The sequence below is a fragment of the Cohnella silvisoli genome, from assembly GCF_021190915.1.
GTDB classification, from domain to species: domain Bacteria; phylum Bacillota; class Bacilli; order Paenibacillales; family Paenibacillaceae; genus Cohnella; species Cohnella silvisoli.
On the sequence record NZ_JAIOAP010000006.1, the window covers coordinates 1 to 115343 of the forward strand.

General features: G+C 49.6%; 103 protein-coding genes, 3 tRNA genes, 1 pseudogene and 1 other annotated feature (1 of these 108 running past the window's edge). Of the genes and pseudogenes, 25 read left to right on the top strand and 82 right to left on the bottom strand.

Translation table 11 applies throughout. The features are described from left to right. Positions 1 to 370 (top strand): annotated as a pseudogene (locus K7P76_RS12795) (hypothetical protein); the annotation flags it as partial. Between the two features lie 510 nt (positions 371 to 880). Here the strand turns inward: K7P76_RS12795 and pheA are convergent. The 4 genes from pheA to K7P76_RS12815 are packed head-to-tail and all read right to left on the bottom strand — an operon-like array spanning position 881 to position 4577. Further along, a complete protein-coding gene (pheA, locus tag K7P76_RS12800; protein ID WP_232185695.1) occupies positions 881 to 1759 on the bottom strand; it encodes a prephenate dehydratase in 879 nt (292 codons plus the stop codon). Further along, positions 1756 to 2760: a homoserine kinase gene (thrB, locus tag K7P76_RS12805; RefSeq protein ID WP_232185696.1), complete on the bottom strand. Its 1005-nt coding sequence runs from the start codon at positions 2758 to 2760 to the stop codon at positions 1756 to 1758. The genes pheA and thrB overlap by 4 nt, the downstream gene beginning before the upstream one ends. A gap of 45 nt (positions 2761 to 2805) precedes the next feature. Further along, positions 2806 to 4092 carry a homoserine dehydrogenase gene (locus K7P76_RS12810; protein WP_232185697.1) on the bottom strand — a complete coding sequence of 429 codons (1287 nt, stop codon included), beginning with the start codon at positions 4090 to 4092 and terminating at the stop codon, positions 2806 to 2808. Between the two features lie 47 nt (positions 4093 to 4139). Continuing rightward, positions 4140 to 4577 (bottom strand): ACT domain-containing protein, encoded by a 438-nt coding sequence (locus K7P76_RS12815; protein ID WP_232185698.1) that lies wholly within the window; start codon positions 4575 to 4577, stop codon positions 4140 to 4142. Positions 4578 to 4824: 247 nt separating this feature from the next. On the opposite strand from K7P76_RS12815, the gene K7P76_RS12820 reads away from it, so the two are divergent. Beyond that, positions 4825 to 5757 carry an HD-GYP domain-containing protein gene (locus K7P76_RS12820; RefSeq protein WP_232185699.1) on the top strand — a complete coding sequence of 311 codons (933 nt, stop codon included), beginning with the start codon at positions 4825 to 4827 and terminating at the stop codon, positions 5755 to 5757. An 892-nt stretch (positions 5758 to 6649) separates the two neighbouring features. Here the strand turns inward: K7P76_RS12820 and K7P76_RS12825 are convergent. The 31 genes from K7P76_RS12825 to hemL form a co-directional block, all read right to left on the bottom strand. Next, positions 6650 to 7018, bottom strand: coding sequence for a Gfo/Idh/MocA family oxidoreductase (locus tag K7P76_RS12825; RefSeq protein WP_232185700.1), 369 nt, complete (start codon positions 7016 to 7018; stop codon positions 6650 to 6652). Between the two features lie 288 nt (positions 7019 to 7306). Then, positions 7307 to 9976 (bottom strand): glycosylhydrolase-like jelly roll fold domain-containing protein, encoded by a 2670-nt coding sequence (locus tag K7P76_RS12830; RefSeq protein WP_232185701.1) that lies wholly within the window; start codon positions 9974 to 9976, stop codon positions 7307 to 7309. Between the two features lie 36 nt (positions 9977 to 10012). Beyond that, positions 10013 to 11362, bottom strand: a complete 1350-nt coding sequence (locus tag K7P76_RS12835; RefSeq protein WP_232185702.1) for a putative phage tail protein — start codon at positions 11360 to 11362, stop codon at positions 10013 to 10015. An 89-nt stretch (positions 11363 to 11451) separates the two neighbouring features. Further along, positions 11452 to 12336, bottom strand: a complete 885-nt coding sequence (locus tag K7P76_RS12840) for a carbohydrate ABC transporter permease (RefSeq protein WP_232185703.1) — start codon at positions 12334 to 12336, stop codon at positions 11452 to 11454. A 17-nt stretch (positions 12337 to 12353) separates the two neighbouring features. Then, on the bottom strand, positions 12354 to 13253 hold the full coding sequence (locus K7P76_RS12845) for an ABC transporter permease (RefSeq protein ID WP_232185704.1): 900 nt from the start codon (positions 13251 to 13253) through the stop codon (positions 12354 to 12356). Positions 13254 to 13264: 11 nt separating this feature from the next. After that, positions 13265 to 14980, bottom strand: a complete 1716-nt coding sequence (locus K7P76_RS12850) for an extracellular solute-binding protein (RefSeq protein WP_232185705.1) — start codon at positions 14978 to 14980, stop codon at positions 13265 to 13267. Positions 14981 to 15146: 166 nt separating this feature from the next. Continuing rightward, positions 15147 to 16826 (bottom strand): response regulator, encoded by a 1680-nt coding sequence (locus tag K7P76_RS12855; RefSeq protein ID WP_309244761.1) that lies wholly within the window; start codon positions 16824 to 16826, stop codon positions 15147 to 15149. Then, a complete protein-coding gene (locus K7P76_RS12860) occupies positions 16790 to 18553 on the bottom strand; it encodes a sensor histidine kinase (RefSeq protein WP_232185707.1) in 1764 nt (587 codons plus the stop codon). Before K7P76_RS12860 ends, K7P76_RS12855 begins: the two co-directional genes overlap by 37 nt. Positions 18554 to 18818: 265 nt before the next feature. Further along, positions 18819 to 20156, bottom strand: coding sequence for a GTPase ObgE (obgE, locus tag K7P76_RS12865; protein WP_232185708.1), 1338 nt, complete (start codon positions 20154 to 20156; stop codon positions 18819 to 18821). 15 nt (positions 20157 to 20171) lie between these two features. Further along, a complete protein-coding gene (locus tag K7P76_RS12870) occupies positions 20172 to 20930 on the bottom strand; it encodes a Spo0B domain-containing protein (RefSeq protein WP_232185709.1) in 759 nt (252 codons plus the stop codon). 157 nt (positions 20931 to 21087) lie between these two features. Continuing rightward, positions 21088 to 21399 carry a 50S ribosomal protein L27 gene (gene rpmA / locus K7P76_RS12875; RefSeq protein WP_232185710.1) on the bottom strand — a complete coding sequence of 104 codons (312 nt, stop codon included), beginning with the start codon at positions 21397 to 21399 and terminating at the stop codon, positions 21088 to 21090. A 4-nt stretch (positions 21400 to 21403) separates the two neighbouring features. Further along, on the bottom strand, positions 21404 to 21748 hold the full coding sequence (locus tag K7P76_RS12880) for a ribosomal-processing cysteine protease Prp (protein WP_232185711.1): 345 nt from the start codon (positions 21746 to 21748) through the stop codon (positions 21404 to 21406). A 12-nt stretch (positions 21749 to 21760) separates the two neighbouring features. Next, on the bottom strand, positions 21761 to 22072 hold the full coding sequence (gene rplU / locus K7P76_RS12885; protein WP_232185712.1) for a 50S ribosomal protein L21: 312 nt from the start codon (positions 22070 to 22072) through the stop codon (positions 21761 to 21763). Positions 22073 to 22251: 179 nt separating this feature from the next. Then, positions 22252 to 23487, bottom strand: a complete 1236-nt coding sequence (locus tag K7P76_RS12890) for an Rne/Rng family ribonuclease (protein ID WP_232185713.1) — start codon at positions 23485 to 23487, stop codon at positions 22252 to 22254. 33 nt (positions 23488 to 23520) lie between these two features. Then, positions 23521 to 24396, bottom strand: a complete 876-nt coding sequence (locus K7P76_RS12895) for a M50 family metallopeptidase (RefSeq protein WP_232185714.1) — start codon at positions 24394 to 24396, stop codon at positions 23521 to 23523. Then, entirely contained in the window at positions 24389 to 25411 is a 1023-nt protein-coding gene (locus tag K7P76_RS12900; RefSeq protein WP_232185715.1) for a M23 family metallopeptidase, read from the bottom strand. The genes K7P76_RS12895 and K7P76_RS12900 overlap by 8 nt, the downstream gene beginning before the upstream one ends. A 519-nt stretch (positions 25412 to 25930) precedes the next feature. Beyond that, on the bottom strand, positions 25931 to 27082 hold the full coding sequence (locus K7P76_RS12905) for an FtsW/RodA/SpoVE family cell cycle protein (protein WP_232185716.1): 1152 nt from the start codon (positions 27080 to 27082) through the stop codon (positions 25931 to 25933). Positions 27083 to 27089: 7 nt separating this feature from the next. Then, a complete protein-coding gene (minD, locus tag K7P76_RS12910) occupies positions 27090 to 27884 on the bottom strand; it encodes a septum site-determining protein MinD (RefSeq protein WP_232185717.1) in 795 nt (264 codons plus the stop codon). Positions 27885 to 27888: 4 nt separating this feature from the next. Continuing rightward, positions 27889 to 28551, bottom strand: a complete 663-nt coding sequence (locus K7P76_RS12915) for a septum site-determining protein MinC (RefSeq protein WP_232185718.1) — start codon at positions 28549 to 28551, stop codon at positions 27889 to 27891. A gap of 76 nt (positions 28552 to 28627) precedes the next feature. Beyond that, a complete protein-coding gene (gene mreD / locus K7P76_RS12920) occupies positions 28628 to 29152 on the bottom strand; it encodes a rod shape-determining protein MreD (protein WP_232185961.1) in 525 nt (174 codons plus the stop codon). Positions 29153 to 29154: 2 nt separating this feature from the next. Continuing rightward, positions 29155 to 30003 (bottom strand): rod shape-determining protein MreC, encoded by an 849-nt coding sequence (mreC, locus tag K7P76_RS12925; RefSeq protein WP_232185719.1) that lies wholly within the window; start codon positions 30001 to 30003, stop codon positions 29155 to 29157. Positions 30004 to 30060: 57 nt separating this feature from the next. Then, positions 30061 to 31092 carry a rod shape-determining protein gene (locus K7P76_RS12930; protein WP_232185720.1) on the bottom strand — a complete coding sequence of 344 codons (1032 nt, stop codon included), beginning with the start codon at positions 31090 to 31092 and terminating at the stop codon, positions 30061 to 30063. Between the two features lie 84 nt (positions 31093 to 31176). Next, positions 31177 to 31866 carry a RadC family protein gene (radC, locus tag K7P76_RS12935; protein WP_255678504.1) on the bottom strand — a complete coding sequence of 230 codons (690 nt, stop codon included), beginning with the start codon at positions 31864 to 31866 and terminating at the stop codon, positions 31177 to 31179. A 52-nt stretch (positions 31867 to 31918) separates the two neighbouring features. Continuing rightward, entirely contained in the window at positions 31919 to 32530 is a 612-nt protein-coding gene (locus K7P76_RS12940; RefSeq protein WP_232185721.1) for a Maf family protein, read from the bottom strand. Between the two features lie 21 nt (positions 32531 to 32551). Continuing rightward, the gene (locus K7P76_RS12945; RefSeq protein ID WP_232185722.1) at positions 32552 to 32794 is read right to left on the bottom strand and encodes a DUF4321 domain-containing protein; all 243 of its coding nucleotides are present in this window, start codon (positions 32792 to 32794) and stop codon (positions 32552 to 32554) included. Between the two features lie 142 nt (positions 32795 to 32936). Then, positions 32937 to 34244 (bottom strand): SPOR domain-containing protein, encoded by a 1308-nt coding sequence (locus K7P76_RS12950; RefSeq protein WP_232185723.1) that lies wholly within the window; start codon positions 34242 to 34244, stop codon positions 32937 to 32939. Between the two features lie 158 nt (positions 34245 to 34402). Further along, a complete protein-coding gene (murC, locus tag K7P76_RS12955) occupies positions 34403 to 35785 on the bottom strand; it encodes a UDP-N-acetylmuramate--L-alanine ligase (RefSeq protein WP_232185963.1) in 1383 nt (460 codons plus the stop codon). A 7-nt stretch (positions 35786 to 35792) separates the two neighbouring features. Continuing rightward, the gene (locus K7P76_RS12960; protein ID WP_232185724.1) at positions 35793 to 37181 is read right to left on the bottom strand and encodes a bifunctional folylpolyglutamate synthase/dihydrofolate synthase; all 1389 of its coding nucleotides are present in this window, start codon (positions 37179 to 37181) and stop codon (positions 35793 to 35795) included. An 18-nt stretch (positions 37182 to 37199) separates the two neighbouring features. Further along, the gene (locus K7P76_RS12965; protein ID WP_232185725.1) at positions 37200 to 39866 is read right to left on the bottom strand and encodes a valine--tRNA ligase; all 2667 of its coding nucleotides are present in this window, start codon (positions 39864 to 39866) and stop codon (positions 37200 to 37202) included. Between the two features lie 81 nt (positions 39867 to 39947). Then, positions 39948 to 40207, bottom strand: a binding site (T-box leader). A 133-nt stretch (positions 40208 to 40340) separates the two neighbouring features. Then, positions 40341 to 41561, bottom strand: a complete 1221-nt coding sequence (locus tag K7P76_RS12970) for a LysM peptidoglycan-binding domain-containing protein (protein WP_232185726.1) — start codon at positions 41559 to 41561, stop codon at positions 40341 to 40343. Positions 41562 to 42380: 819 nt separating this feature from the next. Beyond that, complete coding sequence (gene hemL / locus K7P76_RS12975) at positions 42381 to 43682, bottom strand: glutamate-1-semialdehyde 2,1-aminomutase (protein ID WP_232185727.1); 1302 nt, start codon at positions 43680 to 43682, stop codon at positions 42381 to 42383. A 101-nt stretch (positions 43683 to 43783) separates the two neighbouring features. Between hemL and K7P76_RS12980 the strand changes: the two genes are divergently transcribed. Further along, positions 43784 to 44446: a Crp/Fnr family transcriptional regulator gene (locus tag K7P76_RS12980; protein WP_232185728.1), complete on the top strand. Its 663-nt coding sequence runs from the start codon at positions 43784 to 43786 to the stop codon at positions 44444 to 44446. 1 nt (position 44447) lies between these two features. On the opposite strand, the gene hemB is transcribed toward K7P76_RS12980, so the two are convergent. From hemB to K7P76_RS13065, 17 genes are all read right to left on the bottom strand, one after another. Beyond that, complete coding sequence (hemB, locus tag K7P76_RS12985; protein WP_232185729.1) at positions 44448 to 45437, bottom strand: porphobilinogen synthase; 990 nt, start codon at positions 45435 to 45437, stop codon at positions 44448 to 44450. Positions 45438 to 45442: 5 nt separating this feature from the next. After that, positions 45443 to 46993, bottom strand: a complete 1551-nt coding sequence (gene cobA, locus K7P76_RS12990) for a uroporphyrinogen-III C-methyltransferase (protein WP_232185730.1) — start codon at positions 46991 to 46993, stop codon at positions 45443 to 45445. A gap of 4 nt (positions 46994 to 46997) precedes the next feature. Continuing rightward, entirely contained in the window at positions 46998 to 47936 is a 939-nt protein-coding gene (hemC, locus tag K7P76_RS12995) for a hydroxymethylbilane synthase (protein ID WP_232185731.1), read from the bottom strand. A 3-nt stretch (positions 47937 to 47939) separates the two neighbouring features. Next, on the bottom strand, positions 47940 to 48596 hold the full coding sequence (locus K7P76_RS13000) for a precorrin-2 dehydrogenase/sirohydrochlorin ferrochelatase family protein (RefSeq protein WP_232185732.1): 657 nt from the start codon (positions 48594 to 48596) through the stop codon (positions 47940 to 47942). A gap of 15 nt (positions 48597 to 48611) precedes the next feature. Next, positions 48612 to 49433 (bottom strand): cytochrome c biogenesis protein CcsA, encoded by an 822-nt coding sequence (gene ccsA, locus K7P76_RS13005; RefSeq protein ID WP_232185733.1) that lies wholly within the window; start codon positions 49431 to 49433, stop codon positions 48612 to 48614. Between the two features lie 28 nt (positions 49434 to 49461). Continuing rightward, positions 49462 to 50871, bottom strand: a complete 1410-nt coding sequence (gene hemA / locus K7P76_RS13010) for a glutamyl-tRNA reductase (RefSeq protein WP_232185734.1) — start codon at positions 50869 to 50871, stop codon at positions 49462 to 49464. A gap of 224 nt (positions 50872 to 51095) precedes the next feature. Continuing rightward, positions 51096 to 51497 (bottom strand): adenosylmethionine decarboxylase, encoded by a 402-nt coding sequence (gene speD, locus K7P76_RS13015; RefSeq protein WP_232185735.1) that lies wholly within the window; start codon positions 51495 to 51497, stop codon positions 51096 to 51098. A 331-nt stretch (positions 51498 to 51828) separates the two neighbouring features. Then, complete coding sequence (locus tag K7P76_RS13020; RefSeq protein WP_232185736.1) at positions 51829 to 52419, bottom strand: non-ribosomal peptide synthetase module; 591 nt, start codon at positions 52417 to 52419, stop codon at positions 51829 to 51831. A 152-nt stretch (positions 52420 to 52571) separates the two neighbouring features. After that, a complete protein-coding gene (gene yihA / locus K7P76_RS13025) occupies positions 52572 to 53216 on the bottom strand; it encodes a ribosome biogenesis GTP-binding protein YihA/YsxC (RefSeq protein WP_232185737.1) in 645 nt (214 codons plus the stop codon). A gap of 18 nt (positions 53217 to 53234) precedes the next feature. Beyond that, complete coding sequence (lon, locus tag K7P76_RS13030; RefSeq protein ID WP_232185738.1) at positions 53235 to 55685, bottom strand: endopeptidase La; 2451 nt, start codon at positions 55683 to 55685, stop codon at positions 53235 to 53237. 122 nt (positions 55686 to 55807) lie between these two features. Continuing rightward, positions 55808 to 57571 (bottom strand): ATP-dependent protease LonB, encoded by a 1764-nt coding sequence (lonB, locus tag K7P76_RS13035; protein WP_232185739.1) that lies wholly within the window; start codon positions 57569 to 57571, stop codon positions 55808 to 55810. 139 nt (positions 57572 to 57710) lie between these two features. Further along, positions 57711 to 61001 (bottom strand): DEAD/DEAH box helicase, encoded by a 3291-nt coding sequence (locus K7P76_RS13040; RefSeq protein WP_232185740.1) that lies wholly within the window; start codon positions 60999 to 61001, stop codon positions 57711 to 57713. Positions 61002 to 61026: 25 nt separating this feature from the next. Continuing rightward, the gene (ispG, locus tag K7P76_RS13045) at positions 61027 to 62127 is read right to left on the bottom strand and encodes a flavodoxin-dependent (E)-4-hydroxy-3-methylbut-2-enyl-diphosphate synthase (protein ID WP_232185741.1); all 1101 of its coding nucleotides are present in this window, start codon (positions 62125 to 62127) and stop codon (positions 61027 to 61029) included. Between the two features lie 123 nt (positions 62128 to 62250). After that, positions 62251 to 63507 carry an ATP-dependent protease ATP-binding subunit ClpX gene (gene clpX, locus K7P76_RS13050; protein WP_232185742.1) on the bottom strand — a complete coding sequence of 419 codons (1257 nt, stop codon included), beginning with the start codon at positions 63505 to 63507 and terminating at the stop codon, positions 62251 to 62253. Positions 63508 to 63558: 51 nt separating this feature from the next. Beyond that, positions 63559 to 64161, bottom strand: coding sequence for an ATP-dependent Clp endopeptidase proteolytic subunit ClpP (gene clpP, locus K7P76_RS13055; RefSeq protein ID WP_232185743.1), 603 nt, complete (start codon positions 64159 to 64161; stop codon positions 63559 to 63561). 216 nt (positions 64162 to 64377) lie between these two features. Beyond that, entirely contained in the window at positions 64378 to 65664 is a 1287-nt protein-coding gene (gene tig / locus K7P76_RS13060; protein ID WP_232185744.1) for a trigger factor, read from the bottom strand. Between the two features lie 105 nt (positions 65665 to 65769). Further along, positions 65770 to 66696: a hypothetical protein gene (locus K7P76_RS13065; protein WP_232185745.1), complete on the bottom strand. Its 927-nt coding sequence runs from the start codon at positions 66694 to 66696 to the stop codon at positions 65770 to 65772. A 207-nt stretch (positions 66697 to 66903) separates the two neighbouring features. Between K7P76_RS13065 and K7P76_RS13070 the strand changes: the two genes are divergently transcribed. From K7P76_RS13070 to K7P76_RS13105, 8 genes are all read left to right on the top strand, one after another. After that, positions 66904 to 66977: transfer RNA gene (locus K7P76_RS13070), tRNA-Gly, on the top strand. A 211-nt stretch (positions 66978 to 67188) separates the two neighbouring features. Continuing rightward, entirely contained in the window at positions 67189 to 68187 is a 999-nt protein-coding gene (locus K7P76_RS13075; RefSeq protein WP_232185746.1) for an HD-GYP domain-containing protein, read from the top strand. A gap of 22 nt (positions 68188 to 68209) precedes the next feature. Next, complete coding sequence (locus K7P76_RS13080; RefSeq protein ID WP_232185747.1) at positions 68210 to 68905, top strand: Crp/Fnr family transcriptional regulator; 696 nt, start codon at positions 68210 to 68212, stop codon at positions 68903 to 68905. Between the two features lie 43 nt (positions 68906 to 68948). Next, positions 68949 to 69025: transfer RNA gene (locus tag K7P76_RS13085), tRNA-Arg, on the top strand. A gap of 463 nt (positions 69026 to 69488) precedes the next feature. Next, the gene (locus tag K7P76_RS13090; RefSeq protein WP_232185748.1) at positions 69489 to 69629 is read left to right on the top strand and encodes a hypothetical protein; all 141 of its coding nucleotides are present in this window, start codon (positions 69489 to 69491) and stop codon (positions 69627 to 69629) included. A 113-nt stretch (positions 69630 to 69742) separates the two neighbouring features. Beyond that, positions 69743 to 69817, top strand: a tRNA-Lys gene (locus tag K7P76_RS13095). A gap of 162 nt (positions 69818 to 69979) precedes the next feature. Further along, entirely contained in the window at positions 69980 to 70870 is an 891-nt protein-coding gene (locus K7P76_RS13100) for a YihY/virulence factor BrkB family protein (protein ID WP_232185749.1), read from the top strand. Between the two features lie 38 nt (positions 70871 to 70908). Then, a complete protein-coding gene (locus tag K7P76_RS13105) occupies positions 70909 to 71337 on the top strand; it encodes an EamA family transporter (protein ID WP_232185750.1) in 429 nt (142 codons plus the stop codon). Positions 71338 to 71376: 39 nt separating this feature from the next. On the opposite strand, the gene phnW is transcribed toward K7P76_RS13105, so the two are convergent. From phnW to K7P76_RS13120, 4 genes are all read right to left on the bottom strand, one after another. Further along, the gene (gene phnW / locus K7P76_RS13110; protein ID WP_373692388.1) at positions 71377 to 72489 is read right to left on the bottom strand and encodes a 2-aminoethylphosphonate--pyruvate transaminase; all 1113 of its coding nucleotides are present in this window, start codon (positions 72487 to 72489) and stop codon (positions 71377 to 71379) included. A 214-nt stretch (positions 72490 to 72703) separates the two neighbouring features. Next, complete coding sequence (locus K7P76_RS33125; RefSeq protein WP_255678505.1) at positions 72704 to 72835, bottom strand: hypothetical protein; 132 nt, start codon at positions 72833 to 72835, stop codon at positions 72704 to 72706. 44 nt (positions 72836 to 72879) lie between these two features. Next, positions 72880 to 73218, bottom strand: a complete 339-nt coding sequence (locus K7P76_RS13115; protein WP_232185752.1) for a hypothetical protein — start codon at positions 73216 to 73218, stop codon at positions 72880 to 72882. Positions 73219 to 73245: 27 nt separating this feature from the next. After that, positions 73246 to 73572 (bottom strand): hypothetical protein, encoded by a 327-nt coding sequence (locus K7P76_RS13120; RefSeq protein ID WP_232185753.1) that lies wholly within the window; start codon positions 73570 to 73572, stop codon positions 73246 to 73248. A gap of 135 nt (positions 73573 to 73707) precedes the next feature. On the opposite strand from K7P76_RS13120, the gene asnB reads away from it, so the two are divergent. Continuing rightward, positions 73708 to 75564, top strand: a complete 1857-nt coding sequence (asnB, locus tag K7P76_RS13125; RefSeq protein WP_232185754.1) for an asparagine synthase (glutamine-hydrolyzing) — start codon at positions 73708 to 73710, stop codon at positions 75562 to 75564. A 48-nt stretch (positions 75565 to 75612) separates the two neighbouring features. Here asnB and K7P76_RS13130 read toward each other — a convergent pair whose 3' ends face one another. Both K7P76_RS13130 and rph read right to left on the bottom strand, forming a co-directional pair. Continuing rightward, complete coding sequence (locus K7P76_RS13130; RefSeq protein ID WP_232185755.1) at positions 75613 to 76254, bottom strand: XTP/dITP diphosphatase; 642 nt, start codon at positions 76252 to 76254, stop codon at positions 75613 to 75615. After that, positions 76251 to 77000 (bottom strand): ribonuclease PH, encoded by a 750-nt coding sequence (gene rph / locus K7P76_RS13135; protein ID WP_232185756.1) that lies wholly within the window; start codon positions 76998 to 77000, stop codon positions 76251 to 76253. Before rph ends, K7P76_RS13130 begins: the two co-directional genes overlap by 4 nt. 164 nt (positions 77001 to 77164) lie before the next feature. Between rph and K7P76_RS13140 the strand changes: the two genes are divergently transcribed. Genes K7P76_RS13140 through K7P76_RS13150 form a run of 3 tightly spaced genes read left to right on the top strand, consistent with a single transcriptional unit; the run spans position 77165 to position 80755 of the window. Further along, complete coding sequence (locus K7P76_RS13140) at positions 77165 to 78490, top strand: spore germination protein (RefSeq protein ID WP_232185757.1); 1326 nt, start codon at positions 77165 to 77167, stop codon at positions 78488 to 78490. A gap of 3 nt (positions 78491 to 78493) precedes the next feature. Then, the gene (locus K7P76_RS13145) at positions 78494 to 79639 is read left to right on the top strand and encodes a hypothetical protein (RefSeq protein ID WP_232185758.1); all 1146 of its coding nucleotides are present in this window, start codon (positions 78494 to 78496) and stop codon (positions 79637 to 79639) included. An 18-nt stretch (positions 79640 to 79657) separates the two neighbouring features. Next, on the top strand, positions 79658 to 80755 hold the full coding sequence (locus K7P76_RS13150) for a Ger(x)C family spore germination protein (RefSeq protein WP_232185759.1): 1098 nt from the start codon (positions 79658 to 79660) through the stop codon (positions 80753 to 80755). 4 nt (positions 80756 to 80759) lie between these two features. On the opposite strand, the gene K7P76_RS13155 is transcribed toward K7P76_RS13150, so the two are convergent. Continuing rightward, entirely contained in the window at positions 80760 to 81833 is a 1074-nt protein-coding gene (locus K7P76_RS13155; protein ID WP_232185760.1) for a GerMN domain-containing protein, read from the bottom strand. 156 nt (positions 81834 to 81989) lie between these two features. On the opposite strand from K7P76_RS13155, the gene K7P76_RS13160 reads away from it, so the two are divergent. Next, positions 81990 to 82538: a phosphatidylglycerophosphatase A family protein gene (locus K7P76_RS13160; RefSeq protein WP_232185761.1), complete on the top strand. Its 549-nt coding sequence runs from the start codon at positions 81990 to 81992 to the stop codon at positions 82536 to 82538. 913 nt (positions 82539 to 83451) lie between these two features. On the opposite strand, the gene K7P76_RS13165 is transcribed toward K7P76_RS13160, so the two are convergent. Further along, positions 83452 to 84468: an MBL fold metallo-hydrolase gene (locus K7P76_RS13165; protein WP_232185762.1), complete on the bottom strand. Its 1017-nt coding sequence runs from the start codon at positions 84466 to 84468 to the stop codon at positions 83452 to 83454. Then, complete coding sequence (locus K7P76_RS13170) at positions 84465 to 85226, bottom strand: class I SAM-dependent methyltransferase (RefSeq protein WP_232185763.1); 762 nt, start codon at positions 85224 to 85226, stop codon at positions 84465 to 84467. The genes K7P76_RS13165 and K7P76_RS13170 overlap by 4 nt, the downstream gene beginning before the upstream one ends. 358 nt (positions 85227 to 85584) lie before the next feature. On the opposite strand from K7P76_RS13170, the gene K7P76_RS13175 reads away from it, so the two are divergent. The 5 genes from K7P76_RS13175 (at position 85585) to K7P76_RS13195 (ending at position 91908) form a co-directional block, all read left to right on the top strand. Next, positions 85585 to 86952 carry a YheC/YheD family endospore coat-associated protein gene (locus K7P76_RS13175; protein WP_232185764.1) on the top strand — a complete coding sequence of 456 codons (1368 nt, stop codon included), beginning with the start codon at positions 85585 to 85587 and terminating at the stop codon, positions 86950 to 86952. Then, positions 86927 to 88099 (top strand): YheC/YheD family endospore coat-associated protein, encoded by a 1173-nt coding sequence (locus K7P76_RS13180; RefSeq protein WP_232185765.1) that lies wholly within the window; start codon positions 86927 to 86929, stop codon positions 88097 to 88099. Before K7P76_RS13175 ends, K7P76_RS13180 begins: the two co-directional genes overlap by 26 nt. Then, positions 88080 to 89477, top strand: a complete 1398-nt coding sequence (locus tag K7P76_RS13185) for a YheC/YheD family protein (RefSeq protein ID WP_232185766.1) — start codon at positions 88080 to 88082, stop codon at positions 89475 to 89477. The genes K7P76_RS13180 and K7P76_RS13185 overlap by 20 nt, the downstream gene beginning before the upstream one ends. Further along, positions 89467 to 90627 carry a YheC/YheD family endospore coat-associated protein gene (locus tag K7P76_RS13190; protein ID WP_232185767.1) on the top strand — a complete coding sequence of 387 codons (1161 nt, stop codon included), beginning with the start codon at positions 89467 to 89469 and terminating at the stop codon, positions 90625 to 90627. Before K7P76_RS13185 ends, K7P76_RS13190 begins: the two co-directional genes overlap by 11 nt. Positions 90628 to 90702: 75 nt before the next feature. Next, entirely contained in the window at positions 90703 to 91908 is a 1206-nt protein-coding gene (locus tag K7P76_RS13195; RefSeq protein ID WP_232185768.1) for a YheC/YheD family endospore coat-associated protein, read from the top strand. Between the two features lie 215 nt (positions 91909 to 92123). Here the strand turns inward: K7P76_RS13195 and K7P76_RS13200 are convergent, their stop codons facing one another. From K7P76_RS13200 to K7P76_RS13225, 6 genes are all read right to left on the bottom strand, one after another. Then, positions 92124 to 92813 carry an HAD family hydrolase gene (locus tag K7P76_RS13200; protein ID WP_232185769.1) on the bottom strand — a complete coding sequence of 230 codons (690 nt, stop codon included), beginning with the start codon at positions 92811 to 92813 and terminating at the stop codon, positions 92124 to 92126. 270 nt (positions 92814 to 93083) lie between these two features. Further along, on the bottom strand, positions 93084 to 93776 hold the full coding sequence (locus tag K7P76_RS13205) for a copper homeostasis protein CutC (RefSeq protein WP_232185770.1): 693 nt from the start codon (positions 93774 to 93776) through the stop codon (positions 93084 to 93086). Positions 93777 to 93780: 4 nt separating this feature from the next. After that, positions 93781 to 95244 carry a M17 family metallopeptidase gene (locus tag K7P76_RS13210; RefSeq protein ID WP_232185771.1) on the bottom strand — a complete coding sequence of 488 codons (1464 nt, stop codon included), beginning with the start codon at positions 95242 to 95244 and terminating at the stop codon, positions 93781 to 93783. 72 nt (positions 95245 to 95316) lie between these two features. Further along, a complete protein-coding gene (locus K7P76_RS13215; RefSeq protein ID WP_232185772.1) occupies positions 95317 to 96321 on the bottom strand; it encodes an asparaginase in 1005 nt (334 codons plus the stop codon). 28 nt (positions 96322 to 96349) lie between these two features. Then, the gene (locus K7P76_RS13220; protein WP_232185773.1) at positions 96350 to 97507 is read right to left on the bottom strand and encodes an ROK family transcriptional regulator; all 1158 of its coding nucleotides are present in this window, start codon (positions 97505 to 97507) and stop codon (positions 96350 to 96352) included. Between the two features lie 268 nt (positions 97508 to 97775). Further along, entirely contained in the window at positions 97776 to 98399 is a 624-nt protein-coding gene (locus tag K7P76_RS13225) for a hypothetical protein (RefSeq protein WP_232185774.1), read from the bottom strand. 169 nt (positions 98400 to 98568) lie between these two features. Here K7P76_RS13225 and K7P76_RS13230 point away from each other — a divergent pair, with 169 nt between their 5' ends. After that, on the top strand, positions 98569 to 99666 hold the full coding sequence (locus K7P76_RS13230) for a glycosyltransferase family 4 protein (protein ID WP_232185775.1): 1098 nt from the start codon (positions 98569 to 98571) through the stop codon (positions 99664 to 99666). A gap of 109 nt (positions 99667 to 99775) precedes the next feature. Here the strand turns inward: K7P76_RS13230 and K7P76_RS13235 are convergent, their stop codons facing one another. The 8 genes from K7P76_RS13235 to K7P76_RS13270 form a co-directional block, all read right to left on the bottom strand. Beyond that, positions 99776 to 100012: a hypothetical protein gene (locus tag K7P76_RS13235; RefSeq protein WP_232185776.1), complete on the bottom strand. Its 237-nt coding sequence runs from the start codon at positions 100010 to 100012 to the stop codon at positions 99776 to 99778. Between the two features lie 146 nt (positions 100013 to 100158). Next, positions 100159 to 100899 (bottom strand): YheC/YheD family protein, encoded by a 741-nt coding sequence (locus K7P76_RS13240; RefSeq protein ID WP_232185777.1) that lies wholly within the window; start codon positions 100897 to 100899, stop codon positions 100159 to 100161. A gap of 85 nt (positions 100900 to 100984) precedes the next feature. After that, positions 100985 to 102334 carry a sensor histidine kinase gene (locus tag K7P76_RS13245; RefSeq protein ID WP_232185778.1) on the bottom strand — a complete coding sequence of 450 codons (1350 nt, stop codon included), beginning with the start codon at positions 102332 to 102334 and terminating at the stop codon, positions 100985 to 100987. Beyond that, positions 102331 to 103029 carry a response regulator transcription factor gene (locus K7P76_RS13250; RefSeq protein ID WP_232185779.1) on the bottom strand — a complete coding sequence of 233 codons (699 nt, stop codon included), beginning with the start codon at positions 103027 to 103029 and terminating at the stop codon, positions 102331 to 102333. Before K7P76_RS13250 ends, K7P76_RS13245 begins: the two co-directional genes overlap by 4 nt. Before the next feature lie 106 nt (positions 103030 to 103135). Then, entirely contained in the window at positions 103136 to 103654 is a 519-nt protein-coding gene (locus tag K7P76_RS13255) for a PepSY domain-containing protein (RefSeq protein WP_232185780.1), read from the bottom strand. Between the two features lie 74 nt (positions 103655 to 103728). Further along, complete coding sequence (locus K7P76_RS13260) at positions 103729 to 105141, bottom strand: sensor histidine kinase (protein ID WP_232185781.1); 1413 nt, start codon at positions 105139 to 105141, stop codon at positions 103729 to 103731. Then, positions 105138 to 105812, bottom strand: coding sequence for a response regulator transcription factor (locus K7P76_RS13265; protein WP_232185782.1), 675 nt, complete (start codon positions 105810 to 105812; stop codon positions 105138 to 105140). Before K7P76_RS13265 ends, K7P76_RS13260 begins: the two co-directional genes overlap by 4 nt. 104 nt (positions 105813 to 105916) lie before the next feature. Next, complete coding sequence (locus K7P76_RS13270; protein WP_232185783.1) at positions 105917 to 106675, bottom strand: COG4705 family protein; 759 nt, start codon at positions 106673 to 106675, stop codon at positions 105917 to 105919. A gap of 202 nt (positions 106676 to 106877) precedes the next feature. Between K7P76_RS13270 and K7P76_RS13275 the strand changes: the two genes are divergently transcribed. The 3 genes from K7P76_RS13275 (at position 106878) to K7P76_RS13285 (ending at position 109872) form a co-directional block, all read left to right on the top strand. Next, positions 106878 to 107792: an alkaline phosphatase family protein gene (locus tag K7P76_RS13275; RefSeq protein WP_232185784.1), complete on the top strand. Its 915-nt coding sequence runs from the start codon at positions 106878 to 106880 to the stop codon at positions 107790 to 107792. A 66-nt stretch (positions 107793 to 107858) separates the two neighbouring features. Beyond that, positions 107859 to 108434 carry an undecaprenyl-diphosphatase gene (locus K7P76_RS13280; protein ID WP_232185785.1) on the top strand — a complete coding sequence of 192 codons (576 nt, stop codon included), beginning with the start codon at positions 107859 to 107861 and terminating at the stop codon, positions 108432 to 108434. Beyond that, on the top strand, positions 108424 to 109872 hold the full coding sequence (locus tag K7P76_RS13285) for a hypothetical protein (RefSeq protein ID WP_232185786.1): 1449 nt from the start codon (positions 108424 to 108426) through the stop codon (positions 109870 to 109872). Before K7P76_RS13280 ends, K7P76_RS13285 begins: the two co-directional genes overlap by 11 nt. Here the strand turns inward: K7P76_RS13285 and K7P76_RS13290 are convergent. From K7P76_RS13290 to K7P76_RS13320, 7 genes are all read right to left on the bottom strand, one after another. Further along, a complete protein-coding gene (locus tag K7P76_RS13290) occupies positions 109869 to 111464 on the bottom strand; it encodes a sensor domain-containing diguanylate cyclase (protein ID WP_232185787.1) in 1596 nt (531 codons plus the stop codon). The genes K7P76_RS13285 and K7P76_RS13290 overlap by 4 nt on opposite strands. A gap of 159 nt (positions 111465 to 111623) precedes the next feature. Beyond that, positions 111624 to 113066 carry a flotillin family protein gene (locus K7P76_RS13295; protein WP_232185788.1) on the bottom strand — a complete coding sequence of 481 codons (1443 nt, stop codon included), beginning with the start codon at positions 113064 to 113066 and terminating at the stop codon, positions 111624 to 111626. 24 nt (positions 113067 to 113090) lie between these two features. Then, positions 113091 to 113597: an NfeD family membrane protein gene (locus tag K7P76_RS13300; RefSeq protein WP_232185789.1), complete on the bottom strand. Its 507-nt coding sequence runs from the start codon at positions 113595 to 113597 to the stop codon at positions 113091 to 113093. Between the two features lie 142 nt (positions 113598 to 113739). Beyond that, positions 113740 to 114309 carry a manganese catalase family protein gene (locus K7P76_RS13305; protein ID WP_232185790.1) on the bottom strand — a complete coding sequence of 190 codons (570 nt, stop codon included), beginning with the start codon at positions 114307 to 114309 and terminating at the stop codon, positions 113740 to 113742. Positions 114310 to 114324: 15 nt separating this feature from the next. After that, positions 114325 to 114567: a spore coat protein CotJB gene (locus tag K7P76_RS13310; protein ID WP_232185964.1), complete on the bottom strand. Its 243-nt coding sequence runs from the start codon at positions 114565 to 114567 to the stop codon at positions 114325 to 114327. A gap of 67 nt (positions 114568 to 114634) precedes the next feature. Next, a complete protein-coding gene (locus K7P76_RS13315) occupies positions 114635 to 114868 on the bottom strand; it encodes a spore coat associated protein CotJA (RefSeq protein ID WP_232185791.1) in 234 nt (77 codons plus the stop codon). Positions 114869 to 115080: 212 nt separating this feature from the next. After that, positions 115081 to 115343 carry the 3' portion of a Fur family transcriptional regulator gene (locus K7P76_RS13320; protein WP_232185965.1) on the bottom strand. 145 nt of this gene lie beyond the right edge of the window, so the window shows 263 of its 408 coding nt (coding positions 146-408); the start codon falls outside the window, past its right edge; it ends in the stop codon at positions 115081 to 115083.

Genomic DNA, 115343 nt, shown 5'->3' on the forward strand with positions numbered 1-115343 from the left:
TGAAAAACCTGGCGTCCAAGCGTTCGTAGACAATCATATAGATGGACAGGCTGTGACCGTTTTGGGGCGCGGCAAACTTCACCCCGCTTTGAACCCCATCAAGTGGAAGGTGACCGCGTGGCTGAACAATACGTTTAATGGCATCGGGGCCAAACATTTGCAGGCTTATTTAGACGAGTTTTGTTTCCGGTTGAACTTAAAGCTCCGCCATACCCCGGTCTTCAGCCAACTGCTCCATTGGTGCGCCGTAACACCAACCTTGACTTACAAAGAACTGACCCGCAGCAAACCGGTTCTCACCGTTCCTTGGGTGGTCTGGGGAAGCAAGGCGAAGTGGAAAGGAAAATGTCTCACCCTATGGAATGCTTGATGCTCGGGATACCTGCTTTTTAAGTTGCCGATAACCCGTTCCGTTCCAATCCATTCCAATTCACGAAACGGCAAACTTATGAATGATACCCGGGAATCCGTTGATTGCAACTCCCCACTCAAGTCATGGCATTCAAATATCCGCTGGTTGGCAAATCCCACTCAAGTCATGACATTCGAAAATCCGTTGATTGCAACTCACTTCTGTCATGGCACTCGAATATCCGCTGATTTGCAACTTACTTCTGAGGCGAGGGGATAATGGTACGTTTTCTCCGAAATGGAACGGAAATTAGGTGTCGGTTTTTCCCTACATTTCCCAGATGAGTAGATGTCTATAAACTTTCTGATCGCACAAGTGAAAAGGCCGTCATTGGGACGGCGGTATACGTTTGTATCGAGCTATCAGATGAGTATAAGGATCCCAAAACTTATACTTACTGATAGTTTAAAAATCCGATAGCCTTATGGCATGTCGGATTCATTTGGCAACGATCTTTCGGGTCAAACGTCATTTCCCTTCGAAAGGCAGGCTGGGGTAAGATCCCAGTATGCGAACCTGACATCCGATCGCTTCAATCTCAGCAATGGCGGCAGGCAAGAGTACGGTATCCAACGATAATTCAATATCGATGTAGAAATAGTAGTTGCCCAGCTTTTTCTTGGTAGGCCGCGATTCAATCTTTGATAAGTTGATGCGACGCCAAGCGAACGCGGACAATACTTGATGGAGCGCCCCCGGATAATCTTCCGGAAGCGTGATCAGAATGCTTGTCTTCCGCAGAGGGGCATCCTCGTTCTCGTACGGCGTCTTTCCGACCAACAAAAACCGGGTAAAATTGTTGTCATGGTCGGTAACTCCCGCCTCCAAAATATCAAGCTCCAGATCCGACGCCGCTAAGCGGGTACCTAAAGCCGCCCATCCTTTGCCGGGATTGTTCTTGACCATCCGAACGCCTTCAGCCGTGCTGCTAAGAGTTTCCAGTTCCGCATGGGGAAGCTTGGAACGGATGAACTGCAAACATTGCGCCATTGCCACGGGGTGACTCATGACTTTCGTAATTTTGCTCGGATCCCACTGCCCATTATCGTCCGATAATTCGCTTGCCGATCCGATCAGATTCTGGACAGAAGGGAAAACCCACTCTGCGCGAATAGGCAAGTCCACTTCATGGACGAGCCAGTCGATATGTAAATTCACAGAGCCGTCTATTGTATTCTCTATCGGGATAACTCCCCAATCCGTTTCGCCTTTGGCAGTCAGTTGGAAGACGTCCGCAATCATTTTGCAATACACAAACTCGACGTCCTCGTTCCGGAATAAATAACGTACCGCTTCGTCCGATACGGTTCCTTGGGGCAATAGAGCTACGGATTTACGAACGCTCATGCGCCCACCTCCACTTTCACATTCCTTAATAATCTATGCGGGTCTTTATCGTAATCAGGATGATTCTCGTCCATGAATAATACTTGCGGCCCATGTAAGCAAGGGTCCAGCCATTGGGTCTTAACCGTTATGCCTTCGCCGGCCATGACTTCCTGAATGAACGCAACCAATTGCCCATTACGGGAGTGTTCAGACCGGGCAAGGAACAGCAAAGTCGGCCCTGCACCGGAAAGCACCGCCCCCAGCGCTCCGTGATCGGTCGCCTCGCGAAGAATCCTATCCATGCCCGGAATAAGCGCCGCGCGATAAGGCTGATGCAATCGGTCTCTCATCGCATGGCTTAATAAGTCCAATCGGCCAGAAGCCAGCGCAGCGGTAAGCAAAGAGCTGTGCGTCACGTTAAACACGGCGTCGCTTAACGTAATTTGCTCCGGCAGCACATTGCGTGCCTTCTTCGTCGACAGTTCGAATTCCGGAATCGCCACCAGCACATCCATCCCGGATGGCGGTTCGATGCGGACATACTCCGCCCTTGTCCCGTCCCAAGCTGCCGCGATAATGCCCCCGAATAAGGATGCGCCAACATTATCGGGATGTTTCTCAAGCGCCGTCGCCATCTGGAATAGTTCGTCATCCGTCAGAACGTTGCCGATAAGTGAATTTGCAGCAACAAGCGCTCCAACAATAGCCGAGGCGCTGCTGCCAAGCCCTCTGGTTAGGGGAATATCACTGCGAATGCCAATATCCAATTCGGGAAGCTCGATTCCCGCTTTATCAAATACGCTTTGGGCCACCACATAGACCAAATTCGTCTTGTCTTGCGATACGCCCTCCAGATTATCGCCCACGAGCGTAATTCGGGTCGTCTCCGAAGGTTCCATGCTGATCCAAGCGAATAGAGACAAAGCCATCCCGAGCGAATCGAAGCCCGGACCTAGATTAGCGGTACTGGCAGGCACTTTAACGATAATTCGTCCGGAAATAGGTTTAGCATTGCGCATATCAAAGCTCCTTTAATGCCGTAGTCACAATTGAAGAGCGAAAGATCAGCCTTCTACGCGATAGACGCTTTTGATCTTTCGAACCGCGGATAAGCTTTCAAAAGCTTTCAGCACTTTATTCATTGCCGCCTTGCTGGCACCGTGCGTGATAATGATGATCTCCGTGCTCGATATATTCGGCATAGAAGGCTGCATAACGGACTCGATGCTGACATCGAAATCGGAAAATACTTGAGCGATTTGCGCCAAAACGCCTGCGCGATCTTCCACATGCAGCAGCAGGAAAAATTTCGAGGCAATCTGTTCGTCCGTTTTCAGCTTTACGACATTGTATGAGAGCTGTGCCTGCCGTCCGTTTACGCCGAGCTTCATGTTTTTGACTACCGCTACCAAGTCCGCGACGACCGATGTCGCCGTTGGCATCTCGCCAGCCCCCGGACCATAGAACATCGTTTCCCCAACCGCCTCGCCATGCACGTAAACGGCATTAAACACACCGTTAACGGAAGCAATCGGATGGCTTTTCTTGATCATGGTCGGCTGCACGCTCACGCTGATGAAATCATCCTGGCGTTCGGCGATTCCAAGCAGCTTCACTACATAGCCAAGCTGTTTGGCATATTGGATGTCTTCTTGAGTCACGTTGCTTATGCCTTTGGTCGTTACATGGTCCAAAGAAACGTTAGCCCGGAATCCGAGCGTCGACAAAATCGTCATTTTGCGCGCCGCATCAAGTCCTTCTACGTCGGAAGTCGGATCGGATTCCGCATAACCGAGCTCTTGAGCCTCTTTCAGAACATCGCCGTATGCAGCGCCTTCTTGGCTCATTTTCGTCAAAATATAATTGGTCGTCCCATTAACGATACCCATGATTTTCGTAATACGGTCGGATGAGAACCCTTCAATCAACGTGCGAATGATCGGTATACCGCCGGCCACGCTTGCCTCGTATAATACGTCGCAGCCCTTCTCGCGCGCCTTCTCCAATATTTCCGGGCCGTGCAGCGCCATTAAATCTTTATTGGCTGTTACGATATGTTTGCCCCGCTCCAGCGCTTCCAGTATATATTCCTTCGTCTGGGCGATTCCGCCCATGACTTCAACGATGACGTCAATATCAGGGTTGCGCACGATTTCCCAGGGATCTTCCGTAAGCTTGGAAGCCTCAACCGCAATGTTGCGCCCCTTCGTACGATCCTTGACTAGTATCTGAGAAATCGAGATGGGGGAGCCCACCTGGTTTAACAAATCCTCTTGATGGCCTTCCACGATTCTGACCACACCCGTGCCAACCGTACCTAATCCAAGCAACCCTACTTTTACTGGCTTCATCTCTTGTTCCTCCGCTTCCAACAGTCACCCTGCAATTTTAAATTTAATTAACTTCGCCCAACCACGGTCGCCCTTTTGACACCATCTAATGAACGAAGCTTCTCCAGAAGCTCCGGCAAAGCCCCGTTAATGCGCGAAGTATCCAAGGAAACAACGACGTTGGCCATCCCTTGAAGCGGAATGGACTGCGATATCGTGAGCACGTTTCCCTCGCCTGCCGCCAGCATTCCCAGAACCTTCGACAGCACGCCTGAACGATGTTCCAAGTCCATCGACAAGGTGGCAATCGTTTCGCGGGAAGCTTGCTCAAGCGAATACACGCCGTCTTTGTATTTGTAATACGCGCTGCGGCTTAATCCGACCCGTTCCGCGGCTTCATTGATCGTTGCCGCCTCACCCCGTCGCAGCAGCTCTTTGGCTTGCTCCGTCTTGAGTATGCCTTCCGGCAGCAAGTCCTCGCGGACGACGTAATACCGTTCCGCCATAATGCGTCCTCCCAGGAAAGACGAATGTTTGTGTATAGTGGACATTATATCGAAACGAAAGACAGGCGGCAATAGGCATGCTTCGCTTTTTAAGAAATTTGTCAGAAATGGTTGATACAATGAATCGGATGCGATTAAGATCGGAGGATTCATTATCGAACCTCAACGGGATACGTCTAGATCGGAATGGGCTGGCCTTCTATTAAGTCGAGACATATTCAATTCCAAAGGAGTGTTGGTGCTTCCGATGTCTCATAAATTAACAAAAGAAGACCTAAATAAGCTTACAGTTCATGGCATACAATTGGATGAGCATGATGTGGTACCCCTGACCAGCGAAAAAAAAGCGTTGCAGGCGCTTGAAGAATCCGTTACGACAGTACAGCATATTTTCCAGGAAATCCGCCAGACCGGACAAATTCCTATCCTCGACATCCGCAATGAAGTGATGCCCGCCATCGTTCAATCGACTGAACAAGCGCAGGTGTTTCCATTGCTTATTTCCATGCAAGCCAAAGATGATTATACTTACCGCCATAATATCGCCGTCGGAGCTATCTCTTCCATGCTCGGACGTTGGGTCGGATTACCGGAAAATGAATTAGCCATTCTCACGATCGGCGCCATCTTGCATGACGTGGGCAAGATGCGCGTACCTGAAACGATTCTTAATAAGACAGATAAACTAACCGACGAAGAATTCGAAATCATGAAAAAACATACCCTCTTCGGTTATGACATGATTAAAAACTGTATCGGCCTTTCTCAGCGTTCCGCCCTCATCGCCTTGCAGCATCACGAACGGGAAGACGGTTCGGGTTATCCGCTGCGCTTGCGAGGCGAACAAATTGATTATTTAAGTAAAATCGTCGCTATCTCCGATGTATTCCATGCCTTGACGAGCAATCGGGTTTATCGAAACGCCACTCCTTTCTACGAAATCCTTAGGCAAATGTATATCGGTTCCCTTGGCAACTTCGATTCACAGATTCTGCAAACCTTTACCAGACGCATAATGAATGCGCTTGTGGGCAGCATGGTTGAATTAACGGACGGCAGAACTGGAAAAGTGGTGCTTATCAATCCGACCGATCCTACACGTCCGTTAATTCAATCGAATGAAATCTTTATTGATCTCAGCAAGGAAAATCAAATCCACATGGAACAGATCATTGGATAATATTTATCGCGATCGAGCAGCAGGGGGCGGCTAGCCCCCATATTCCGTAATTTGAAATATCTATCCGACAGGCTCTTTAAGCCATTGGATTTCCAGTGTTGGTTATCCAATGCGCGTTGTAGAATCGGACTACCTGCAATTCGCCAATACCCTTTATGAGTATGTCCCCATTCAAAGGCTTTGTCCTTAGGCACACCTAGGGATATAAGCCTTTTTATTTTGGTTTTAGGTTACCAGAGATGAATTATGCCCTTCCGATGTCCCCCGTGGATTCACCACTTCAACACCCCACGTACTATGGCTTCTGCTGACTTCTGTACGCTCAGGCTGCTTTTACAATAGGATTTACGGAGTTATTCCGCATTCCGTACAGATCTCCCCAGGTAGGAACGTTATCTTTCCCTCCATCTATTCGCCTCATCTACTCTCGTCCGCCTTGGCAGTATGGACTTCGGCTTGTGTGGCAGCCTCATCCAACGGTCGTTAGCCTTATATGAGGTTTGTGTTCCTCGAACCGGAGGTTTGCCGCCGACTTCCTTCAGATTCGACCTCACGGTCGGCCCCCCTTGTCTTAAGCTAGTGGCTACTACTGCCTTCGCCATTCGGGATTTTCACCCTATAGATAACGCCTATGCTGGGCGACACCACAAGAGAGCTATGGAGTTCACTCCATAGCTCTCTCATGCTACCTATTCACCGGAATCTAACTGTCATTGTTCGCGAGAGCCTGGCGTCCCGCTTCAATAAGAGCCATAATTTCCAGTGTCTCTTCCTTGGGAACCGGTGGAATACCCGACTCGTAAAAATTCAGCGTCGCATCGATCATTCGCACAAAAAAATCTGAGAACTCTCCTATAAACAAGCCTTCCCCGCTGCAAAGCTGCAAATTGGCCTAGAATGGCGCATGATCCATCTGGAGCATGGAAGCCTGACGGCCATCTGCATATTCAGTAACAAGCAGCCTGCCTTGATTCGAAGACAGGCTCTTGATTCTCCGCGCTCCCACACCCATCATTGAAACGATCATCTCAAATAGATGCACCGCATAATTGTCGTAATAACAGGGGCCTGCCGTGGCCATAAACTCAATAGAATCTCTGCTCACCCTGCTGTCCGGATAATCCGCAAGTTCTTTGGAAAAGCGCAGTGCCGAGCTTGAGAACAACTGCGTGCCGTGTTTTTCAGCCAACTCGAACATCCTGATTCCCGATTGCAAGTCTGGCGAGAACGTCTTGTCGATATAGATGGGCTTGCCCGACATGAGTGGAATGCGCGCCAGGACTTGATTGGCATCACATCAGCTTGCGGTATCCAGTCCCCTGGCAAATCCGCCTCCGCCCAAGCAAACGCTAACTCGCAATCCCTTGCCTTATCCCTAATATTTTTCCTGACGATTTACGACGCCGATATTAAGAATTCTGTTATTGCGGTCGGCAGTGGCCTTCATCTCGATGACCTGCTCCATATTCTGGATTCAATTTTGTTAACAGTACGGAAGATGAACCCCATTCGCTTGCCCATATCCGGAACAGCATACCATATTTCCCGCTTAATTTGCGTCGCTTGCCGCATAAAGAAGCCGAACCGGTCCAATCAAGCCGCTCGGCTCTAACTGAGAAAAGCGAGAAAACGGATCAGGTTGCTCCCTTACAAGCGTGTTGGTCACCTCGATCGCAATTGTATTCACGCCATTAAGAACAAGATCTCCAATGTAAAGCCGGTAAGGCGGACAAATCCTGGTACCGACAACCGATCCGTTTAACCATACTTGAGCCGTTTCATAAACTTCTCCAAGGTCCAGATAGATCGATATTCCGGCTTGCTTCCATTCGAATGCCGTTTCATATCTTAAAGTACCGGAAAAAGAAGGGAGCAGTTCAGGACGGCTCAGATCGGTTAATTCATTCAGCTGCCTCCATGGCTTGAACGTTGGATAAAGCTCCGAGTCGGCGGTTGCAATGATCCACGGTCCGGAAATCGGCATAACCTGATCCGGTTGCTTGGCAATGACCGGCATCCGGTTTTCTGGCGGAATGTGTGATACCCCTTCTCCTGTCAACACAATGACCGACTCGTAGGGGTAAAGCTGCAACGGGATGACTTTGCCTGCCTGAACCGCTTCATCGTCAATTGGTCCAAGTCGATTGGAAAATGCGTCGTACCGAAAAATATCGCCTTCTGCAGGAATCCGAACGTTAACCTCCAATTGCTCATAAGGATGCTCATTGAAGAACATATACACATCCAAATCGGTATGTTCGTAATGGTAGTAGCGCAAATAGGGCGTTTGCCCCTCCGGCTCGATTTCATGGATGCCCATTGCTTTTAGCTGCTTCGTCAGCTCGCTCAATGAGACGGAGCGGACGCTGTCATGTGCGGCCAGTCGCGCGATTAAATCTGTCGCATCGTCACCGTCGCTAGAACGGACCGGCAGCCCGCCGACAAACAGCAGCGGCAAGCCTTGCGCCGAGAATTCGTTCAAAGAGGCCAACAGCTTGCCCGGCAGCGCCTCGCTGTACGGCAATATTAAGCACTTGAACTGTTCCTCGTGTAAATGCAGCTTACCATCCCTGACGAACGCCGTATCTGCGAGCACGTCCGACGGAACGACATCGCAATCGATTTGCCCGCGCAGCAGCTCTTTGACCGGTTTATGGAAGAGCATGCAATCCCCCGACCATTCGGCTTCTGCATGATAAAGCACCGCCGCAGGCGCAACATGACGTCCTCCGTTAAGCAAATGGCAAACCCGATTTGTGTATTGATTCAGTTCGCTATAGTAGCGATACTGCGGGTTTTTCCCTCTCGCATACAGATGAGGCGGACAATCCGGATCCGGGTATTCCTTCAAAGAAAACGAATGGGGAATATAATAGTTCACTCCCCGGACAAGCATGTGGTCCGTCAGCCATTTCATCAGCTTAAGCCCTTCGGACCAACCGTACGCACCGAACACTTCCGCGAGCGTGCGGCCTTTTTTCTTGGGATCGAGATGACCGAGCGAAGAACCTAGCTTGGCCAACCCGTAATGGAAAAATTCGCTGTCGGTCTCGCCCCCGATCCAGGTAAGCGGTGTCTCATCGAAGCCCGGAACGATTTGCCGAAGAACGACATCGATTCCTGACATATCCTGCCCCCACAACGCTCGAAAAAAATGTCCCGGACCGGGACCAAGTCTTGCGTGCGCATTATTGTCTTCGATGATATGACCTATATATTGGACGCCATGGCTGCGGCACCAGTCTCCGATCTGATCGGTGAAATGTTTCGCATACAGCTTGGTCACTTCGTTCATATAAGCATAACGAACGTTCCAAGTTTCCGCGCCACCCTCGTGCCAAAACAATGGCAGGCAAGAAACGAACGAGGAGCCGAATTGTTCCTGAAGTATCGCCTGCAGCTCCGCGCTCCACGGCAGAACCATGTTTTTCTTCCCTATTCGCGAACCGATTCTCGCTTCGAGCGAAGCCTCTTTGTCGTTATTGAAACCCGGCTCATCCGAGAAAAAGCCCGCAAACGTATGCCCGAAGTCGTTTTCGTAGCGCTCGTAAAAGGGTTCGTACACCGTATCGATCAGCACGCGAACCGATTCGGGAACGATCGGATTCAAATAATCCTTTTCGTGCTCGCTGCCGCCTGTCGATGTTTCGGTGAAAAAAAATATTCGCCAAAAGCCTGCGGGAATATCCCAATATAACATGTCACCGCTGACTAATCGGCTTAAATCGATTTCGCTGCCTTCGATCAAATCGCCGGATCCGGGGCGCCGCTCGACTGCCGCTACCCCGATGTGACGATTCCCGCGTTCATCGGCAGTTTGCCAACCGGTGATGGGCGCCTTTATCGAGATGGAGGCATGCTTCATCGGACCGACAACGTCGATATGATGCTCTTTAATAAAGAGCCGGCGAAGCTCTCTGGAAGCATGCTTCAGTTTACCTGCTGCGTGCCCGGTAGGAAAGTGATCGTCGTCGAACACCCAGATTTTCATGCCGCGTTTTCTTGCTTCATCCATAATAATATCCATATCGCGCCACCATGACGTGCCTATAAAATCCGGATGAGGGCGGGACTCGACGCATAACGCTCGGATGCCCGCCTCATCGATGCGCGCCATTTCTTCGCGGATGACCACTTCTTCTTCTCCATGCAGCCAAAATAGCGGGATGATATAGTTGTCTTCGTTCCCCATAATGACGTCGCTTAACCGTTTATTCATAATAAATACTCCCAACCAATCGAGTCTGCGTTGTTATTATGCCTTCAATCTCTTCACTCTCGCGAATTTGAAAACGTTCGCGGTGTTATTCACAACGCTGCCGCCGGCTGCAATGCCGCCGACACGGTTAAACATCCCCGTCGATATATTAACGAGAAGAATATCATATTCCCATTCCCCGCCTGCCGGAAGCGTGACGGATTCAGCCAGCCCTTTGTTGATCCATTGAACGTTGCCGATTTCATTCGCCGTCATTGTCGACAACGGCTGCAGAGCCATGTTAAAGTTTCGCCCATCGTCCGTAAACCCTATCAATTTAGGATGGGTCGGTATTACCTCGTTATCGTAAGTTCCGTTTCCGTAAAAGTAATTTTTCCTGATTTTGTGTGTCGCATCTTCATAGACCACGGTGTTATAGATCGAACAATCATAGAATGCCATACCAGAAGGGAAATCGTTATTAGCCTGCGCATCGAATATGATCCCGTTGCTGGAAGAGTCGTAACAAGCGAAGTGGCATCGGTAAAATGAATTGGAGTCGACGAATTTAAACCAGGCGCACACGGAATTTTGAGAGTTTACCGTATCGAATCTGCAATTACGCCATGAGGTGATCCAAGTGTCGTTCTGAACGGCATAGTTTCCGTCCATGTACAGACAAATGGAGTTGTTATGGGTAGAGGCGACGTTTACGTTATCGAACTCGTTGAAAATATTATAGTTGCCTACAGGCGCATTGCCACCTATGATGAATAAACCGACTTCCGTATAATGCAATATTTTGACGTTGCGCATCTGCGTTCCGCTAACCGCAGTAAGCTTAATGCCTACGGTCGCATTCAATATGCATCTGATATGAATGTTTTCGATATGCACATCGGAAATACGGCCCCGGACGTCAATCGCTGCCGGCATCGTTGCGTTGCACATCAATACGGTCGGCCTCATATTGGGGTCGTCTACGCCGAATGCGCCGCCTTCCCCGATGAGCTTCACGCCGTTTTTAGTCGAGAAATTCGTTCCGCCATCCCCATTCCCCACGGTAATCGTAGAGGTTATGGAATAAACTCCGCCGGGGAAGTAAACAGTCCCTCCTCTTGCGGGCAAGCTGTTTATCGCCGATTGAATCGCCGCCGTGTCGTCGTTCGTTCCATCCCCTTTCGCTCCGAACCATTTCACATTGTAATCTTTATCGGTCAGCGTTCTTCTCCATCTTCCCGAACCTGGATTTGAAGCAGGGATGATAACCGTGCCATTATTATCCGCTTCCGTCGCGCCGCTGTCCCAATAAAAGAGTCCACCGCCGCCGTCGTTGACCGCATAATATCCCGCAAGCGAAACAACGATATTTTGCGTCGGAACGCCGAAAGCTTTCAAGCCCGCCATAGAAGTCGCATAATAGAGTAGACTGGGGTTTATTTGATTTTCCTCCCAATAGGAGCATTCTATCGATGCTCATGATTAATCGTGCAATCTTATCCCTTAACGCTGCCCATAACGAGACCTTTAATAAAATAGCGTTGAAAAAACGGATACACGAGCAAAATCGGCAGCGTAGCAAGAAATATTTGAGCGGCCCTTGACGTTTGTTCATTTACCAAGCTGAGCAGATTGATGTTGCTGCTGGCGATGATCTGATAATCCGGTTTAATAATGACCGTCTGCAAATAGCTTTGCAGCGGGTAGTTCATCGGATTGTTCATGAAGATGATTCCGTCGAACCATGAGTTCCAGTGGCCTACGATCGCAAATAAAGTAATCGTTGCGAGAGCCGGTTTGGACAAAGGAGCATAAATTTTGAGCAAATTCGTCCAATGACCGGCTCCGTCTACAAGAGCGGCTTCATCGATTTCTTTGGGCAAGCTTCTGAAAAAATTCATTAGCAGAATAATGCTGAAAACTTGAACCGCTCCAGGCAATATCAACGCGAAAATACTGTTTAACAACCCCACCTCCTTCACAGTCAGATAGCCCGGTATTAAGCCGCCGTTAAACAGCATCGTAAGGACAAAATACCAGGCATAGACGTTGCGCCATTTGAATCTTTCCTCGCTTCGCGAGAGCACGTAAGACGTTGGAAGCGCCAATAGCAAATTAATGAATGTGCCGATCGCAACCACTTTGGCAGATACGACAAACGAACGAAGAAACTCCGGTTTGTCTGCAACGAACTGGTAAGCCTTTAACGTAAAGCCTTTGGGCCAGAGCTTGACAGCATTGCTGGCTGCAAACTCGCTGCTGCTGAAAGAAATGGCTAACAGATTAACGATAGGAAGCATACAAGCCAAGGCGATCGCAGAAAGTAAAATAGCATTAAATATGACGAACAGCTTCCTGCCTGGCGTGCTATATTCTTTCATCTTCAATCACCCGACAATCAAAATATTCTGTAATTCGCAAATTTACCGGCTAGCTTATAAGAAATTACGATTAATACGAACGACACAACGGACTTGAAAAATCCGATCGCCGCAGCAGGCCCATACTGCCGGTCAACAAGCCCCATTCGATACACCATGGTGTCGATGATGTCTCCCGTACGGTAAACAATCGGACTGTAAAGATTAAAGATCTGGTCAAAGCCTGCATTCAATATTCCGCCCAAGCTCAAGGTGGCCATTAATATAACGGTGGGAAGAATACCTGGAAGCGTAATATAAAGAGCTTGTTTCCAGCGGCTCGCGCCATCGATGATGCTCGCTTCATACTGCGATTGATCGATATTCGTCAGCGCGGCCAAATATACGATGGTGCCGAAGCCGAAGCTTTTCCAAGTATCCGTCGCAACGAGAACGTAAGGGAACACGGATGCGTCGCCAAGAAAAAATACCGGTTTGAATCCAAGCCCCGCCATTATATCGTTCACGATGCCGGTGGACGGCGACAAGATGTCGATCAGAATCCCCCCCAGCAAAACCCAAGAAAGGAAATACGGAAAATAGACGATCGTTTGCACTGTTTTTTTGAACAAGACGCTTCTCACTTCATTCAATAGGAGTGCGAACGCAACCGGAACGATCAAACCCGCGGCAATTTTCATAATGGCGATATAAAACGTATTCCATAACACCTGGTAAATATCAGGCAAGCTGAGCACGAACCTGAAATTACCAAAGCCAATCCATGCCGAATCGAAAATCCCTTTGAATATGTTGTATTTCTGAAAGGCGATCGTCAGCCCGAATAAGGGAACGTAACTGAAGACAAACAACAAGACGACCGCCGGGAAAATCATCACGTGCAATGCACCGTTTCGATTTTGAAAAAAATCGCCCATCTTAAATCTCCTCAGTTCCTTTGCGATAATTCGTTGACTTCATTCGTCATCTCGTCTCCGCCAAGCTTGTGCCATTGATTAACAAAATCATCGAACTCATTAAGCGATCCGCCCATAATGATTTTCGTAAACACTTCCGATTCAAGTTTGGCCAACGTCGCCTGTTTATCTACCATGGTCGGGGTCGGAGAACCATAAAATTCATTTACCTTAATCTGGTTGTTCTTGCTATATCCTTCGATAAGCGCCATTGCGGATTGATCGCCGGAACCGAATACATTGTAGTGAACCCAGTTCGCCGGATCTTTGTGCTCGAGCCAGCGCATGGCGCTTTCGAACGTACTCTTTTCTTCTCCGCGCAAGCCCGCGCCGTCCTTTTTGGCAACGGCTTCGGACACCTTATGCATAATGTCGATATTTTTCGAAGTCGGAGCCATTGTCATGAACGCCAAGTCGAACAATTGCTTGCCGTCTTCGCTCATCATAAATTTACTGAATTCCGTTTCGGCTGATTTGCCGTATCCTTTTTCCAAAGTGAAATTCGCCAGTTTAATCAACGCTTCGGGATTGGAAAATTTGTTGTTGGCTACGATAAACCCGGAAATCCCGACGGTTGCGGCACCTACCGCGGGGTTGCCGTCAACCGAAACGATTGTGTATGGCATCCATTCCGCTTTGGGATCGGCTTTTTTGCTATCGCCAAGCGGCCAGCCCGGATTCCAGAACGCTCCGTATTCCATGCCGATTTTGCCCGCTGTCGTCATTTCGGCAAGCTTGCCGCCATCTTTGACCCCAAACTCCGGATCGATCAGCCCTTGCTTATACATATTTTGCAGCTTTTCCAATACGGTTTTCATTTCCGGCTGCACATTTCCATATACGATTTTACCCGAACCGTCTTTAATCCAAATGTTAGGATAAGCATGATAACCATAAGCAAAGCCGGCCAAATCGGCAAAGCCGCCCCCAAACAATTGATTCGTAAGCGCCAGTCCGAACGTATCGTTCTTGCCGTTCCGATCCGGATCTTTGGTCGTGAAAGCATCGGCAATTTGCAGGACGTCGTCCATCGTCTTAGGTGCCGACAGCCCTACGTTATCCAGCCAATCCTTCCTGATCCAGATCACGTTAACTTGCTCCCCCAGATTGCCGGGCTGTCCGATTGCCATCAGCTTCCCGTTATAATGAAGCGCCTCGAACGATTTGAGATCGCTTTCAAGAACGCTTCTTAACAGCGGTGAAGCATATTGGTTGTACGCTTCCGTCAAGTCGGCAATCATTCCGTTCTCCGCGAGATTGTTAAAGTCTTTGGAATTGACGCTGAACAAATCCGGAAGATCGTTGGATGCGATATCCAGCCCGATCTTTTGTTCATACTGCGTGTTATCGACGTACCACTTGTATTTCAGTTTGATACCGAGCTCTTGCTCATAAGCTTGCGTCCAAACGTTATTGTCATAAGATTCCCCTTCATTAAACTTGTAATTGCCGTTAATTCCTCTTACCGCGGTGATCTCGACCGGCGGATCATACTTGCTGTCCGCATCCGCATTAGAAGGTGCTGATGCTTGAGCGGTTCCTTCCGCATTTGAAGCTTTGCTCTCGGATGAAATTGCAGAATCGCTTTCTTTTGCCGAATTGTCGCCCGAGCTGCAAGCGGCGACAGTAATAATCAAACATAAACATAGCGAAGCAAATAATAGTTTTTGACCCCCGGACTTCCTCATATCCGACCCCTCCAAGTAGTTTGTTTCTTACACTTCCGATTATAAGGTCGTTCGTTTTTACTTGTAATATGCGATCCGTTTACAACTGTTATCTATCCTTTACCTCTTTTAAATGACCGTACCCTAGCAGATAAAAAAAGCCCCCTTCGTGGAGACTTTCCCGTAACTAATTTTTACTTTTATTTTTACTTTTATCACGATATTCTTGCGGACTGATCGCCATAAGCTTTTTAAAAAATCGCGTGAAATACGGCGCTGTAGAAAAACCGACCATAGCGGCGATCTCATGGATTTTATATTGATGGTCCCCCAGCAGTTCTTTTGCCTTGTCTAAACGCCTGTTATTGATATAACTAAACAAGTTCTCGCCGGTAATCTGTTTGAAAAGCCTTGATAAATAGGAAGGATTTAAATATACGATTTCCGAAAGCTTCGACAAAGATATTTCTTCTCCCAGATGATTCATAATATATTTTTGAACTTTATGGATCACTGTCTTTGCCCTGTCTTCTTCCTCATCGTTCTGAGCTTCAAAAACAAGTTTTGCCAATGCCACAAGGTAGTCGGCCGCATCCGTCCATGTGCCGTGCCCATCTGCCCGAGTCAGTTTTTTCAGGTCGATATGGAGCTCCAACTCATTCGCCAGATCCCGTCTGTTAATATAAGAGGAGAGCACTAGAGAGACGGAATAATAGACTTCGAAAGCGGGTCGAAAATCTTTCGTCTTCTGATCCCGCAAATACAACAGAAAGGGATGAACACTCGTCTGAAACGCTTCTTCTTGACCGGATTCCAAATCATTTTCCAATTGCCGCTGCTTTCTAAATAGCTCCTGCACGATAGAGATATCGTTATTTGTGTCAGAAATGATTTCTTTGCTGGTCAACAGCTTCATTTCAATACCCTTATCCGTACAATAGCGGAGGGCTTCACTGATGGATTGAAATTTCGCCGGAATGGAAGGCCAATCGGAATATTTATGATCAATAACAAAAGAAAGAGAAACGCCGAGCGATTCATAACATACCTCTTGAACCGATTCTAAATTCCCTCTGATTGAATTCAATATTGTTTCAGTTTCAACTGTCTCTTGATCTGACCCTTTATAGGGCTGCGCAAGCCAAATTATTTTTAACTTTTCATATTCAATATAATAACTTTGTACGATTCGTTTTAAATATTTTTCAAATACCATATGGATGGATTGGACCCATTTAACCCTGTTCAATAACGAAATATCCTTGCTCGGATGGTTGACTTTGCATGAAATCATAATGACCGGGGATTGCGGGTCCAGGGGGATACCCAATTGTTCAAAGTGTTCGTCAATTTGATCGAACTTGATCGGGTTCCCCGATAATAACTCCATGAAATATTCTTTTTGTATAATGGGGAGCGCCGTGTTAAGCTGTTTGTTCGCATTAGAAATCAGATCGTCAATTTTTCGGTTTTCGATGATTTTTATAATAGCGTTCCTCACAGCATTCACGATTTCCTCATGGCCTTCCATTTTCAGCAAATAGCTGACACTCGTATTTTTAATTGCTGCATAGACATAGTCAAATTCGTTATAGCCCGTAAGAAAAATGATTTGACACTCCGGCCAATGCGCCCGAATGACTTCCATCAGTTGTAAACCCGACAATCCCGGCATGCGAATGTCCGTTAACACGATATCGATTTTTGTTTTTCTCATCCATTCGACCGCTTCGCCTCCTGAAAAGGCCTTGTATACATCCAAATCGAATGAATCGAAACTGCGAAATAATTCAAATAGCCCCTCAACAATATCCTGTTCATCGTCTACAATCAGTAATCGGTACAAATCGGTCCCTCCGCTATGCAAAGTTTGATCTCGACGAATAACCCTCCCATTTTTCCGCGGGAAACAACAAGTCCGCTTTCATCCCCATACTTTAGCTGCAGACGCCTGTGAACGTTAACCATTCCCGTTAATTCGCTTTCCCCGTCATGTATTTGCAACTTATTTTTCAATTGACTTAACCCTTCTTCTGTCAACTCTTCACCGTTATCTTCGACGGATACAACAATAAATCGGCTATCCGACATAAAATCGATGCGGACCATCCCGTCCTCCGTTTTGTTCGAAAGGCCGTGTTCGAATGCATTTTCAATGATCGGCTGCAAGATGAGCCTGGGAACGATCCTATCCCCATATTCCTTTGGCAGCGAATGAAACGCTAGCTTGATTCGTTTACGATATCGTCTCGCTTGTATTTCCGCATAGTTTCGCGCATGATTCACTTCATTTGCAAGGGACACTTCATCAAAAGTGTTGCGTGTAACATATTGCAAATAAGCCCCTAATTGTCTCGTAAATATTTTTGCATTCTCGTTATCTTCATTTTCAACCATATTGTATAAAATAAAAAAACTGTTATACAAAAAATGAGGATTAATTTGAGATTGCAGCAGCTTCAACTCTGAACGCTGATTAAGGATTTTCTGCAAATAAACCTGCTCCATCATATGCTTCAGTCGGCTGACCATGAAATTAAACCGCATGTATAAAAAATTGAATTCGTCTTTGTAATCATGCTCAATCTTCATATCCAGATCCCCTTCTTCCACTCTTCTGAACGATCGAATCAGTTTATTCAGCGGTCTTTTGATCAATCTGTAAGTCATGTATGAATAGATTATGATTAATAAAAAAGCGCAAAACGTAAAAAACCAGAACCAAATTTTATATCGTTCAACTGTTTCGAAGATCACTTTCTCCGGTATGTATTTAAACAAAGAGAAACCCAATTTTTCAGAGTGGGTACCGATTACAATGTATTTATTTCCGTCAGTATGATTCACAACAAAATCGTAATCGTCCAACAATCGACCGGATCGACCGGACTCGGACTCATGCCCTTTAATCAGTTGCGCCATTCCCGTTCCGGCAGCCGTGTTTAGATACATGCTGCCGCTATCATCGGTCATAAACAAACCGCTATCCACTCTGTCGACAAAACTTTTTAACTGATTTTCCAATTTCTCCGCCGATAGTTTGACGACGGTTACGAAAGTCGGACTTCCCGTCTTGTTTACTTTTTTGGTGAAAAGATTGATCTCATGCGGGTGAACAATAAGCTTTGCACTGGAGCTGCCTAAATCGCTATTCAAACCATTTAATTGCGGGGAAATCAGTTCGTTCACACCATATGAGAACACCGATTTATGGATGGATGGAATATACACGCCAGTCTCTTCAATCGAACTATTGCTGTCCCTAATGCTGATTAATTTTTTCTGAATTCGCCGCAAAGATTTAACCTTCTCCACATCATCCATCGATTCCGGCAGCGCAGCGATTTGGTTCAAATCATCGTCGAACATGAAATCAAACTGAAGGTTTCGAATTCGATCAATATCTTTTTCCATGTTTCCTAAATAATAATTTACTTGCAATTTTGCCGAATTCGACAATTCCGATTTCACCGTATCGACAGCCCACGTGTAGATGCTGACGGCGAGAACATATAGCGGAAAAGTCACTAATAAAAATGTAATGATCAATCTTGTGAAAATCGAGCTTCTAAAATAGGAACCGAATTTCTGCATTTATTCACCCCGGCTATCACCAATGATGAAAGCGCATTCATTTTCACTGATAATATTATTATAGATGCAGCTATCGTTGCATGCTACATCCATATTTTTTACTTCCGTATCTTCTATTTACATGTTTAATTGCGATGTCGATAACGGCAATCAACAAAGAGACGACTTCGTTGATTAACACAGCCGCCAACCAGGCACAATGGAAAAAAACTATTTCCAATTTTGCCCAGTTGACGGCTGTAGAAAATTCTGATCTCTTATAAGCTTATTCTTCCTCGTACAAGTAATTATCCGAGCCGCCTTCGAAGAACTCAAACTCGAACTTCCCAATCCGAATAATGCTGCCGTCTTTAGCTCCGCGCTTGCGCAATTCCGCATCGATCCCGACCCCGCGTAAAATCCGACCGAACCTTACGACAGCGTCATAAGAATTAAATTGCGTACGTCTCATCAGTCTCTCGATGGATTCGCTTTGAATAACGAAAGTCTCATTTTCCCTCGTAATCGTGAAGTCCGTATCCTTCGTCGATTCGAAGCGATATACGATGCCTTCTTCCGCTTTGGCCAATTGCTCGCTTTCTTCCACTTCCGATGGTTCGGGCAGAGATTCAAGCAAATCGGCTACGCGATAGAGCAATTCCTTTATTCCCTGTTTCGTGAGGGAAGAAATCGGCATGACGACGATATCCGGGTCGATCTCGCTTACCCGCTTGCGAAACTCGGCAAGATTGTCCTCCGAATCGGGCATATCCATTTTATTGGCTGCGACAATTTGCGGACGATCGGCCAGCTTGATGTTATAAAGCTTCAACTCGTCGTTTATTTTCACCCAATCCTCGAACGGGTCGCGTCCTTCCATGCCGGACATGTCCACGACATGTACGATAATGCGGGTTCGTTCCACGTGGCGCAGAAATTCATGGCCGAGCCCGACTCCCGTATGCGCGCCCTCAATCAGTCCGGGCAAATCCGCCATAACGAAACTTCTCTCGTCCCCTAAATCCACTACGCCTAAATTAGGAGTAATCGTCGTAAAATGATAAGCTCCAATCTTCGGCTGAGCTCCCGATACGACCGATAACAGCGTGGATTTTCCGACACTCGGGAATCCGACCAAGCCGACATCAGCCATGACTTTGAGCTCAAGCGTTACCCAGCGCGCTTGCCCTTCCTCGCCATTCTCGGCTATGGCAGGCGCCGTATTCACCGCACTCTTGAAGCGAATGTTTCCTCTTCCGCCACGACCGCCTTTAGCGATGACGACCTGCTGATCATGGCGCGTTAAATCCGCGATCGTTTCTCCCGTATCATCGTCTACAACAACCGTCCCAGGAGGAACGCGAACAACCATGTGATCCGCATTGGCGCCGTGCTGCGATTTGTTCCGGCCCTTCTCGCCCTTCGTCGCTTTGAAATGTTTCTGGTAACGGAAATCCATAAGCGTCCGCAAGCCTTCGTCGACACGGAAAATTACGTTGCCGCCATTGCCTCCGTCGCCGCCCGAAGGTCCGCCCTCGGGCACGTACAATTCTCTGCGGAATGAGACCAGTCCGTCGCCGCCATCCCCGCCTTTAACATAAATCTTCGCTTTGTCTACAAACATGATGAGTTCACTCCGTTATGCCGGCAGAGGAAAATGAATGACCATTGTCCGCGCTTGTCGCGTTTTCTCTGCGGGCTCGTCTACCTGATCTAATAGCCCTATGCCTTCCAAACACTTCTCCAATTCAACGATTACGCTGTCCGCTGCCGCGAGTTCGCCCTCATAGGCCATCACGATCTTAAGTCCGCCTTCAGCGCAGCTCAATTTCAGCTTAAGTACATTTTCGCCGCTGATCGAACTTACCGCACGGAACCGAAAAACATTCACGAGTCCGATTACCGCCCTTGACAGTTTCTCTGCCTCATAGGGCAGACGATCCAAATGCAATCCGTCCTGCATGTCCACATCGAGACGCATCGTGTCGCAAACCGTGCGAAACGACAATAGGAATGAAGCAAGCTCAGGTATGCCGATTTGCGACAGCTTGCTATCATGATCCATGCGTACTCTTATTCTGTCCACGACATCCACTGCTTTATCTAGCTTGTTCAGCCGAAGATATCCATACAATATTTGCAGCTCGTTCATCCAGTCATGCCGATGGTGGCTTAACGTTCGAATAGCCGATAATTGTGCATGTGCAAGCAGACGGTCGCAATGCTCCCGGTGTTTGCGTCTTTCCATTCCCCATACGATGACGCAAACGACAAACGTCCACAGAACGAATAATATGAGCGGCCACCAGTAACGATGCCAGATAAAGACTGTCACTGCAGGTATAGCAAGCGATAATATCGCCGCGAGCGCCGTCAGTGTCATTTTCCTAAACATCATGTGACTTCCCCGTTTCGTTTTCCTTTCAAAGCCCGGAAACCCTGTCCACTCATATAGTATAACATGGTGGGAACGGCTTAACCATGAATGGCCCCGCTCGCCGCATTCACACAAAAACCCCGGCCAACTTTCCTTGGCCGGGGTTCTGGATGCCGTATTAAACTTCTAGAGCAGCTGCAACCGGTGCTTCCGATACAGGGTATACGCTCAATTTCTTGCGATCGCGTCCCCAACGCTCGAATTTAACGACGCCTTGCACTAATGCGAAGAGCGTATCGTCTTTACCGATGCCTACGTTGGTTCCTGGGTGAATCTTAGTGCCGCGTTGGCGGAACAAGATGCTGCCAGCAGTTACGACTTGACCGTCCGCTCTTTTGGCGCCTAGGCGCTTAGAGTGGGAGTCGCGTCCGTTCCTCGTCGATCCAACCCCTTTTTTCGAGGCGAATAACTGAAGATTTAACTTCAACATGGTGTCAACCTCCTTTTTCCACAAAGGTTTCTTTTATTTTCACGTACTTGCCGTAAGATTCCACAATAGACTCGAGAGCAACGACCATTCCTTCCAGCAGAAGCTGGACCTGATCGTTCCGCACGGAATCGGTGCTAGTCGGAGTCACAACCTTGAGCATACCCGATTTGTCCGCTGCATCGGGCACAAGCCCCGTAAGCTTCTCAATCGCGTTAACTGCTCCGATCGTTACCGCCGATACGCCGGCGCAGACGATGTCTTTGCCAGGATCGTCGTAAAAAGCATGTCCCGATACGGTAAAGCTTATAATTACCCTCTCAACGTTGCGCACGATCGTTATCGCGATCATCTTGGCTGCCTCTTATGCCTTAATGTTCTCGATCGTCACTTTCGTGTACGGTTGACGATGGCCTTGTTTGCGCTTGTAGTTTTTCTTTGGTTTGTACTTGAAGACGATAATTTTCTCGCCTTTCACGTGTTGCTCGACTTTGCCCGTTACGGACGCGCCGGACACCATTGGGGATCCTGTCGTCAAGCTGCCGTCTTTGGAAACGGCCAACACGCGGTCAAACGTGATGCTTTCGCCTGCTTCAGCGGAAAGTTTCTCGATGAAGATAACGTCGCCTGCTTGAACTTTGTACTGTTTACCGCCAGTTTCAATAATCGCGTACATCTGGTGCACCTCCTCATGTCTAAGACTCGCCTCATAGGGTGCCGGTTGCCGCAGCGTAAGCCAGCCAGGGCAGCGCCGGTCTTGTCGACCCGGTGGAGTGCGGTTGTAGCCTGCAAAATCTTCAGATTGCACGCACCATGATATTCTAGCATATCCCACATTTGATTACAACACTTTCGTTACCGGACATATATTTTACCTTTGCCCTTGCAAGAAGCGCATGTTTCGTAGAAGAAATTCATGGCATTTTCCCGAGCCTTCTTGCGAGTTAACTCCATCAAGCCGAGCCTTGTCCAACCAACGACTTGGCATTTCGTGCGATCCCGCTTGATCGTCAACTCAAGCCGTTGCGCGATCTGATGGCGATGCTCCTCGGTTTCCATATCGATAAAATCAACGATGATGATACCTCCGACATCCCGCAGCCGCAATAGTCTGGCGACCTCATCCGCTGCTTCCATATTCGTCCGGAACACAGTTTCTTCAAGGTCGATGGATCCCGTATACTTGCCGGTATTCACATCGATAACCGTTAAAGCCTCGGTCTGCTCCCAGACGAGGTATCCCCCGCTTTGCAGCCAGATTCTCGGCTGGAACGCCCGATCCAATTGCTCCTTGATGCCATATTTATCGAATAAGGGCTGAGATTCGCTGTAAAGACGCACCTTCTCTTCCAATGCCGGTGCCGTCTGCCTTAAATACGCTTTGGCTTCCTTAAGGCTAACTTCGTCATCAATAATAAGCTGCTCCGTATCCGGCGTGATGACGTCCCTAACCATGCGCTCTACAAGTCCGGAATCCCTATGGAGTTCCGATGGCGCATCCGCTTGCTTGCTTCGCTCAATAATGTTGTTCCAGGCTTGGCGCAAAGTATTAAAGTCCTCTTCAAGCGCTTCGCGGCTTTCGCCTTCCGCGTTCGTTCGCAGGATTACGCCTTCCCCTTCGATCCGAATCGCTTCGGCCAATCCTTTTAACCGGCTGCGTTCCGACTCCTGCTCGATCTTCTTGGAAATTCCGATATAATCGGCACTTGGCATATAAACCAGCCAACGGCCGGGAATCGAAAAATGGGTAGTCACCCGCGCTCCTTTGCCTCCGAGAGGCTCCTTCATAATCTGAACGAGCAGCTCGTCCCCGGGTTTCAACAGATCGGAAATGGCTGGCTTCTCCTTCGGCTGCTTGTCCAGATGCGGGTGAAGCGCGTCGTCTACGTATAGAAAGGCATTCTTTGATAAGCCGATATCGACAAAGGCAGCTTGCATGCCCGGCAACACGTTCACGACGCGGCCTTTGTAGAGGTTGCCGATCAGCGATGTTCCTTCCATCCGTTCCACGCTGAACTCCGTCAGCCTTCCGTCTTCCAATAGCGCCGATTGGGTAACATTTTGCGAACAATGGATAAACAGCTGCTTCATGCAAACCTCCCACGAGATGCTATTTTCTCCATTTTACATGAAAAACCGCAAATCCGCATTCCCTGATGTCAAACGACCGAGAAATCCGTCGATAATCGTCTTTTCCGGCACCACTTTGCCAATTTTCCCTTGTTTCATGACATAGACTAAATGATACTGCTCCTTCATGAACAGTTTGATAATATAGGATAACGGACGATTTTCGGCAATGACGATCGGTCGGGAGAGCATGCCGCGATCCATGCGTTTCTCCGATCTTTCGCTCCGATGTACGAGGAACCGCAAAAACACGAAGGGGATATTGCGAAAATAAGTCCAATTCGAAGCGCACAAAAAAACGCCAACCGCCAACAGATTGAGGTGAAGCAAGCCGCCATTCAACAGAGGATATAAAGAGGCGACGACGATTAATCCGCTGAAAGCCAAGCTGATCTTGGCGCTCCACATCAACGTGCGGTGAAAGGGCACTTGAAGGCTAATCCAAGCTTGCAGCATCCGACCGCCGTCTAACGGCAGAACGGGCAACAAATTAAAAAGGCCGATCAGCGCGTTGGCACGCACAAAATCGTCCGACCAGCCCTTATCGATCCATCCGGCTTGCCCCAACAGATAACCGACGGTCGCAAGGATAACGTTCTGAACCGGACCGGCTATCGCTACCCACACTTCTTCCCTAACCGGCAGCGTTCCCGCTTCCTCTACTTCGACGACTCCGCCGAAGGGAAGCAGTTTTACTTCTTTGACCGTCCATCCGTAACGCAATGCGGTTATAAGATGACCAAGCTCGTGCCAAAGCACAATAAAGAACAAAGTCGCCAAATCCGCGAATCGGCCTGTCAAGATCGAGGCAATCATCACCAGGACGAATAACGGATGAAGACGGAAGATGATCCCCCGCCATTTAATCAAAGGAAACCACGCCCGCGGGGTCTAAAGTCTTCCCATTTTGTTGGACGGCAAAATAAAGCACCGCTTCCTCTCCGCCGCCTCCCGTTGCTGGCAGTTGCCCCAGTTGTTGCCCCGTTTCTACCCAGTCATTCGGTTTGACCAATGCTTTCTCCAAATTACCGTATACCGTCAAAATCCCATTCTCATGCTGTACGAGTATGGTCATGCCGCCATCCTGGTCCTCGGTTACTTGTTGCACGCGCCCTGTATACATAACAAAGACGTCACTACCGCCTTTTGCTGCAACCTTAACCCCGGCCCTGTTCTGGGCAAAGCTTTGAACGAGCCTTCCATGAACGGGAATAGCCGTTTGTTTCGGAGTCAACAAAGCGGACACTTCCTTCGTATCCGTCCCGTTCCGATTAAACGGGAGAAAAGAGGGGGTACCTCCGAAAGTTTCGCCGTACCAAGCTTCAATGGCTTGAAAGTCCATATCCCGAGTCACCGAAGACACCATCCAATTGCGCGCTTCCCCGCTTCCCGGCAATTCAAGCTTAAGCCATCCCCAAGCCGCCGCGAACAATAATCCGGAGACAACTAAACGAAAAATAAAGCCTCGAATCAGCTTGGCAAAGTCAAAGCTGCGCGTTGGATCATCTACCCGATTGGACGATGTCGGAGATAATCCTTTCACCCCTTGCCATCCTCCGTGTCCGGATTTCAGCTGCTTCTCCCGCTCCTTCCACCACAACTCGGGATCGGCAGCCGGAGCAAGCGGGGGAATTGCCGGATTTGGGCTTTGACGTTGGGTCTCCGCTTTGGGAGGCAGTACGTTAGAGTAGTCTGAGCGGAATGTTTCCGCCTTTGGTTGTACTGGATTCGAATCAAAGCGAGGGAACCCAGCTTGGATGCGATCCGTACCAGAAGTTTCCTGGGTGTTGACCTCCGCCTTAGCGGGTTCCTCAGAAGCACGCTGCCCGATCAACTGCTGAATGCGTTCCCGCCTACGCTCACGAACATTATCCCGTATTTGCATCGCAAGCCCTCCTTGTCCGCTTTCTCTTACTAACTTATGGCGGACAAGCGGCGATTAGACCTTGAGGAGCCTCGACGAACAGGGTAGTTTCGGCTCACATAAGCGGATGACCTGCGGTTGATTGCTCTCTATAGTCGGTTTTTCCAACTATGAGCGCGTGGTTGGTATGCGGCAATGCGTTATAGTCGGTTTTTCCGACTTTAAGCGGAGGATTGGCAGCTGATTGGCTTCTCTTTCGGCGGCTATAGTTCGGCCAAACCGGACTGCGCGCCGAAAACAAAGAAAAGGAACAGGTCAAAAAGCCTGTTCCATCTTTACTCCCCACCCAATCACTAATTCGCGAATATAGAGGAGAGGGTAAGAGGGTGTCTCCTGGAAGAGCGAAGCGTCCGCCTTTGTAAACCCTTTGCCACCTTTTTCCGAGTTTATCTATTCAGGCAAAGGGTTTACAACAAGCGGCTGGAAGGAGACACCCTCGTCCCTCATCCCCATTTTCGCGCCTCTCCGCTCTATTCGCAATTACGTGTCAATCTCATACTTTTCCTGATAAGCCCGAATACTAAAAATTAGCCCGATTGACATCATGTTAAGCAGCAGGGAAGTACCTCCATAACTAATAAATGGCAAAGTAATGCCCGTTATCGGCATAATCCCGATCATCATGCCTATGTTCTCGAAGATCTGAAACACCATCATCGATGCAATTCCAATAATGATGAAAGAGCCTCGTAAATCGTAACACTGGTATGCGATCAGGATCATCCTGTAAATAAAGAGGAAGTACAATAGCAGCAACAAAGCCGCGCCCTGAAATCCGAACTCTTCTCCGATAACGACGAATATGGAATCGGAATAAGTGTACGGGATGAACTTACGGTTTTTAGACTCCCCTTGCAAATAGCCGTCCCCAGCTAACCCGCCCGATCCAATGGCAATCTTGGCGTACTCCGATTGGCGGCGATCATCCGCGGACGCTTCCTCGGGATGGATATACGTATTGATACGCTCGTACCAGTGGACCTTATGATGACCCTCCAAGTAATCGCGAATTTCCGTATTATACGTATTGAACAGGGTCACGAAAAGCATTAATCCGCCCACGACCACGGCTAATCCAATCATCACGTACGTATAGCGAACATTTCCAATCCACAGCATGCCTAATACGATAAAAATATAGATAATCGCATTACCCAAATCGGGCTGAATCATCACTAGCATGAAAGGTATCATGGCGAAGAACGCGACGAGCATGACGTCGCTGCGCATTTTCAGCGGATCGCCCTGACGTCTCCCCATCAATGCCGCGACGGTAATAATAAGGAACAGCTTCATAATTTCCGCCGGTTGGAAGGACAGTAAACCTAAATTAAACCAGCTGCGGGCTCCATTGGTCTCTTTTGCCAGGAAAAAGACAAGCACAAGTAAAATCAAACCAATGGCATACCACACGTACCAAACCTTTAATAAAAGCCGATAATCCACCAACGTCGCTAAGATGACAACTAAGAAGCCAGCCCCATAGAAAATAAGCGTCTTGATGTCCAGATTCTGATATTGAGGCAGGGGATTATTATACGTTGCGCTGCGAACGAGTACCGTGCTGATTCCCATAAACAAGCCAAGGATAACCAGCATCATCCAGTCCATTTTCTTTAATCGGTTTATCAAGCTCCGATCATCCCATTCCGAAAAACTTCTTTACTTTGCGAAACATTCCCGACTTCTCTTCTAGCTGTGATAAAGGCACCGTCTCTCCTAATATCCGTCTCGCAATGTTGCGATAGGCAATGGCTGCACGGGAATTCACGTTCATGACCGTAGGTTCCCCAAGGTTCGCCGCTCGAATGACAAGCTCGTCGTCCGGAACGATGCCGATCAAATCGATGGCCAGCACCTGACAAATATCTTCTATTTCCAACATGTCGCCGTTTTTCATCATGTTCGGACGAATGCGGTTAATGATTAGCTTGGGTGACGGAAAATGGCTCTTCTCGAGCAGCCCGATTACGCGGTCCGCATCTCTAACCGCGGCATTCTCGGGTGTTGTGACGACGATTGCTTGCGATGCACCCGCAATCGCATTGCGAAAGCCTTGCTCGATCCCTGCCGGGCAATCGATAATAATATAGTCAAAGTCAGGCTTTAAGCTTTCGATAATTTGACGAACCTGCTCCGGAGAAATATCGTTCTTATCCTTCGTCTGTGCCGCAGGCAGCATGTATAGCTCGTCGAAGCGCTTGTCTTTAATGAGTGCTTGGTTGACTCGGCAGCGGCCTTCGGCCACGTCGATGAGATCGTAAATGATTCTGTTTTCCAGACCCATCACGACATCGAGGTTGCGCAAGCCGATATCGGTATCCACCATACATACCTTTTTCCCCATAATCGCCAAAGCCGTACCTAAATTGGCTGACGTCGTCGTTTTGCCGACTCCGCCTTTCCCCGAGGTGACTACGATCGCTTCTCCCATGATTCTACACTCCTTTGAACTGCATGACTTCCTTGCGTTGACGGCTTAAACCCGTCATTTTATCAATCGCCATCGTACCTTCCCGTAAGAACGCATATTCCATCCAAGGCTCCGCGGACGTCCATTCATCCGGCGGTCGGCTAATGACATCCGCGATGCGAAGTTGGGTCGGCTTCATCAAAGATGCGGCAATGATCGCTTCCCCATCGCCATCAACCCCTGCATGAACGGTTCCCCTAAGCGCTCCCAGAACGTAGACATCCCCTGTACATCTTATCGTACCTCCGGGGTTCACATCGCCAAGCAGCAACAAATGCCCCTCGAATTCCAGTGTTTGTCCCGACCTTACGATACCAGTGATCGTATGTAAACTAGGAGCAATCTTAAGAGTCGGATCTACCGTCGGAGGATCGCTTTCAATCGACTGGATCAATAAATTCCCTTGTCTGCGCAAGATAGACCGAATTCGTTCCTTGTCTTCTTCTTCCAGTTGCCTAGCACCGAGTTTGATGAAGATATGAACGATTGGACCGGTGAATTGCTGAACGTGCTTGTCCAATTTGGCATTCAGTTCATCTAAGAGGGTCACAAAGTCGCATTGGTCATCGAGCAGAAACACGAGTCCATCTTTAGTACCCTTGATCGTTATGTGCGATTTGCCGGTCACTTTGTCCGCTCCTCCCTACGGTAAATGAAATTCTGCTTGATGAAGCCGAATTCCTGCCTGTCAGGTTAAACGGTGCTTATTCCGAACCTTCTTCTCCCGAAGAAAGCGACTGTTTAACCAGGAAGCGGCGGACTGGAACATACAAGAGGAGTGCAATCAATAATTGAAGCAGCGCGGTCGGAGCTATTTGCCAATAAAAGGCATAAGCATACTGCAGCTCGGTAATTTGGAACAGTTTATAAATCAAATAAACAATCGTATCTAGCAGCACGCCGCCTATTAAGACAACCCAAACGAAAAATCCAATCGTAAAATTTCTGTATTCCGATGCAAGCCCTGCCATGTACCCGAGCAATCCCATTCCAAACCCATAGGGCCCGATTAAGTGGCCGTAAGCCAGTATGTCCTGAAGCAAGCCGAAGCCAAGTCCGAACATAAACGCCTTATGGCGTCCTGTGAATCCTGCAACGTATAAGGTCATAATAAAGCATAAATGCGGGAGCAGCCGTTCGCTCCAAGCGGATGGAACTAGCCAGGGAAAGACGGAATTCTCTATTACTACTAGAAACATCGCGAACAAGATTACCCGGTTGATTCGCATGTTCACGGCTCTTTCACCTCGGGGACGACTATCACCATTACTTCTCTTAAATGATCGAACTTCGCAGCAGGTTTAATGATGGCCGTATAGGTCAAGCCAAAATCGCCAACTTGACTGCTTTTGACTTCACCTATAATGATCCCTTTGGGAAACAGGCTTCCGATCCCAGATGTGATAACCTTGTCTCCGTCGGCGGGTTTATCACGCTCGTCAATCTTCGTCATTTGCAGCGTTCCGGTTACGTCGTCATATTCTATGATTCCGAAAGATTCAGGCTTGCCTAAGAACGTAGCGGATACCGGAGTTCCTTTGGATGAACTCGGATCCAAATCCGTAATAAGAGTTACTGTGGAGGTAAAGGTTTTAACTTTGCTGACTAAACCAACTAGACCGTCTACCGTCCTAACGGCCATTTCCGGTTTAATGCCGGCCCTTGAACCCAAATTAATTGTGATTGTCTTCTCATATGGATTAGAAGTGCTACCAACGACTTGTGCGACCAAATAGCGATATTTGTCCATCTTCTTCTGCTCTTCGGTAAAATGGAGATCTTCCTTCAACTGCTTGTTTTCCGCTTCAAGAAGGTTAAACCGGATTTGATCCTGCGTATATTGGGCTACGGTTTGCTTAAGTTGCTCATTCTCCTTATACACGTCGGAAAGCCGGCCGAGGTCGCGGAAAAAATCCGCGACCGCTCCGACCGGCCGGTACAAAGTTCCTTGCACAGTCCCAAAGGCATCGCTCAAAAATTTCTCCGGCCAAGTCAGGCGAGTTCGGCCTAAGGTAAATCCCATGAGAGCAATAAACAAGATTAGCCCGATCATAAGGATGAACAGACGTTTATTGCGCATTAATCGAAAAATCCCACTCACCTGCTTTCCCGTCCTATCGATCAGCGCCCAATTCTTCTAGCGGCCGGATCGGGAGGCCCCGCCTCTGGATTTGAAGAGATGGATGTTATCGAGCGCTCTTCCTGTACCGATCGCTACGCAATCTAACGGATTCTCGGCAACGATGACGGGCATCCCCGTTTCTCTGGATAACATCTTATCTAAATTACGAAGCAATGCTCCGCCGCCCGTTAATACGATGCCGCGATCCATAATATCCGCCGAAAGCTCTGGCGGACATTTCTCCAAAGTTACCTTGACGGCGTCGATAATCGAATTGACTGTATCCGACAGCGCTTCGGTAATTTCATCCGAGGTGATAGCCAGCGTCTTAGGCAAGCCGGAGACAAGATCGCGTCCGCGAATTTCAATGGATTCCATCTTCTCTAGCGGCATAGCCGAGCCAATCTCCATCTTTAACTGCTCGGACGTTCTTTCTCCGATCATCAGGTTATACAACCGTTTGATGTATGCGATAATCGCATCATCCATCTCATCGCCGGCAATGCGGATGGAACGGCTCGTAACGATGCCTCCGAGCGAGATAACGGCCACTTCCGTCGTACCGCCGCCGATATCGACGACCATACTTCCTGTCGGCTCCCATACCGGCAAATCAGCTCCGATCGCTGCCGCAAAAGGCTCCTCAATAATATAAGCCTCCCGTGCACCCGCTTGCTTAGTGGCATCCTCAACGGCGCGTTTCTCTACGGCAGTAATGCCGGAAGGCACGCAAACCATGACGTTGGGATGGCGAGGGAACAACGTCCGCGGTTTCTGCGCTTGACGAATGAAATATTTAATCATCGTTGCCGTTGTTTCAAAATCAGCGATAACCCCATCCTTCATAGGACGGATAGCAACTATGTTACCCGGTGTGCGGCCGATCATTTTCTTGGCATCCGAACCGACTGCTTCGATTTTTTTCGTATCGGTACGGAGGGCGACCACGGACGGTTCTCTGACTACGATCCCTCTGCCTTTGACATAAACCAACGTATTTGCCGTTCCAAGATCGATACCCAGATCTCGTGTAAATCCTCCTACCATTCTGCTACCTCCTGCTTTGACCGCGACTGCTATGTTGACGCCGTAAACGGGCCATCAGTCGTCGGGACAATCCTTATTATTATATTACAAGCAGCCCATCTCCTTCAAACTGATAAAGCGATTGTCACCTATTACCAAATGATCTAATAATTCAATCCCGATCAATTGTCCGGCTTCCCCTAATCGCTTCGTAAGCTGAATGTCTTCCACGCTTGGAGTCGGATCGCCGCTAGGGTGATTGTGAGCGCATAGTATGGATGCGCTGCTGCGCCGTATCGCGGCACGAAACACTTCTCGCGGATGGACGATAGAAGCGTTTAAGCTTCCAATGGACAATGTTTGACGGCCTATAACTTGGTTTTTGGTATTTAGAAACAAACAGACGAAATGCTCTTCTCTTTGATGCCTAAGCTCCTCCATGAGCAGATCCGCCCCGTCCTGGGGACAATTGATCTTTACCATTTCCGGCAGCCTCGAACGCGCTACCCTCCGTCCAAGCTCAAGCGAAGCTTGCAGCTGAAGAGCCTTCGCCGGCCCGATACCGCGTATGAGGGTAAGCTCTTCCCATTTACTCTCGGCCAATCTCCGCAAACCCCCGCTTTCGTTCAGAATGCGCTGGGCAAGGTGTACGGCGGACTCGTTCGAATTTCCCGTGCGGAGAAGAATGGCGAGTAATTCCGCATGGCTTAGCGCCTCTGCTCCGTGTTGCTGCATGCGTTCCCGCGGTCGGTCCTCGGACGGAATCTCGCGTATGCGAAAGGATCGTTGCTCCAAAACGTTAGCCTACCTTCAAAAGCCGCGTCGGCCGCGGGAATGGCTTAGTCATTCAAGGAACCGTAACGTCGAATTGCTCGAGCATAACGGCAAGGAGAGATACCGGTAATCCCACAACATTGAAATAACAACCTTCAATAGACTCGACAAGCAAAGAACCAATCTCTTGAATGCCGTATGCCCCGGCTTTGTCCATCGGCTCGCCGGTTGCGACATATCGGGAAATCTGGTCAGCAGTCAAACTCCTCATCTTAACCTTCGTTATACGATGGGAAGTAACGATCCTCTCATCGGATACCCGTAAACAAGTCACCCCGGTATAAACCTCATGTAACTCGCCCGCAAGCCGCTCAAGCATCTGCTCCGCATCCTGCACATCTCTAGGTTTTCCCATCACTTTGCCATTCAACACAACAATCGTATCGCTTCCCACAATAATGGAAGAAACGTCGTCCGGGCTTTGAAGTTCCTCTTTAACGGCAAGAGCCTTGCGTAAGGACAGCCCCTCTACGATCTGAACAGGAGACCAATGATCCGGCGTGTCTTCATCCACTCTGCTCGGTAAAATCCGAACCGGGAGACCCAGGAGCGAAATGAGTTCTTGTCTGCGAGGAGAAGCTGAGGCGAGTATAAGCTTGGGGCCGTTAGATGAAACGGATTGCATAAACAAATACTTCCCTTCGAATTACATTTTGCGGTACAGCCATATCGCTATAATAGCGCCGATCACGCTAAGCAAGCTAAAGTTCACGTTCAAATTCAGACTGTAGCTGATAACCGACAAATCCGCGGCAGGCGACCAATTCAGCTTGATTGCTCGGGTCAAAAAGGTAAGGCCCGGAACCTCCTTAAGCCATATGGCGACCAATGCGCCGGCAAGCATGCCCAAAAAAATGAACAAGAGAAGAATCCAACCGTTTTTCTTCATATTTCATCGTCTCCCACCATTTTTTGACACCCGTCTATTCATTATACGTTTCCCGGACAAGTCACACAATGCATAAAACAAAGACAGCCCCTAGGAAGCAGGCTGCCTCAGTTCTAAAGTCCCAGCAAGTCTATGGAGTGCATTATCCGTCTACCTCAGGCTGCAAAACCAAACGTAAATGCCGGTCAGCCAGCAAGGCTTTCATAACGGCAGATTGAGCGGTCCACAAGTGAGAACGAGAAGGCTTGCGATTAAATTCCGTTACGGAGAGAACTGCGGAATTCAAAGCTTGTACGATTATTTTCCCATCCTCTGCAGTCTTTCCATCCAACTTATCTACAGCCGCAACCGTATTTAGCCATTGCTGGTGAACCTCTTGAAGCGATGCTTTGTTTGCTGTATCCATCTTCCGAGGTTGTTTATCTTGCAATGCGGTACCCGTTAACTGAGTCAGCGTCCGCGCCAATTGCGCGGTTGCATTCATAAACGGAGCCAGCCCTTCTGGAAGCGTTTCGGAGGAAACTGTTACCGGTTCTCCTTCCAATGGCTTTACGTACACTTCGATACCGGACATCTGGGCGGCAAGCGCTTCTGCTTCATCTCGAGTCATGGCGGCTCCGACGTATACTCGATATCCATCGCTAGTCTCGGTAGCGGAAGCTAGTCCTTTATCCTGCAACTGATTAACCGCCGTTTGCATACTTTCCTTGCTTTGGAAAACTCCGTACTGAAGCATGTAATAAACATCAGCCCGCACTTGCGCTATGGAGTCTTTCCCCCCGGTTCGACCGGAAGTCTCGGAAGTAGCGGCAGACTCAGGAGAAACGGCTGCCCCCGTTCCTTTCGGTATCGCGTTCGTCCCATTAGTCGAAGGAGTTGCGGACTTTCCGGGTGAGGCTTGGACGGGAAGCCCGGGGCCAGCTCCGGATTTCCCCGGAAACAAAGGTTCACCCGTAAATAAGCTCAGCACCAGATAACCAAATAACGCTCCGGTTGCAACGGCTGCCGTTACGGAAAGGAATACCCTCGACCAGGAAGGTCCCTCGCTCGTTCCGGTCGTTCGATTTAACCAGCTTGTCCCCGGCAACCGTCCCTCATATTCATTATCGGATATTTCACTGCTCCATTTATCGTCAGACGGTTCATCGTAGGCAACGTCCTTTAATATCGGATAAGGCGCTTGAATATGCTTTTCTAGTTGACGGGCGTTAGCTTGTACGATTACAGGCGGAACGGACCGCTCTACGAATTCTGTTTTGCGTATGATGTCCTCCAATGCATGGATATCATCTTGGTAAGGACTATTCAACGATGTAAAGCCCAGTTCGGGAAGAGCTTCCTCCTCGAGGTTAAGCTTCTCGGCGGCAGCGATGGATTGCCTTATCGGCTTCTTAGGCTCAGTCGGCTTAGGCGGTTCGAAACGAATGGTCATCCTAGCTTTTGATTGCATGCTGCGTCTCCCCTTGTCCCTCAATCTAGTAATTAGAATATGAGAGTAGAGAGAGAATTATGATCGATGAACAATAAAACCAGCCCTCGGTTACTACCCGAAGACTGGATTCTAAGTAAATACGCGAGATTATCCTCGCACGGAGTCATAATGGAGGGCTATCCGCGTTCGCGTAATATTTTCGACAATTCATCGGCCGCTTTCCAAATATCACCTGCCCCCATCGTTAACACAAGGTCTCCGGGCGCGATACGTTCCGCTAATAGATCCCTGACTTCTTCTTTCGTAGGAACATAAGTCACATTGGGATTGCTATTCTGGGAAATGAGCTCTACTAGCTTACGCGAGTTGACCCCTTCGATTCTTTGCTCTCCCGCAGGAGAATAAATGTCGGTGATAATGACCTCATCCGCCTCCGCGAAAGCCCGACTGAACGCATCCAACAGGAAGAAAGTCCTCGTATAGCGCTGCGGTTGGAACACCGCAATAATTCGTTTGCCTGTTGCCTTAGCGGCTTGAATCGTCGCCTGAATTTCCGTTGGATGATGGGCATAGTCATCAATGACCAGCATGTCCTTCACTTCACCAAGCACTTGAAAACGCCGTTTGGCGCCGCGAAATTCGCGAATAGCCGTCGCGATCGACTCGAACGGAACTCCGGCTTCAAGACATACGATAACGGTAGCAAGCGCGTTATACACGTTATGCCGGCCTGGAACCGATAGCGTTACGTCTCCAAGAGCGGTCCCATGATGATTTACGGTAAATGTCGCGCAACGATCCCCAAGTTCGACATCCGTTGCTCTGTAATCGGCATCTCCCGACTCCATGCCATAAGTTAAGATGCGCTGCCCACTCACCTGAGGAAGCAAATACCGGATATTCTCATCATCCGCGCAAACAACGGCACAACCATCCGGTCTAATTTTACGAAGGAACGAAACATAAGCCTCTTTCAGCTTATTAAAGTCTCCGTCGTAATTTTCCAGATGATCCGCTTCGATATTCGTAACCACACCAACGGCGGATTCATACTGAAGGAAGGACCCGTCGCTTTCATCCGCTTCCGCAACGACGAATTGTCCTTTCCCCGCTTTCGCGTTAGTCCCGACATTTACGATTTCTCCGCCAATAATATAGGTCGGATCCAAACCGCAGTTTTCCATGACCAGCGCGATCATAGATGAAGTTGTCGTCTTGCCGTGCGCTCCCGCTACCGCAATGCCTGTTCGGGCATTGAGAAGCCTGGCCAGCATCTGTGAACGATGCAAAATGGGAATGTTTAAGTGTTCCGCTTCCTGGCGTTCGACGTTATCTCTAGATAGCGCAGTGGAATAAACAACAAGGTCAGCTCCCCGGACATGCTCCGGTTCATGACCAATATAAATTCGTGCTCCTTTGGCAGCCAGTTTGTCGGTCAGTTCCTGGCGCACCACATCGGAACCGGACACTTGATACCCCATCTCCAGCATAACCCGGGCGATGGCGCTCATCCCATATCCTCCGATACCGATAAAATGCACATGCTCAGCGGTCCGCAACAACGCTTCACCAGCCTTTTTCAGATTTCATTCCATGAAGCAACCACGAACGTATATCAGCAATCAAATAAAGTGTGCCGGTTACCACGTTTAACGTGCTCGCCCGCCCGCCCGGTGACGCCGATGCTTCCAGCAGAAGCTCCAAGGCGCGCTTCCAATCCGGCTCTACAATAACGTGTTTCGGCCGTCCGAGCTCCATACGCAATCCATTTACGATGTCGGCCAGGTCGGCGGCTTTCATTTTTTTATGAAAATCGGGTTCCGTGATCACAAGCGTATTCACCATTGGTAGTATATGCCGCAAGGAATGTTCATGATTCTTATTCGGCATCATCGCCATCATCACATTTAACTTTTCGAACTTGTAAATATCGCGAAGCGCCGCAACCAAAGACTCCATGCCTTCCGGGTTATGAGCCCCATCTATCAAGATACGCGGATCGTGCGACACCATTTCCAACCTGCCCGGCCAAGACGTATTTAGCAATCCGGCCGCCAAATCGTCATCCTCGACAACTAACGCGTAATATTGCCTGAGCACTTCCAGCGTCATGACCGCAACTGCGGCATTCGTAATCTGATGTGCGCCGTTCATGGCTACCGTTAACGATTGTAAAGCACGGAACGGCCCTTGAAAAGAAAACTTTTGCTCATTTTCCGCGATTTGCAACGGCTCATAAGAGAAATGATCTCCAAGCCGGTATAAAGTCGCCATCTGCGTATGTGCCTTTTCTTGAATTATGGATACCGCTTCAGGCTGATTAACGGCAGTAACGACAGGAACCCCGGCTTTAATAATGCCTGCTTTCTCCCGCGTTATGTCTGCAATAGTCGGGCCAAGCACATCCATATGATCATGACCGATGTTCGTGATGACGCTAATGACGGGCGTAACGATATTCGTTACGTCTAACCGGCCGCCGAGTCCCGTTTCCCATACGACGTAGTCCGGATAGGCGATCGTACCGTAATAAAGCAAAGCCAATGCCGTCGTCACTTCGAACATCGTCGGGGAGCCCCATTCGCCTTTCGCCAACTGATCGGCCGCGGGCTTTAGCTTGTTAACCAACGTCACGAGGACGTCGTCTTCTATATCATGCCCATTATATTGGAGACGATTGGTATAAGTGGTGAGATAAGGAGAAGTGAAAGTCCCCACATCGTACCCGGATTGCCTGAGCACGCTCGTCAAATAAGCGCAAACCGATCCTTTCCCATTCGTTCCGGCCACGTGGATGAACTTAAGACGCCTTTGAGGATGGCCGAAACCTTCCATGAGCTGCGTTATTCGATCTAATCCGGGACGAATGCCGAAGGAAGTGAGCCCCGTTATCCAGGACATCGCTTCCTCGGCGGTCTGAAAGGAATCTTTCTTGGAGGATATCTCGTTATTCATGCTCGAACCGTCCTCCCGTCATCCTTGAAGCTCGGCGATACGCGCCAAAACTTTATCCCTTTTGTCCCGGTAATCCAGGCCTTTGATCCGTTCCTGCTCGACAACGTTCGCCGGAGCTTTGGCGATATAACCTTCGTTGGACAGTTTCTTCTCCACCCGCTCCACTTCCGCGTTCAAATTGTCGACTTCCTTGGTCAGCCTGGCAATTTCTTGACCGATATCGATTAAACCCGCCAGCGGCAAGTATAGCTCGGCTCCCGTAATAATCGCCGTCATCGCTTTGTCCGGCGGCGTTAATCCGCGATCGAGCGTATAAGCCGATGTGTTGCAGAACCTCTGGACATAGATTTCGTTCCTTAGGAAAATGCCTTCTTCCGCATCTCCCGTCGGCTTGAGCAGCAATTCGATCTTCTTGCCCGGCGACACGTTCACTTCCGCACGAACGTTGCGTACCGCGCGAATAACCTCCATGAGCAGTTCCATTTCTTTAACCGAATTCACGGCTTCGAAATCGGCGCGATATTCCGGCCAAGCAGCCAGAGTGATCGTATCCCCCGGCTCATGCGGAAGATGCTGCCAAATCTCTTCGGACAGGAACGGCATGAACGGATGGATCAGACGCATCGTGCGATCCAGCACATAGCCGAGCACCGATTGCGTACTGCGCTTCGCATCCGGATTATCGCCATAGAGCGTAAGCTTAGCAAACTCGATATACCAATCGCACAGGTCATCCCAAATAAAGTTATATAGCAAACGGCCGGTTTCGCCGAATTCGTAGCTCTCCATCAGACGGGTTATGTCCCGTGCGGTTTCGTTGAAGCGGTGCAAAATCCAACGGTCAGCCGTCGACAACTCGCCGCTCAGATCAATTTGGTCGAAAGTGAAGCCTTCCAGATTCATTAAAGCGAAACGGGAAGCGTTCCATATCTTGTTCGCGAAGTTGCGCGCTTGCTCGACCTTCTCGAACCGAAAGCGCAAATCCTGCCCCGGAGTGCTGCTCGTAGAAATCATGAAACGCATCGCATCCGCGCCATATTGCTCGATAACGTCGAGCGGATCGACGCCGTTTCCAAGCGATTTGGACATTTTGCGGCCTTCCGCGTCCCGAACAAGACCGTGAATAAGAACGTCCTTAAACGGAATTTGTTCCGTGAACTCGAGCGCGGTGAAAATCATCCGTGCGACCCAGAAATAAATAATGTCATAGCCGGTAACGAGTACACCTGTTGGATAATAATGCTTCAAATCTTCGGTATCTTCCGGCCATCCTAACGTTGAAAACGGCCAAAGCGCGGAGCTGAACCAAGTATCCAACACATCGTTGTCTTGTTTCCAAGGCGAATTCGGCTGATCTGCTCCTTCCGGAGCTTCTATGCCGACAAAGATCTCACCCGTCGTTTCGTGATGCCATGCCGGAATTCGGTGGCCCCACCACAGCTGACGGGAAATACACCAATCGCGGACATTCTCGATCCAGTGCAAATATATTTTCTCGAACCGATCCGGCACGAAGTTAACGCCCTGCCCCGACTTCTGGGAATCGATCGCTTTTTCTGCTAACGGCTTCATATTAACGAACCATTGCGTGGACAAATACGGCTCGACAACGGCGCCGGAGCGCTCGCTGTGCCCAACTTGGTGCACATGGTCCTCGATTTGAATGCAAACCCCTTGCTCTTGCAGATCTTTAACGATCGCTTTACGGCAATCCGTGCGATCCATCCCTTGGTACGGACCGGCGTTCTCGTTCATAATGCCGCCTTCGTCCATGACCGTAATTTGCGGCAACTCATGCCTCGAACCGACTTCGAAGTCGTTTGGATCGTGCGCGGGAGTAATCTTAACTGCTCCGCTTCCGAAGTCCTTCTCGACATATTCATCGCCAATGATCGGGATTTCCCGATTGACGATCGGAAGCAGGATCATTCTGCCGATCAGATGCTTGTAGCGCTCATCCTCGGGATGAACGGCAACGGCGGTATCGCCTAACATCGTTTCCGGTCTTGTCGTCGCTACGGTAATCGATCCGCTTCCGTCAGCTAACGGATATTGGAGATGATAGAGATGCCCGTTTACTTCTTTGTGTTCTACTTCGATATCGGAAAGGGCGGTACGCGCCACGGGATCCCAGTTAATGATTCTTTTGCCCCGATATATTAGGCCCTTATCGTATAGTCGTACGAACACTTCCCGGACAGCTTGCGATAATCCTTCGTCCAGCGTAAATCGCTCACGGGAATAATCGAGGCTGAGGCCCATCTTGGACCATTGCTCGCGGATCGTTCCGGCGTAGTGTTCCTTCCATTCCCATACCTTCTCCAGGAAAACTTCCCGGCCAAGGTCGTAACGGCTTTTGCCTTCCTCGCGGAGCTTCTGTTCCACCTTCGTCTGGGTGGCGATTCCGGCGTGATCGGTACCCGGCAGCCATAACGCGTCAAACCCCTGCATCCGTTTGAAGCGGATAAGAATGTCCTGCAAAGTAAAATCGAGAGCATGACCGATATGCAGCATTCCCGTTACGTTCGGAGGCGGAATGACTATCGTATATTTAGGGGCATCGGGACGTCGTCCAGCTTGAAAATACCCGTTGCGCAGCCAAGCATCATACCATTTACGTTCTGCGCTCTTTGGATCATAAGTCGTCGGCATTTCGACGTTTAGACGTTCTTGGGATTCGGACATGAGAGACACAACCTCCATAAGACACAAATTCGACCGCTATGTTACGGGTTAATCGTCTGAAAAACACAAAAACCTCCCGTCGCAAAGGACGAAAGGTAAACTCCCGTGGTACCACCTTCGTTCCGCAGGGCATCGTTCGCCGCCGCGGCACTCGTCGCAAAATAACGGTTGCTACCGTCCTGTTCTATTGGATCGTCTTATATTGGACGACCGTTTCAAGCAGGAAACTCCAGGGCGACTTGCAGCAGTTTGTTGTCCCGCGGAACCTCTCAGCGCTGCGTGGCAGCGACTCCGCTCTCTGAAGGGTTAAACTGCGTACTCTTCCCTATCCGTGTCTTTCTTACCTATTTTACCCGCCGTACGTAGGAGAGTCAATACAAGGGGAAAAGGCTAATCCCCGTCTCCAAATAAATTTAGAAACGAAGAAAAGCCTTTTCAATTAGCCGTTAAAGATAAAGAAGTCGGAATTGCTCGTTATGGGATATACAGGACTTGGCCTTCCGATAAGTAAGGATCGTGCAATCGGTTGTAAAGCTGCAGCTCCCGAGGCTGAACGTTGTATCTCGTGGCAATTAAATCGAGCGTTTCCTCCCGCTGGACGATACACATTTTTACTTTGCGGAAGGAATGCGCTTGTGCGCCGTTCGTCAGGAACAGCCGCGTCCATTCGAGCTCGTCTCCCGAGCTGAGACTTGAGTTGCTCGCGGCTAGAGCCTTTTCTTCCGCCTCGGCCGCCTCTAAAATTTTGAGCTCAGCCTCGCGCTTTGCTCCTTTTTCCCCCAATTGGGACAACAGGCCGACTCCGGATTGCTGACGTACCATCGAATCCAGCGATTTACCGCCTAGCGCGACTTTCATATCCGTTTTTTCTTCGACCAAGATTTCTGCTGCCGGTTCCGATTCAGGCCTTGGTTCGGGACTCAGTTCCGGTTTCGGTATGAATGCCTGCTCCTCAATGCGTTCATTCGTAACGTCTCCCCATGAGGAAGCAGCGTATGGATCGTAGTTAGCGGTCGCCTCGGAATGGGTTTCTTGGTCCTTCCTCGACTCCTCTAAGTGCTGAAACATCGCTAACCAATTGCTTTCTTTATCGGTTGCTTTGGATAAAGCTTCCGTCTCGGATTGCAGGCTCCAATCGTCATCGCGTTCAAGCTCATTAAGCTCCGTGTCAGTTCCTTCAGAATCGTAGTCGCTAACCGACAGTTCTTCCGCTTCACCCGAGTGTTGGTCGTCCCGTATTTGCAGCTGTTCCCCCGCTTCCGCATCCAACTCTGGCTGCGCTTGATGCACGACCGTAAAGCTGTCGTCCCGCCAGATTGGAACTTGCGGAGCTTGCACCTGCAGCCCTCGCAAAGCCAATACGCCCGTCACGTTTAGGGATCGGGTCGTGAGCAAATCAACGTCGAAATTATCGATTTCCACGGCTAGCTCTTCCACGCTTTGAATCCGGTTCAGAGGCAACGATATCTCGACCGGTATCCAATGCTCCAACTGGGATACCTCCGCGGAATCTTGCGTTCGATAAATCCCGGAAAGCAGCAAATGACCTCTTAACAATACTTGGTTGTCCTGAGGCAGCGCCTGCATATGGGGCACCAATTCGATTTCTTCCAACTCATCAATAGCGGCTACATCGTCAGGCAGATGCACACGTTCGTAAATATCGAATCGCAACCCGTTCAACTGGTCCGTCACGACGAAGTCCTCCTTTCGGCATGTGCGCCCGATAATAGGATCGGGGCCTTTACAATTCACTAATTATCTATATGCCGGCTAAAGGCGGGCATGACTGAAAAAGCAAACAACCCCTTGGCTTTTTGGCGGGGGGCAGTTAGGTATTAAAGATGGGTGCTTGTGAATTTAATGATCAGGGACGAGGGTATCTCCTTCCAGCCGCAACTCTATTACCCCACAAAGTGACGATAATGCTGTCGAAGCATATTCCGATTACTTTGCGGGGGCCCCGGGAGCTACTCCATTGCCTTGATGAGATTATAAGGTGGCAATGGGCTCCCAGGCGGACGTAAACTCTTACAGGAGATACCCTCTTACCCTTTTTCATATTCACTCCTACTTCCAACCCCCTTTTTTTGTACCGCAGCAGCGGCTTAATTCCATTGTTCCAACCCATAACATACGCAAACCCAGTAACACTGTGCTCATAGTCGGAAAAACCGACTTTTACGAGCGCAAACCCGGCAGCACCTGGCTCATAGTCGGAAAAACCGACTTTTACGAGCGCAAACCTCGCAGCGCCTGGCTCATAGTCGGAAAAACCGACTTTTACGACCGCAAACCTTGCAGCACCTGGCTCATAGTCGGAAAAACCGACTTTTACGAGCGCAAACCCGGTAACACACTGCTCATAGTCGGAAAAACCGACTTTTGCGAGCGCAAACCCCCAATCTCTTGCTCCAAGCCGCTACAGCGGCTTAATCGAATACTGCCAAACCTATAACAAACAAACAGGCCTCCTCTCGCCGGAGCTTGAGGGGGCCTGTTTGCTGCTATTTATTATAGTTTGAGAAGTGCCGCTCGATGAGATGAGATGGTTTCGTCGATGTCGTCATTGTTGTGAGCGGTGGACACGAACCAACCTTCGAACGGAGACGGGGCAATGTTTACGCCGTTGTCCAGCAGCCTGCGGAATACGGTGCGGAACCGTTCCGTGTTCGCAGTTTTGGCGATTTCGTAGTTGATGACGTGTTTGTCCGTAAAGAAAGGGCACACCATTGAACCGACGCGGTTGAGGGTCATCGGGATGCCCGTTTCGCGCGCGTTGCTCTCCAAGCCAGCCTGCAACCGAATCGAAAGCTGCTCCAAATGCTGGTAAGCTTCCTCGGTCATCAGCTTAAGCGTCGTGTACCCCGCAGCCATGGCGAGCGGATTTCCGGATAACGTCCCCGCTTGGTAGATCGGACCGACCGGAGCCATGTGATCCATGATTTCTCTTCTCCCGCCGTAAGCTCCGACAGGCAAGCCGCCGCCGATAACTTTACCCAAGCAAGTCAAATCAGGCGTAATGCCGTACAGTCCTTGCGCGCAATTGCGATGAACCCGGAACCCCGTCATGACTTCGTCGAAAATAAGCAAGCTGCCATAAGTCGTCGTCAGCTCGCGCAAACCGGATAAAAATCCCGGAAGCGGAGGCACGACGCCCATATTGCCGGCGATCGGTTCAACGATGACCGCAGCGATTTCTTCGCCATAGCGTTCAAAAGCCAACTTAACCGCGTCTAAGTCGTTATAAGGAACCGTCAGCGTGTGCACCGCCACGCTTTCGGGCACCCCCGGGCTATCAGGCAATCCCAGAGTCGCAACGCCGGAACCGGCTTTAATGAGCAAGCTGTCGGCATGGCCGTGATAAGAGCCTTCGAACTTCAGGATCTTGCTCCGCCTCGTATAACCGCGGGCTAGCCGCAAAGCGCTCATCGTCGCTTCCGTACCGGAATTGACCATGCGCACGACGTCAATCGATGGCACGCGTTCGCACACGAGCTCGGCCATTAACGTCTCAAGCTCGGTCGGAGCGCCGAAGCTCGTCCCTTTTTCCGCCGTCCGTTTAATGGCTTCGACGACTTCAGGGTGAGCATGGCCCGCGATTAACGGTCCCCAAGAAAGCACGTAATCGATATACGTTTGACCGTCGATGTCCGTGATGCGGCTGCCTTCCCCCCGTTCAATAACTAGAGGAGTAAGACCAACCGACTTGAAAGCACGGACAGGACTGTTGACGCCCCCCGGTATGACACGTTTCGCGCGTTCAAAAGCGGCTTTGGAGCGGGAGTCTACGCGAGTTCGATGATTTTCGCTCATATTCGTCACATCCTACTATCTGGATTGGAAAAGGCTGTGGTAAACTTAGGTAAGACAAGCATAAATATCTAATGCGTCTTACTGTAACAGGAGGAATATCCATGATCGAGTGGCTGAAAAAAGTATCGCTATTTGACAACCTAAACGACGAACAATTGGAGCACATTCTTAGAATTGCCAACAGGCGCACGATTACGGCAGGATCGATCCTCTTTCATGAGAAAGAAATGGGGTTGACTTTTTACGTCGTCTTGGCCGGTTCCATTAAACTTTTCACCAAAAGCAACACCGGAGAAGAGAAAGTGCTCTCTCTCGTCAACAGCGGCGAAAGCTTCGGAGAGCTGTCTCTCTTGGATGGCCGTCCGCGCTCTGCTTCCGCGCAAACCTTAGAAACGACGACCGTGCTGGAGCTGTCCTCCGAGCAATTCATGGCGTTGATGCAAACTCATTTCGACATTACACGCGGGATATTAGCCGAGCTCTGCAGGCGTCTGCGGCAAACGAATGAGCACGTCAACGATCTAACCTTCCTTGACGGGCGAACTCGCGTACTCAAGAACCTGATCACCCTTGCCAACAAGAACGGCAAGCGCGACGGAAACCTGATCTCCATCCACATGGCCCTTAACTATGACGAGCTTGCGCAGATGGCCGGCGTAACCAAACCGGTTTTATCCGAAGTGATCCGAGAATTGGAACAGCGCGGCGTTCTTCAATTCGGCATTAACGAGTACAAGCTTAACTTATTGAAGCTGCGCGGGTAGGTTAGTTGCCCCGCAGCCAACGCGCGGCGTCTTTGGCGTGATAAGTGATGATCAAATCCGCACCCGCGCGTTTCATGCCGGTTAACGTCTCCAGCACGATTGCCCTCTCGTCAATCCACCCTTGCAGGGCTGCCGCCTTGACCATGGAGTATTCCGCGCTAACGTTATAGATGACGATAGGCAAGGAATAACGATCCTTAAGCATCCTGACGATGTCAAGGTAAGCAAGTCCCGGCTTCACCATAAGGAAATCCGCGCCTTCTTCCACATCGGACTGCGCTTCCCTCAGCGCTTCCCTCGCATTGGCTGGATCCATCTGATAAGTCTTGCGGTCTCCGAATTGAGGCGTGGAATGGGCTGCTTCGCGGAATGGGCCGTAATAAGCCGACGAATATTTGACCGCGTAAGACATAATCGGCGTATTCGCGAATCCGGCTTCGTCTAAAGCGTGACGAATTGCGGATACGAAACCGTCCATCATATTAGACGGCGCGATAATGTCAGCCCCGGCTTTGGCTTGCGATACCGCCGCTTTGGCTAGCAATTCCAAGGAATCGTCGTTGCCGATTTCGGCACCGCACTCCGTCGTGTGAACGACCCCGCAATGGCCATGATCCGTGAACTGACACAAGCAGGTATCGGCGATTACGACCATTTCGGGATGTAATGCTTTAATTTTACGAATGGCCTTTTGTACAATTCCATTTTCGTCATAAGCCGACGTACCCGTTGAATCCTTGTGTTCGGGTACTCCGAAAACTAGAACCGCTTGAATGCCTAGCTCCGCAAACTCTTCAAGCTCTTGCTCCATCGTGTCGAGCGACCAATGATAGACGCCGGGCATCGACGATATTTCTTCCTTGATCAAGGAACCTTCCGTCACGAAAATAGGCGCAATAAAGTCGTTAACCGAAAGGTTTGTTTCTCTCACCAGGTTGCGCAGGCCTGCCGTGCTTCTTAATCTACGGTGTCTCACTAACGGAAAAGCCACAGTCCTCATTCTCCTTTCGCGGAGCGCCGTTTGTCCACCAGCGCCTCCACCAATCCATCAATCGTTGATTTCTCCGGCACGATCGTCACCTTTAACCCGTTCTCTTCGGCCGTCCGGGCGGTAACCGGTCCAATACAAGCGATTTCAATATCTTTTAACGCTTCCGCCGGGTTTTGCACCCCTAACCGACGAAGCGCTTCGAGTAAGTTAACGACCGTTGACGAACTCGTAAAAGTAATGACGTGGATTTCGCCGTTTTCCAGCATATCGGGCAGCCACAAGTCTCGGGGAGCGGATAGTATCGTCTCGTAGACGTCTATTTCTTCAGCTGCTATGCCGCGTTCTTTCAATTCCTTCGGCAATGTTTCCCTGGCCAGATCGCCTCTAGGAAGCAAGGCGGTTTGCCCTGGGGACAACAGGCTGTCCAAGCTTTGAAGCAAGCTTTCCGCACGGTAGCTTTCCGGAAGCAAGTCGGCCCGTATTCCGCGGATGGCGAGCGCTTCAGCGGTCTTAGGGCCAACAGCGGCGAATTTCGCCTTATGGAAGCGGCGAATGTCGATCTCGAAGCGATCCAGCCATGCGAAGAAATACTCCACCCCGTTCACGCTCGTCAGTATGACCCAATCATAGGATTCCGCTTGCGCGAAAGCATTCCTAATCGCTTCCGCGGCTTCTTCCGTCTGCGGCAATCTCGTTTCGATAACGGGAAATTCGTAAGTTTCCCCGCCAAGATCATCGATTCTGGCGAGCAACTCGCTCGCTTGCGAACGGGCTCGGGTAACGAGCACCCGTTGACCGAATAAAGGCTTGTTTTCGATCCACGACAAGGTTTCCCGCTGATGTACCACTTCCCCGACGATGATAACCGCGGGCGGCTTCAGGCCGGCTGCCTTTACTTTGTCGGCGATATCCTCGAGCGTCCCCACAAGCGTTCTCTGCTCGGCCCTCGTACCCCATTGCACGAGTGCAACGGGAGTCGCAGGCGAACGTCCGTGCTTGATCAATTGCTCGCTTATATAATCTATTTTGGCAACGCCCATTAGAAATACAAGAGTACCGGTCGCATTCGTAACTTTATCCCAATAGATCGAATGATCGAGCTTGTCCGGGCTTTCATGACCGGTTATGACGGAAAAGGAAGAGGCCAAATCACGATGAGTGACGGGAATGCCCGCATATGCCGGTACGGCTATTGCCGAGGTAATGCCCGGTATGATCTCGAATAAAATGCCGTTTTTCTGCAATAAATCGGCTTCCTCACCCACGCGTCCAAAAACGGTCGGGTCGCCGCCTTTTAATCGAATGACGGTTTTGCCTTGGAGAGCCAGATCAACGAGCAGTTGATTAATTTCCTCCTGTTTCATCGTGTGCCGGTCCGGAAGCTTCCCGACGTAGATACGCTCGGCGTCCGGTCGCGCATGGTTAAGCAACTGAGGACCCGCTAAACGGTCGAACACGATGACATCGGAACGTTTAAGCGCCTCCAGCCCGCGTACTGTAATCAGCTTCGGATCGCCCGGGCCTGCGCCGACCAAATAGACTTTACCTTTGTTCATCCCCTTATTCCCTCGCTTCCGCCAGAATACTGTCCGCGCCAAGACGAAGCAAAGCATGGGCAACCTCAGAACCGACCTGCAGCGACTCCAAGCCAGTGGAGGTTTCCCTTAATATCCGAGTCCCATCCGGAGATGCTACCATCCCGGTCAATAGCAATTCAGCATCGGGGGCCTCCGTCTTCAATTGCGCATAGGCACCGATGGGCACTTGGCAGCCTCCGTTCAGCAAACCAAGCAAGCGGCGTTCGGCGGCTACCGTCCGCTCGGTAGCCGTGTCATTCAGCCGACTGAGCAATGAGAGCACGTCGACGTCGTCGCCCCGGCATTCGATCGCCAGAGCGCCTTGCCCTACGGCAGGCAAACAAACGTCCGGGGAAAGGTATTCCGTGATACGATCCTTCCATCCCATCCGATGCAATCCGGCCGCTGCGAGAAGAATGGCGTCAAACCCTTCCTCCGTAAGCTTGCGCAGCCGAGTATCGATGTTGCCGCGCATCGATTCGATTCTAAGGTCCGGACGGTAGGCTTGCAGCTGAGCGGATCGGCGAAGACTGCTCGTTCCTACCCGCGCACCCTGAGGCAATTGTGCCAAGGTGCGGCCATCCTTGCTTATCAGACAATCGCGAGGATCCTCTCTCTTTGGAACAGCCCCGATCGTTAATCCCTCGGGAAGCTCGAATGGCATGTCCTTCATACTATGAATAGCCAAATCGATATCCTGATTAAGAAGCGCTTCTTCGATCTCCTTGACGAAAAGACCTTTGCCGCCAACTTTAGATAAGGTGACGTCCAGAATGCGGTCCCCGCGAGTTACGATCGGCTTGACTTCAAACGTATAAGCTAGCTCATCTCTGGCGCATAATTCCTTCAACAGTTGAATCGTCTGATTCGTTTGCGTAAGCGCGAGCGTACTCTGTCTTGTTCCGACAATAATATTGCGCATATCTTATGTATCCCTCCGGTCATGTAGCCTTTGTCGCAATCGGGCGATCAGCCTGTCCTTGTCTTGAATCCAGTCTGTTGAACGCCATTCCTCGAGCGCCTCGTCCGTAACGGCTGCTTGCAGAAGAGCGCGCCTATCCGATAAATCAGATACCTCCGCTTTAACGATAGCGCGAATGGCTTTTAAAGCTTCTATATTTTCCTTGTATTCAGGTCCATATTGATCCGCTAACTCTTTAACGATTCGGGAGGCTAACGCTGGACCGGCACCGGAAGCACTAGCCGTTAGAACCAGTTTCCCTCGCCGCAAGACCGCAGGAACAAGAAAATCGCCCTCATCGCCATCATCCGCCACATTAACGGGAATAGCGCGTTTCTCCGCGACTTCCGCTACCCACTTATTAATCTCTGGTCGATCGGTTGCCGCGAACACAAGAATAGCGCCCTCGATATCGCTTTCTTGCGCTTCTCGTTCCCGAATACGCAAACGACCGGTTTCCGCCCATTCGAGCAGCTTTGGCGTAACCCGCGGACTGATGACTTCTACGATAGCGTTCGCTTCCAGAAGTCCTGCCGTTTTACGCTGCGCAACGGAACCTCCGCCGATCACGACGCATTTCCGTCCTTCAACCTTGAGCATGATGGGATACCATTGCGACACGGGTGTGGGCTCCTCTCACAGCAAACGGTGGAATGAAGATAGGGAGCTCGCGAAAAAATCCGCAACCAATAAAGCATACCCCAACAAATTCCATATAGCCAGCTTGGCGCCGTCGTCGCGCGATTTAAATCCGCGCACCAAATATAAAATATAGATAACCCCTGCGGCGAACGACAATAGCACTTTCTCGTCCAGCAACCGGGCCGGACTGCCTTCAAGCAACAGTGCTGCCGTTCCTGTAGATAAGGATAAGAGCAACAGCGGAATTCCGATCAGCCCGGCGCGATACGCATATTGATCGATCCATTCGAGGCTCGGCATCTTGGTCATCATGTGCGTCCATTTTTTGGCTTTCAGCCGACGATGGAGAAATAAGTACATCAAACCGAGCAGCGCCGTTATCGTTAATACCGCGAACGCCAGCGTAATCAAGCCGACATGAACGATAAGCAGCCGCCTCGCGACTTCCCATGGCGCGAGCTCCAACTGTTGCTTAGGGCGCTCGATCATATTCAAGGCTAGAACGGCAAATCCGACTACGTTGACTAGAAGAACGAGCAGTTCTGCCCGAATGACCCGATTCAATAAGAAGGAAGCGGAGACGAGCAGCCAAGATACGAAAAACAAATACTCTCTTAAAGTAAGATCCGGGACGGAAAACCGATCGAATAACAACACTAATAAAAAGGCCGTTTGCAGAACCCAAACAAAAACAAGGAGCCCTGTGCCTACCTTTCGCGCGCTCCGGTTGCCGGAAGCGGCGTCGGACACGAAAAAAAGCAAACTCAGGGCGTAAATATAAAGTACGGCGTCGGTTAACCAATCTTGCGTTACCATGGGGGCAGCGCCTCCCGTATTCCTTGCTTTATCGAAGCGCTCCAGCTAGCTGCGACAGCAATTTCTCCACATCCATGACGGAAGCCGTATTCGCCGCCGTGCCTTTAGCGGAAGGAACGAGTTCCTTCCGGGATTTCTCCTCGGCCCTCTCCTCCGCCTTCAAGTGCGCTACCTCGTCCTCCAAAGCGAACAACTGAACGAATAGCTTTAACGCCTCGTCGCTGCGCTTGTCGGCGGCAAGCTCCTTAATTCGCAAGATAGGATCGTGGATCACTTGATTGACAATGCTTTTGGTTAGCTTACGAATGACCTTTACTTGTCGATCGTCAAGCTCCGGCAGCTTACGGAACAAACTTTCCATCGTGTTTTCCTGAATGGCGGCGGCTTTCTCCTGCAAAGCCCGGATTAAAGGACTGACCCCGAGAGTCGCATACCACTGCCGGTAAGCTTCCTGCTCGTCGGCTATCATTTCTTCGATAATCGCGGCTTCCTTCCGGCGCTTGGCCAAGTTCGTTTCCACGATGCCTTCCAAATCATCGATATCATATAAGAAAACGTTAGGAATATCTCCGCACGCAGGCTCGATGTCCCTTGGCACGGCAATATCGATAAGAAACAGCGGCTTTTTCTTGCGTGCTGCCATCGCCGCCTCGATATGCTTGCGAGTAATGACGAACTTCTCCGCCCCAGTGCTGCTGATGATGATGTCCGCATCCTTCAACCTGCTCAGCGCTTCATCCAATGGCATTGCGGTCCCTTGAAACTTCTCGGCCAACTCCTCGGCCTTCTCCAATGTCCGGTTTACGACCAGCACTTCCTTGGCACCGTTCGAATGAAGATGCTGCGCCGTTAATTCGCTCATCTTGCCGGCTCCTACGATCATAACCGTCTTATCGTCGAAACGACCGAATATGCGCTTGCCGAGTTCCACCGCCGCGTAACTGACCGATACGGCGCTTTCCCCGATCGATGTCTCGGAATGCGCCCGTTTGGCGACGGTGATCGCTTGCTTAAACAAGCGATTAAACAAAGTACCCGTTGCCTGCTCTTCCTGGGCGAGCAAGAAAGCATCCCTAACTTGGCCTAGAATTTGGGTTTCGCCGATGATCATGGAATCCAATCCGCTAGTTACCCGGAACAAATGCTCAACAGCTCGATCATCTTCATACATGTATAGATGGGAGTTGAAATCCTTGCGCGGAATCTTGAACCATTGCTCCATGAAAGCGCGAATATAATGCCCGCACAAGTGGAGCCGATCCACGACCGCATATAATTCCGTCCGATTGCAGGTAGCCACGATAACTCCCTCGAGAATGCCCGTTGTTTGCTTTAACGCCTGCAGCGCAAGCGGCATCTCCCGTTCCGACAAAGCAAAACGTTCGCGTACTTCAACGGGGGCAGTACGGTAGTTTAATCCGACAACGATTAGATGCATGAGCATTCACCTGACTTTCTGCATGGGAGTAGGGGCTGGCCTGTACGTCAACGATTATTATAGCATAAATAGACGACCTCATTACCCTCAAATATGAATACTTTATGAAAACGGAGTTAGCAGTCTTGTCTCTATTGTCGACGTCTATCTGCCTTACTATTCCCTAAAGATATGAAAAAGCCATGCGGCGATGGCCGCATGGCTTTTTTACTTGCACAGCATTCTTATTTTACGAGTTCAACCTGCTTCATCATCGGTTCCACGACTTGCATTTCACCGAGTCCGCGGATCAATTTCTTCGCATAAGTTTTTTCCGGTTTAAGGACACTGACCAAATAGTCAATCGCCGCTTGCGGATCCACGGTCTCGCCACACGTATAACAATCGATCGCGGCAAAACCTTTCTCAGGATACGTGTGAATGGAGATGTGACTCTCCGACAGCAATACCAATACCGTTGCGCCTTGTGGTTCGAATTGTTTCGCTTGAACCGAGAGAACTGTCGCGCCGCATGCTTCGGCTGCTTCCACCATGTGCGATTGGAGAAGTTCTGCACTATTCAATAGATCAATGTTTCCTCCCCATGTATCAATCGCAACGTGCCGTCCGAAAGTTGAGTATTCCATCTTTCGGTTCCCCCTTCCTAGGAATAAAATGTGAAACTGATTTCATCCGCTAGGACCTACGTCATTCACTTGGAGGGAATTTGCTCTCACCGCATTCCTTGAGTGAATCCTGGTTCCTATTGTGTTGTCAACGAATCTAAAAATAACATCTATCCGGGTTAAATGCAACAGTTTTTTTTGTTCGTAAAAAGATTCGATTTTCCCGCACCCCGACTAGGATTTTCCGGTATTGGCAGCAACGCTTTCACAGAGGCATTTTCACCCCTGATTACGTTGCAAAAAAAGAAAAGAGCCATGAATATGGCCCCTTGTTATCATTCGTAATTTGGGTTCAAGCCTCTAGGGCGAACAGAAGACGGCTATGGTATTTCAGCCTTTGATCGATTTCGACGATCATCTCAGGTTCCTTCGTCTGATTGCGAATGTCGAGCAATTCGTTCACGGAACCGCGCAATCGGTTAATCTCTTCCTCAACCGAGCATAAATGAAATTGCGATTCTAATCTTCCTACCGTATCCCGTTGCTCGAAAACTGTCCGCAGCAGTGTTCCCTTGCTCTCCACGATGCGCACGACAGCTCCTCGAATGTAATGATAAACCATCGTATAAGAAGGATAAATCCGATTTACGACCGCATCGCCTTTGTATGAAGCAACCAGTTTACGCAAAGTATTGGTTAGCTTAGGTTGAACGACACGGCATGACAGTACGCAGCGGTACTCCCCGTTCGTGCGCTCGAACGTCAGGCGAATGGATTCTCCGCCGGCGTCATCTTCTAGCACGACCTCCTGATTGCCGTTATCCAGTATAAATACTTGCAGCCTAAGCTGCTGGATTTCGCACAAGGAGATCAATCTCGGCATTTCGGCTTCCGTCAGTGACAGGCTGGCATTGACATACTCCGTGGCTACCCGTTGAGCCATAAAATCTCCTCAATTCCCATTGTCTTGCGATTGTCTTACTCGATACTTATCCTTATTATACGATAATTCAAAAACCGTTTCCTCTCGCCCGAACGTGATTTTCCCGGAAAAAACCCGCAAAAAACGATTCCTCCCGCGATTCCTCCAACCTTTTACCCGTTATCCTCGGTTTCCTGCACGATGTTAGGGGGTTCAGAGGGGGGATTAACCGGTATTTCTGCCGATTGCATGATCATGCTCCATAATTCGTCCCTTCCTTGTCCCGTCTCGGAGGAAAATAAAATAAGAGGAACATGTCCGGGCATCCCCAAAGTTTGGCGAATGATCTTCATGTGTTTAGGCCATTGCGAGCGAGATACTTTATCCGCTTTGGTCGCCACGACGGTCATCGGAATTTCGTAATGGGATAGCCATTGGTACATCCTTTGGTCTTCCGCGGAGGGAGGGTGCCGCAAGTCGACCAGTTGCAACACGAGCTTAAGAGGATCTCGTCCCCTTAAATAACGCTCGATCATCTTGCCCCATGCTTCCCGTTCGGATTTGGATACCTTAGCGTACCCGTAACCGGGAAAATCAACGAAGTATAGCTCTCCGTTGATTTTGTAATAGTTAAGCGTTTGAGTTTTACCAGGCTGTTGACTCGTTCGCGCCAGATTGCGCCTGAGCAGCATTTTATTAATAAGGGAGGACTTTCCTACGTTGGAACGGCCGGCCAAAGCCACCTCCGGAATACCATCTTCCGGATATTGGCTTGGACCAACCGCGCTAATGACAAATTCGCTTTGCTTGATTTTCATAATACAAAAGGTCTCCTATCAGTGTGTACCGAGCGGCGGCGTATCCTCAGTCTCATCGTTTACGGCAGGCCCAATAACTGGATTGTCCGCCTTCAGGCCGTTCTCTTCCTGTCCGACCGTGGAAGTGCTGGATTGCGGGCTGAGCGGCTCAGACAAAGCATGCCGCAGCACTTCATCCATATGCGCGACGGGTACGAACGTCATATTCGCGCGCACGCTTTCGGGAATGTCCCGCAAATCGCGTTCGTTATCTTGAGGCATCAATACTTTCGTTATTCCGGCCCGATGAGCGGCTAACGATTTTTCCTTCAGCCCGCCGATCGGAAGAACGCGGCCTCTTAAGGTAATTTCACCGGTCATCGCCACCTCGCGGGCCACTTTCCGGTTCGTTAACGCAGAGATCAGGGCCGTTGCCAGCGTAATTCCCGCGGACGGTCCATCCTTAGGAATGGCGCCTTCGGGAATATGAATATGGATATCGGTTTTCTCATGGAACTGCGGATCGATGCCCAGCTCCTTTACACGGCTGCGCGTATAGCTGAATGCAGCTTGCGCCGATTCCTTCATCACGTCGCCCAGTTGACCGGTCAAAGTCAGCTTCCCGCTGCCCTGCATGACCGTCACCTCGATAACAAGAGTATCTCCGCCTACCTCTGTCCAAGCAAGTCCGGTGACCGCACCGACCTGGTCTTCTACTTCCGCCATTCCATAGCGGAATTTCGGAGGTCCGAGAAGCTCCTTCAGCTTCTCAGCGTCTACGACGAACGGAGCCGACTCGGGGTTCGCCACGATCGCCTTGGCCGCTTTCCGGCATATCGAGGCCAACTGCTGCTCCATATTGCGAACGCCGGATTCCCTTGTATAATGACGGATCAAGGACATTAATGCATCGCTTTCCAGAACGAGTTGATCCTCTTCCAGACCATGATCGCGCTTCTGCTTCGGCAGAAGATGACGCTCGGCGATTTGCTGCTTCTCAAGCTCTGTATAGCCGGGCACATGAAGCAGCTCCATGCGATCCAGCAATGGCCGAGGAATATTGTGAACAACGTTAGCCGTCGTCACGAACATGACGTTGGAAAGATCGAACGGCATTTCGATATAATGATCGCTGAACGTCGCGTTCTGCTCGGGATCGAGAACTTCCAGCAACGCGGAGGAAGGATCGCCCCGGAAATCCATGGCCATCTTGTCGATTTCGTCCAGCAAGAACACAGGGTTAGCCGATCCCGCGTTGCGCATTCCTTGCAGAATGCGTCCCGGCATCGCCCCCACGTAAGTACGGCGATGACCGCGGATTTCCGCTTCATCCCTTACGCCTCCAAGGGAAATCCGCACGAATTCGCGACCAAGTGACTTCGCGATGGATTTGGCGAGCGAGGTTTTACCGACTCCCGGCGGACCTACTAAACAAAGAATCGGTCCCTTAAGCTTCTTGACGAGCTTCTGAACGGCCAAATATTCCAGCACGCGTTCCTTCGGTTTATCGAGGCCATAATGCTCATCATTCAAGATTTTCTCGGCGTTAGCGATGTCGAGGTCGTCTTCGGTCATCTTGCTCCATGGTAAAGCAAGCAGCCACTCGACATACGTCCTAATGACAGCGCCCTCAGCCGATGAAGCCGGCATTTTTTCCAGACGATCGATTTCCTTCTCGACTTTGGCTGCGATCTTCTCCGGGAGCTCGGCTTCGGTTAACTGGGCTCTAAGTTCTTCGACTTCCCCGGCCCTGCCTTCCTTATCCCCTAGCTCCTTCTGAATGGCTTTCATTTGCTCACGAAGGTAATATTCCTTCTGCGTCTTCTCCATTTGTTTCTTGACCCGTTGGCTGATCTTCCGCTCCAATTCCAACACTTCGCGTTCGTTGTTGAGAAAATCGAGCAGCTTCTCCAAGCGCGGACGGACCTCGACGGTTTCCAAAATTTCTTGCTTGTCTTTTATTTTCAGCGACAGATGGCTGGTGATCACGTCGGCCAATCGACCCGGCTGCTCAATGTCCGAAACGGCGGCGAGCGTCTCCGGCGTCACCTTCTTGGATAGGTTAATATAATGCTCGAACTGGCTAAGCACTGCACGCATCAGCGCATCCAGCTCAGAATCGTTCGTCTGTCCTTCATGCAACTCGTGGGCCAGAACCTCGTAATAATTGTCGTTCGGCAAATATTGCTCGATTTCCGCCCTGTTGACGCCCTCCACCAGAACTCGGATCGTTCCGTTAGGCAGCTTCAGCATTTGGCGGACTTTAGCTATCGTTCCGACTTGATAGATGTCTTCCTGCGTCGGCTCTTCGATATTAATTTCCGACTGGGAGCACAGCAAGATCATATGATCGTCGATCATGCACTGCTCTAATGCTTTGACGGACTTCTCCCGGCCTACATCCAGATGTAGCACCATACTTGGATACACGAGCAGCCCTCTTAGGGGCAGCAGGGGTATGGAACGGCTTTTCTGTTTGCTCGAACCCATTATAGATGCACCTCGCTGTTCTGGTACGGATTTCAAATACTCCAGTCATTGTATCAAATGTATTCGCTCGCCGCAAAAAAGAGGCCGCCCAAGCGGGCGGCAATTTCCAAATTCTAATGAGTTTATCCTTCAACCGCATGGGGCGATCCGTCCAATGCGGGAGTTTTGGCACCCACATTGCCCGCGTGAAGAACGGATCCTGCAGGAGCTGCGGCGAAGGCATCCGCGGCAACGGGCAAATCGTTAATTTGCCACTCGGGCTCCATCCTGACCATATGGTCTCCGAACACGTGTCGGAATACGTCCTCCATCCGATCTACCGGAATGACCTTGACGCCTTCCAGCCCTTCGAAGATCGCTTGCCAGTTTTCTTTCGGAATAAGAACGGTTTCCGCGCCGGATTGGAATGCCGCTTCGACTTTGGCGATAACTCCGCCTACCGGCTTCACGCTTCCATGTATGCTGACTTCGCCGGTCATTGCCAGTTTGTTGTCGACCGGCTGCTTAGTCATTGCCGAAGCTATGGCAACAGCCATCGCTACTCCGGCAGACGGCCCATCAACCGGAGTTCCTCCGGGGAAGTTAATGTGCAGGTCGAAGTTTTCCGGCTGGAAACCGTTCCGACGCAACACCGTAAGAACGTTATCCAGAGATCCTTTGGCCATGCTCTTGCGGCGCAAAGTCCGTTGCCCTCCACCAAGTTCTTCTTCCTCCACGACTCCCGTGATATTGAATTGACCTCGGCCGGAAACGGCGGGAATCGCGGTTACTTCGATCTCAAGCAGCGCCCCCATGCTAGGGCCGTACACGGCTAATCCATTAACAAGACCGATTTGCGGCTTGGCCGGCACCTTGCGATCCGGACGAGGCGGAAGCTGGCTGCTGTTGACGACCCACTCCACGTCGGCCGCGCTTATTTCACCGCGATTTTCCGATAAAGCAAGCCCGGCGGCCAGTTGGATAATGTTAACGGCTTCCCTGCCGTTAGTTGCATATCGCTTTACGACATCAAGCGTGTCCTGCCTTGGAGTAAAGCCGATTTTGTTAATGGCGTTCTCGGCGATTTGCCCGATTTCATCGGGAAGAAGCGGACGGAAATACACTTCCATGCAACGGCTGCGAAGCGCGGGCGGAAGATCTCCGGGCGACCTTGTCGTCGCTCCGACAAGCCTGAAATCCGCCGGAAGCCCGTTTTGGAATATATCGTGAATGTACATAGGGATGTTGGAATCTTCCGCGTGATAATACGCGCTTTCCAGGAAAACTTTGCGGTCCTCGAGCACTTTGAGCAGCTTGTTCAGCTGAATCGGATGAAGCTCGCCGATTTCGTCGATGAACAGAATTCCTCCATGAGCCTTCGTGACGGCTCCGGGCTTGGGCTGCGGAATTCCCGCAACTCCCATCGCTCCCGCGCCTTGATAGATAGGATCATGCACGGATCCGATCAAAGGATCTGCAATGCCGCGTTCGTCAAACCGGGCCGTCGTGGCATCGATTTCCGTGAATTTGGCTTCCTGGCGAAAGGGCGAGAGCTTGTTTTTCTTGGCTTCTTCCAGAATAACCCGCGCTGCGGCCGTTTTGCCGACGCCTGGAGGCCCATACACGATAACGTGCTGAGGATTGCCGCTGCAGAGAGCTGCCTTGAGCGCGCGCAAGCCTTCCTTCTGCCCGACGATATCGGCAATCGTTGCAGGCCTTGTTTTCTCCGAGAGCGGTTTAGTCAGGGAAATGGAACGGAGCTTGCGCAGCTTATCCATTTCTTTGCGCGACTCCCGATCTACCGCGCTACGATTGTTCTTCTGATTACGCAGCAAATTCCAAAAATAAATGCCGATAACGACGGCAAAAAACACTTGGACTAGCATAAGAATCGAACTTAAAGTCATCTGAATCATCCTCCCCGATCACGCCTTAGGTCGGCACAGCTTTGTTCATAAAAGACAAAAAAACCGGCACCCGGGCTATACTTGGTAGTATTGCCCGAAAGCCGGAGGATATAGTCATCAAGTGGATGCAAATATAAATCTAAATCTCAAGCAACTCGCGAATATCTTCTTCCGTAAGCGTTGATAAAGCGGCTTCGCCCGGCTGGATCACTTCGTCGATCAAATCTTTCTTGCGTTGCTGAAGCTCCAGCATCTTCTCTTCGATCGTTCCTTGCGCCACCAGTTTAATGACTTGAACGACTTTCTTCTGCCCGATGCGATGCGCCCGGTCCGCAGCCTGTTGCTCCACGGCCGGGTTCCACCAAAGGTCGTACAGAACGACGGTATCCGCTCCGGTCAGATTTAACCCCGTTCCCCCCGCTTTCAAGGAAATGAGGAAGATGTCCCGCTCGCCGCCATTGAATTCATCGCACATCTCTAACCGCCGTGCGGAAGGCGTCGATCCGTCCAAATAGTAATACGGCAAATCGCGTCCGTCAAGTTCTTGCTTGATAATATCCAGCATCGACGTAAACTGGGAGAAAATAAGCATCCGCTTACTGCTGCCTTGGCACTCTTCGATAATTTCGAGCAGCTGCTCGAGCTTTCCTGAAGTACCCTCGTAGCCGCTGACGAATAACGCCGGATGACAGCAAAGCTGTCTTAGGCGAGTCAATCCCGCCAAAATTTTCATTCGGTTTTTCTGGAATCCTCCGCCGTCTGCCGCAAGATCCCGTACGATATCGCTCTGCAGCTTCTCCAAGTAAGCCAGATAGAGCTGCTTTTGCTCGGTCGAGAGCTCCGAAGGCTGCACGCTCTCGATTTTGTCGGGAAGCTCTTTGAGAACCTCGCTCTTTAACCTGCGTAAAATAAACGGACGCACGATTCGAGCAACTTTATCCCGCGGCAAATCCGAGAAAGACTTTTTCCCGCTGAATAATCCGGGAAATATCGCTTCGAATATCGACCACAACTCGTCGAGCGAATTCTCGATAGGCGTGCCGGTCAATGCAAATCGCTGTCCAGCCTGCAGACGCCGAACGGCATGCGCGGTCAAGGAAGCGTGATTCTTGATCGCCTGCGCTTCATCTAGAAACAGCGTGCGGAAATTTTGCTTCTCATACCATTCGATGTCCCTGCGAAGAAGCGGGTACGAGGTGATCCACACGTCCACGTCTTTCATATCGGCCATTAGCTCGCTGCGTTCTTGACGGTCTCCGGCCGCCACGACCGTTCTAAGCTCCGGGGCGAACTTCTGGCATTCTCTCTCCCAGTTATAGATCAGCGAAGCCGGAGACACGATGAGCACCGGAGAACGAATCTCTCCCTCTTGCTCCGCGATGGCTTTCTCCGACGCGATGTAGGCGATGCTTTGTATCGTTTTGCCTAAGCCCATATCATCCGCGAGTATACCGCCCAGGCGATAATAGGATAAGGTCTTCAGCCATTGGAAGCCGTATTTCTGGTAATCGCGCAAAATGGGATCCAACCCGGCAGGCATTTCGAAATCCAGATTATCGGGATTGCGAAGGTTGTCCCAGAGCTTGCGTAATGTCTTACCTAGCTGAATGCCGGATGATTTCCCTCCGAATTGATCCATGAGCTGGAAGCCACGCACGGCAGGCATACGAATCCGGTTGCCGTTCATTTCCGGTTTCCTGAGATCGAGTTCCTCGAACAACCGGTTTATTTCCCTGAAGCGCTCCTGCTCTAGCGAGAGGAACTCACCGCCAGGCATGCGGTAATATTTCTTCTTCTCCACCAAGTTGCGGAGAAGATTCTGAATTTCCTGTTCGTCCATGCCTTCCATGTCAAACGACACTTCCAGCCAATTGGTTCCCACGTCGACGTCAAGCCGCGCTTTAGGCTGATATTCGACGGTCCGCATGACGGTTTTGACCGAACCCGTAGCATATATTTCTACGTCGTCGCCTAATTGAGGCAATATATCGTACAGGAAGTCGTAAATATCGTCTTCCTGATCCAAGTAAACGTCTTTCCCGTTAAACTTGAAGGAAGACCGCTCGATAAGAGCCATGATCCGATTTTCCCGGTCGAGATCCCGCATTAGAATGACATCCGCCCGGGGGTTGGCCATAGCCTTCTGCGGCAACGGGTTAATGACGATATCGTCGTAAACGTATTCCAGCCTGGCAAGGAGCCTGTCGTCCTCGTAATCCAAGTGCAAACGTGCTTGCAGCTGCGGATTGATGATACGATCGGCGATTTGCGGCGAAATTTCCACGTTTACGAACTGCTGCAGCCCCCTGACGACTCGGTCAATGAAAGCTTCGATTTGGTTCGGAGCAATGAGGAGGCGGGTATTTTTCTCGTAATGAAACATCTTTTTCAGTTCCGAAATACGATTCAATTGATCGGGGTCGGATTTGAAAAGCAAGCCATTAACGATGGCGATCCCGTAATTATCCATGAAGACGGCGTTTTTGAGTCCTTCGATTTCGAGCTGGTACCCTTCGCCGCCCGCTTTGTTCAATTGCACGGAAATCGGCAGAGCCCCATCCATCATTTCCATGCGGTGGGTGCCAGAGTTCTTCTCTTCCAATACAATGTTGACATGATCCAAGCACGGAAGCATCTTCTCCCATATCGCGGGCGGGATCATTAAAATTCTTTCTTCCCTGTGCGAATAAGAGGAGAAAGAATGAAACAGGTCCTTATAGATTTCTTCGACGTGCATCGCTTCAACGAGCAGTCGGATAAACCGGTCATCGTATTCCTTAAACGTATGCTCCGAAGGATCATACGAGAAATGCTTAGCGAACGTCATAGGCGTTCCGGCGTCGACATGCTTTAGAAAATCTTTGATTCTCTGAACGATGTAAAGCCGCGACAGCCCGATTTTCATCGAAACCGCAAACATCGGCTTATTGGAAAAGCTCTTGACCAGCTTGCATGAGAATTCTACGTCGAGCGGCTGAGTATCTTGGAAATCCTCGTCTCTGAAGCTCAGCTCCGCTTCCTTCTGGCGACTCAAGACTCGGTCGAATAAAAAGATAACCTGCTTAGTCAGATGGGTGTCCCTTTCGGAAATCACCTCATCCTGAGCAGGTACTTCTTCGGCTTCCGTATCCGCAAGCGACAATAATACGGCTGCGATATGTTTACAATAAGCATGGGGCGTATAAGCCGCGCATTCGCAAGAAGCCCCGACTTCCCCATCCTCATCAAATGCGACTTCAACTTCGTAACGGTTGCGATTCGAGCCTTTCACGATTGCCCGATAACCCGCACCGTCCGCTTCCCTCTTCAAGGATAATACTTGACCCGACCGGAGATAGGTTTCCCCGCGCATGTAAGACGCGGCTCCGCAAAGCTCCTGAATGTATTGTTTATTGAGAGTAAACTCCCTCACATCCCTCATACGAACCATAATTCATCATCCCGCATTATTCATTTTATCCATGTTTACGGCCTGGAATAACGCCCGTCTCCGCATAAGAAGCGACGATCTGATCGATCTCCTTCTTCAGCTCGCTTACAAGCTCCGCTTCCGGCACTTTTCGAATCATCTCTCCATACCGGAACAGCATGCCTTCGCCGCGGGCTCCCGCAATGCCGATATCGGCTTCGCGCGCTTCGCCTGGCCCGTTCACCGCACAGCCAAGAACGGATACTTTAATAGGTACTTTAAGCTTGGATAAATACTCTTCAACCTCATTGGCTACGGCGAACAGATCGATATCGAGACGCCCGCAGGTCGGACAGGATACGAGCGTTGGCGCATCCGTGATGAGCCCGAAAACCTTCAGCATTTCCCGGGCGACTTTGATTTCCTCAACGGGATCCGCGCTTAAGGAAATACGCATTGTATTGCCAATCCCCTGGTTCAGCAATACGCCAAGTCCGGCCGAACTCTTGATCGTACCCGAGAACAATGTTCCTGCTTCCGTAATTCCCAGGTGCAACGGGTAACGGATAACTTCGGCGGCTTTGGTATAAGCTTCGATCGCCATCGGAACGTCGGAGGCTTTCAAGGATACGATGATATCGTGAAAATCCAGCTCTTCTAAAATACCGATGTGGAACAATGCGCTTTCTACCATCGCATCGGCCGTCGGATAACCGTACTTCTCCAGCAAATGATTTTCCAATGATCCCGCGTTGACGCCGATCCGGATCGGAATCCCCCGTTCCTTGCACGCTTTAACGACGGCTTCGACTTTCTCTCTTCGTCCGATGTTGCCGGGATTGATACGCACTTTGTCTATGCCGTTCTCTATTGCAAGCAGCGCCAGACGATAGTCAAAATGAATATCCGCGACAAGAGGGATACTGATTTGCCGTTTGATCTCTTTAATAGCTTCCGCAGCTTCTTTATTATTAACCGTCACGCGGACAAGTTGGCAGCCTGCTTCCTCTAGCCGTTTGATTTCGGCTACCGTTGCGGCTACGTCGGCAGTCTTGGTCGTGCACATGCTTTGAAGGATAACTTGATTATTTCCGCCTATCGTTAGATCCCCTACCTGTACGGCAACGGTGTCTGTGCGTCTAAACATTATAGGTTTCTCCCCTGTATACGCCAAAGTCCACCCCGCGTAATCTGCGGGGTGGAACCGGCTAATCTAGGCGAACTCCGCATTGGCCGAAAGGCCTTAATGGCGGCTTTCGTCCTGCTCCAGTTACGCGCTCTCTTCTTTTTTCTTGCCTTTCTTGGTCGTGAGTTCCGGCGTCAGCTTCTCTTTGATGACCTTCTCGGTCACGAGGCAGTTGACGACGTCGTCGCGTGAAGGCACTTCGTACATCACGTCAAGCATGATGCCTTCGATAATGGCCCGCAAACCCCGGGCTCCCGTATTCCGCTTGATTGCTTCGCGAGCGATTTCCTCCAGCGCGCCGCTGTCGAACTCGAGCTTCACATTGTCCATTTCCAGCAGCTTCTGATACTGCTTTACCAATGCGTTCTTCGGTTCCGACAAGATGCGGACTAGAGCTGGCTCATCGAGCGGCTCAAGCGTGGAAATGACGGGCAGGCGGCCTACAAACTCGGGAATAAGTCCGAATTTAAGCAAATCCTCCGGCTGGGCAAGCGATAAATATTCGCCGGCTTTCATATCCTTCTGGCCTTCCAGAGCGGAACTGAAGCCGATGACTTTCTTGCCGATGCGGCGTTTGATCAACTGCTCGAGGCCGTCGAAGGCGCCGCCGCAAATGAACAGGATGTTCGTCGTATCGATCTGGATAAATTCTTGATGGGGGTGCTTGCGTCCGCCTTGCGGAGGAACGGAAGCAACGGTTCCTTCAAGAATCTTAAGCAATGCTTGCTGAACGCCCTCACCGGAAACGTCCCGCGTGATGGACGGATTCTCGGATTTGCGCGCCACTTTATCGATTTCATCGATATAGATGATGCCGCGCTCGGCTTTTTCCACATCGTAATCGGCCGCTTGGATCAGCTTGAGCAAAATATTCTCAACGTCTTCGCCGACATAACCCGCTTCCGTTAACGATGTCGCATCCGCGATTGCGAAAGGAACGTTCAGAATCTTAGCCATCGTCTGGGCGAGCAAGGTTTTACCGGAACCGGTAGGACCTACGAGCATGATATTGCTCTTCTGCAGCTCGACATCTTCGATCTTGGCTTGGGAATTAATACGCTTGTAATGATTGTACACCGCAACCGACAACGATTTCTTCGCTTGTTCTTGGCCAATAACATATTGATCCAAGATGTTGCGGATGTCCTTCGGTTTCGGAATGTCCTTCATATCGAGCTCTTCTTCGTGTCCGAGCTCCTCTTCTACGATCTCCGTGCAAAGCTCGATGCACTCATCGCATATATATACGCCGGGGCCGGCTACCAGCTTGCGAACCTGATCTTGCGATTTACCGCAGAACGAGCACTTTAACTGGCCTTTTTCGTCGCTGAATTTAAACATGTAAACCCTCCTTAATAAGCCGCATATCGTCCAGTGGACGGAATTGACGCGTTATGACTTCAAATTGTCGGTCGCAAGGGGAGCGGTAATGACCCGATCGACCAGACCGTATTCTACGGCTTGCTCCGCGCTCATGAAATTGTCGCGATCCGTGTCGCGTTCGATCTTCTCGTAAGGCTGACCGGTACGATCGACTAAAATTTGGTTGAGCTTCTGCTTCGTCTTCACGATCCAGTCGGCGTGAATCTTAATGTCGGACGCCTGGCCTCTTACGCCGCCGAGCGGCTGGTGAATCATGATCTCGCTGTTAGGCAGCGCGAAACGTTTGCCCTTAGCTCCCGCAGTCAGCAATAAGGAGCCCATACTGGCAGCCATCCCGACGCAAATCGTTGAAACATCGGGCTTGATGAATTGCATCGTATCGAAGATTCCCATGCCGGCCGTAACCGAGCCCCCGGGAGAGTTAATGTAAAGGTGGATGTCCTTCTCTGGATCCTCCGCCGCCAAGAAAAGCAGCTGAGCAATGATGAGATTGGCGACATCGTCGTCAATCGCGCTTCCCAGGAAGATAATCCGGTCCTTCAAGAGCCTTGAATAGATGTCGTACGACCGCTCTCCGCGATTCGTTTGTTCGACGACCATAGGTACCAACATGTTACCAACCTCTTTTCCTTGTGGACTTCAAATCTCGGTAATATTTTAACACGTTCAAAACCGAATGTCATGTTGACGAGTTCTTTTCGGGCGAACGGCATTCCTGTAACGGTCTTGCGATATGTATTAGCTTGAAAACTTAGGCAGACCGATCGGGTGAAAAATAAGGCACGCGGGTTTCACGTGCCTTATCCTGGGTGTTTGATTAAATGGACGTTATTGTTTGCTGTTATCGATGAGGAACTTCACGGCTTTACGGACTTTCAAATCCGCGCCCATGTTTTCCAAGTAGCCGTTAGCCGCGAAAATATTGCGCAATTCTTCCGCCGGACGGTTGTAAAGCTTGGACAAATTGTCCAGCTCTTCTTCGATATCGGCATCGGAAACTTCAAGATTTTCCGCTTTCGCGATTTCCTCGAGCACGAGGTTGTTGCGAACGCGCTTCTCGGCATCGCCTTGCATTTGTTCTTTAAGCGCCGCTTCGTCTTGGCCGCTGAACTGGAAGTAAAGCTCCAAGTTCATGCCTTGCTGGCGAAGACGGTTTTCGAAGTCCTTCATCATATGTGTGATTTCGGAATCGACCATGACTTGAGGAACTTCCAATTCCGCGGATTCCGTCGCTTTATCGACGATAGCCGTCTCGCGCGCGATTTCCGCATCTTTGGTTTTGCGTTCTTTCAGCTTGCTCGCCAAATCGGATTTGTATTCATCCAAAGTATCGAACTCGCTGATGTCTTTGGCGAACTCGTCGTCAAGGGCAGGCAAGTTTTTGCGTTTGATTTCATGCAGCGTCACTTTGAAGACAACCGGTTTGCCCGCCAAATTTTCCGCTTGGTAGTTTTCCGGGAACGTGACGTTAATATCTTTCTCTTCGGCAATGTTAAGGCCAACGACTTGTTCTTCGAAACCGGGGATAAAAGAACCGGACCCAAGCTCAAGCGAATAACGCTCGCCTTTGCCCCCTTCGAACGGCTCGCCGTCCAAGAAGCCTTCAAAATCGATGGAAGTGTGGTCGCCTAGTTGCGCAGGACCTTCATCGATGACTACCAGTTCCGCATGACGCTGTTGCAGACGCTCCAATTCGGCAGCGATTTCTTCGTCGGTGACGGATATTTCTTCCGCGGGAACTTCCAAACCTTTGTAATCTCCAAGCTTCACTTCCGGTTTAACGGTTACTTTGGCTTTGAATTTGAATGCCTTGCCTTTGCCGAATTGCTCGACATCGACATCGGGACGATCGATCGGTTCAATGCCTGCTTGCTCGATCGCGTTCGTATAAGCTTCAGGAAGCAGGATATCGATCGCGTCTTGATAGAGGCTTTCGATTCCGAAACGAGCTTCGAAAATACCGCGCGGTACTTTGCCTTTACGGAAACCCGGTACGTTAACTTTCTGAACAACTTTACGGAAAGCCTTGTCCAAGGCTACCGAAACTTGATCCGCATCGATCTCAACGTCAAGAACTCCGACGTTCTTCTCTATCTTTTCCCAGTTTGCTATCATTTTATGCTTTCCCCTCCGTAACATCTTGCCGCTTCAATGCGGCCATTCACATAAACCACTCTATTATAGAACAACATCGTGCTCCGTTCAAGGCGAAAACTCAAGTCATGGCAAAGTCGGGCGCGGTTCAATTGAATATTGACGCAGCCAACGAAGCGCTTGCTCGTAGCGAAACCGCAATTCGCCCGTTATTCCGTATTGTTCTCTGATCCACTCGTCTCCGTGTTTACCGTGCAATTTCTCCATCAATAATTGGTGCAAGGCTGCTCCCCAAAGGTCGGACGCGCTATCGTCGTCCTCGATCATACTCCTGTACATCGGGGTACCGTATGCGACTTGGACACATTCTTTCCACATTTCTTCCGCAAAATAGGAAAGCGTCGGATCGGATACTTCCGCCGCTAGCCGAACCCGGTCAAGCACTTGATGAATGGCTTGCGGAAACTCATCGAAGGTGGTTGGGGTATCGCTCGCTTCCATAGTCAGGCTCTGTCCATCTCTCCAGAAGGAAACGGGGCCGGTTGCCCCTTGCTTACGCAAGGCTTGAAGGGCGCGAAACTGTACGGGAGCTATGTACTCTTTCCTCGCCAGCCATTGCCGCAAGGACAACTCGATGTCAGGGTGGACGACGTACATCAATTGTCCAATAACAAGCATCTGCTGCTCCGGGTCGTCTCCGTTATAAAGAGCGGCCAATAGTTGCGGGATATATTCGGCATCGGACTCCGAACGTTCCGTTATCCGGCGTTTGAACAGTTCTTCTTCATCCTGCTCCTCGTCCTCATCCTTTAAATCGAGCCCCTCGGGCACGGTGCCGACGACCGCATCGGGAAAAGCCGCATCCAGCCAACCGAGCAGAGCCTGCCATTCGGTATGATGGCGATCAGCCTCTCCATGGCATTGGAGCAAAAAAAACAACAGCGCTTTGGCATCGCCGTAACGTTCCGTCTCCAACATCTTCGTCAACTGTATTTGATAATAATCCAATGTTTTGGGAAATAACACCAAGTTGTCTTTGGTGCGGTCCGTCATGGGCAATCCCCTTCCATGTCAACCGGCTTGGCCGTCCTTCAGGATCGCAGTTCGCGTATGAGGCAACTACATTTCTTTCGCATTATAGCATGAACGGTCGGTAAATTGAAAAGATGGGAGAAGCAAAGTAATGGACTGAAATATGAATTGAAACGGTTGATTTCCTATCTACAAACATGCTATGATATCTCTTGCTTCACATAACATGCGGGTGTAGTTCAGTGGTAGAACGCCAGCTTCCCAAGCTTGAGGTGAGGGTTCGATTCCCTTCACCCGCTCCATAATGAGTATTCCCAGAAGCCTTGTAAATAAGGCTTTTTGTCTTTTTATCCTAATAAATCCCGCTCCGCTGCAATCTCGGAGCGGGATTTTGCTGTCGAAATCTGTATAAATTTGCATGCGTTTTTGTAACCTAGGTCACAGAAATCGGGACATTCGTAATGGTAACATTGCCCTATAAGAGATAGAGGTCTTAAGTAGGAGTGGTGGAATATGCTGATCATCCCGGTAAATGAGCTCGTTGAAGGCGACTTGCTCGGACGCGGGCTATACGCAGCCGATGGACGTCTCATGCTCAAGCAAGGCGTAACCCTGAACGGCAGTCTAATCGATGGGATCAGAAGATTAGGTTATCGCTATATTTTCGTTGAAATGACTGAGCATCGCACTTCGATTAGCGGTACCGACATTAAACGAAACCTTATGAATATGACTAAAGACGTTCTGCAGCAAGTGTTTCGATCCATCCAAGATAACAACAATTTCCCGATTCGGCCGTTGTTGGAATGGACGGATCATATAACGACAACGGTAGAAGATGAGAAAGAAATGACGATTAGCTGCCATGATCTTGCTCCCGGCGGAATGGAATTGCTTACCCATAGCCTGAATGTTTGTTTTCTTTCCATTTTGACAGCCAAAGCGCTCGGATACAACAAGAAGCAATTGGAGCAGGTTGCCCTTGGCAGCCTTCTGCATGATATCGGTCTCGTTCTTCCTCATGACGACACTTTGCTGGTTCATCACCCCGTCGTCGGTTATGACATTCTTCGCAAGCATCGCGGGATTTCGGATGTCTCCCTAAGAATCGTCTTGCAGCACCATGAACAAGTCGACGGCCGCGGATTTCCTAACGGATTTAAGGGCGACCAGTTGATTGAAGCTTCGCAAATATGCGGCCTAGCCAGCGATTTCGACTATTTCATGAACGATCCGACCAAGGACCGGCTACCTTCGGAAGGAATTGACTTCGTCATGTCGAAAATAGATTCCTCATACACTTATGCGGTCGCACGGGGCTTCATGCAAGCTTTCCAGCCTTATCCTCTTGATACGCAAGTCGTCCTATCCGGCGGCTTGACGGGCAAAGTTTGCGCGATCAATAAAGCGAACTACTGCCGCCCGGTCATCCAACTAGATCAAAGCGATACCCGCATAGACCTCATGAAGCATATGACATTTAAAATCGAAAAGGTCGTTCAGGTGAAATAAACGCTTATAGGGGGGATTGGAAATGCCTGTTGACCGTACGAAACTGAGGGCCTCCATCCCCTTTTTCCGAGAAATAGAACCTGCTCTTATCGATCGGCTCGTCCCCTACATGCACCAAAAAACTTATCGCAAAGGCGAATTAATATTTCTCGAAGGAGATCAGGGCAACGAAATTTACTTTATCGGAAGCGGTTCGATTAGCATCTATACTTTCGACAAGTCGAAGAAGGTGATATTGGCCTTCCTTCGCGAGGGGGAGTATTTCGGAGAAATGGCTCTTATGAAACCCGGACTAGTCCGTTCGGCCACGGCCGAATGCCTGATGACGACACGCCTATACATCCTGCGGCGCAGCGATTTCCAATTGCTTATCGAGAACGATCGGAATATCGCCTTTCATTTGCTTGACTACACGATGGATCGGCTTCGCCGGGCAAACCAACAAATTTACGATCTAACGTTCTTGAACGTACGGTCGCGATTGATCAAGAAGTTAATTTACATGATGGAAAATTACACGACGGAAGACTTGAACGATTTTGTTATCCCCGTGAAAATAACGCACCAGCAAATCGCGGAAATGGTCGGAGCTGCAAGGGAAACCGTGTCCAAAGTGCTGCAGGAATTGCAGGATGAGGGATTCATTCAGATTCAAGACAAGATGATTCACCTGCAAAACTTGAAGCAGTTAAAAGCCAAACTTGCGGAGGAAGATTAATCCTTGCGGTTCGACATTGATTATGTTAAACTGATGTTCGCGTGTCTCAGTAGCTCAGCTGGATAGAGCAACGCCCTTCTAAGGCGTCGGTCGGGGGTTCGAATCCCTCCTGGGACGCCACTTTTAACGATTAGTCAAATTTAATATAACCAGCACAGCCCCCCAAAAACTTGTAATTTCAATGTTTTGGGGGGCTTTCTATTCATTGAACAATTATTGGAAAGTGATGGGCAGCACAATGAAGATACTTTTTTGGCCTTCGTGCGTCATATGTATCTGGTTCTAGCTCGATGAAGGCACTTTTTTGGCCTTGAATACTCATTGACAACTGTCAATTCGGGAGGACCTAAGTAGGTAACAAGTAAAAGCGGCTTTTTCCCCAACTTCCAGATTGGGAATTTCCCAAGGTGAACCCGGAGCATACCATTGTGTATGTTTGTCCTCTCAATAATAGCATTCCAAACTGTTCCTTTAACCAAGTTTGGATTAATCCAGATAAGGGAAATTAGTCACTTGAATAATTAGTAACATTCAAGCAAATAATCATTTGGTAATGAAAACCATTAAAAGGGAGTGTTACCGAATGACCGAAAACAATATCATTGATGAAGAAAACCAAACCTATGATGCACAAGTAGCTGAGCTTGCCGCCGAAAAGTCCGTCGAAGATGATGATGCAGAGATAGAGCAGAACGAAGGCTATAAATCAGATTGCCGAGAGTAACCTCCGATAAGAGAATTCCTATCGAACTTCTATGTGGTGTGATGATTTACGAAGTAAATTCATACGTTAGTCATACTTTTTATTATCATTATGTGTTATGATATAACTCACTTGGGTCTGTAGCTCAATGGCAGAGCAACCGGCTCTTAACCGGTAGGTTGTGGGTTCGACCCCCACCGGGCCCACCATAAACGTTTCAAACCGCGTACCCGATACTTGTCGGGTTTTTTTATTTTAAAAAACGATATACGTAACGTCCGGCAACTCAAAGTTCCTTCCCTTGTTAATCCCCTCCCCCTGCGCGGGTAATAAGACTTAATACTTCGCCCAACACGCAGGAGGCCACATCTATGAAGAAAACGAATAAAACGATCGGTTTCGTCCAATGTCTGATCTCGCGTTTCCGGGAAGACGACGTACCCTCCCTTGGCGCCCAACTGACTTATTATTTGATCCTTGCCTTCTTTCCTTTTTTGATTTTCCTCGTTAGCCTTGTAGGTTTCGCGCACGTATCCGCGGATGAACTGTTAGGCGATTTTATTCACATGCTGCCTTCCGAGACAGGCGATACCGTACGCAGCAGCGTTAACGAGGTCATGCTAACCGAGAACGGCACCTTGCTATCCGTCGGAATGCTGGCTACGCTATGGGCGGCTTCCAATGGCGTTAACGCGATTATTAAGGGTCTTAATAAAGCCTACGACGAAGCCGAAACACGGCCGTTCTGGAAAGTCCGGGGATTGTCGGTTCTGGCTACCGTCGTGCTTGCCGTAGTAATCCTCATCAGTATTTTAATGCTCGTTTTCGGAAAAATCATCGGACAATACTTGTTCGAATGGCTGAACTACCCGGCTGGATTTCCATGGGCATGGAGCATTCTTAAACTCGCCATACCGCTAATCGCGCTATTCGGCGTCTTTATGCTGCTCTACCGGGTCATGCCTAATCGCTTGATTTCTTGGCGCGATGTCGTTCCTGGCTCCTTATTCACTACGGTAAGCTGGGTCGGCTCCTCATTTCTTTTCTCCTTCTACGTAAACCAATTCGGCAATTATACGAAAACCTATGGCAGTCTCGGCGGTATAATCGTGTTGTTGATTTGGCTCTATTGGAGCTCGATTATCGTCATGCTAGGGGGCGAAATCAACGCAACGATAACCTTTAGCAAGGAAGGCAAGGAGAAATGCGAAACGAAAAAATTCGGGCTGCATCTGCCTTGGATGAACAAGAAAACGGTATAATACAGAAAATAGGTTATATCGGCAGGAGGAGTACATAAATGGGGACTTGGTTGATCTATGCGCTGCTCTCGGCGGCAACCGCAGCATTGGTGGCGATATTCGGCAAAATCGGTTTGAAGGACATCGACGCCAACTCCGCAACCGCTATCCGCGCCGTCATTATGGCCTTGTTCTTGCTCGGAGTCGTCGTCGTGCAGGGGAAGTTCAACCAATTGGGAGAAATCGTGGCGCAGAAAAAAGCGATGACCTTCATCGTGATGAGCGGAGTCGCGGGCGCGTTGTCGTGGCTGTTCTATTTTCTTGCGCTTAAAGGCGGGAAAGTATCGCAAGTCGGACCGATCGACAAGTTGAGCGTCGTCCTTGCCGTCGCGCTTGCATTCTTCTTCCTAGGCGAAAAGATCTCTCTGATGAACGCCATCGGAGTGGTATTAATCGGGGCAGGTGCTATACTTGTAGCGCTCAAATAAACCTTTCCCTCCAGTAAATGTGATAAACCGCGTATTCCCTTACCAGAAACGGATACATTCGATGCTCTCCGTCAGCCGTTCCATGTCGGAAACGTTCACGTCTCCGATATTGCCGATGCGGAACGTCGGGGCGGACGATATTTTACCCGGATAGAGGACGAAGCCTTCTTCCTTGATCCGCTCGTATAGCTCCGCGAAAGAAAACGATTCGTTATCCGGGTAATAGAAAGATGTGATAATCGGGGATTGGTTATGTTCCGGGAGCAACGCCCTGAAGCTAGCACGCGCCATCCCTTTCGCCAATACCCGTTGATTGTTCGTAAATCTTTCTTGGCGTCTCGCGATGCCGCCCTCTTGCTCCAGTTCAAGCAATGCCTGGTAAAAAGCGTACACTACGTGAGTAGGCGATGTAAATCGCCATTTTCCGCCCTCTCGCTCCATCGTCTCCCACTGATCATACAAATCCAGCGACAGCGATCTGGCAAGTCCGGCGCATCCGAGCATGGATGACGTCTTGGCGATGACAAAGCCGAAGCCAGGCACCCCCTGAATGCATTTGTTGCTGCTGCTGACGAGGAAATCGATATCCAGATCCGCAACATCGAATGCGATGCCCCCGAAGCTGCTCATGGCATCCACGATATACACTTTGCCATGCCGCTTGGCTGCACGACCGATTTCTTCAATTGGGTTAAGCATGCCGGTCGTCGTCTCAACATGTACGACGGCTACATGCGTGATGTCCGGCTGTTCTAATAGCACGGCTTCCAGTTGCGCTCCGTCAACAGGCGAAGTTTCACCGAAATCGATTACTACCGTTTGGATGCCGATCACTTTTGCCATCTTGGCAATCCGCTCCCCATAAGCGCCGTTCATCAGAACTGCGAGCTTTCCGTGGTAAGGAATTACCGAACCTATTACGGACTCGACGACAAAGGTGCCGCTGCCCTGTATCAGAACGCTTGTATAATTCTCTGGATTCCGAGTCGCCAACCCAACGAGCCGCGAGCGAATATTTTGCACCAAATCGAGGTATTTCCGATCCCATGTACACCAATCGCCGAGCATCGCCGACTTAACCGTTGGGGTCGTCGTCAGAGGACCGGGCGTCAACAATAAATAAGGATTGCCTTGTTTTTTCACGAATTTCACTCCTAGTTCGCATGTTGTAGAGAGGACCGATAAGGTCTACCCTCACTATAAGATACCCGTGTAAAATCGCTATTAATAACAAGTAAATTTATTGTTTTTTATTTCGATTAGTTGTTTTCTCCTTGTTTATTGTGCGATTGGCCAGAATGCAACGGTAATAAAAAGCCGTCCAACCCGGTCAACGGGTGGACAGCTTGGCATTTCCATGTTTCCATTAACGATTATGCGGTTGGGCCGGGTTGTTCTGAGCGGGATGGAAAGTGTTGTTCTTGAGCGTTTCCTCCACGAACTCCTCGCCCTTCTTGGCGATTTGATTCCCTTTGTTTTTCTTGAATTTATCTGCCACTTGTCTCTTCTCACCTCCCGATTAATCAAACCCTTGTCCTTATTTCACAAATTTCTATCCAGCGCTTCGGCAATCCCGGGATAAGACATGATCTGCGCGGCGAATTCATCCCGATCGTTGATGGACAGATGGTCGGGCGACGTGAAAATGGGCTTCATAACGTCTTCGAACGCGGAATGCAAATTGTTGTCAAACCAATCGATTTCTTGGTTCGCATCGTTGGATATTAGCCTTACTAATGGAAAAGAACCATTCGGACCGGCGCGAAAATAGGCCAACATCTGCGGATCGCGTTGATGATCGGTAAACACTTCCACTTCGGCGTATAATTGTCCGCCCCGGTCCAATACCCGGCGAAACTGTGCCTCTTTTACCTTAATCATAGAATGAATTCCCCTCCTAGCGAGCTCCTATAAAATATTCATCGCCTCGATATATCTCTTGGTTTCTGGGGTGCCAAGCTTATGAAGCATATGGTAGATTTCTTTGATTAAAGCATTGTAAGTATCATTGTCCGGAACGTCGCTCACCGTTGGCAATCCTTTGAAGGAAAAAGCCTCGTCTTCATCCGCGTCTTGCGACTCCTCGAACAGCTCCTGAAGTTTGTTGAGCTCGTCCTCATTGGCATGGATAGCGAACTCGAATGATGCAGCCTCGCGATCCTCCAATATTTGTCTAGCCCCAACCGCTACGTAATAAGTTTTTCTTTCCGATTGCTGAGCCTTCGTATCCGTCATTGGGCAATTCGTCTCCATTCCCGGTAATGAACCGTTTCTATAACGTATTTTCTCCCTGCGGACATACATTTTATGCCTTTTTTCGCATATCCATCTTATGATCGGTTGTTAAGCCTAGAGGAGGGTTGAAGGCACATGTGTGGAATTACCGGATGGATTGACTGGAACGAGGATTTGACGACGCAGGCGGACACGATCGAGACCATGACCGAGACGCTGGAACTCCGAGGACCCGATGCTTCCGGCACTTGGTTATCTCGCCATTGCGCCTTCGGTCACCGCCGATTGTCCGTTATGGATCCGGCGAACGGAGCCCAGCCGATGATTCGTCCCGTCAAAAACGCGGACAATCACGACTACGTGCTCGTGTATAACGGTGAACTCTATAATGCGCCAGAGCTTAAAAAAGAGCTGGAAAGCTTGGGCCACCGCTTCCGGACGACCTGCGATACGGAAGTATTGCTATTGTCCTACGTGGAGTGGGGACCGGAATGCGTCGAGAAGCTTAATGGCATATTCGCCTTCGCGATCTGGCAAACGGATGAAGAGAAATTGTTCATGGCGCGGGACCGGCTAGGCGTCAAACCGCTTTTTTACCGTCGGGAAGAGGGAAGGCTGATGTTCGGCTCGGAGCCCAAAGCAATATTGGCGCATCCGGACGTCCCAGCCGAAGTCGATGCGGAAGGGCTTGCGGAACTGTTCGTGATCGGTCCTGCCCGTACGCCAGGACATGGGATATGGCGGAATTTCCATGAGTTGAAGGCTGGGCACTGCATCCAATACGATCGCAATGGGATGAAGATATCCGCCTATTGGCAGCTGGAGAGCGCCGAACATGAGGAAGATGAATCCCAAACCGCCGAAAAAGTCGGGGATTTGCTCGCAGACACGGTCGGGCGGCAGCTGGTATCCGACGTTCCGATCTGCACGCTTCTTTCCGGAGGATTAGATTCAAGCGCCTTGACCGCGTTAGCCGTCAATTATTATAGAAACACCAATCAAGGAAACGTTCATACTTTTTCGGTCGATTATGTCGACAACGACAAGCATTTTCATGCTCACGAATTCCAGCCCAATTCCGACGCTCCCTGGATAACCCGGATGATCAGTCACCTATCGACCGTCCATCACCCTATCCAGTTCGACACTCCCGAACTCGTTAAAGCGCTCGAAGCCGCCGTGCTTGCCAAAGATTCCCCAGGTATGGCGGATATCGACGCATCGTTGTATTTATTTTGCCGGGAAATCAAGAAGGAAGCTACCGTTGCCATATCAGGCGAAGCCGCGGACGAGATATTCGGCGGATACCCGTGGTTTCATCGGGAGGAAGCTTTGAAGGCGAACACGTTTCCTTGGTCGCTGGCAACGAGTATGCGCGCTGAGTTGCTGTCTCCAGAACTGAGGGAACAGCTTCGTCCTCATGAATACTTGTCCGATCGATATTCCGACGCCATTGCCGAAGTTCCGGAGTTGCCCGGGGAAGACGAAGCACACAGAAGGATGCGTCGCATGTCTTATCTGAACATCACCCGGTTCATGCCCACCTTGCTCGATCGCAAGGACAGGATGAGCATGGCCGTCGGCCTTGAGGTACGCGTTCCATTCTGTGATCACCGGCTTGTTGAATATGTGTGGAACATCCCCTGGGAAATCAAGACGGCTGGGAACAGAGAGAAAGGCATCCTGAGAAAAGCGCTTGAGGGCGTTCTGCCGGACGATGTACTGTATCGAAAAAAAAGCCCTTATCCGAAGACGCATAATCCGAATTATTTAGCAGCCGTTCGAGCACAGCTTCTCGAGAGGCTTGATGATCCGAATTGTCCGCTCTTGCCATTCATTAATGAAACAAAAATAAGAGAGCTGGCCGCAACGTCCGACGCCAACTCTCATCTGCCTTGGTTCGGGCAACTCATGTCCGGGCCGCAGCTATTCGCCTATTTGCTCCAAATGGAATTCTGGTTGAGACAATACAAGGTTAAATTTGTTTTGTGATAAGTTCACGGGTTCCCGTAAGAAATTTGCTTACGGGAACCCCTTTCTTTATTTGACGATTAGATCGAGCAACCGACGTAAAGCTTGCCCGCGATGGCTGATCGCGTTTTTTTCCTCTAGAGAAAGTTCGGCCATACTGCGATCGTGCGAGGAAACCCAGAACAACGGATCATACCCGAAGCCATCGGTACCGCGGGCACTACCGAGAATATCCCCTTCAACCGCGCCTTCGGTTTGCAGTTGGCTGCCGTCTGCCGGATCATATAGGACAAGCGAGCATACAAACCGAGCTTTGCTAAGCAATTCCGGCTCCGTACCCTCCCCCGAATGAGCAGCAACGTCAATTCCCCTAGCCTTTAACTCCCGAAGCAACTTCAAGTTGTTATCCTCATCGCTCGCATCTTCGCCTGCATAACGAGCTGAATATACGCCGGGCGCTCCGTCCAAGGCATCCACGCACAGCCCCGAATCGTCCGCGAGCACCGGCAAGCCTACAATGTCCGCGACAGCTTTCGCCTTCAGAAAAGCATTCTCCGCGAATGTGACTCCGGTTTCTTCAATCGAAGGAATGCCTTCGATATCAAACAAATCTTTAACCGTTATTCCGATCTTCTGGAAAGCTTCGCGAAATTCCTTCGTCTTCCCTTTATTTCGCGTGGCCAGAACAATCGTGCTCCCCGCCTCGATCATGCCTTTCCTCCAGATCCAATCCGATCCCCCGCTGCTCCCAATGTTTCCTTTTGCAGCTTAATGAGCTTCTGAATCGCTTCTTCGGCTAGAGACAGCATGTTATCGAGCTCCGTACGGGTAAACGGGGCCTCTTCGCCCGTGCCTTGGACTTCTACAAATGCACCCGCACCGGTCATTACTACGTTCATGTCCACTTTAGCTTTGGAATCTTCCTCGTAGTTCAAGTCAACGGCCGCCTGGTCTTGAATGACTCCGACGCTTATAGAAGCCAAATAGTCCGTCAGAGGGTACTTATCGAAAGACGCCGTTCCAGCCAGCTTATGTATGGCTAGAGCTAGTGCGATATATGCGCCGGTAATGGACGTTGTCCGCGTACCGCCGTCAGCTTGGAGCACGTCGCAATCCAATGTAATCGTTCTTTCGCCAAGCGCGTGTAAATTTACGACCGAACGAAGCGCACGTCCGATCAGACGCTGAATTTCCATCGTTCGCCCTGTCAGCTTGCCTTTCACGGCCTCTCTTTGATTACGGGTATGCGTCGCTCTCGGCAGCATGGAATATTCCGCCGTCACCCAGCCTTTGCCTTGTCCTTTCAGAAAAGGAGGAACTCTCTCTTCAACGGATGCTGTGCAGAGAACCTTAGTGTTGCCGGCTTCGATTAGCACGGAACCTTCTGCGTATTTATTCGGATGCAGCGTAACGGCGAAAGGTCGCACGTCACGGAATTGTCTACCATCGGATCTCATTGTTTGGCCTCCCGGTTACTGAATCCTCACTATTTTACCAAAGGTTGAACGTAAAAGCATCAACGGTCATCCGCTCCCTGCTTCGGGAACGAAGACGTATGATCTGTAGAGCTTGGGGCAATATACAAAGGATGGAAAATGAAGGATAAGAGGGGGCTCTAAATATGCTGGAACAAATCAAAAACGAATTCAAAAACGCCTCGGACTTGCTCATGGATACGCTCGACAACGGCTACTTGAGAATGGAACTCGCCTATTTCCCTTCGTTATGCGACGAACGCATCAAAGACGGCCTTCTAGTCCCCTTCTCGTACCGCTTCGATCCGGACGAATTTCGCAGAATGCTTCACTCCAATCCCAAATATCAAAAGCAAGACAAAAGCGAAGAATGGGCTAACCTTCTGCTGAAAGGAAACGTTCTGCTTGAAATCGACGGCCAGTGCTACTCTTTCAAATCCGACCGCACTTTCGTAACTGAGGTGGGCACCACCCAGGTGGAAGCCTCCCTGCAAGGACCTCAATCCGCCTTCACGGAGGATATAAACCTTAATATTTCTCTCGTTCGCATTCGCTACAACAAATCCATCCTAACCGTTAAGCCCTTTGACAAAGGATCCTTTTCCCATACTTCCATCCAAGTTCTATATGATTCGGAGTTAGTGAACGAGAACGTTCTTAAAATGTTATTTAAGCAAATGGAAAATGTAAACATCGATTTGTTGCAAGCCTCCGGTCAATTGGTCAAGGAGTTAACGGACAGAAGCCATCGTTTATTCCCTACTCTGCTTCAGACGGAACGTCCCGATCGTGTTGCGGTCATGCTGCGCCGAGGAAAAATCGTCATTCTCATGAACGGAAGCCGATTCGCCATCGTCCTGCCCGTTAGGCTCTTCGATTTCATGCATGCTATGGACGACGATTACGAATCCTACTGGATTAGCCGTTTTCTCATCATCATGAGGTACATGGCCGTATCCCTTACTGTTATTTTGCCGGCTGTGTATATTGCTATCGTTTCCTACAATCCGGAAATCTTCCGCGTTCAGCTTGCTTTTACGATTGATGGCAGCCGCGCAGGGGTTCCCTATCCCTCGTTCGTGGAAGTATTTATTATGTTATTCATGATTGAAGCGCTAATTGAAGCCAGCATTCGCCTTCCCCGGTTCGTTGGCTCGACCGCGACGACGGTAGGCGGTCTCATTCTAGGTCAAGCCGCCCAGCAAGCGGGTCTTGTCAGCAGCATTATGATTATCGTTACTTCGGTTGTGGCCATATCCAACTTCGTTGTCCCTAATCCTAATTTCAGCCAATCCGTAAGGTTGATGAAGTATCCATTCGTTATTATCGCCATGATTTACGGAATCAGCGGGGTAGCCGTTATGTTCTTCGCCATGATCGTCTATTTATGCAGTCTGCGAAGCTTCGGAGAGCCTTATTTGGCCCTCTTCACGCCCAAAAATCAAATGAACTCCGGTCATGGGAAGGATTGAATCATGGCACGATACTTCTACTATCACGTCATTTACGTCGGCATGATCAATGTCATGCTGTTCGTCCCTTGGACGCTCATTCAACATCGATTTAACGGTGCAGTGTCAGGCATGGCGATAGCCATTGTCTTTGGCACCCTCATTTCCTATCTCACGATTTCCTTTATTCTGCGGTTTCCGGGGATGGGGTTCGCTGAAATTATTAGAACCTACTTCTCCCATGGCGTCACGGTCGTCATTTTAATTTTGGCTGCATTTATTTGGTTTATGGCCGGCATGCTGGTCATCTATTCCTATTCGGCAACGATCCAGCAGTTTTTCAATCCCGATATGAATCCGTATCTTTTCATGCTGCTTATGACTCTCGCCGGCGTATGGGGAGCGAGCCGTTGCTCGCGTTCCGTACAGTTCGCGCACGAGATCATGATGCTTTTATGCACTCCCCTTATTCTCATGATTTTGTTCAAAGCCATTTTCAGCCCTTGGTTGGATTGGGATGCGATTCGCGTAACGTCCGGTTATATCCGCACCGCCCCATCTTTCGTCTCCTTGTGCGCCGCTACTTTCGTTTTTGCCGGCTATAACACGCTCGGCATATTCAATCGGCTTCTTCCGGCGGGGGCGAAAATCAAGTATCGTTGGATCATTCCGTTGTTTTGCTCCTTTTTCCTTCTCGTCTCTTTCTTTATTCCCATCGGATTTCACGGCACCGTTGGAGTAGCCGATTACTTGTACATCTGGAGCATCACCGCCGATTCCATGATCATGGAATATGGATTTGTGTATCGGGTACTTTACATCTTCTTGCTGCTCTATACCGCTTTGTCGCTTATGTTCGCCATGAATACTTGGCACACCGCCATGGAATTCCTTAAAGCTTGCCACCCTAAGCACAAGCCCAAAACAGAGCAGTTCCCGGCTCCGGCGGTCAATTGGTGGATTAATCTGGCCTTTGCCATACTGACCTTCGTATATGCCTTCTGGACGAATGAACAACGAAACCAGTGGGTTAACCAATACTGGCTTATCACTAGGACGTTCGTAGACATAACGACAACCGTACTGCTCGGCTGGATTGTCTTCAGAGGCAGTCGGAAGAAGAAAAAGCAGCCCCCCATTCCGAGGGATGCAGCCGTAACGGATACCTGAATCGAGGAGTAGAGTCTAATGCGATACCGAAAAGCACTTCTGTTCGCGCTCCTGTTATCGATGTTATGCGGCGTTAACGGTTGCGGTTTCAAAGACATAGACAAAAGGTTTTTCGTTGTTGCGATGGGAATCGACCGCGGCAGCAAGCCTAGCACTTACCGGGTAACGCTTAGACTGGCCATCCCCACCTCCAAAATCGAGAGCGGGGAGGCCAAAACCGAACTTGAATCCATCGAAGCCCCGACCATCGCCGAATCCGTACGCCATATTAAATCGCTAGTCGATAAGGAATTGGATTTCGGCCATTGCCGCGTTATTCTATTCGGCAAATCGTTAATGGAAAGAGGCGTGGATGAACCTCTAAAATGGCTATCCCGCCGCAGGGACATTCAAATGGTGGCCTTCTTGGGAATGGCCGAGCCAAATTCCTTCCATGTCCTCAAATTGCATCCTCAATCCGAGCGCTATCCAGGCAATGCCCTGTTCCTATCTTTCGGAAGCGAAGGAACGGAGTCTTCCTACTCCGTAACGGAATACTTGTTCGATTGGGCACGCCGACAGTCGGAAACCGGTAAAGACGGCTACTTGCCGATCGTTAGAAGGGATATCGACAGCAATTCCTACCGAGTGGACAAAGTCGCTTTCCTGGACAAAAAAAAGCTGCGCCTCTGCTTGAATTCGGAGGAGACGCAGCTCTTCAACATATCGGCCAAACATTACGATAAGTCCGTCATCGCCATTCCTTTTCAAGGTACGAGGGTTGTATTGGCCCTCTCGCAAGTGAAGACGCGAACGAATATCAGCCATTCGGATATCCCGGAAATCACTTTTCATATCCGTGCCACGGGCTTCATGGAAGAGAGCCCTCCGAATTTCTTAGGGGGAGACATGCAGCAAATCCAAAAACATATGCAAACGGAATTCAACAACCAGTTGGAAGACCTATTGTACAAGGTCCGCGACGCAGGGGTGGATCCTTACGGTTTCGGGCTTCATTACTTAGCGACTTACTTCGGCCGAAGCAACGAATGGAATCATTGGATGGCGGCTTATCCCTCCGTTAAATTCCATGTCCAAAGCCGGATCGTCATCGCCAAACCCGGCCTCATTCGATAGTCGTTTACCTGACAAGCGCGTTAATGCTTGTCGGGCGAATGACGGGGTGATCATAGGAACGATTGTCCGAATCTACCAATGAGTCGTCTCCGTTCATGACAACTCTAACCTGAGGCATTCCGGTTGCTTCGGATAAAGTAAGGACGAGCGCTTCCATCATCTCTGAAGGAACGGGCGACTGAGGCATCCAACCCGCATCTTGCAAAGATACGCTTACGGTATCCGCCATTTGCGTTAGTTTCTCGATCGTCATGTCCGAGGTCAGTACCGGCTTTAAGGCTTTCGATTTTTGAGGCCCAAGTATCAGTTGCTCTAGCGCCGCTTTGGCTGGGTTGGCTTGGCGGTTAATGAGACGGGTTACCGGCACGAAGTAACCTTCGCCTTCAGCGGATTGGGCCGAGAAATACAAGGTGACCGCCATAGAGCGATTGACCTGTACTCCTTGCCCTGTCTCCAGATTTATGCCTACGCCGCGAGTGAGCACTTGATCAATGGGTAACCCTGAGGAAGTGAGAGATGTCAACGGCTTGCCTGCTGCGGAAAGCTTCACCTTGTCGATTCCCGGTATTTCCGTCAAAGTCCACACGAGCGCTTCAAGCACCTTCCGTTCTTGCGAGGCTATAGAACTAGGAAATGGAGCTGCAAAATCAATGGAAATCGAACCTTCAGACTTATTCTCGGTAACCGAGCTTACTTTCGTTCCTGCGGGCAACACTGCTGTAAATCCAGGCGGAAGTTGATCCGCGAGCTGTTCATTTGCGGTCATCCAAGTGATGGCTTCTTCGGCGGAAGACCGAGGCGATGATTGTTCCGCATCCATTCTCATGGATATCGGAGCAAGGTACCCGTTGCGATCAAGCAAGTAAACGGTCACAACGTCGGTCGCTTTAGTGTCGTGAGCGGTGACGGTGTCGTTCAACATCGTCTGCTCGACGGAGGATGGCGGCGGGTCTATGCTTGCAGTCTCATCCTTGGCCGTACCCGGACCGCGGCCGCATGCGGATAATAGGGGCAGAAGCAGCAGCAAAGCCCCCCATCTCATCAACCATTTGTTTCGGTAGGACATTTTTCTCATCATTAAAATCCTCCCATCTTCGTATTTATAAGGGTGGGCCGCCGTTCCACCGGCTTCCCATTTGTAGTACTATGTATACGAGCCCCCGGAACAATTATGTATGTTTGTCCCGCTCAAGTTCATGACTGAGGCCAATGGCTTCGGAAAGAGGTGTTGTTCATGTCCCAACCGAACGTGTATCGTCTTAACAGCAAGGAAGTATCCAAAGCAACAGAGCAATGGCTAATGAAACGCGGAGTGAACAAGGAACAGATCGGACAGTTAGTTATGCTGCTGCAAAAAGATTATTTCCCTGAACTGACGCTGGCAGAATGCGTCCTTAACGTGGAGTCGGTATTATCCAAGCGCGAAGTGCAGAACGCGGTGCTTACCGGTATCCAGCTTGATATGCTCGCCGAAGAAGGCAAACTGCTGCCTCCTCTGCAAGATATGATTTCTTATGACGAAGGCTTATACGGTTGCGATGAAATATTAGCGCTAAGTATTGTAAATGTATACGGAAGCATTGGATTTACGAATTTCGGTTACATCGACAAACTTAAGCCCGGCGTCCTGAAAAAATTAAACGACAAAAACAGCGGCGAAATCCATACATTTCTTGACGATATCGTAGGTGCGATTGCAGCTGCCGCATCTAGCCGGATCGCCCATCGCAAACAAGCGGAACGCGAAGCGGTCGAGGAAGCGTTGCAAGAAGGCGCGAAGTAGGTTGCAACCTTCCCTTTCGCTGATCTGCCTCTGTGGAGCGGAGTAGGTTATACCCTTCTCTTCGCTTATCTGCCTCTGTTGGAGCGGAGTAGGTTATACCCTTCTCTTCGCTTATCTGCCGACATTTAGCTGCTTCAGAGGTTACTACTTAGGTCTCCCCAAATCCGGGGAGATTTTTTTCTTTGTTTTTATAGGAATTTGAAAAACCTCACAGCGAAATAGGTGTCATTTCCACCCTTCTCAAACAATACCTCCTCGTATCTCCTCGCTAACTTCTGCTCTTCACGGACAATTCAGCTTCTGATCGACCTAAGTAGGAGTAGTAACGAAAAAACCGACTAATTCACACGTGTTAGGGTGCTGCGGGGAGCAGCGGGGGGCAGCGGGGGGCAGCGGGGGAGAAATTGTGCTAAAAAATCGAGTAATTCATGCGTGACGCTACCCTCCCGAGTGGGAATTGTGCTAATAAATCGAGTAATTCATGCGTGACGGGGCTCCCGAGTGGAAATTGTGCTAATAAATCGAGTAATTCATGTGTGGTGGGGCTGCCGAGGAGGAATTGTGCTAAAAAATCGAGTAACTTGCGCGTGACGGGGCTGCCGAGGAGGAATTGTGCTAAAAAATCGAGTAATTTCTATTCCGTAGCACACTGCCACTAGTTTACTCCTAAAATCGCTTTTTCCGACTTTGACGAGGATGTATGTTGCTCGCCATGCGCAAAATAATCGATTACGCGCCGTTCTTTCGGGGGATACCCGGAGGGACGGCGCTATTTAATTGTAAAGGGGATGCGATGAATCAAATCGATCGTTTTTGAGGTTATTCATGGATAATGGTTTGAGGAGCACCTTACTACTTAGTTCTCCCTGTATTGGAAGTTGTTCCACGTGCGATTAATCGGATTTTTTCTGTTTTATACGGTTAGACGATAACGGATCCGGGAGAGTCCTTCCGGCGAAGATTCCGACTCCAGACGGATAACGATCCCGCGCCGTTCCATTCGAATAAGATGGGCTATCGTTTCCGCGAGCGCGAACCTAAGCTGGTGGGCATTGTTCCTAAGCCGGGGGCTAAACAATAGCTCGCATACCTCGAACGCGGATTTATCCTCATTACCGATTATTTCCGCCATCTTCATCAACCGGTGTTCGTGATGGTCTATAAGTTCCTCTATACGCTGCCGAAACAACGAAAACGGATCCCGATGTCCCGGGAAAACCATCTTGACCTCAAGCGGCAACATCTCCTGCAAGCTGTTCAGGAAAGAGCCTAGCGGGTCGGGATCTCCGCCTGGCATCCAACCGATATTCGGCGAGATGTCCGGCAATATCTGATCGCCGCACAGCAGCCAGCCGGACACGCTATCGTAGAAGATCAGATGTCCGGGAGCATGGCCTTCCCCCATCAGGACGTTCCATTCCACTCCGCCCATTCCGAATGTTCCGCCCGGCTGCAAGATCGACAAATCCGCCGGTTGCGGAGACACCTTTTCCCGAAATCCACGCATGTGCTCTCTCATATCTTCCGTCAATTCCGGAGCCATCCCATGCATGAGGAATGCCTCGGTCAACTCATCGGAGAAAGCTTCGTGCTCGCTCCACAGCCTATTGGCACTGTCAAGGGCAACTTGGGATAGATAAACAGTCGCGTCCGTTCGCTGCTGAAACCAACCCGCCATTCCAAAATGGTCGGGATGATGATGGGTTACCACGATAGTTCGAATATCCTGCCAACGGATTTCGTATTCCGACATGACTGCGAGCCAGAAATGTTCGGTTTCATTCGTATGCAAACCCGGATCGATAAGCGTCCAGCCATTCTCCTCTGGCAAAAGATAGGCGTTTACCCATTTCAGCGAGAAAGGTAACGGAACTTTAACCTGCAACCAGCCATTCGCAAGCTCTGTAACTGCTTTGATGCTTTCGTTCATCCCAATCGTCTCCCCAATAGAATAAGACGTTTGGAGCTGTTCGCCGCATAAGCGCTGCCATCGTAGTCGCCGTATGCTCGATCTAGCACAAGCCCCGTTTCCGCCAGCATTTGCTCGAATTGCTCAAAGCCGATAAGCCGGACACGCTCCTCGTATCGTCGGCTCTCGCCTAAGTTGCCCTTTTCGTCCGCAGGCGGTGTCACTATTATTTTCTTGACGATGAAATCATCTTCAATCGTACGCTTCTCCGTTATCCGTAAACCCGTAGGTCCGTCCACCCGCTCCGATACCGGAACCAAGCATCGCTTAATGTATGCCGGATTCAAGTAATCGATTAGATAACGGCCGTTCGGCCTCAAAACCCGTTTCATCTCTTGCAATACGCGGACGTTATCCTGGAAATCATCGAAATAACCGAAAGAAGTGAAGAAGTTCACGGTAGCTTCAAAGGATTCGCTGCCAAACGGTAGTTGCCTCATATCCCCGTTAACCCAAACGATGCATCCATCAGGATCATTTTGTCGCGCCTCGGCCAGCAGAACTTCGGACAAATCCAATCCGGTCACTTCATAACCAAGCGCTTTGAGCGCTTGCGCATGACGTCCTGTCCCGCAGCCGATGTCGAGCACGGGACAACCGGGCCGTAATTTCATCCATTCCATCATCTCGCCGATTTCTCTCTCCGCATTTTCCCGGTTTCGATGGCGGTAGACGATTTTATAGTCCTCGCCGAAACTTGTGGTAAACCAATCTCCCATGAGTCTTTTACTCCTTTTATGCTTTGTTGCCCTTAAGAATTAACAATCATTAATTTCCATCATAACATCATTCCTACACCAAGTCCCAATCCGATAAGGGCAATCACCGATAGATAGATGTCCTCATATGATGTTGTATTCCAGGCATAACGGCTTCACCGCCTTCATGACAACAATCAGCGAGCGCCCAAAGCGCCTATGACTGCTGCACTTGGGTACGGGATAAACGTTATGCTCAGGTGATTCAGAAAAGGGTGGGGACGCAGCTAATACTTTCTGATTCACTCGCTAGCCCCCGGGAAGGAAGCCTACGAGAGCCTTCACCACGACACACGCAAAGGTGGAAGGAGTACGAAACATGTCCACCCCGAAAATCGACGTCCAGGTCATCAGTTCAAGCATATTGTCCGATGACGTCCTGATGCTGGGGGAATCCCTCATGAAGCAGTTGAAAATACCTGCCCAGCAGCATCTTGTCTTACAGTTCGGTTCGTTCCGCCATTCCGTCACAATCGTCCCAGTGCCCCGTTATGAAGGTCTGCGAATCAGCCAAACGCTAGCTCGCAGAATGTGTATCTTTTCCGGAATACCGCTGCGAATCCAGTACCAGACCGCGACAAGAACACTCGCGCTTGGACCTCTAATCGGCGTACTAATAAGCCGGGATAATTCGCAGCAGTTGGAAAAACCGTTCGGAGACATCACGATGTTCTGCCGGGAAATGACCGATGCTTGCCGGAGCCAAGGCGCTTACGTGTATTTTTTCACTCCAAGCGCGATCGGATCAAATCTCTCTTCCGTTGAGGGTTGGGTTTACACTAAGGGATGGCTGAAGATGATGCTTCCGGCACCCGATGTCGTGAACAATCGTCTGACTTCCCGCAAGCTCGAAAACAACCCCATCGTTCAGCAGTTCATGAAAGAAATCAAACATCGCTATGGCGCTCATGTGTTCAACGAGAAATTTCTCGACAAATCCGAAGTGTTCGATGCGCTTAAGAAAGATTCTTCCTTGCAAAAATATTTACCCGAATCCCATTCCCTTCAGAACTATACGATGTTAAAGAGCATGTGCTCCAGATATAGCGCCGTGTTCCTAAAACCGGTAAGAGGCAGCTTAGGCAAAGGAATCATTCGTCTATCCCGCATCGGTCCTGAGAACTGGCAAGCGTCTTACGCAACGGTGGGCGGAACGAAAAGACAGACGTACACCAGCCTTGTCAAACTATTCTCAACCATTTCCGGCAAAATGAAAACAGTCCGCTATTTGGTCCAGCAAGGCCTGACCTTAATCGAAATCGGGGGACGTCCGGTCGATTATCGCGCTTTAACGCAGAAGAACGCGAGCGGCAAATGGGCGATCACCTCGATCGTCGGCCGGACCGCGGGAACCGATCATTTCGTGTCCAACCTAGCCAGAGGCGGCACACTTTCGACGGTTAGGGAGTCCGTCGCCAAGTCCAATCTTCCCGTCCAATTTCGGGGAGACGCTTCCTCGCGCCTTCAGAGAGCGGCTTTGGACATCGCCAAGGGTGTAGATACCCATATTCCCGCCCATTTCGGGGAACTCGGAATCGATCTGGCACTCGACACCTCCGGTCGCGTCTGGCTGCTAGAAGTAAATTCCAAGCCATCCAAGAACGATAATACACCACTCAAAGAAGGGAAAATCCGTCCTTCGGTGCGGATGATAATTCAATATGCGCGATTTATATCGGGATTCTAATTCATACGGAATTGCTGGTTCTCAGGCCGCTCTGGGTATTCTCGTATGCGAGCGCGACGGGAATCCTCCTTTTGCGGAGAGCACGTTCATCAAGCGGCTCAACTTAATCGGCTCGGAAAGCGGGCTGCATTTGTTTGCCTTCGCACCCTGGACTTGGAATGAACAGAGCGACTCGGTCAAAGGTTGGTTTTGGAACAAACCACAGCACAGGTGGGAATCTAGCGAACAGAAGCTTCCTTCCGTCGTCTATGATCGCTCTTGGCCGGATAACGACGAAGAAAAGCAACGTTTCCGTCATGCCTTACGGCGCATTCGCACCGTTAGGAAGCTTACATTTCTAAATGGACGTCTTCCTAACAAAGGAAAAGTGTACGAAATCCTGTTGCGGGACGCGACATTCAAATCTATTCTTCCGCCGACAGCGCGATACGAAGGCGTGGATTCACTCGCCTTATGGCTGCAGAAGCACCGCCATGGCGTATTTCTGAAGCCGATTGCCGGCAGCCAAGGCAAACGTGTCGTTTCCGTAATCCGCAAGGAGGACGGAACGGTTAGTCTAACCGGCAGGCAAAGCGATAATCGCCCGCTCTCCCTGACTTGCGGGAACGTAACGGAAGCTTTGCGGCGAATTGAACGTTGGATCGGCATGCGAACTTACATTATGCAGCCTATGTTGGATTTGCGGGGACCTTTGGGAGAACCGTTCGATTTACGCGCGCTTATTCAGAAAAACGAAAAAGGCCAATGGACGATAACCGGGATCGCCGCCCGCTTAGGAGCGACCGGCTCGGTCACGGCCAACTTGCATGGAGGCGGAATTGCCGCGTCGGCAAAAGAAGTGCTCCATCCCCTTTTCGGAGAACAACGCGGAAACGAGCTGATTCAGGAAATAAGAAAGGTTTCCTTCCTGATCGTCGCTCGGCTGGAAGAAACATTAGGACGATTCGCCGAAATCGGTTTGGATTACGGGATTGATCGCAGCGCCAAGTTATGGTTTCTGGAGGCAAACTCCAAGCCCGGCCGCTCCGCCATGGGCTCTGCCGACGGTGAAGCCGCTTATAAAGCCGCAGAGCAACCGCTATCCTATGCCCGATCTATCCTGCTTCGACCACCTGGGAGGGTAATTCATGAGTTTGACCATCTGTAACGTCCATTTCACGCAGCAGCCGGAACGTATCGTATGGTTTTCCAGCCCTCTTGCGAAGCTGCTCAAGCTGGGCGGACGTAAATCGGTTAACGTCAAGCTCGGCAAAGACATCGTACCCGCCACGGTGCGGACCGTTAAACGCAAAGGTCATCATGTCTATATGTCGGCAGGGCTTCGGCGTTCCATAAGGGTTCCTAAATCGGGAAACGTGTATTTAACTAATGACGAAGGCGAAGAGGAAATCCAACTCGGCCCTTTAATCGGGGTATTGACGGACAACAACGGCACACGCTCCTCGACCGCTCCGTTCGGAGAAAGAACCGGTTTCGTTAGACAACTTCTTAGCCTTGGTCAGAAAAAAGCATATTTATTTGCCTTCACCCCGCGCGATATCAACTGGCAGCAAGATACGATTCATGCCTGGTTCCTTGATGGCGGAGGCGGTTGGACGCGGCGCGTCGTTCCGCTTCCCGACGTCGTATACAACCGGCTTCCGAGCCGGCGCGCAGAAACCGGATCTACGATTACGGCGCTGCGGGAGCGATTCATCAAGAAAAAAATCCCATTTTTTAATTGGAGCTTCTTCAACAAATCGGACGTTTACAAGCTTCTCGATAACGATCCCGAAGCGCTTAGGCACTTGCCTGAATCCATCAACAATCCGACTCCGGAGAAAATCAAAGAACTTCTGGAGAAGCATCAATTTCTATACTATAAGCCGTCTGCGGGCAGCCTTGGCATCGGGATTTACCGTCTCACCTACCACCCGCGCAAAGGTTACTTCATCCGGTATCGCCGGGGCGCCGGCAACGTTCTCCTACGGTTCAGCAACTTCAATAGCCTGATGAGAATGCTGCGCGCTCGTCATGGCGGGAACTTAAGCAGCTATGTTGTCCAGCAAGGCATTCGATTGGTCGAAATCGACAATTGCCCGATTGATTTCCGATTCCACATGCATAAGGATGGACACAACAAGTGGGTCGTTGCCGGAATTGGCGCCAAGAAAGCCGGACGGGGCAGCGTTACGACCCATATTAAGAACGGCGGTTCTCTCATGACGCCGGAACAGGCGCTCAGCCGGACTTTCGGAGACAAATCGGATGAGGTGCTCAAGGAAGCTAAGGCGGTTGCCATCAAGCTGTCGGAAGCCATCGAACGAAATTATACGCATACCCTTGGAGAACTGGGACTCGATATCGGCATTGACCGGGACAGCTCCGTCTGGATGTTCGAGGCCAATGCCAAGCCCGGAAGGTCCATCTTCAAGCATCCGGCCTTGAAGGAGCAAGGTAAAGCTTCGCTCGAATACATTCTCGATCACTGCTTGTATTTAAGCAAATTTCGCAAAGCAGAGGGGATGAATCTTAATGATTCCTAACCTCCCCTTAGCGAACGCGGAGCAAACGACCGATAAACCGGTCGTCGCGATTCTTACGATAGAGGATGATTTACAGCTGTTTCGCGGAAATCGCAGCAATTTCGTAGATCTCATCCGCACCGGCCAAATGATGGGAATGACCACGTATGTCGTCACGGTCAAAAACCTGAAGCTTAACGCGCCGCGGATACTCGGTTATACGTTTCGCAACGACGACGAAACATGGATCAAATCCTGGTTTCCCCGTCCGAATATCGTCTATAACCGGATCCCTCAACGAGAGGACGAACGACTGCCCAGCGTGAAACGCAAATTGGCCGCTTTGTCGAAGCAACCCGGCATTCGCTTGTTTAATCGCCGTTTTTTCAACAAATGGTCTTTGTTTCAATGGCTCAACGAGAATAAGGCAACGAAGCCATACATTCCGGAAACGAAGAAATTGACCGACGCGATCGTTCTCGGAAATCTTCTCAAGAAACACCGCTTGCTTTATCTCAAACCCGTCAGAGGTAAAGCTGGCGTCGGCATTATGACCGTGAAGGTTCAGCCTGAGAAGCAATTGCCTTATCGCCTGCAAATTCAAGAGGAAAAAGGCAGCCGCACTTACCGATGCGCAACGATGAAAAGATTGTGGGATAGAGTGACGAAACAATCCGCTATCCTTGGAGAGCCTTATATCGCGCAGCAAGGTATCACACTGGCCGCCGTTAACAACCGACCCTTTGATTTAAGGGCTTTAATACAGAAAAACGGGGTAGGGCAGTGGGAATTGTCCGGCATCGGCGCAAGGGTAGCAGGCGATTCCAGCATTACGACCCATGTGCCGCGCGGCGGCTATATCGACGATCCCGAGAAGCTTCTCAACGCGATTTTCGGCCAAGAGAAAACCGGCAAAGTGCTCGGAAAGGTTAGAAACACAACGCTGATGTTAGCGCGGCAGATCGAACGTTCCGCGCATTATCGGTTATGCGAGATGTCGATGGATCTGGGCGTTGATGAGACCGGGCACGTCTGGTTTTTCGAAGCGAACTCCAAGCCAATGAAATTCGACGAGCCGCATATTCGCAACAAATCGCTCGAACGAATTTTCCAATATAGCCTCTTCTTGCACAGAAAGAACAATGACGCCAAAGGAGGCGCAACTTCGTGATCGCGATATCGGCATTTCATTGCTGCGGCTCCAACCTCATGAGGCCGGCCTTGCCGGCCTGGAGGTGAACTCTTCATGGCCCAACCCGTGCTCGGTATTCTGACCTTGTACCTAAACGATTCCAAAAAACTCGAGGAACGTCAGGTTTACGAGAAAATGATCACCGCAGGCAAACGAATCGGAATTTCGGTATTCGTATTTACGCCGCAGGACGTGGATGATAGCAGCGGCAAAATTCATGCATTGATCTTTAATACGCAATCGAAAACATGGAACCGGCGATGGGTAAAATTTCCCCACGTTATTTACGATCGTTGCCGCATACAGAAAAGCCAGCGATTTCAGCAACTATTGGCATTCCGGAAACGTTATTCCCATCTCTTATTCCTGAACCGCCCATTACGCAACAAATGGACCATCTACCGCACGCTCGGCAAAGTGGCCGCCTTTAAGTCCCAACTTCCGGTGACGAAGCTGTACCAATCGTCGGAGGATGTTTCGACGCTCCTGAGAAAATTTCAGACCGTTTACTTAAAACCGATTAACGGAACCGGCGGTCGCGGCATTCTTCGCATCGATCGCCAAAAAGATGGAAATCTTCTCCTGCAAGGTCGCAACCATTCGCGCAGCATCGTGCAGCCTAAGCGGATAGCGAGAAGCAGTCTGGCATCCGCACTAGGGAGTTGGGATATGCATGGTGACCGATATATCGTTCAGCAAGGATTGAATATCAAACTGCCTAGCGGCCGGATCCATGATTATCGTATGCTTGTGCAGAAAAACGGAGTCGGTGTCTGGGAAGTAACGGGCTGCGCGGGCCGTGTCGGGCCGTTGCGCAGCATTACCTCTAACCTGCATGGCGGGGGCGAAGCCGCGTCGATGAATACTTTGCTGCGGCAATGGATCAGCAACGACGTAGCCATTTCGCAAATCCGCGAAACTGCCGAAGCTTTCGGCATTAGCGTCGCGCGACATCTGGAAGCTAATTACGGGGCAATGTGCGAATTAGCGCTTGACCTGGCTATCGACAGAAACGGAAAAGTATGGCTGCTGGAGGTCAATCCCAAACCGTCTCGCGAAGTATTCAAGCAAGCGGGAGAACACGAAACTTACCGCAAAGCAATCGTCCGACCCATCGAATACGCGCTGTGGGCATACCGCCAGAAAAAAGAATCACGCATCCTAAAGCCCGCCTCCAAGCCTAAGGGCGATTCGGCAACGGAACATCGTTTGTTATCCGATGACGAGCATGCTGCCGACTATGCCGATACGACAAGTTAATGAAGCAATGTGGAAGGGATGTCTCGTAAGTCGAGACATCCCTTCTGTTTTGTTTGGCTTGGCGGTTCTTCGGTGCCAATATTTCGCGCATCATGAAGGCACTTTCTTGGCCTTGGCGATTCCTCAGTGCCATTGACGCGCATCATGAAGGCATTTTCTTGACCTTGGCGAAAACTGTCGGGTCCGGTCGGGTCGAATCGGCGGTTTACCCTTCGCTACGGCAGCAGTTTCAGCAGCTCGGGGAATGACCCGATGATGGCATCCGAGCCATCAAGCTCGCCACGGCGGCAAAATCCGGCATAATTGCAGCCGACGACGGACAAGCCGTTGCTCTTGCCCGCTTCGACGTCGGACGAGCGGTCGCCGACCATCCATGCCTGGTCGACTTCATACGTGTCCAGCAGTCGACGTACGAGATCCACCTTAGTCTTGGTCGCGAATTCGCCGGCGCTGTACGTGCCTTCGAACCAATCGCCGATCCCTTTAATCGCGGGAACTCCTTTTACGTACTCCTCCAGCCCGTTGCTGGCGATGAACAACCGAATGCCCCGGCCGCGGAGCTCGCGCAACGTCTCTATGACGCCGGGATACAGGTGCCCTCGGCCAACCGCCAATTCTTCCATCTCATATTGCAGCAGCAACACGTTCGCCCTTTCATGCGCCTCAGTCGAACCTTCTGGCATTACCTTCTTCCATATATCGGATAGAACCATACCCAACGATCCGAGCAACATATCGATAGGCGGTAGCGGCGCCAAGTAGAGCCCTTCTTCCCGAAGCGTCTCGAATACGCGTCTGTGCACGGTTTCCAGCAGCGTCTCGGTTTGGAATAGCGTGCCGTCCAAATCAAAGATAACGGCTTGCGGCAATGGCAATGTTGTAACGCCGGAATTCGTATCGCTCATGACAATCTCCCTAAAAGTCGTTTATCTCCCATCATACCGTAAATTATTGCCTTTCAAAAGAAACAGGAACACGATTTCATCCGTGGAGATGTCGAAACCGACCCTCCTCAAAACTTATTAATGATCAAAAAAAGCCCGCCCAAGCTTCAATAGCTCGGATAGGCTGAAACGTAATAACGTATGAAACAAGGCAGCGGCGTCTACCATACCGACGTCGTCATTCAATCCTGCAGGCACAAATTCAAAAGTACGGTATTTCAAAACGATTCTTCAGGCCATTCCGTGAAGAATGCCGGCTAAGGACCGCAGCTGTACCGGATCGATCGGTTCAAGACCGGATCGGTTGCAGCGAACCGCGGAGCCGAAGTGCACTTCCGTTACCCTGGTTTGTTCAATAAACAACTTAATACCTTGCAACGTCAGACCATGGCCAGCGAGAATTGCTAGAGAACTCCCGTCCGTTTCCTCCACCAGACGCCGAATTTCAGACACCGCCTCCATCGCGGGCTTGAGCCCGCCGGAGGTAAGTACTCGGCTAATTTGCGGATATCGTCTCAACAACCGCAGCCCGGAGATTTGATCTTCCAACTCGTCGAAGGCGCGGTGAAACGTCACATTCAGCCCGCCTGCCGACTCGAGGAGCATCTCTAGAGAATGCACATCAATGCACCTATCCGCCTTCAAAGCACCCACAACGATTCCAGCCGCGCCAATAGAAGAAATGGCTTTAATCTCTGCCCTCATCGTATCAAGATCGTAGCGATCGTAAATGAAGGATCTGCTATGAGGCCTGACCATGACATGAACAGGAATGTTAACCGCTCGAACGACCTGTTCGACCATCCCAATGCCGGGAGTTAGTCCGCCTTCCGTTATTGCGGTAATAAGCTCAATTCGGTCTGCGCCATTATCTTCGGCCGTCAATGCATCCTGCACGCAGGTCGCGATTACTTCTAGTTTCATTTCGTCATCCTCTTCCAACATCCGAATAATTAGAGCGGCTTACCGCATAATCAGCAAGCAGACGCGCCCCATAACCGGTTGCTCCAGCCTCCGAATAACCAACTTCCTGCTTATACTGGACTGTACCGGCCATATCAATGTGAACCCAGTTTATCGATTCAGCCACAAAACGGCGAATAAACAATGCCGCAGTAATCGCTCCAGCAAGCGTGGAGGCTCCGACATTGCGCATATCAGCATAATCGCTTCGCAACTCGGATTCATACTCATCAATAAGCGGCATCGGCCACAGTCGTTCTCCATTGCGCTCGCCAATTTCGACCAGTTTGCGCGTCATTCCGGTATCTCCCCAAATGCCCGCAAGACCAAGCCCAAGAGCTTGCCCTACATTTCCTGTAAGCGTGGCGATGTCGATCGCTTCCGCGACGCCAAGCTTGGACGCGTGAAGCAGCGCGTCAGCCAGAACAAGCCGTCCTTCGCCATCCGTGTTAGCAACTTGAACAGTTAAGCCGTTCGGATAGTGAATAACGGACGAAGGCAGCATGGCCGCAGCATCGGGGAGGTTGTCCGCCACCGCAATAAGAGCAACTACATTCACTTTGGCGCTCTGCTTAACGAGTATATCCATCGACCCGATGACCGCTGCTGCTCCACCCATATCCATACGGGCATCGCTGATGTCTCTGCCGGTCTTGACGTTCATTCCGCCCATATCGAACGTAATCCCTTTGCCGACCAACGCTAGCAACGGAAGACTCGTATCCTCTTCATATCGGATCTCAATGAGCGCCGGGTGATGCAAGCTTCCCGCGCCTACGGCGAGCAAACCATTCATTTGGCGGTCTACAAGCTCCTGCCCGCTATAGACATGAATCCGTACGGGTTCGTTCAAGAAATGAGCGGCTACTCTTTCAACGAAAGCATCGGGATTAAGAGCATCAGGAGAGTCGTTAACCAAATCTCTTGCCAGCATAGCGCCCTCCGCTCGAATGCGTGCGATTGCAATCGTGTTTTCCAACTCGGATGCGGATAATTCCGGCCAGTCTTCCGGGTGAATATTCAGGTCGACGTTAGTATCGGTCTTGGAGGCTTGTTTGTACTTCTCAAAACGGTAATAGCCAAGCAGCCAGCCCTCTACCCATGCTTGCAGCCAAACTAAAGCGGCCTCTTCATTCGTTTCGCTGCCAACAACGGTGGAACGGACAAGCCCCGCACTTCGCACGCCTTCACGCAACAAGGACCTTACGGAAACTCCGCCAGCCCTTCTCACCTGCTCTAAGCTCACTTTTTTGCGCTCGCCCATTCCGATCGACAGCACTTCAGCCTCTCCGTTTGCCCTGCCGTGAAACCATGTGACCTCTGTCGCTTTCCGGCGACTCTCACGGAGCGGAAATTGAAAACTCTCGCCTATATACACCGGATGGACATAAACCTCCGCATCCCGACTCGGGCTTATCGTGATTTGCATCGTTGTCCCACCTTCTACCGTTTGGCTGTCTCATCATACAAATGACAAGCTACCATCAGCAAATTATGCTCTTTAACGTTCCAGGGAAAATACAGCCCTTCGTTCTCCCACTATCGTTCCGCCGTCGTTCACGATAACGTTTGGCACCAGCTCATACAGCCGGTCAATCGTCTCCTGGTTGTCATAACCGATGCGTTCCAGAATCGAAGCGATAATGCATGGCCATACTTGTTCGGAACCATCAGACACTTTCAGTGAAATGCCGAGCCGCTCTTTCCGCAGTCCGATACCGTAAACGCCTTTCGCCCCGCCTTTGGCCGACAGGTTGGGATCCTTAAGAAGAGCTGAGCAGACAAATTTCGTATCGGCAATCATGTCTGGGAATTCGTTCATTAGCTTAGCCATTTTAGCTGCTGCAACGCGTGTTGCGGAATCTTCGATTAAGTCAGGGCAAGCCAGCTTCAAATACGATAGAGCAATTTTATTTAATGGTAACGCATGAACGGGAAGGCCGCATCCGTCAATACCGACCGGGATGGATGATATCGGCACTTCGGCGATATATGCCAGCGTCTCCAGAATTTCCTGCTGTACCGGATGATCAAGCTTATAGTAAGTCCTTTCATCCCAGCCCATATGCTTGCAAAGAGCAATTAATCCGGAATGCTTGCCCGAACAGTTATGGAAAATGCGTCTTTTCGGCTCGTGCGCCCGATGGCGCTCGGCTTTGGCGTCTTCATTAAGCGGATAGGTAGCGCAGCAATGAAGCCCTTCCTCTGAAAAACCTACTTTGCGAATGATGGATTCCAATGCTTCGATATGGAATGACTCTCCCCGGTGAGAAGCTGCAAATATCGCAGTTTCCTGGCCAGTGAGCCCGTACACTTCATCAATGTTCCTTTTCATCACCGGAATGGCCTGAAACGGCTTCGCTGCAGAGCGTAAATAAGTCATATGCTCAGGATTTCCGGCCCGATAAATAACGTTTCCCTTCTCGTCCACCACGCTGACCACTCCGAAATGTACATTCTCAAGGAGTTTGCCGCGGTATTCTTCAACCAATGCTGTAAAACTCATTCCAATGTCCTCCTTGTCTGTTTTGGAGTTATTCGAGTACGAAAAAGCGCGTCTGCGCCAACAGTCCGGAGCCGATTACGACTCCCCGCTCATTCAACTCAGAACGGTGGAAGCTGAAAGACTCGCGCAACGGCTCCCATACTAAACGCGTAGAACACAGCTCTTTCACTTCCGAGCAAATTTCCGGAAATTTGTCGACGAGCTCGCCGCTTAATATGACGCTATCCGGATTATACATGCAAACGACATTGTTCACCGTTATAGACATGTACATTAAAGCTCGATCAATTAAATGGACCGCCCACGGTTCTTTGACTCGGTATGCGTCGAACAGTTCCTCGATCGTATGAATCGGACGAATTTTGTTCGCTTCCGATAGAAGTGAGCTGATGTTGATGTACGTTTGCAAGCAGCCGGGCTTGCCGCATTCACACAGCATACCGTTCGGATCGATCGTTGTATGACCGATTTCCCCTGCGCTGTTCATCTCGCCCCGATAAATACCGCCTTCGATAATAAGAGCGGAACCGACTCCATTGCCGAAACCGATAAGCGCAGTTCGGTTAGAACCGATTGCGGCGCCCTTCAGATGTTCGGCCAGCGCTTTGACTTTGAGCTCATTGTCAACGGCGACTTCAAAGCCGGTAAGTTCTTTCAGGCGTTCAGACAATCGCACATTTTTCCATCCGAGCTGGACGGAGAAAACGACAATGCCTTTTTCGATGTTTACGATACCGGGAAGCCCGACTCCGATGCCAACGACTCTGTTGCGTTTTATTGCATTCCGCTCTAGCATTTCAAGGACTATGGAGCCGAGTCGTTCGAGTGTGTCAGTGGAACTATCTTCAGATAGGCGGCTATATACTTCACTGCATACGATATTTCCCTGCAAATCCACGATACCAACGCTTATTGCGTGACGATCCAGTTCAATTCCAATCGATAATACCGATCCATCCACTAAGCCTAGCAACGTAGATTTTCGGCCGAGACCCGCGGAAACTTGCTCGGATTCTTGAATGTATCCCTCCTCCGTCAGTTCCCCGACAATCCGGCTGACTGTGGTGGCACTCATCCCGGTTTGCTTAGCAATCGAAGCCCGGGAAATCGGACGCTGGTTTTTAATGATTTCAAAAACAGTCAGCCTGTTTTGGCGTTTCATAAAGTCCTGATCATGCTTTTTCACGGGAATTATCTCCTGATTATTTTCACCATAGGATTAAATATAGTAAAAATACAGCTTATAACCAATTAAAACGGTAGAAAGCGACTGATATCCTTGTGTTTTGTCTAAATATATTAATTAGTTACTCCATTGATGTTAACAATAGAGATTTTTTATTAACCCGTCAATATAAATGACCATACTAAAATTTTGACAAATAAATACGCAAAAAAAGCCTTAGAATACAAGGCTTTCCGGCATTGAAATGCTTAACATCCAATATAAGTTTTTAGCTCAGCTTCTTAATAACTTTTTCCACCCGTTTGCGTTTGCTGTCCTTCTCGATTTCAATTAGCCGGGATAGTAGCGTTTCAACAAAGACGGTTCTATTGTTGCCATTAATAATCGGCATTGCGTTCTCCGCATACATCGGGAGTTGGTTCGTCGGACAGTTTTCCAACTGCGCTATGAGCTGCGGAAAAACCTTCTCTGAATAAGAGTCCATAGAGCATAGCTTAATCAGAATATTGACCCCATGGTCCTTCGTAATGACTGAGCCTTTATCTGCCACTTCCAAGATTGTCGGCAACGCTGAAAAGATAACTTGAGGATTAACGAGAGCTATTGCATCCAGCGCCGTCATCGCTCCCCATACTAGTCGATTATTTTTGTGGTCAAGCAAATCAATAAACGTTTGCGCATGAAAGGCAATAAGCTCAGGCTCGAGCGCTCCGATTTCGTATAGCACCTTGATGCAATCGCTTTGGATATTTTTATCTTTGTGGGCGACGTTATCGATAAGCTCTTGTATAGCTTCCTTGTCGGCTTCATCGACAACCTTTCGCGCCAATTCCACGTTGGGTTGTTCATCTTTGCGATTAAGCGAAGTAGCCAACCGGGTCAGAATCGTCATCTGAACACTCCTTTCTATCGTTTTCTTATTATAGCAAATTTTGTTCGCCAACCTATTCTTTCGATATACCTTTGTCATGGGACGGCATTTGCCTCAAGCTAATTCAATGTCTTCTACATAATTTGTCATGTGGCTTTTACGCTAAATCTTTCGGAGCAGGTGTTCTTATATGCACATTTTGATTGTAGCGCCGGAGCAAATTACGGTCCCGCCCATTCTCGGAGGATCTGTTGAAATCTGCATACTAGCCATCGCTAAAAAATTGGCGCGCTCGCATCGCGTAACCGTCGTTAGCCGGGCTCATTCACGGTATCCCCGTCATTCCGTCATTGATGGGGTCCATATTTATCGTGTTCCATCTGGAAGTCCCATGAAATACTTGTCTCATGTCAAAAGCTTTATCAAAGGCAAACGATTCGATGTGATCCAGATCGATAACCGGCCGCGCTTCGTCGGTCCTCTTAAACAATTGTTCAAGGGGACTCCTGTGTCCCTGTTTCTACATTCCCTAACCTTCGTCGGCGCCCCGTTTACATCTCGTGCGACAGCAGCGAAAGATCTAGCCAAAGCCGATATCATTATCGCGAACAGTTCGTCATTAAAACAGCAATTATCCGCGAGGTTCCCACGTATTTCCGGACGAATCCGCAAAGTATGGCTCGGCGTAGATACGAATCGTTTCTCACCATCCCGGGCGAATAAGCCTAATAAAGCATTCAAGGTATTGTTTACAGGCAGATTGATCCCTCGGAAAGGAGTTCCCGTACTGCTCAAAGCCGTTAAGCAGGCACAATCGAAAACGGTCAGACCCATCCATGTCGTGATCGCGGGCGGATCAACTCGTTCCGGATATATGGAAAGCATGCGCGCACTCGCTCGTAAGCTTCACGTTAATACCCGTTTCCTCGGCACCGTTCCCCATAGCCGCATTCATAAAGTATACCGGCAAGCCGATGTTTTTGTCTGTCCTTCCCAGCAACATGAAGCTTTCGGTTTGGTTAACGTCGAGGCGATGTCTTCCGGTTTGCCCGTTATCGCTTCGAGTAACGGCGGGATCAAGGAAATCGTACGCCACAATAAAAATGGAATCCTGGTAAAAGACTATCGCAAACCCCAAGCGTTCGCGAATGCAATCGTGCGGCTTATGAATAACAAGAATTTGCGAAACAGCATGAAACGACAAGCACGGAAAGATTGTTTGGCAAAATTCAGTTGGAGCGCATCTGCCCAGCGATTAAGCGGAGTTTATTCCAAAATAAACCGGTAGGCAAAAAAACCTTCATGCGGCACCGTATGAAGGTTTCTTATACATGGAGGGATATTTACTAAGGCTTCATAACCTCTACGCCATATTCATTTTAGGTAACCATCCTTACTCATGAGTCCCATTCCTCACGCATTTGACCAACTTCTTCTCTGAGTTCCTTTACCCGATTTGGAGGTAATACTCCGACAGATTGAAGCAAATCATCTACTGCGTACTCGTCGGTCTCTTCCAATTCAACAATTTCTTTATTAAAATCAATTGTGACCCTGGGATTTGTAATATTTGCTTTGTTTAATATTTTTCTGAGCTCTCTTACGGTGTTAGAATCCATTTTTTTTGGAATCATGAGCAGGTGCCTCCCTCACTCATTCTTTTGCATATTATAACACACTTTTTTACAACTTTAATCCACACTCTTTAAGCAGTTCATCCAATCCCAAGAACAACAGAAGCGGGTTTACATGTGTAAACCCGCTTCTGTTGTGTCCTCATCTACCATTTTCCATATACTTTCGCGTATCGCCTGATTTTCCTGAATACGGACGGGTCGGGCAGCTTTCTGAAAATAAAAGGATCAGGCGCGGTATTAACCTCCAAAATCCACGGCGTCATTGAACGATCCATTCCTACGTCCACTCCGATTTCATAGACTCTCCGAAATTTTTTACGCATGGCAAGACCCGCAGTTACGCCTATGCTTTCAAGCGAGCGGACTGTTCGTCTAAGGGCACGTTTATTAATGTGACTCCCTAACAGTCGGCTCACGGCCATTGGGGTGCCGCCGTCGTGATAGTTGGTCACGATTTTTCGGGGTGCCGCTACCCGGCCGATTATTCCCGTCGTTTCCCAGACTTTGCGCGGGTTAAGTTGGACCATAACGCGCAGATCGAATCGGCGACCTTTGTACTTTAACAAATGAACGCCTCTTTGAACCAAATATTTTCTACCCTTCGTTTCTTTACGGATTGCTTCGTACATGGGGTTATAGGAGAGGTAAAAACGGACGCGCTTCCCCAATTGGAAACGGTAGTGTCCATCGGATTTCTCTACCCTCATTACACCTTTGCCTTGAGCGCCTGTGTCCGGTTTAACGTAAACCATCTTGAACTCTTTCAGCATCATTAGGAGCTGAGGCCGGTTAAACGCAACTGTTCTCGGAATGATGCTTCTTAACGATTTTCTGCGCAGCAACGCGACGGTTTTTCTCCATTTGCTACCGACATATTGAGACACGCTGCACTCTCCCCGAATTCATATTTCTAATATCGAATTCAGTTTATGTGACGGCTTGTAACGAGGGGACAAAAACAGGCTTAGGTTACGATACAGGCAAATGAACGATTACTTCTGTTCCTTTGCCCTCTGCGCTTTCTATCCGAATCGTCCCTTGATGCTCCTTCACGATCGATTGGGCAATGGGCAACCCCAACCCCGTTCCGCCGGTTTTACGATGGCGGGATTGATCCACCCGATAGAAACGTTCGAAAACATGTCCGATTTCACTCGAGGGAATTCCAATGCCGTAATCCTTAATCCGAATCTCTAAGTTTTCAGTGCCATTGCGCACATAAATATCAATAGAACGTTTACTGTACTTCAAGGCATTATCGATCAAAATGAGGAGTAGCTGCTTGATCTTCGCCGCATCAGCCTCTATCCATGCTTCCTTATCCGCTGAATGAACGACGATGCTCTGCGAGTTCAGCTTGCTGACAAGAGAAGCAACATGCTTGCAGCAAGCAAGCATATCGAACCTTTCGACGTTTAATTTCTCATTCTGCTGCGACGAAGCCAGATCCAGCAATTGCTGTGTCATTGTCCTCATATGTTTGGATTCCTCATATATGGCTTCAATTGATTCTCTATGAACTTTCTCATCAATTGTCCCCCAACGACGAAGCATATTCGCATAGCCTTCAATAATTGTTAACGTAGTATTCAACTCATGGGATGCATCCGAAACGAACCGCTGCTGCTTATGAAAGCTTTCCTCCAGCCGCCCCATCATCCGATTGAAAGTTTCGGTCATAATAAACAATTCATTATTAGACTTGCCCCGCGAAGGGATCTTCTTAAATACTAGGCTGCTTTCAATTTCCTGCATCGTTCGTATGCTATCCGAGATCGGCTTCAGCACGGTTCGCGACAGCAGCAATCCTCCAATGACGCTTAGAAGCACCGCGCCCCCGGTTGTACAGAGCAATATGGTTACGAGCAGGTTCATATTCGTATCGAGGGATTCCATTTTCTCAATGATTTCAAACGTTCCGACGAGCTTCTGATTCGCTAGGATAGATACTCGCACGATCAACACTTTCTGATCTTTGATCTCCGCTAATTTAGACATTGCTGCAGGAGGCACATCCATTTCCGTTAAGTCGATATCATTTTCTCCCTTGAATTCACGAATAACCTCCATATTGAGATCTAGCAGTCGGATTATTGTATCCTCCGGAAGGTAATCCATGATCCGATTTTGTTGCTCTTTGTTCATGATCGCCAGAGGGCCGATTTTTTCGATGATTTGTTCCGATTTGCTGCGCAGTAATTCAATTTCATTACGGGTAGCAATATTGATAAATAAAAAGTAGACGACGAAGTCCACAATCAACAAAATGCATATGATCAACGAGGAAGTGAGCAACGTAAACTTGTTTTTGAGCTTCACTGACCATCCTCCCTTATGCAGTAACCTACCCCTCGTATCGTTTGAATCAGCTTAACATCGAAATCGTAATCGATCTTCTTGCGGATATAACGAATATAAACGTCAACGACGTTCGTGTCTCCAATGAAATCGTATCCCCAAACCTGATTGATGATTTGCTCCCTGTTCAGAACATGATTTTTATTTTCCAACAAATACAACAGCAAATCGTATTCCTTCGGAGTCAGCTCGATTTTCTGTCCTTCGCGGATAATTTCCCTGGACACCTTATCGATGGTTAGATTATCAATTTGAAGGCGCTTAGCCGCCGTCTTCTTAGAAGACTCCTCTTCCCTTCCGCGCATGCTCGCTCTCATTCTGGCCAGCAGTTCTTCGATTTCAAAAGGCTTCGTAATGTAATCATTTGCCCCCTGATCAAGCCCAGATATAATATCCGGAGTTGTATTGCGTGCCGTTACAAGAATCACGGGGGTTTCTGCATCTTCTTTTCTCAGTCTTCTCAGCACCTCGATGCCGTTTAATTCGGGTAGCATGATGTCCAGAATAATGATTCCCCATCGTTTCGATAAAGCTTTCTCAAGACCTTCTCGCCCGTTATCGGCAACGTCGACGCTATATCCTTCGTGAGTTAGCTCCAATTCAAGCAGCCTTGCTATTTTAACTTCGTCCTCGACGATCAGAACTTCTTTTGCCAATCGCTTGTCCTCCCTATTCGTTCCGACGCTTTCTTCCTTATTATGACTTCGAATTGAAAAAAAAGACCTAAGCATAAGCTTAGGCCAGACTAGACGAGAAAGAGAATTAGTCGTTTTCCGGAATGATCTTGCCCGTCGTCGCGTCAACCGTCAGCTCTTGCTCTTTGCCCGCAGCGTCCTTAATCGTAATGGCATAGACGGTTTTACCGTTTTCCGTTTCGAGGTTAGCGCTTGTTACGGTACCAGGCGTTTGTTTAAGAGCGATATCGATGCTTTGTTGCTTGCTGAATGCAGTAGTCTGCGTGGCAGCGTCGTTCACTTCTTTATCATCGTCCTGCGCGCCTTGATCGCCGTTCACGCCGTCGTCGTTCACTTCTTGGTCATTGTCCTGCGCGCCTTGATCGCCGTTCACGCCGTCGTCGTTCACTTCTTGGTCATTGCCTTGCTCGACTTGCGCGCCCTGCACGCCATCGTCATTCGTCTCTTGATCGTTATCTTGTTGTACTGGCGCTGGGCTCTTCTGTACGGAAGAAGCTGCATTCGTGGATGGCAACAAGGCAGCACCCGCGATACCTCCACCGATTAGAGCAACCGCAAGAGCTCCTACCATTAACTTCTTGTTCATTTTGTTTCCTCCTCGGGAAATAGGTTTGTCTACATTCCCTATTGTAGCCAAGGGTTCTGAGATTATCGGGTGATTTAGATTAGAAATCTCTGAGAATCCATTACGATGGGCAACGATATCGTAACGACGGTACCTTGCCTTTCCGCGCTCGCAAGGGTAATCGTCCCCCGATAGTCTTCGACTAAGCGCTTGGCTATCGCCAGCCCCAGACCGCTGCCCCCCATCTTGCGGCTTCTGGCTTTATCCACCCTGTAGAAGCGGTCGAATACATGGGGAATATGGTCGGCCGCAATGCCCACGCCGTTGTCGGCGATCTCCAATTGCGCTTCGTTGTTTCCTGATTTCTTGGTTGTAATGACAACCTTCTTCTGTTGACCCGAATACTTGATCGCGTTATCGAGTACGATCATCAGAATTTGTTTCAGATGATGCTCGGTTATGGCCAGATGTATACCGTCCGGCAATCGAAAATTCGTCTCGAAGGTGAATCCAGGATGAATAACCGCAAAATCATCGACGACCTTCCTGATAATCATCGCAGGATTCGAGCCTTCGGATTCCGTTTGTCCAGATTCGCCAAGGGAAGAAGCCAATAAATCTTGCGTTAGATTTTTCAATCGGCTTAATTCCTCCAATGAAGCTTTCAGAGATTCTTCGAGAACAGAAGGATCGTTTTTCCCCCACCTAGCCAGCAAAGTCAGATGACCTTCAATAATCGCAATAGGTGTCCTAAGCTCGTGAGAAGCGTCTTCGACGAATTGATTTTGCTGCTGGAAGGAGGCTTCCAACCGGTCCATCATTTCGTTGAAAACTTGGCTAAGCTTAGACAATTCGTCCTTGTTATCCACGAATTCGACCCTCTCGGTCAAACCGCCGTGCTTGATTTTCCGCATCGTCTCGGACAACCCGGCAATCGGCTTCACGAATTGTCTCGCCAGCAGAATTCCGCCGAACATACTGAAGGTTATGCCCCCCAGCGCACCAAGCGCCATGATGACGAGCAGAATTTGATTTAATCTCTCGTAGTTTTCCATATTGCGGATCAATTCTATCGTGCCTTTGAACGAACCGACCGTTAACGGGCTTCTCATAACGAGAAGATGGTCCTTTTCATGCCATGTCCGAACCAGCATTGTTCTGTTCACGCTCTCCGGCTTTACCCATTTTTCGGGTAAATCGTCGCTGATCGAGAGCATGACTTTTCCATCGCGATCCAAGATACGAATTAATTGATCTCTCTGGTTTGCCTTCTCAAGGAATTTCTTGCTGCCCAGCACATCCCTTGAAACGTTGTCCGCGTAATAGCCTTGAATCTCGTCCATGCTCGTTCGGATTGCATTTCTATCTTGTATTAATATCCAACGATCCAGAACTAAATATTGGGCAGAGTTATAAAGCAGAAAGAAGACGCACATCCATAGAGAAGTCCAAACGGTTAACCGCCACTTGAGCGGAAGAGCGTTGATCTTCATTAAACTCTTTCTCATGATCGCATCACGTACCCAATTCCCCGCAAGGTTTGAATATAAGTGCCTTCGCCCGTATCGTCCAGCTTCTTGCGCAAATATCTGACATATACGTCGACGACGTTCGTCTCGACTTCCGTGTCGTAGCCCCACACTTTATCCAGCAACATATCTCTGGACAATACGACGTTGACGTTCTGCATGAATATAGCCAGCAGATCGAATTCCCGTTTCGTAAGGTCGATGATCTCGCCTGCTTTCCTGATCATTCGAGCTTGCAAGTCAAGCGTCAGGTCCAGGAAATTCAATACGGCGTTCATCTGCTCGGTATGCTCGTATCTTCGAAACAAGGCGCGCATGCGGGCGAACAGCTCTTCGATGGCGAACGGCTTCGGAATATAGTCATCGGCACCGCAATCCAGCCCTAATACCCGATCGTTTACATTGATTCTTGCCGTTAGCATAATAATTGGGGTATTTTTAACTTTCCTTATCTTGCGGCACACGTCAAACCCGCTGATGACGGGTAACATGACATCGAGCAAGATGACATCCCAATCGTCTTCCAAAGCCCATTCAAGCCCCTTCTCGCCATCGTAGGCGACCGTAACTTCGAAATCGGCATGGGTAAGCTCCAACTCGAGAAATCTTGCGAAATTAGGCTCGTCCTCAACGATCAATATTTTTTTCATCGTTACCTCCTGCTGCAAGAAGAGGATACTGCTGATTCCAGTATCCTCCTCCTTATTCTCAGGTTCAAGCATTAATTAATAATAAACTATACACAATTAGCTTCTTACTTCTCGCTTGAGCTCTGGGGCGGAATCTCGTCCCTTCTCGTCTTGGTCAGGTAGATGACCAAACTCAAGATCGTTACGAGGAAGATCGCGCTGGTTACTACCGTACCCAGTCCAAGTCCGCCCTCATCGCTAGACTGGGAAAGATAGTCCCCAATCGAGGCGCCCAGAGGACGGGTCAAGATATAGGCAATCCAAAAGGCCAGCACAGCATTCAACTTGAAGCTGTAATGGGCGACCGTAACCGCCGCGATCAGTCCGGCGAATATAAGCGCTGATACCCAGTATCCCAAATTTAGCCCTTCTGCTGCAAGGTCGCCGGCAGCGGTACCCAAGGCGAAAGTGAACAGGATGGCCAACCAGTAGAACGCTTCCCTCTTGGTCGTATAGATGGAGTGAATGGACAGTGTCTTCTGGCTCGCGTACCAAGCCACAAAGGTTACTAGCAGAGCGACGGTGAAGATGATGGTGGTCGTCTCCAGAGAAACCCCAAGATTGTCCACGAGGTTGTCGGTGACCAAAGTGCCGACAACGCTGATTAGCACGACCGCGAGCCAGTAGACCGCCGGCACGTACTTCATAGACTTGAACTGGAAAAATAATGTGATGATCAGGAGCCCGCTCATGACATAAGTTGTGTTGGTTAAGCCCAAGTTCAGGTTTGTGTTCAGGAAGTCAGCGGCCGTCTCTCCAACCGTCGTTGCCAGAATCTTGATGATCCAGAAGAAGATCGTGACTTCCGGAACCTTGTTCAACATCTGCCGGCCTCGCGAAGTAAACGAATTTGACGCATTCAAGTTTGATTACCCCTTCCACTTTTTGTTAGGTTGTTGTCCAACTGCAATTGAGTGTAACAGGACATTCTGTGAATATGATGAGAGAACGCCAACTTTAAAAAAACAACAGGTTGGCCTATAATGAATGCGCACCGAGATTCTAATAGCGAATGGGGACCTAATGATGTCGAACAACAGAAAACGTATGCTTTTACTGCTACTTGTCCTACTATTGATTACGTCTTTCAGTATTCAGTCCCATACTTCTATTGAGGCATCTGGCAATACCAGTGCCAATGTCACTACCACTGCCAATGTCACTACCACTGCCACTGCCAAGAAGAAATACAAAGTCGATCATATCGTCATTGTCGTCGAAGAGAATCATTCCTATCGGGAAATATTCAATAATCCTCATGCCCCATATATGAATCAGTTGATGAAGCAAGGCGCAAACCTCATTAACCATTATGCGATTGAGCATCCAAGCCAGCCCAACTATTTGGACTTGTTTTCCGGATCCAACCAAGGCGTTACCAACGACAAAACACCTAAACATGCTTTTAAGACAGCTAACCTCGCTTCTGAATTAATTGCCCGTGGTCTTACCTTTGGAGGATATTCGGAGGGAATGCCGAAGATAGGTTTTACGGGACCCTATGATTTGAAAACGAACTACGCGAGAAAGCATAACCCATGGGTTAATTTCACCAATGTTCCAAGCACAGCCAATATGCCTTTTACAAGCTTTCCCAAGGATTATTCCAAATTGCCTACGGTTTCTTTCGTCATTCCGAACATGGATCACGATATACACGACGGAACCGTAAAGGAAGCCGATAATTGGTTAAAAGAAAATTTGGACGGTTACGTCAAATGGGCGGACAAGCATAACAGCCTTCTGATCCTTACTTGGGATGAAGACGATATGAGCGCCAAGAACAAGATTCCTACAGCCATCGTCGGTCCCATGGTCAAAAAACAATCCTATAAGGTTCGTACAAATCATTATTCCCTTCTTCGGACGATCGAAGACCTATATGGTCTTGAACCGTTAGGCAATAGCAAACAAGCGGCTCCGCTCAAAATCTGGAAATAACTGATTTTCTAATCATTCGTTAATGTTCACCCCGTATAGTTTTAAGAAAACTTAAGGAGCAAATACATGAACTATTCCATCTTTCAATTTCTTAATAACTTGGCCGAGCATTATGATTGGATCGACGATCTCATGGAAATATTCGCCCAAGACATCGTATGGATCATGCTGGCCGTATTAGTATGGCTTTGGTTTACCGGTAAAGAAGCTAATCAGAAGCTTGTATTTTTTTCCTTCCTGTCCGCATCCGTTGCCTTGTTAATCGCAAGCCTGATCATTTCACCGGAGGTGAACCACGCTCGGCCGTTCGTCGAACATCAGGTACACCAATTGATTCCGCATGCGGCAGATGCTTCCTTCCCAAGCGACCACGCTACTTTGGCGTTTTCCATTGCGTTTAGCTTATTGTGGGTGAAACGCAAGTTAGGTGTTGTTATGTTAGGCTTAGCAGTCTTGACTGGCATTGCAAGAGTGTATGTAGGCGTTCATTACCCAGGCGATATTGTCGGAGCAATGGCTTTATCTCTATCCACTAGCTTGATCGTTTTTCTAGTAAGAGGCTATTTGGATTCGATTCCTCTGTTCTTCATTCGGATATACCGAAAAATAACGTCTCGGATACTCCATGTCCATGATAAATAAAAAGGCAGCCACGCTAATCTATGCGGCTCTAACGCTCATCGTCGTCTTGTGCATGATACCTAAATACTCTTATAACGATCCCGACACGTTCTGGCATATCGAGCTCGGCAAATATATGCTCCAGCACGGAACGGTATTGCATCATGCCATTCATACTTTCTATAACGATCAACTGCCTTATGTTCCGCATGAATTCGGTTTTCAGCTCATTATCGCGTTATTGTACATGGCTTTCGGGTGGCCGGGCATTTACGTATTAACCGCCGTATGTCTCCTCTTGCTCGTACTCGGCTTATATCGATTAACCCGCGTTTCCCGCAAAGAAATGGGCTTGGAGCAGCACCACTCGGTGCTGTTCTTGTTCGTGCTCGCCGTAACGTGCTGCATTTATTATTATTACTTCACGACAAGGCCTCAGATGATTTCATCCGTGCTGATCGTATGGTTTTTCGTTTATCTCAGGGAATTCCGGATGCAATCCGCGGTCAAATACTCCGTCCTTTTGGTTCTCATATCCTTGGCCGTCGCGAATATTCATGCAGGGGTTTGGCTTGTTATTGCGGTCTTCACGGGGATGGCGATCTTGGAAGCATGGGCAGAGAAAAGGTTTAGCAAGCGCAGCGTCATTACCTTCGCACTCGTTTATATCGCAGGTCTCATTAACGTAGGCGGGCTAAAGAGCATTCTATATATTCTTACCGTCACCAAAAATCATTTCAACATGCGGATCGATGAATGGCAGCCTATCAACTTCGGAGATTGGATGAATTTCCCGAGACTTATCCTGCTGCTATTTTTCATATCCATCCTTCCCTTCGTCATGCACAAGAAGCTGTTCCGATTCATGTTCATGCTTGGAATCGTGTACTTGGGCATCTCGAGCTACAAGCAAAATTTGTTCATGTGGCTGTTTATCCCTTATTTCGCAGCGACCTTCGTGGATGTCGTCCCTTATGTTCATAAAATTCGCATCCAATGGAGCACGGGATTAATGGCGACCTGTTTGAGTATAGCTCTCTCCCTCAATATCCTATCCGCTTTCTTATTTCCTACGAAGATCAATGACAAGGATTATCCCGTTGAAGAAATGACGTACATATTGAAGCACACTCCGGAAGGAGTCAGACCTAAAGTGTTGGCCCGCTACGGCTCATCCGGATACGTGATGTTCCGAGGCGGAGACATTCTATGCGACGGAAGGCAGGACCCTTTTATCACGGCGTCGTCTAAAGGGGTGTTCGGGTGGACGGCATTCGAGCGCTCAATGAACGGATTCTCCGACTATTTGCCTGATATCGTCGCATACGACCACCCGGATTACGTCATTACGAGCAGCAATTCTTCAGGCAAGCAATTCAACAATTGGGTCGAAAAGTTTGGAAAACCCGTGTTTAAAGGCCCTTACGGCAACGTATTCCGGATCGACAAAACGAGTTAGCTCGTCCGCTCCTCGAACTCTGAGCCTTTCGCGAACTCCACCCGGTTCCGACCTAAGCGTTTGGCACGATACATCGCCTCGTCCGCAAGACGGAAAAGTTGCTCGGCGTTATGGGCAACGCTCGGATAATGCGCTACGCCGATAGAAAGCGTTACTTTGTTGTCGGTTGGGCTATCCGTTTCCGACATATATCTGCGAATTTTCTCCGCATCCTGAAGGGCGACATCGAGCTCCTCATTTGGCACCAGAACCACGAACTCCTCCCCTCCGAAGCGGCAGCACACATATCCTTCCCCTACCAGACGCTGCAGAGAGACGGACAAGAACTTCAGCACCTCGTCCCCCTTCTCGTGCCCGTATGTATCGTTCACTTGCTTGAAATGATCCAAGTCCATGACCATCATCGAAAAAGGTATCGATTGTTCGATCCAGTGCCTAATGAATTGATCCAACGTTCGTCTGTTATAGAGTCCTGTAAGCGGGTCTGTCTGCGCTTCTTTCGATAAATTATCGAACTGGAAACGGAAGTGGCGCGCGGCGCGGCCGAATGCCCTGTGCAGCTCGTTAGCCTCATAATTCCAGGAATGAATTCGCGGAAGCCTGTCTCTGCCGCTTTGGTTCGGAGAAAGCATCGACGCGAATTGAGCCAATTTGGAGAATGGCGCCGACATCTTACCGACAAACCAATATATAATTGCAATAAAAACAAGCAACGCCGGAAGCATATAAATCACGATCTTCATAACGAGGTTGCGGGCAGACGTCAATACGATCTCCGTTGGCGTCTGGGCAACGATGCCCCAGCCCGCTTCCTTGATATAGGAGTAGCTTGTGAGCATATCCACGCCTTTCGTATTCACAATTCGCCTTGTCCCGCTTTCGCCTGCCATCAGGCTTCTTACAACTGTATTATGCGAGCCATCCTCCCCGATGCGGCTCGGGTCCGGATGGTATAACAGATGTCCGGAAGAACTTACAACATAGGCGTAAGAGCCATTAGCTTGATCAGGTACGCTCCCGAGTACGGTCTGGAAGATGTTCGTTTCATGAAGCCGAATCGAACCTCCGATGAAACCCAAATACGTTCCTTTCGCATCTTTAAGAGGTTGGCTTACCATCACGATCAGTTTATTCGTTGCCTTGCTCATGTAAGGCTCCGATACAAGGGGGCGTTGTTCCTTCAGCGCCTGCTGAGTGCCTGCGGAAGTAATCTTAGTTCCGATGTTGCTTGGTTCCGCATTAGATGCATCTACGAGAGATCCATTCCGATCGATAATGAAAACGGTGTTAAACGAGGGATTGCTACGTTGGAATAGCAACAATTGTTCGTGCAGATCGGGCCTGGTTAAATCCGTCGCCAAATACTCGCCGGTCACGGCAAGGCTTTGCTTCATATTATCGAACAGGCTATTCACCGTTTCCGAGATTTTCTCGGTATATACTTGATTTAATTGAAAGGTCATTCGGATAAGCGACTGCTTCTCGCTCCGATAAGCAATGAACGAACTAATGGTGAGCGTTGCCAATACCGTTAATAGAACAAGCGCATTTACGGTTGATCTTAACTTAAAGCCTCTCTTTATGCGCACCATGCATTCTCCCCATTTGCTCGTATTAACGTTGTATTCGACAAAAAACTGTATTTTCCTTGAATTTATCCTCACCCAAATAAAAGAAAAAAGGCCTGCTCCGCCGATCGTGAAGATCTTCCGGAACAGGCCCTCTTCCTTTTCATCGTTCTTTTTATCGGTCTATTTATCAGGTTCGCCCGATGTCAAATCTTTCTTCACGGCATTATCGCCTTGCGCCAGCTTGCGCAGCCATTGATTGACGTCGACGCCGGTTAGCGCGCCTACGGTTTCCGGCATCTTGGCGAGCAAATCCGTCACATAACCGGTAACCTTGCCCGCACCGCCGTTCGGTCCGCTGCCGCCTCCATCGACGATGACGATTTTCTCCGTCTTCGATAGCGGTTCGGCAATCGCCCTGGCGATTTCCGGGAATTTCTCGATAATCAGTTCGATTACGGCTGCTTCTCCGTACTTGCGAAGCGCATCGGCGATTTTGTCTTTGGCTTCCGCTTCGGCTAATCCTTTAAGCCTGATAACATCCGCTTCCGCGGTTCCTTCGGCTCTTTCCTTGTCCGCGTTGGCATTACCCGCCAGCCTGACCGCCTCCGCTTCCGCCTTGGCTTTCGCTTCAATCTGGTAGCGATCCCCTTCGGCCCGTTGCTCCTGAGCGAAACGTTCCGCTTCGGCTTGCTTCTTCACCGTCGCCACGAGCTCCCGTTCGCGACGTTCGATTTCCTTGGCTTCGAGCTCGATCTGCTTTTCCCGTTCGATGACTTGGATTTGCATCTCTTCCGCTTTGACCGATTGCATCGTGCGCGCTTCTTGAAGCTTGTACGCTTGGTCTGCTTCGGCTTTTTTCATGTCCTGCTCCTGCTTAAACGCCGCTTTCTTCACTTCCATTGCCTTATGCGCTTCGGCGATATTCGTTTCAGCGTTAAACTCCGCTTTCTTGCCATCTTCCAACGCTTTCGATTTAGCTACCTGCTCATCGCGGAACGCATTCGCTTTGGCGATTTCGGCATCTCTCTTAACGGATGCGATCTGCGGCTGGCCAAGTGCGTCCAAATAGCCGTTCTTATCTCTTACGTCGCGAATCGTGAAGGATACGATTTGCAGTCCCATCTTATTCAGGTCGCTCGCCGCCACTTCCTGCACGTTCCTCGCGAACTCTTCGCGGTTCTTATAGACATCTTCGACGGTCATCGTGCCGAGTATAGCCCTTAAATGCCCTTCCATCGTTTGCGTCGCGATGCTTTTGAGCTCCTCGTCCGGCTTGCCGAGAAATTGCTCCGCAGCTGTAGATATCGACTCCTGGTCGCCTTTGATTTTGATTTGAGCTACGCCGTCGACCATAACGGGTACACCATGGACCGTATACACTTCCGGTGTGTGAATATCAAGCGTTTGCACCTGTAAGGATAAGAAAGAAGCGTTTTGCACGACCGGCCATACGAACGTACCTCCGGCTTTTACGATTTTCATGCCGTCCCGCGTGAGCGCCCCCGTCACGATCATCGCCTCATCGGCTTTAACGGTACGATATCTTGAAGCAAATACGACGATCAGTAAAATAATTACGATTACGATGCCTACCGGAATATAAATCGTTGCATCCAAGTTCAATGAAATCTTCCTCTCTTTATGCGGCTAGAGTTTAACTTTCTCCACGACGAAAGTACCAGCCATCTCGTCTACGATTCGAACTTGAGTGCCTTGCGGTATGACCGATTCCTCGATTGCCTTAGCTGGGGCGCTATGCCTCGTTCCCCCTTGCTCGTAAACGATTTCACCTAAACGCAGCGCTTCGATCGAGGTGATTACTTTAGCCTCGTGCCCGATCATCGCCTTAGCGGATTGTGCCGTCCCTTTCTGCGCGGCATGAAGCGGTATCACGACCAAGAAGAGCACGACGGAGGACACACCCAGTCCAGCCAGAAGCGACAACCCGGCTACCGGCAGAGCCGACCAGCCGGTGCTATGAAGCAACATATACCCGATACCGCCGAATACGGTCATGAAGGTGGCAATGATAGTCGGCGATAAGAAAGGCAATTCTCCTGCATGAATTTCTAAGCCGAACACATCGCCGACGATTAGGGATAAGACGGCATAACCCGCTCCGATCGCGAACAGCACCAGCATCAATGTTTCCACACCGCACCCCTCTCCTAAGGACTGATAATTCTAATATGTAATACGTAAAATATACTGGGAAGTTTCCCCTAATCTGGTGAAAACAAATAACCTGCTCCAAGAGGCTTTCCCGGAACAGGTTATCGTAATTTTGCAACATCGCCTAGTAAACCTTCTTGTGCTCACGATCCGCCTTTAGCATCTCAACAGCCTCTTTGAATCGCAAGGAATGTACGATTTCACGCTGGCGAAGGAATTTAAGGCTGTCTTGAATGTCGACGTCATCCGTATAGTCGATCAACCACTGGTAGGTCGCCCGCGCCTTCTCCTCGGCTGCAATGTCTTCATATAGGTCGGCAATAGGATCGCCTTTCGCCGCGATGTATGACGCGGTCCATGGAACTCCGGCAGCATTGTTATAGAACATCGCACCATCATGATTAACGAAATTGGGGCCAAGTCCCGCCGCCTCCAACTGCTCGGGAGTCGCATCCTTCGTCAGCTTGTAGATCATCGTCGCGATCATCTCGAGATGGGCGAATTCCTCCGTGCCAATGTCGGTTAGCAGCCCGATCACTTTGTCCGGTATCGTGTACCTTTGGTTCAAATAACGCAAAGCCGCAGATAGCTCACCGTCCGCGCCGCCATATTGCTCAACCAGATACCGGGCCATTCGGGGATCGCATTTGCTTACTTTAACGGGATACTGCAGTTTTTTCTCATATATCCACATCTTCTCTCCCCCTCCCTAAACCTGCCACGGCCAAGGGCTATCCACCCATTGCCACGGAAAACGGCTATAGCTATGACCAAATTGCAGTAATGGCCCGTACTTCATTTCAAACTCTCCGGCGATTTGTTGGCGCCGCTGCGAGAGCTGATTAAACTGCTGAACCGATTGCATATCCGTAGGGTGGGTATCCAAATACAAGGTTAGCTCTACCAGCGCAAAATCGACTTTCTGAAGCTCTTCCAGCTCCAGGCGGTACATCTCGCCGCCCCGTACATTCGGCTCAGCTCTTTTGCTTTGGTTATTGCGTTCCTCCCTTTCGAATCGCTCAACCATCCGCTTTGCCTCCTTTAGCCGACCGCCTGGAAGGGTATGGGCTGTAGAGCGCCGGCCACAACGTTCCTCGACATAACGCTTCGTCCAAAGAATATTGCGGCAAATTCATCGGCTGGTACGTAATGTATTGATTGGGGGGAACGATATACCATTTCACGCGGATAGGGGGACACGGATCGCACGGACTTACATACGGCGCGTAATCCCTCCATTGAGCATCATACATAAGATTTTAGCCTCCTCTGTTGGTTCACCCTGCATGCGCGACAACCTTATATATCCGCTTATATCCTATGCTCGATGAACAAGGTTTCAGACATTATTTAATCAAATCTTTCTAGGCTGCGAGAAGCAAAAAAAGCTTCCTCTCTTTGAGTACATCGCCTAAGGCGTCTGTACTTATAGAAGGGCAGCTTTCGCTTGTGCATATAAATCCGTTTACGGCGTTGCCGCTTGGCACTCTTCGCAAATCCCGTAAACCTCGAAACGATGGTTAAGTATTTGATAATGCCCGGGAAGAGCCATCTTCTGCTCCATGGGACAATATTCGAAGGTCAGCGTCTTCTCGCAATTAACGCATATTAAGTGGTGATGGTGATGATCAAGGCAGCTTCCCTTGAACTTCAAACCGCCTTCCATGAAATAAAATTGCTCCAATACCCCCATCTCGCTAAGCATTCGAAGGTTGCGATATACGGTAT

Excerpts from the sequence above, each read along its gene's own strand:
- pheA (WP_232185695.1), bottom strand. The coding sequence starts at position 1,759 with ATGAGCGTTCGTAAATCCGTAGCTCTATTGCCCCAAGGAACCGTATCG.
- thrB (WP_232185696.1), bottom strand. The coding sequence starts at position 2,760 with ATGCGCAATGCTAAACCTATTTCCGGACGAATTATCGTTAAAGTGCCT.
- K7P76_RS12810 (WP_232185697.1), bottom strand. The coding sequence starts at position 4,092 with ATGAAGCCAGTAAAAGTAGGGTTGCTTGGATTAGGTACGGTTGGCACG.
- K7P76_RS12815 (WP_232185698.1), bottom strand. The coding sequence starts at position 4,577 with ATGGCGGAACGGTATTACGTCGTCCGCGAGGACTTGCTGCCGGAAGGC.
- K7P76_RS12820 (WP_232185699.1), top strand. The coding sequence starts at position 4,825 with ATGTCTCATAAATTAACAAAAGAAGACCTAAATAAGCTTACAGTTCAT.
- K7P76_RS12825 (WP_232185700.1), bottom strand. The coding sequence starts at position 7,018 with ATGTCGGGCAAGCCCATCTATATCGACAAGACGTTCTCGCCAGACTTG.
- K7P76_RS12830 (WP_232185701.1), bottom strand. The coding sequence starts at position 9,976 with ATGAATAAACGGTTAAGCGACGTCATTATGGGGAACGAAGACAACTAT.
- K7P76_RS12835 (WP_232185702.1), bottom strand. The coding sequence starts at position 11,362 with ATGGCGGGCTTGAAAGCTTTCGGCGTTCCGACGCAAAATATCGTTGTT.
- K7P76_RS12840 (WP_232185703.1), bottom strand. The coding sequence starts at position 12,336 with ATGAAAGAATATAGCACGCCAGGCAGGAAGCTGTTCGTCATATTTAAT.
- K7P76_RS12845 (WP_232185704.1), bottom strand. The coding sequence starts at position 13,253 with ATGGGCGATTTTTTTCAAAATCGAAACGGTGCATTGCACGTGATGATT.
- K7P76_RS12850 (WP_232185705.1), bottom strand. The coding sequence starts at position 14,980 with ATGAGGAAGTCCGGGGGTCAAAAACTATTATTTGCTTCGCTATGTTTA.
- K7P76_RS12860 (WP_232185707.1), bottom strand. The coding sequence starts at position 18,553 with ATGCAGAAATTCGGTTCCTATTTTAGAAGCTCGATTTTCACAAGATTG.
- obgE (WP_232185708.1), bottom strand. The coding sequence starts at position 20,156 with ATGTTTGTAGACAAAGCGAAGATTTATGTTAAAGGCGGGGATGGCGGC.
- K7P76_RS12870 (WP_232185709.1), bottom strand. The coding sequence starts at position 20,930 with ATGATGTTTAGGAAAATGACACTGACGGCGCTCGCGGCGATATTATCG.
- rpmA (WP_232185710.1), bottom strand. The coding sequence starts at position 21,399 with ATGTTGAAGTTAAATCTTCAGTTATTCGCCTCGAAAAAAGGGGTTGGA.
- K7P76_RS12880 (WP_232185711.1), bottom strand. The coding sequence starts at position 21,748 with ATGATCGCGATAACGATCGTGCGCAACGTTGAGAGGGTAATTATAAGC.
- rplU (WP_232185712.1), bottom strand. The coding sequence starts at position 22,072 with ATGTACGCGATTATTGAAACTGGCGGTAAACAGTACAAAGTTCAAGCA.
- K7P76_RS12890 (WP_232185713.1), bottom strand. The coding sequence starts at position 23,487 with ATGAAGCAGCTGTTTATCCATTGTTCGCAAAATGTTACCCAATCGGCG.
- K7P76_RS12900 (WP_232185715.1), bottom strand. The coding sequence starts at position 25,411 with ATGCAAATACGGGATAATGTTCGTGAGCGTAGGCGGGAACGCATTCAG.
- minD (WP_232185717.1), bottom strand. The coding sequence starts at position 27,884 with ATGGGAGAAGCGATCGTAGTCACCTCGGGGAAAGGCGGAGTCGGCAAA.
- mreD (WP_232185961.1), bottom strand. The coding sequence starts at position 29,152 with ATGCGAATCAACCGGGTAATCTTGTTCGCGATGTTTCTAGTAGTAATA.
- mreC (WP_232185719.1), bottom strand. The coding sequence starts at position 30,003 with ATGCGCAATAAACGTCTGTTCATCCTTATGATCGGGCTAATCTTGTTT.
- K7P76_RS12930 (WP_232185720.1), bottom strand. The coding sequence starts at position 31,092 with ATGGTAGGAGGATTTACACGAGATCTGGGTATCGATCTTGGAACGGCA.
- K7P76_RS12940 (WP_232185721.1), bottom strand. The coding sequence starts at position 32,530 with ATGCAATCCGTTTCATCTAACGGCCCCAAGCTTATACTCGCCTCAGCT.
- K7P76_RS12945 (WP_232185722.1), bottom strand. The coding sequence starts at position 32,794 with ATGAAGAAAAACGGTTGGATTCTTCTCTTGTTCATTTTTTTGGGCATG.
- K7P76_RS12950 (WP_232185723.1), bottom strand. The coding sequence starts at position 34,244 with ATGCAATCAAAAGCTAGGATGACCATTCGTTTCGAACCGCCTAAGCCG.
- K7P76_RS12960 (WP_232185724.1), bottom strand. The coding sequence starts at position 37,181 with ATGAATAACGAGATATCCTCCAAGAAAGATTCCTTTCAGACCGCCGAG.
- K7P76_RS12965 (WP_232185725.1), bottom strand. The coding sequence starts at position 39,866 with ATGTCCGAATCCCAAGAACGTCTAAACGTCGAAATGCCGACGACTTAT.
- hemL (WP_232185727.1), bottom strand. The coding sequence starts at position 43,682 with ATGAGCGAAAATCATCGAACTCGCGTAGACTCCCGCTCCAAAGCCGCT.
- K7P76_RS12980 (WP_232185728.1), top strand. The coding sequence starts at position 43,784 with ATGATCGAGTGGCTGAAAAAAGTATCGCTATTTGACAACCTAAACGAC.
- cobA (WP_232185730.1), bottom strand. The coding sequence starts at position 46,993 with ATGAACAAAGGTAAAGTCTATTTGGTCGGCGCAGGCCCGGGCGATCCG.
- hemC (WP_232185731.1), bottom strand. The coding sequence starts at position 47,936 with ATGCGCAATATTATTGTCGGAACAAGACAGAGTACGCTCGCGCTTACG.
- ccsA (WP_232185733.1), bottom strand. The coding sequence starts at position 49,433 with ATGGTAACGCAAGATTGGTTAACCGACGCCGTACTTTATATTTACGCC.
- hemA (WP_232185734.1), bottom strand. The coding sequence starts at position 50,871 with ATGCATCTAATCGTTGTCGGATTAAACTACCGTACTGCCCCCGTTGAA.
- speD (WP_232185735.1), bottom strand. The coding sequence starts at position 51,497 with ATGGAATACTCAACTTTCGGACGGCACGTTGCGATTGATACATGGGGA.
- K7P76_RS13020 (WP_232185736.1), bottom strand. The coding sequence starts at position 52,419 with ATGGCTCAACGGGTAGCCACGGAGTATGTCAATGCCAGCCTGTCACTG.
- yihA (WP_232185737.1), bottom strand. The coding sequence starts at position 53,216 with ATGAAAATCAAGCAAAGCGAATTTGTCATTAGCGCGGTTGGTCCAAGC.
- lon (WP_232185738.1), bottom strand. The coding sequence starts at position 55,685 with ATGGGTTCGAGCAAACAGAAAAGCCGTTCCATACCCCTGCTGCCCCTA.
- lonB (WP_232185739.1), bottom strand. The coding sequence starts at position 57,571 with ATGACTTTAAGTTCGATTCTTATGCTAGTCCAAGTGTTTTTTGCCGTC.
- K7P76_RS13040 (WP_232185740.1), bottom strand. The coding sequence starts at position 61,001 with ATGGTTCGTATGAGGGATGTGAGGGAGTTTACTCTCAATAAACAATAC.
- ispG (WP_232185741.1), bottom strand. The coding sequence starts at position 62,127 with ATGTTTAGACGCACAGACACCGTTGCCGTACAGGTAGGGGATCTAACG.
- clpX (WP_232185742.1), bottom strand. The coding sequence starts at position 63,507 with ATGTTTAAATTCAGCGACGAAAAAGGCCAGTTAAAGTGCTCGTTCTGC.
- clpP (WP_232185743.1), bottom strand. The coding sequence starts at position 64,161 with ATGTTGGTACCTATGGTCGTCGAACAAACGAATCGCGGAGAGCGGTCG.
- tig (WP_232185744.1), bottom strand. The coding sequence starts at position 65,664 with ATGATAGCAAACTGGGAAAAGATAGAGAAGAACGTCGGAGTTCTTGAC.
- K7P76_RS13065 (WP_232185745.1), bottom strand. The coding sequence starts at position 66,696 with ATGACGGACCGCACCAAAGACAACTTGGTGTTATTTCCCAAAACATTG.
- K7P76_RS13075 (WP_232185746.1), top strand. The coding sequence starts at position 67,189 with ATGCTGATCATCCCGGTAAATGAGCTCGTTGAAGGCGACTTGCTCGGA.
- K7P76_RS13080 (WP_232185747.1), top strand. The coding sequence starts at position 68,210 with ATGCCTGTTGACCGTACGAAACTGAGGGCCTCCATCCCCTTTTTCCGA.
- K7P76_RS13090 (WP_232185748.1), top strand. The coding sequence starts at position 69,489 with ATGACCGAAAACAATATCATTGATGAAGAAAACCAAACCTATGATGCA.
- K7P76_RS13100 (WP_232185749.1), top strand. The coding sequence starts at position 69,980 with ATGAAGAAAACGAATAAAACGATCGGTTTCGTCCAATGTCTGATCTCG.
- K7P76_RS13105 (WP_232185750.1), top strand. The coding sequence starts at position 70,909 with ATGGGGACTTGGTTGATCTATGCGCTGCTCTCGGCGGCAACCGCAGCA.
- K7P76_RS13115 (WP_232185752.1), bottom strand. The coding sequence starts at position 73,218 with ATGATTAAGGTAAAAGAGGCACAGTTTCGCCGGGTATTGGACCGGGGC.
- K7P76_RS13120 (WP_232185753.1), bottom strand. The coding sequence starts at position 73,572 with ATGACGGATACGAAGGCTCAGCAATCGGAAAGAAAAACTTATTACGTA.
- asnB (WP_232185754.1), top strand. The coding sequence starts at position 73,708 with ATGTGTGGAATTACCGGATGGATTGACTGGAACGAGGATTTGACGACG.
- K7P76_RS13130 (WP_232185755.1), bottom strand. The coding sequence starts at position 76,254 with ATGATCGAGGCGGGGAGCACGATTGTTCTGGCCACGCGAAATAAAGGG.
- rph (WP_232185756.1), bottom strand. The coding sequence starts at position 77,000 with ATGAGATCCGATGGTAGACAATTCCGTGACGTGCGACCTTTCGCCGTT.
- K7P76_RS13140 (WP_232185757.1), top strand. The coding sequence starts at position 77,165 with ATGCTGGAACAAATCAAAAACGAATTCAAAAACGCCTCGGACTTGCTC.
- K7P76_RS13145 (WP_232185758.1), top strand. The coding sequence starts at position 78,494 with ATGGCACGATACTTCTACTATCACGTCATTTACGTCGGCATGATCAAT.
- K7P76_RS13150 (WP_232185759.1), top strand. The coding sequence starts at position 79,658 with ATGCGATACCGAAAAGCACTTCTGTTCGCGCTCCTGTTATCGATGTTA.
- K7P76_RS13155 (WP_232185760.1), bottom strand. The coding sequence starts at position 81,833 with ATGATGAGAAAAATGTCCTACCGAAACAAATGGTTGATGAGATGGGGG.
- K7P76_RS13160 (WP_232185761.1), top strand. The coding sequence starts at position 81,990 with ATGTCCCAACCGAACGTGTATCGTCTTAACAGCAAGGAAGTATCCAAA.
- K7P76_RS13165 (WP_232185762.1), bottom strand. The coding sequence starts at position 84,468 with ATGAACGAAAGCATCAAAGCAGTTACAGAGCTTGCGAATGGCTGGTTG.
- K7P76_RS13170 (WP_232185763.1), bottom strand. The coding sequence starts at position 85,226 with ATGGGAGATTGGTTTACCACAAGTTTCGGCGAGGACTATAAAATCGTC.
- K7P76_RS13175 (WP_232185764.1), top strand. The coding sequence starts at position 85,585 with ATGTCCACCCCGAAAATCGACGTCCAGGTCATCAGTTCAAGCATATTG.
- K7P76_RS13180 (WP_232185765.1), top strand. The coding sequence starts at position 86,927 with ATGCGCGATTTATATCGGGATTCTAATTCATACGGAATTGCTGGTTCT.
- K7P76_RS13185 (WP_232185766.1), top strand. The coding sequence starts at position 88,080 with ATGAGTTTGACCATCTGTAACGTCCATTTCACGCAGCAGCCGGAACGT.
- K7P76_RS13190 (WP_232185767.1), top strand. The coding sequence starts at position 89,467 with ATGATTCCTAACCTCCCCTTAGCGAACGCGGAGCAAACGACCGATAAA.
- K7P76_RS13195 (WP_232185768.1), top strand. The coding sequence starts at position 90,703 with ATGGCCCAACCCGTGCTCGGTATTCTGACCTTGTACCTAAACGATTCC.
- K7P76_RS13200 (WP_232185769.1), bottom strand. The coding sequence starts at position 92,813 with ATGAGCGATACGAATTCCGGCGTTACAACATTGCCATTGCCGCAAGCC.
- K7P76_RS13205 (WP_232185770.1), bottom strand. The coding sequence starts at position 93,776 with ATGAAACTAGAAGTAATCGCGACCTGCGTGCAGGATGCATTGACGGCC.
- K7P76_RS13210 (WP_232185771.1), bottom strand. The coding sequence starts at position 95,244 with ATGCAAATCACGATAAGCCCGAGTCGGGATGCGGAGGTTTATGTCCAT.
- K7P76_RS13215 (WP_232185772.1), bottom strand. The coding sequence starts at position 96,321 with ATGAGTTTTACAGCATTGGTTGAAGAATACCGCGGCAAACTCCTTGAG.
- K7P76_RS13225 (WP_232185774.1), bottom strand. The coding sequence starts at position 98,399 with ATGACGATTCTGACCCGGTTGGCTACTTCGCTTAATCGCAAAGATGAA.
- K7P76_RS13230 (WP_232185775.1), top strand. The coding sequence starts at position 98,569 with ATGCACATTTTGATTGTAGCGCCGGAGCAAATTACGGTCCCGCCCATT.
- K7P76_RS13235 (WP_232185776.1), bottom strand. The coding sequence starts at position 100,012 with ATGATTCCAAAAAAAATGGATTCTAACACCGTAAGAGAGCTCAGAAAA.
- K7P76_RS13255 (WP_232185780.1), bottom strand. The coding sequence starts at position 103,654 with ATGAACAAGAAGTTAATGGTAGGAGCTCTTGCGGTTGCTCTAATCGGT.
- K7P76_RS13260 (WP_232185781.1), bottom strand. The coding sequence starts at position 105,141 with ATGAGAAAGAGTTTAATGAAGATCAACGCTCTTCCGCTCAAGTGGCGG.
- K7P76_RS13265 (WP_232185782.1), bottom strand. The coding sequence starts at position 105,812 with ATGAAAAAAATATTGATCGTTGAGGACGAGCCTAATTTCGCAAGATTT.
- K7P76_RS13270 (WP_232185783.1), bottom strand. The coding sequence starts at position 106,675 with ATGTTGAACAAGGTTCCGGAAGTCACGATCTTCTTCTGGATCATCAAG.
- K7P76_RS13275 (WP_232185784.1), top strand. The coding sequence starts at position 106,878 with ATGTCGAACAACAGAAAACGTATGCTTTTACTGCTACTTGTCCTACTA.
- K7P76_RS13280 (WP_232185785.1), top strand. The coding sequence starts at position 107,859 with ATGAACTATTCCATCTTTCAATTTCTTAATAACTTGGCCGAGCATTAT.
- K7P76_RS13285 (WP_232185786.1), top strand. The coding sequence starts at position 108,424 with ATGATAAATAAAAAGGCAGCCACGCTAATCTATGCGGCTCTAACGCTC.
- K7P76_RS13290 (WP_232185787.1), bottom strand. The coding sequence starts at position 111,464 with ATGGTGCGCATAAAGAGAGGCTTTAAGTTAAGATCAACCGTAAATGCG.
- K7P76_RS13305 (WP_232185790.1), bottom strand. The coding sequence starts at position 114,309 with ATGTGGATATATGAGAAAAAACTGCAGTATCCCGTTAAAGTAAGCAAA.
- K7P76_RS13310 (WP_232185964.1), bottom strand. The coding sequence starts at position 114,567 with ATGTACCGCCTGGAGCTGGAAGAGCTTCAGAAAGTCGATTTTGCGCTG.
- K7P76_RS13315 (WP_232185791.1), bottom strand. The coding sequence starts at position 114,868 with ATGTATGATGCTCAATGGAGGGATTACGCGCCGTATGTAAGTCCGTGC.